This is a genomic window from Micromonospora sp. WMMC250 (assembly GCF_027460215.1).
Classification (GTDB): domain Bacteria; phylum Actinomycetota; class Actinomycetes; order Mycobacteriales; family Micromonosporaceae; genus Micromonospora; species Micromonospora taraxaci.
Genome location: NZ_JAPZBJ010000002.1, coordinates 5151269 through 5266611, shown reverse-complemented (window position 1 = coordinate 5266611; position 115343 = coordinate 5151269). Strand labels below are relative to the sequence as shown.

Sequence of the window (115343 nt, the reverse complement as noted above, 5' to 3'; positions counted from 1 at the left end):
GCATGTCCAGCTCGCGGCCCGGCGGCAGCGGGCTGACCTGGTTGGCCAGGTCGAGCAGCTCGTCGGTGGTGTCCCCCATCGCGGAGACCACCACCACCACGTCGTCGCCGGCCTTGCGGGCTGCGACGATGCGCTCGGCCACCCGCTTGATCCGCTCGGCGTTGGCGACGGACGACCCGCCGTACTTCTGCACCACGAGTGCCACGACGTGCACTCCCTCCCAGTGACCCTGAGCGTGCCGACGCCGCCGGAACCGGGGCCGGCGGCGCGTGTCAAACCCCTTGAGGGTATCCGGCGGGTAACGACGGCGGGTCAGGTGATCCCACCATCCGGCCCGCCCGGGTGCGCTCGGGCCGCTCCCACCAGGGCGGGAGGCACGCGACCACGAGCGCGTCCGACACGCCGGGACGAGCCTGGTACGCGCCGGCACCCGCGCACCGCCCGCAGCCACCAGAATGGGCCGGTGCCCGTCCTCATCCGCTCGGCCGGCCGTGTGCTCGGGCCGCTCGCGTTAGCCCTGCCCGCGCTCCTGGTCGCCTGCACCGGTACGCAGCCGCCCGCCCCGACGCCGACCGATCCCGGGTCGGTAGCCGTGGACGCCGCGCGGGACGAGTTGGCCGCCCTGGCGGCGGCCGCGCAGGACCGCCACATGGTGGCGCAGTACGTCTACAGCCGGCCGGGTCAGCCGGACCGCACCATCGCGTTCACCAGCGCGAACGACGGCAGTTGGCGGGTCGACGTGCCGGGGGGCGCGTTGGGTGGCGCCGCCGACGTCTCGATGGCGGCCACGGCCGACGGGCTGTTCCAGTGCGCCCTGCCGTCAGCCGGTCGACCGGAGCCGTCGAGCTGCGTACGCCTCGGCGAGCGGGACGACGCCATCCCGCGCCGGTCGGACCCCCGCGTCCAGCATCCGCTCACCGACTGGCTGGGCGTTCTCACCGATCGACGCGCGCCGTTGGCGGTGGCCCCGGCCAACGCGCCCGAGGGCCTGACCGGCACGTGCTACTCGGTGGACTCCACCTCGGCGTCGCTGAACGCCCCGCTGGACGTGGGCATCTACTGCTACGACCGGGACGGCACACCCACCGGTGTCCGGACCGGGGTCGGGACGCTGCGACTGGCCGCACCACCCGGCCCGGCGCCGGCCACCGTGCAGTTGGCCGGTCCGGTGGTGATCGACCGGGACCCGCTGGACACCGCCGCGCCGCCGACCCCTGACCCGTCGGACAGCCCGAGCGCGGGAACGCCCTGATCTTCATCCCGTTACGGGTGCGTTTGCCCACATTCTGCCGACCCTGCCTGATCGGCGAATCACCCATACAGGACGATTACCGGCATGGCTGATCTGACCCCGCTGCTCGCCTTCCGATGGAGCCCGCTGGCGTTCCACCCCACCGACGAGCTGAGCGCGGCGGACGCGGCCTCCCTGCTCGAGGCGGCCCGATGGGCGCCGTCGCTGGGCAACCGCCAGCCCTGGAGGTTCACCCTCGGCCACCGTGACGACGAGACCTGGAAGCGGATTCTGGTCAACCTGCCCGAGCGTGAGCAGCGCTGGGCGCACCGCGCCGCCGCTCTACTGCTCGCCGCACACGTCGACACCGACACGGCATCCGACGCCGCGCCGGCCGACGGCATCGCCTACGACCTGGGCCAGGCCGTCGCCCACCTCACCGTGCAGGCCACCGCGCTCGGGCTGCACGTACGCCAGGTCCTCACCGTCGATCGCGCCGGACTCGTCGCTGACCTGCATCTTCCCGCCGACGTACGGCCGTACGCGGTGGTCGCCGTCGGGCGCCTCGGCGACCCGCTCAGCCTGCCGGCCGACCTCGTCGCCGAGGAGACCAGCCTGCGGCACCGCCGACCCCTCGCCGACCTGCTGCTCCGCTGACCGTCCGCGTCCGGGCGGCCCGGCACGGACCATGACACTGGTCCCATAGTCCGGACCTACCTTCCCACCGCCCCTGCCATCACGTAGGGTGACGTGGTCATGTGGCAGGCGCTGCTCCTCCTTAGCTGCCGCGACGAGGCCTGACCGGCCGGCACCTCGTCGCGGAGTTGCATCGCGCCGTCCAGCACATCCGAACCTTCTCTCGGCACCGCCGCGCATCGTCGCCCGGCATTCGCCGACACCTTCCGATCTGCTGACGCCACATGTTCCAGGGAGCACTCTGAAATGGCTCAACCTGTCACCGACGCCGAAACCGATCCGTTCGCTCGGCAGCGCCCGAGCCGGATGCCCTACCGCCGCTACCAGCCCTACCGGGAGCAGTTCCGGGTCGAGCTGCCGGACCGCACCTGGCCCACCCGCCAGGTCGACGCGGCCCCACGGTGGTGCGCGGTGGATCTCCGCGACGGCAACCAGGCCCTGATCGACCCGATGTCACCGGAGCGCAAGCGCCGGATGTTCCACCTGCTGGTCCAGATGGGCTACAAGGAGATCGAGGTCGGCTTCCCGTCGGCCAGTCAGACCGACTTCGACTTCGTCCGGCAGCTCATCGAACAGGACATGATCCCCGAGGACGTCACCATCCAGGTGCTCACCCAGTGCCGGGAGCACCTGATCGAGCGGACGTTCGAGTCGCTGCGCGGCGCCAAGCGGGCCATCGTGCACTTCTACAACTCGACCTCCACCCTCCAGCGTCGGGTGGTCTTCGGCCTGGACAAGGACGGCATCGCCGACATCGCCACGACCGGTGCGCGGCTCTGCCAGAAGTACGCGGAGATCCACACCCCGGACACCGACATCTTCTACGAGTACTCGCCGGAGTCGTACACGGGCACCGAGCTGGAGTACGCGCTGGAGGTCTGCTCCCGGGTCATCGACGTGATCGACCCGACGCCCGACCGCCCGCTGATCATCAACCTGCCGGCCACCGTCGAGATGGCCACCCCGAACGTGTACGCCGACTCGATCGAGTGGATGCACCGGCACCTGCCGCGCCGCGACAGCGTGGTGCTGAGCCTGCACCCGCACAACGACCGGGGCACCGGAGTGGCCGCCGCCGAGCTGGGCCTGCTCGCCGGCGCGGACCGCATCGAGGGTTGCCTGTTCGGCAACGGCGAGCGCACCGGCAACGTGGACCTGGTGACCCTGGGCCTCAACCTCTTCTCCCAGGGCATCGACCCGATGATCGACTTCTCGAACATCGACGAGATCCGGCGGGCTGTCGAATACTGCAACCAGCTCCCGGTGCACGAGCGCCACCCGTACGCGGGCGACCTGGTCTACACCGCCTTCTCCGGTTCCCACCAGGACGCGATCAAGAAGGGCTTCGACGCCCTGGCCGCCGACGCGAAGGCCGCCGGCGTACCGGTGGACGAGCACACCTGGGCGGTGCCGTACCTGCCGATCGACCCGAAGGACCTGGGCCGCACCTACGAGGCCGTCATCCGGGTCAACTCGCAGTCCGGCAAGGGCGGCGTCGCGTACATCATGAAGAGCGAGCACCAACTGGACCTGCCCCGGCGGCTCCAGATCGAGTTCTCCGGGGTGGTGCAGCAGGTCACCGACCACGACGGTGGCGAGGTCGACCCGGCCGCCATGTGGGAGATCTTCGCGACGCACTACCTGCTCGACCACCAGCCCGACCCGGCCATCCGGTTGGCCGGCTACACGATCAGCACCATCGACGGCAAGGTCGAGATCGAGGCCCAGGTCGGTGTGGGCGCCGAGCAGCGCTCACTCACCGCCGTCGGCAACGGTCCGATCGACGCGTACGTCAACGCGCTGCACACGGTCGGGGTGGGTGTGCGGGTGCTCGACTACCACGAACACGCGCTCTCCTCCGGTGGGGACGCGCAGGCCGCCGCGTACGTGGAGTGCGAGGTCGACGGGCGGACGGTCTGGGGTGTCGGCACCGACGCCAACATCGTCACCGCCTCGATCAAGGCAGTCACCAGCGCCGTCAACCGCGCCCGCCGCTGACCCACGCGCCGCACCCCCGGAGGGTCTGCCTACTTCGGGGGTGTGGCGGCGGGCAGCGAGTGGCAGGGCTGTGACGGCGGGGCCGCCCGGGGCGGTCGGTGGACCAGCACGAGGGCCAGCACCGCGCCGGCCACGAGCAGGCCGGCGCACCACTCCATCGCGCCGCGGAACGCGTTGGTCAGCTCGCCCTTCTGCTCGTACCCGCCGCCGGACAGGCCGACCAGCAGCGGCAGCGCCGCTACCGCGAGCAACCCGCCGGCCCGGGACGCGGCGTTGTTGAAGCCGCTGGCCACACCGGAGAAGCGGTCCTCCACGGCGGCCAGCACCGACGCGGTCAGCGGTGCCACGACCAGGGTCAGCCCGATCCCGAAGAGCAGCACCCCGGGCAGCACGTCCGTCCAGTACGACGCGCCCGGTCCGACGCCGCGCAGCAGCAGCAGGCCGACCGCTGCCACCACCGGCCCGACGGTCAGCTGGAGTCGAGGGCCGATCCGCGCCGACAACGCTCCCGAGCGGGCCGACCCGACCAACAGCAGCAAAGTCATCGGCAGTAGTGCGATGCCGGTGCGGAAGGCCGACCACTCCACCACGTTCTGCAGGTAGACGGCGAAGAAGAAGGTGAAGCCGGTGAGCGCCGCGTAGACGACGACTGTGAAGATGTTCAGCACCGAGAAGAGCCGGCTGGAGAACAGGCCGGTGGGCAGCATCGCGGCGTCGCCGCGCCGTCGTTCGAGCACCACGAAGACCACCGCCGACAACACCCCGACCAGCGCCGCGATCAGCACCGGCGCCGAGTCGTAGCCGCGTGCCGGCACATCGATCAGGGCGTACGTGACGCCCGCGAGCGCCAGTGCTCCGAGGAGGGCTCCGGCGACGTCGAACCGGCGACGGGTCCGCCCGGGCCCTGCGGTGCGGGAGGCGCTCTCGTCGCGGCTCTCCGGCACCCAGCGCGTCGTGGCCAGCACCACCAGGACGGCGATCGGCAGGTTGAGGAAGAAGATCCAACGCCAGGAGAGCGCGTCGATCAGCCAGCCCCCGATGAACGGGCCGAGCGCGGTGGACACCCCGGAGAGTCCGGCCCAGGCGCCGATCGCCCGGCCCCGGTCGTCGGGGTGGAAGCTCGCCTGGAGCACCGACAGCGATCCGGGCGTGAGGAGCGCGCCGCCGGCACCCTGGAGGAAACGGGCCGCGATCAGCCAGCCGGTGCCCTGGGCCAGCCCGCAGAGCACGGAGGCGGCGGTGAACCAGAGGACGCCGATCAGGAAGACGCGTCGTCGGCCAAAGCGGTCCCCGAGGGCACCGCCGAGCAGCACGAACGCCGCCAGCATCAGCAGATAGCCGTTGACGGTCCACTGGAGATCGGACACGCTCGCGCCGAGGTCCTGCCCGAGCTTCGGCAGCGCCACGTTGACGACCGTCGTGTCGAGGAAGACCATGCCAGAGGCGAGTACGGCGGCGAGCAGCGTGCCCCGGCCGGCGGCGGTGCCCATCCGGAGGGCAGGCGCCGGTACGGGTTCGGTCATCCCACCAATGTGCCTTGTAACAAGTGGGAGACGCCACGAATTGCCAAAACCTGGCCCGGGTACTGTGCGCAGTCGCCGGGAGACCGCAAGCTGGAGAGGTGTCGTCTGTGCGTACCACATCAGGACCGCGAGCGGCGGTGGCCGCGCTCGCCGCGGCGCTGGCGCTCGGCGTTGCCGGTTGCGTCCCGCCCGACGAACCGGGCACCGAGTCGCCGAGCGGCGGTGGCAACGCCGTTCAGCAACTCGGCCAGCTCACCGTGGCGGCTGCCGGCTCGATGAAGGGCTACAGCAGAGACCACTTCCCGCACTGGCGGGACACCGGCAAGAACTGCGACGTGCGGGACACGATTCTCCAGCGCGACGGTAAGGACGTGAAACTCTCCGGCTGCAACGTGGTCGGCGGTCGTTGGGAGAGCGTGTACGACGGCCGTAGCGCCGCCGACCCTTCCGACGTGGACATCGACCACATGGTGCCGTTGGCCAACGCGTGGCGCTCGGGCGCCAACGAGTGGGACGACAAGAAGCGCGGCGACTTCGCGAACGACACCACACGTCCGCAGCTCATCGCGGTTTCCGCGTCCTCCAACCGGGCAAAGGGTGACCAGGACCCGTCCCAGTGGAAGCCGGCGAACCGCGAGTACTGGTGCAAATACGCCGAAAGCTGGGTGACGGTCAAGCACTACTGGCGGTTGACGGTGACCAGCGCCGAGAAGACCGCCCTGACCGACATGCTGGAGGGCTGCACAGTGGGGAACGCGCCGTGACGGCCGCCGAGGAGAGCGGCCCGACCAACGAGGAGAAGGGTCCGGCCGCCGCCGGCATGACCGCGGACGGCACCGCCGAGACCCCCGCCGCCGTGCCGGGTGCCGGGATGGTCGCGGATACCGGCGGCGCGGCCGGCCCGCAGAGCCGTACCTCCGACATCGTGCCCGGCCCCGGCGGCGTGATGACCGACGAGGTCGGCGTCGTCACCGGCGACCTGACCCTGCGTACCGAGTACGCCGACGGCAAGGTCACCCTTCGGGTTCAGTACAAGGACGCGGACGAGTGGTACGCGGTCACCGGCACGTCGGTGGCGTTGGCCGACCCGGCGGGGCTGGACGCGGTGCACGGTGTCGCCGTGGGCCTGCTGCACCGACCCGAGGGCTGAGCCGCGCTCGCCCCGACAGTTGATCGGGGCGAGCGGGCCTCGTCAGACGTACGAGCCGGGCTCGGTGGGCGCGGAGACCACGGCCGGCGCTTCGCCCTCGTCCTCGGGGCGGACGATCTGCGCGCTGACCTGGTGCGGGCGTAGCTCACCGCTGGCGATCTGCTCGGCCCAGTGGCAGGCCACCCGGCTGACGCCGATCTCCCGCAGCACGGGCCGTTCGTCAGCGCAGCGGGTCGGCTGCGCCCAGGGGCAGCGCGTGTGGAAACGGCAGCCCGACGGCGGGTTGGCCGGTGACGGCAGGTCACCGGCGAGCAGGATCCGCTCCCGACGGTCCTCCACGTCCGGGTCCGGCACCGGCACCGCCGACATCAACGCCCGGGTGTACGGGTGCAGCGGCTCGGTGTAGAGCCGGTCGCTCGGCGCCTCCTCGACCAGCGCGCCCAGGTACATGACGCCGACGGTGTCGGAGATGTGCCGGACCACTGCGAGGTCGTGCGCGATCACCAGGTAGGTCAGCCCGAGGCTGTCCTGGAGTTCGTCGAGCAGGTTGACCACCTGGGCCTGGATCGAGACGTCGAGCGCCGAGACCGGCTCGTCCGCGACGATCAGCTCCGGCCCGAGCACCAGCGCACGGGCGATGCCGATGCGTTGCCGCTGCCCACCGGAGAACTCGTGCGGGTAGCGGGACAGCGCCCACCGGGGCAACCCCACCGCGTCCAGGGTCTCGCCGATGATCCGGCGGCGGTCGGTGCGGTCGGCACCGATCCCGTGGGTCTGCATGCCCTCGGTCAGGATCGACTCGACGTTCTGCCGGGGGTCGAGGCTGGACATCGGGTCCTGGAAGATCATCTGCATCCGGCGACGCATGCTGCGCAGCTTGCCCGCCGGCAGCGTGGTCAGCTCGACACCGTCGAACTCGACCTCGCCGGCGGTCGGCGGAGTGAGCTGGAGCAGCGCCCGACCCAGCGTGGACTTGCCACAGCCGGACTCGCCGACCAGACCGTACGTCTTGCCCCGGGGGATGCTGAGGTCCACACCGTCGACGGCCTTCACGTGGCCGACCACCCGGTCGAACAGCACACCCCGCTTGATCGGGAAGTGCACCTTCAGGTCGCGTACCTCGACGAGAGTGTCGTTCTCACTCACGCTTGTTCCTCCTCGCGCGGGGCGGGCACCGTGCCGGGCACCGGCTCCGGGTTGACGCACCGGTAGCTACGTCCGTCGTGTGCCTGCACCAACTCCGGCGGCTCACCCACGCACTCGTCGGTCCGCCGGGCGCAGCGCGGGGCGAAGGCACAACCTTCCGGCCAGGGCAGGAGGTCGCGGACCGAGCCGGGAATCGGGCTGAGCTTCTCGCCCCGCCCGGCGTCCAGGCGGGGCACCGAGCCGAGCAGACCCACCGTGTACGGGTGCCGAGGCTGACGGAACAGTGGACGGCGGCGGGCCGTCTCGACCACTCGGCCGCCGTAGAGCACGTTGACGGTGTCGCACATGCCGGCCACCACACCCAGATCGTGGGTGATCATCAGCAGCGCGGTGCCGGAGTCCCGGACCAGTTCCTTGAGCAGTTCCAGGATCTGGGCCTGGATGGTGACGTCCAGCGCGGTGGTCGGCTCGTCGGCGATCAGCAGCCGAGGCTGGCAGGCCACCGCCATCGCGATGAGCGCACGCTGGCGCATCCCGCCGGAGAGCTGGTGCGGGTACTCCTTCAGCCGCCGCTTCGGGTCGGGGATGCCGACCCGGTCCAGCAGCTCCGCCGCCTCCTTGGACGCGGCCGCGCCCTTCATCCCTCGGTGCCGGGTCAGCACCTCGGTCACCTGCAACCCGATCGGGATCACCGGGTTCAGCGAGGAGAGCGGGTCCTGGAAGATCATCGCGATGTCCCGACCACGGATGTCCCGCCGCGACCGGTCGTCGAGCTGGAGCAGGTCGGTGCCGTCGAAGACGGCCTTGCCGCCGACGCGCAGGCCCGGCTGCTTCGGCAGCAAGCCCATGATCGCGAGCGAGGTGACGCTCTTGCCACAGCCGGACTCGCCGACCAGGCCGACCACCTCACCGGCGTCGACCGAGAAGGACACCCCGTCGACGGCGTGCACGGCCCGCTGGCCGCGCCGGGCGAACGTTACGGAGAGATCATCAACTTCGAGCAGTGCCATGACTTGGGCCTACTTCCGCAGCTTCGGGTCGAGGGCCTCACGCATCGCCTCACCGAGCAGGGTGAAGCCGAGCGCGGTGATGATGATCGCGACGGCCGGGTAGATCGCCAGCGACGGCCGGATGCCGAGGTACTGCTGTGCGTCGGCGAGCATGACGCCCCACTCCGGTACGGCGGTGTCGGGGTTGCCCAGACCGAGGAACGACAGCGCGGCGGCCTCGATGATCGCGGTGGCCAGGGTCAGGGTGGCCTGCACGATCACCGGGGCGAGCGAGTTCGGCACCACGTGGGTCAGCGCGATCTTCGACTTCTTCACGCCGAGCGAGGTGGCCGCCAGCACGTAGTCGCTGTTGGCCTGGGAGATCATCGAACCGCGCAGCAGCCGGGCGAACACCGGCACCGAGACCACGCCGACCGCGATCATCACGGTGGTCAGGCTGGCCCCGAGCAGGGCGGCGATGCTCACCGCCAGCAGCAGGCTCGGCATGGCCAGCAGCATGTCGATGAACCGCATCAGGGTGGTGTCGACCCACCGCCCCCACCGGCCACCGAGGCCGGCCGCCGCACCCGAGATGCCACCGATCAGCGCACCGATCGCCAGACCGATCAGAGTGGACACCACGCCGACCAGCAGGGTCTGCCGGGCGCCCACGATCATCCGGCTGAACTCGTCCCGGCCCTGGTGGTCGTATCCGAACCAGTGGTCACCGTCGGGGCCGGGGATGACACCCGGCTTGATCAGCCCTTCCCGGATGCCGATCGTGTCGGTCGGCGCGTACGGCACGAGGAACGGGCCGAGCACCGCGACCAACACGAAGATCGCCAGGATGACCGCGCCGACGATCGCGGCCGGGTTGCCGCGCAGCCGGCGGAACGCCTCCTGCCACAGGCTGACGCCGCGCTCGTCGTCACGGGCGGCCAACTCGGAGAGCCGGTCGATCTTTTCGCGCTTCTTGCCCGGGCTGAGTGTCATCGCACCCTCACCCTCGGGTCGATGAAGCTGTAGGAGAGGTCGACCAGCAGGTTCACCAGCACGTACACCACCGCGATGATCAGAATGAAGCCCATCAGCACCGGATAGTCGCGCTGGCCGATGGCCTCGGCGACGAACGCTCCGATGCCACTGAAGGCGAAGACGGTCTCGGTCAGCACGGCGCCGGAGAGCAGGCCGCCGGCGAGCAGACCGATCGAGGTGGCCACCGGCAGCATCGCGTTGCGCAGCACGTGCCGGCGACGGACCGTCTGCTCGGTCAGGCCCTTCGCCTCGGCGGTACGCACGAAGTCCTCGTTGAGGACCTCCAGCACACTCGCCCGGGTGATCCGGACGATGATCGCCAGCGGGATGCTGGCCAGCGCGATGGCCGGTAGCACCAGATGCCACAGGGCGTCGGCCGCGGCGTCCCACTCACGGGTCATCAACCCGTCCAGGACGAAGAAGTTGGTGACCCGGGTCGCCCCGAGCGTCGGGTCCTGCCGACCGCTGGAAGGGAACCAGTGCAGGTTCTCCGAGAAGATCGCCTTGAGCACGTAGCCCAGGAAGAAGACCGGGATGCAGATGCCGATCAGCGAGCCGCCCACGGACGCGTGGTCCAGGAAACGGCCGCGACGACGGGCGGCCAGGTAACCCAGCGGGATGCCGACGCCGATCGCGATGATCATCGCGGTGATGGTCAGCTCGACGGTGCCGGGGAAGCGCTCGATGAACTCCGTGGTGACCGCCCGCTTGGTGGAGGTCGACGTGCCCAGGTCGAGCTTGATCAGCCGACGGACGAAACGGCCGTACTGCACCAGGATGGGCTCGTCGAGCCCCATGTTGCGCCGGATGGCGGCACGCATCTCGGGCGTACCGCGCTCGCCGAGGATGGCGGTCTCGGGGCCGCCGGGGAGCCGGCGGAGCCAGATGAAGAGCAGGAGGGAGAGCCCGAACAGCGTGGGTATCAGCTGAAGCAGGCGTCTGACGATGAACCGGAACACGGCGGCCTCGAAGGGGTGCGGAGGGTTGCGGGCGGGCGCTGTTGGACAGCGCCCGCCCGCGTTCCTTGCTGCGTCAGATCAGGACTTACTTGTACTCGGCGGTGGAGAACCGCTCGTCGGTGAGCGGGCTCGCCTTGACGCCGGTCACGTCCTTGCCGAACACGATCGCCGGCGGCGAGTGCGAAATCGGCACACCGGGCAGGAAGTCCATGACGGACTTGTTCAGGGCCTTGTACTTCTCGGTCCGGGCCGCGATGTCAGCGGTGGTGTCCGCGTCCTTGAACTGGTCGAACAGGGCCTTGTTGTTGAAGCCCCACTCGTCCTTCGGCCGGTCGAAGAAGGTACCGATGAAGTTGTAGGCGTCGCCGTAGTCACCGGTCCAGCCCAGGAAGTGGATGTCGTGCTTGGTGCCCGAGGTGGTGGCGTTGAGGTAGTCCGGGCTCCACTTGAGCGGGATCGCCTCGACGGTGATGCCGACAGCCTTCAGGTCCGCCGACAGCAGCTCGAAGATGTCCTTGGGGTTCGGCATGTACGGCCGGGTGACCTCGGTCGGGTAGTGGAACTTCAGCGTCAGGTTCGACGCGCCCGCCTCGGCCAGCAACGCCTTCGCCTTGGTCGGGTCGTAGGTGTACTTCGTGACGTCGCCGTTCCAACCCTCGACGGTGTCCGGCATGAAGTTGTCGGCGACCTTGGCACCCGGCGGCAGCTTGGAGGTGACCAGCTGCTGACGGTTCAGGGCGTACGCGATGGCCTGCCGGACGCGGATGTCGGCGAGCTTCGGGTTGCCCTTCTGGTTGATCGCCAGGTAGAGCACGTTGAACGCCGGCCGGGTGAGCATGTTGAAGCCCTCGGACTTCAGCGGCTCGACGTCGGCCGGGCCGACCAGGTCGTAGCCCTGGATGTCACCGGAGCGCAGCGCCTGCTTGCGGGCGTTCTCGTCCGAGATCGTCTTGAAGATGAGGCTCTTCAGCTTGGCCTTGGGGCCGGCGTAGTCGTCGTTGCGCTCCAGGGTGAGCGTCTTGTTGGCGACGTCCCAGGTCTTGAACTTGAACGGGCCGGTGCCGGTCGGGTGCGCCGTCGCGTACGCCGGGTACTTGATGTCCTCGGCGGTGCCGCCGACGTTGCTGGCGTCGAACTCCTGCAGCGCCTTCGGGCTGTGGATGGAGAACGAGGGGAGCATCAGCGCAGCCGGGATCTTGCTGGAGACCCGCGTGAAGGACAGGTCCACAGTGGTGGCGTCCTTGGCGGCGCAGGACTTGAAGAGGCTCGGCGGCAGCTCGGCGTCCTCGTTCTTGGCGAAGCCGCCCATGACGTCCTGCCAGTACGCGGTCACGTCCGGGCTCTGCATGAGGCCCTTGGCGTTGTACCAGCGGTTGAAGTTGACGCAGACGGCCTCGGCGTTGAAGTCGGTGCCGTCGTGGAACTTCACGCCCGAGCGGAGCTTGAAGGTCCAGGTGGTGCCCGCGGCGTCCGGGGTCCAGGATTCGGCCAGACCGGGGGTGACCTTCGTGCCACCCTCCTCCGGCCGGACCAGGGTCTCGAAGACCTGACGCGCCACGCGCAGCGACTCACCGTCGCTGGCGAAGCTCGGGTCGAGCACCTTCGGGTCTCCGGCGACGCCGAAGACGAGGGTGTCCTTCTTGCTACCGCCGGATTTGTCGTCGCGGTTGCTCTCGGCGCAGCCTGCTACCGCGAGGGCCGCGACCGCGACGGCCGCGATCGCGACCTTCGGCCTGGGTGCACGCATGTGTGCTTCACCTCGTCCTTGGGGGTACGGACAACGTGGTGACAGGGGTCACCGATGGCGGTGACCATAGCTCTCGTTACGTCCACCCGGAAACTGCCAGGTGGACGGTTGGTATCGGATCGTGCCTCAAGCGCCGGTTGACTTTCGATTCGAAGGTAAATGGCCCTTCAAACCGATCAATCCGCACCCGCGATGCCAAACTGTTACGTCGAACAGCCCCGATGAGGGATCAAGTGTCAGATCAATTCCGGGCAGTGACGAAGCGATGGCCGACACCCCGAAGGGTGCCGGCCATGGCTGTACGTAAGGGGATCAGACCGCGCGGCGGCCCTCGAAGGCCCGACCGAGGGTGATCTCGTCGGCGTACTCCAGGTCGCCGCCGACCGGCAGCCCACTGGCCAGCCGGGTCACCGAGATGCCCATCGGCTTCACCATCAGCGCCAGGTAGGTGGCGGTCGCCTCGCCCTCGGTGTTCGGGTCCGTGGCCAGGATCAGCTCCCGCACCGCGCCTCCGCCGAGCCGGATCAGCAGCTCCCGGATGCGCAGATTGTCCGGGCCGATCCCCTCCAGCGGATTGATCGCACCGCCCAACACGTGGTAGCGCCCGCGGAACTCACCGGTCCGCTCGATGGCCACCACGTCCTTGGGCTCCTCCACCACACACAGCACCTCGTCGGTGCGGCGCGGGTCGCGGCAGATCCGGCACTGCTCGGACTCGGCCACGTTGTAGCAGGTCGTGCAGAACCGCACCAGCTCCTTGACCTTGCGCAGGGCACCGGCCAGCCGGTTGACGTCGGCCGGGTCCGCCGACAGGACGTGGAACGCGATCCGCTGGGCGCTCTTCGGGCCCACGCCCGGCAACCGACCCAGCTCGTCGATCAGGTCCTGGATGGCACCTTCGTACATCTGCCGGCTCAGAAACCGGGCAGGCCGAGGCCGCCCATGCCACCGGCGACCGGGCCCATCTTGCGCTCGGTCAGCTCGCGGGCCGCCTCGGCGGCGTTGTGCACGGCGGCGACGACCAGGTCCTCAAGCGTCTCCACGTCGTCCGCGTCGACGGCCTTCGGGTCGATCTTGATGGCCTTCAGCTCACCGGAACCGGAGACGGTCGCCGTGACCAGCCCACCACCGGCGGTGCCGGTCAGCTCGGCCTCGGCCAGCTCGGCCTGGGCGGCGGCGATCTGCTGCTGCATCTTCTGCGCCTGCTTCAGCATCTGCTGCATGTTCGGCTGTCCACCTGGGCGCACTGATGGCTCCTTCTCGCACTCGTCTGCTCGGCCGCCGCCCAGCCTATCCGCTGGGACCGACCCTGCCCCGCCCGGTGCGTCCGCCCACGCCGGACCTTCCCCAGGGGTACGGCTGGCACTACCCCGAACCGGCCATCTGCCCGTAGTGCCCCACGAACCACCCACCTGGTCTGCTCATAGGTATGAATCTCAGCCGCTCCGGTCGGATCGGCGCGCTGTGCTGGGTCGCGGCCGCCCCGATCTTCCTCGTCGCAAATCTGGTCACCGGTCTGCGGTGGCGCGAGCCGACCTACAGTTGGGCCACCCACAACATCAGCGACCTCGGCAACGCGCACTGCGGCATCTGGGACACCAGTCGCCCCCGCTACGTGTGCTCCCCCTGGCATCCGCTCATGAACGCCGCGACACTCACCACCGCCGTGCTGCTCGCCGTCGGAATCCTGCTGACCTGGCGGCTCCTCGGTCGCGGGGGCGTGGTGCGCGCGGCCCAGACGCTCCTGCTGCTGGCCGCCTGCGGGTACGCCCTGGCCGCCCTCTACCCGGCCGACGTCGACGAGAACCTGCACGTCCTCGGCGCATTCCTGATCATGGGCCTGGGCAACGTCGGTCTGCTCCTCGCCGGCTTCGCACCTGGCACCACGACGCTCGGCCGGTGGCGACGCCTCACCCTCACCGCCGGGATCATCGCCGTGGTCGGAACGGCGCTGTTCTTCGCCCAGCAGGGCGTCGGGATCGGCGTGGGCGGCATGGAACGCGTCGCCGTCCTACCCTTCCCCCTCTGGGCCTGCTGCCTAGGCGTCCTCCTGGCCGAAACCCCCGCCCCCGCCCCCGCTCGCGTCGATCATGGAGTGGTGGTGCCCGAATAGCCCAGTAGCGGGCGGCTTGTCGCCACCACAACTCCATGATCGGCGGGGTTAGCGGGCGTCGACCTCGTCGATCTTCTCGGCACCGAAGGTTTCGCGGAGCAGCCGTACCGCCTGCTCTTCACTGGACTCCCGGGCGGTCTTCTCGTCGATGACCTCGTCCAACGGCTCGTCGCCCGGGTCGAAGCCCTCGTAGACCGGGGTGGCCGCCGGGGCCGCCCCACCCGGCCGACCACCGCGGGTCGGTCCGTCGAAGTCCGGGTCGTAGGGCGGCTCGCCCGCCCATTCGGCGTCCGCGATGGGCCGGGACGCCGCTGGGGTACGCGTACCGCGCCCCGCCGCCGCCGCGCGAGCCGCGGCGATGGCGCTGCTCACCGGTGCGGCACCGGCTGACGCCGGCTGCCGGGCCGCCGGCGTCGGGTTGCCCCGCCCGCCTGCCGAACCACCACCGGTGGCCCCGCCGGATCCGTTCGCCCCGATGCCATGAGCGCTACCGCTGCCCGGTGCGGTGCTGGACGCGGCATCGAGGCCGGGGGCGTTTCCGGCCGACGCGCCGCCGGGGCGGGCGGCTTCCGGCCAGTCCTCGTCGTCCTTCGCCTCGGCGACGGGGGCACCGCCGCCGGGGAGCGCCGCCTCCGGCCAGTCCTCCTCGTCGTCGGCCGCCGCGTTGGGCTGCGCGCCACCCTGCTGGCCCGCGCCGTGGCCGCCCTGCCCGCCACGCGCCGCGGTGCTTCCGGGCTGACCACCGGTAGCGCCGGCCGAACTCGTTGCGGCGGGCGGCGCGCCGGTCGGGCCGGTGGGAACCGGCGACGTCGGCGCACTCGCCGGTCGGCCGACAGCCTCACGGTTCGACGCGACGCCCGGACCCGACGCGGCGCTCGGACCCGACGCGACGTTCGGACCAGGCCCGGCGCTCGGACCCGACGCGGCGTTCGAGTTCGGCCCGGCATTCAGGTTCGTCCCGGCATTCGGATTTTGCGCGGCGGGCGGGTTGGGTCCGGCGGGTGGTGCACTCGCCGGGCCTGCGGCGGTCGGGTTCGACGCGGCTGGTGGTGCACTCGCCGGGCCGGCGGCGGTCGGGTTCGACGCGGCGGGTGGCGCGCTCGTCGGGCCGGCGGCGGTGTTCGGCGCGGCGGGTCGGGCCGGAGCGGCTGGCTGTGAGCGCTGCGCGCTGGGCAGCGACACGCCGCCACGCTCACCGGCCACCTCGCACCGGATCTGCCAGCGCCCGCCCAACTCCTCGTAGAGCGCATCGGTCAGCACGGCCGAGTGGTCGGCCATCATCTTGGCCAGCACTGTGGACTTCACCGTCAGTACCAGCATGTCGCCGTCGAGTTCGCGGACCACCGCGTCGCGCATCAGGGCGGCGATCCGCTTGTTGGTCCGGTTGACCTTGCCGACCACGTCGGGCCAGACCCGGCGGACCGCTACCGCGTCCAGCGCGGCGGCCGGCGCACCCGGACGGGGTGGCACGGGGGTGGCCGGGTCGGGAAGCACCGCCGACGGCGGCACCGCACGGCGCGGCGCCGACGAGCCCTCACCGGCACCAGGGCCAGCCGAAGCAGAGCCAGCCGAACCGGGGCCAGCCGAACCGGTGCCGGCTGAACCGTGGGCGGCAGAGCCGGGGCCGGCCGGGGAGATAGGCCCCAGACCGACGGTCGCCGCCGACGCACCGGGCGACGCCGGGATCGGCGAATCAGCTGTCGGGACGCCCGAAGCCGGAGTGCCCGAGATCGGAGCGCCCGACGCCGGAGTGCCCTGGGCAGCGGCGCTCCGGGTCGGGGACGTGGCCGGGTCGACATCCCACGGCGGTGCGGAGGTCGGGGCGTTGGCGGGTGCGGGGGTGGCGGCAGACGGAACCGGAGGGGCCTGCTGTGGGCGTACCCCCGGGGTGGTGGTCGGCGCCAAGCCGGCGGCGGCCGACGGCGCGTCGGTGCCGCTCAGGGTGAGCCGACGTTCCATCCGCTCCAGGCGCTGGAGCAGGCCGCCGGTGGAGTCGTCCACGCCGGGCAGCAGCATCCGGGCGCAGATCAGCTCCAGCAGCAGGCGGGGAGCTGTGGTGCCGCGCATCTCCACCAGGCCGTCGTGCACGATGTCGGCGCAGCGGGAGAGCGTGGCCGTGCCGAGCTGCGAGGCCTGGGCGGCCATCCGCTCGATCTGGTCGGCCGGGGCGTCGATCAGACCCTTCGCGGCGGCGTCCGGCACCTGCTGGATGACGATCAGGTCACGGAGCCGCTCCAGCAGGTCGGAGGCGAACCGGCGCATGTCGTGCCCGGCCTCGGCGACCCGGTCGACGGTGGCGTACGCGGCGGCGCCGTCACCGGCGGCCAGCGCGTCGCACATCTCGTCGATCAGCGCGGAGTCGGTGACCCCGAGCAGCGAGACGGCCCGGGCGTAGCTGACCCCCTCCGGGCCGGCACCGGCGATGAGCTGGTCGAGTACGGAGAGGCTGTCCCGCATGCTGCCGCCACCGGCGCGCACCACGAGCGGGAAGACCGCCGGCTCGACGGCGACGCCCTCGGCCTGGGTGAGCTGCTCCAGGTACGGGCGGACCACCTTCGGCGGGAAGAGCCGGAACGGGTAGTGGTGGGTCCGCGACCGGATCGTGCCGAGGACCTTCTCCGGTTCGGTGGTGGCGAAGATGAACTTGACGTACTCCGGAGGCTCCTCGACCAGCTTGAGCAGGGCGTTGAAGCCCTGGGTCGAGACCATGTGCGCCTCGTCGATGATGTAGATCTTGAAGCGGCTGCTGGCCGGTGCGAAGAAGGCACGCTCGCGCAGCTCACGGGCGTCGTCGACACCACCGTGGCTGGCCGCGTCGATCTCGATCACGTCGATCGAACCGGCACCGTCGGCGGCCAGCGAGCGGCAGGACGCGCACTTGCCGCACGGCTCGGGAGTGGGGCCCTGCTCACAGTTGAGCGAGCGGGCCATGATCCGGGCGCTGGTGGTCTTGCCGCAGCCACGAGGGCCGGAGAAAAGGTAGGCGTGGTTGAGCCGACCGCTACGCAGCGCCTGCGACAACGGCTCGGTCACGTGCTCCTGACCGATGACCTCAGCGAAGGTACGCGGCCGGTACTTGCGGTAGAGCGCCAGCGTCACTCGTCCCGCCTCCTCTCGACCGAGCCATTCTGCGCCGGTCAGGCGCGGACGACCACCCACCCCGCCGAACGGCCGAGGCTGCCGCGCGTTGGGCGCCCGGATTGCCGAGCGTTGCCGTGGGTTGCCGCGTTGCGTGCCTTGCCGCGCGTTGCCGTGGGTTGATCGACTCCACATCGCCGACCTGGCGGTATCGACTGCCCGGGACAGCCCCACATCGCCGACCTGGTGTGGATCAAGGCCCCGGAGCAGCGCCCCGGAGACAAAAAGGCCTCCCGTGCACCCGGCAGAGCTCGCTTATCCTTGCTGCCTTCCGGCCCTGGGGAGGTTCACGAGATACCGCCGCACGGGAGGTGCCGCCAAGCCTACCCGACCGCCCGTCGATCTTCAGGGGGTGGTGGGGTGGCCCGCCCGACGGGGGCCTGTATCCTGGCTCGCGGAGGATTCGCCTAGAGGCCTAGGGCGCACGCTTGGAAAGCGTGTTGGGTTTACACCCTCACGAGTTCGAATCTCGTATCCTCCGCTCACGTGAGCAGCACCAACGACAGGGCCGGCCCCACCGGGGACCGGCCCTGAGTCGTCTGCACGGGCGTCAGCCCACCACCTGGACGTTCTCCGCGCCCTGGCCGGAGAACCACGCCGCAAGCTCGACCCCGCCGAGCGACCGCGACGTCCCCTCGTCGACGAGGACCGGGCCGACGATGGCGCCCTTCGCGCCGTCGAGTTGGCAGCCGAACATCCGCGCGCCGCTCAACACCACCGGCATGCTGGTACTGCCCAGCGTGCACCAGCGCATGCTCGCCAGTTCGAGGTCGGCGTCGCGCAGGTCGGCCTGGTAGAGCGTGGCGGAGTTGAGGACCGAGCGGCGGAGGTCCGCCCCGGCCAGCACGGCGTGGTCGAGTTGCGCGGAGAACAGCCGAGCCGAGGTGAACCGCGCCCGACCGGCCGAGCTGCCGACCACCGTCGCCTTCGCCAGATCGGCGGAGGTGAAATCCGCGCCCTCCAACTCGGCGTTGGCCAGGTTGGCGTCGGCGAGGTTGGTCCCCTCGAACCGGACGTCGACCAGGCAGGAGTTGGCGAGATAGGCGCCGGCCAGGTCGAGACGGCTGAGGTCCGCCCCGCGAAAATCGAGAAAATCACCAGAGAGGTACGCGGTGTCGGGTGACGCGGCGAGCCACTCCTCAAGTGCGGCCCGAGCGTCCGGGCTGTCCGGCCAGCGGATCACGTCGTCGCTGGTCCGTCGATATCTGCTCACCGCCCGTGCTGGTCGTCCGCCCCGTCCACGGCGGGGTCGGCGGCGCGCAGTTGCTGCCCGACACGTTCGGCGATCGCACGAGCGGCCGGCGAGTCGGTGCCCAGGGTTTCGCCGATGATCTCCTGCGCCCGGTCGGCCAACTGCCGCTTGGCCAAGCCGATCGTGCTCATGATCGTCCTGGCGACGACGTCCGGTGCGACCCGCTGGATCCGCTGACCCAGTTGCAGGTCGACCAGCGCGCCCACCGAGTCGACGGTGACCTCCACCAGCCCGTTGCCGTCGGCAGCCGTCACCCGTAGCGCCTGGATGCGGTCACTCATCGCGTCGGTGGCGGTCGCCAGCTGGTCGAGGCGACCTTTCCACTCCGCGAGCCGGTCCATCGCGCCGTCCGGGTCCAGCAGCCCAGCCGTGTTGGGAACCTCGGCCATCATGTGTCCCCTCGGTCGCTCAAGGTGATCATGCTCAGCGATGGGAGGTTAACACGAGCCGCCCTCACGACAGTCCAGGCGAGACACCAGAAGCGAGGCACCCTCAATCCCGGGGCGCACGTCCAGGCCCCGGCGCCCCGAGGCGCGTCCGGGCCCCCGACACCCTTCAGCCGCGGGCGCGCGTCCAGGCGAGGAAGCGTTCGGTCAGTCGGGCCGGGTCGACGTCGGTGAGCTGCGCGCTGGCCTCGGCCTGGAGCGTCGCCAGGTAGATGCTCAACGCGAGCCGGTCACACCGGTACTCGCCGAGCAGTCGTAGCTTCGCCGCCGAGCAGGGCCAGGCGATGCCGCACGCCGCGCAGCGCCAGGTGGGGCGGGTCGGTAGGTGGTTGCGGTAACGGCGGCGGGGCATGGGCGGGACCTCCTTCGGCGCTGGGCAGGTGCCGCCCCGCCGCCCCGACCGGGAGGCGGGACGGCACCCGGACTGACGCCGACCGCCGGGCTCCTGCGCCTCCACCGGTCACGCCGTCTTCTGCGAACCACCCTCTGGCGCGTCACCGGACAGCCACACCGCGTAACGATATGGTTTTCAGATATTCGAGACATCCGATGGAGGGGCCGTGAACGACGCACTTCGGGTGGCGCTCAGCGACACCGGGCACACCATCGAATCCCTCGCCGAGACCGTCGGCGTCGACCCGAAGACGGTGGGGCGGTGGTTGACCGAGGGCCGCATCCCGCACCCTCGGCATCGCCTGTCGGCAGCCGAAGCCCTCCAAAGGACGTGTCGGACATCTGGTCGGACACTTCAAGACGTCGTGACCCCATTTGGTTTCGTCCGTGGCAGGAGATCGAGCGCGAGGCGGTGTCGCTGCGCTCGTACGAGTCGACGGTTCTGCCGGGGTTGCTCCAGACCGAGGCGTACGCCCGCGCCGTGCTGGTCGGCGCGGGTCTGATCCCCCGTGGTGACGTCGAGCGGCTCCTCACCGTGCGGCTCGGTCGGCAGGGCGTGCTCAGGCGGGACGATCCGCCGCAGTTCACGGCGGTCGTCGACGAGGCGGTCATCCGCCGCCCGGTGGGCGGCGGGTCGACGATGCGCGAGCAACTGTTGGCAGTGGCGGCGGCCTGCGCCGAGCCGCACATCCGGGTACACGTCGTGCCGAGCACGGTCGGCGCGTACGCCGGCCTGAACGGCCCGTTCGTGATCGCGCACAGCGACGACCACCGGGTCGCGGGCTACCTGGACAACCAACTCCAGGGACAAGTCGCTAGCGACCCCGACGACATCGCGGCCATGATGGCGGCATGGGAGAACGTGCGCGGGGAGGCGCTGCCGCACCGGCAGTCGGTCGATCTCATCACGGAGGTGGCGGAGTCATGGAGCTGAGCGGAGTCACGGAGCTGAACGGCGTCATGGAGCTGAACGGCGCCCGATGGCGCAAGAGCACCCGCAGCAGCGGCAACGGCGGCAACTGCGTCGAGGTCGCCGACAACCTGCCCGGCGTCGTGGGCGTACGCGATTCGAAGGACCCGGCCGGCCCGGCGCTCACCTTTACGCCGACGGCGTGGCGCGCGTTCGTCAGCGAGCTAATCCCGGGGGCCTGACCGGGCCCGCATCCCGTCGTACACATGTTCTATCCACAGGCTGTGGACAGCGGCCCGGACCTCAGGAGCCATCGCGGAGGTCGGCCAGGCGTTCGGGCCGGAAGCTGATGTTGTCGAAGGTCACGTCGCACCCCTCGCCGGTCGGCGACTGACCGGCGAAGCCGATCCGGTCGCGGGCCGTGTCGCCGTCGAAGCTGAACACGCGGATCAACTGCCAGGTCCCGCCGTCGAGCGAGGCGTGGTAGGCGTAGACCCGGCCGATGCGCGAGACCCGCAGCCACACCGACCGGTCGGCCACGACGAAGGCGTTGGCGTCGTCGGCGACACCCCGGCAGATGACCGAGACGATCATCGGCTCGGCCTCGGGTGAGAACTCGAAGCACAACTTGCCCCAGCAGCGCTCGTCCCGCCAGATCAGGAGCACCCCGGCGTCGAAGGTAGCGGCGAAGCCCACGGAGACGCGGGCACTGAACTGGAAGTCCCCCTCCGGCGGCAGGTCACCGAGCAGGGTCGCCGCGTTGAGGACGGGCTCCGGGGCATCCTGGCCCGCGCCGCCACTGGGGTCGATGAAGATGTCAGTGCGTGGTTGCGCCGACACCGTCACCGCACCGGCCCCCTCGTTCACCCGCCAGAGCCCTTCGGGCGACGGCGCGAGCGGGGACGGCATACCGGGGACGATCAACTGGTCAGCCATGACCAGGACCGTACAACGGGTCCCGGCGGGAAACCTGCCGCCGGCGGGCGGGTACGGTCCGGGGATCGACGCCGGTCGGCCCGGAATCCGTCGTACACATGTTCTATCCACAGGCTGTGGACGGGCGGAGGGGACTCGATGGCTTACGAGCTCAGCGCTGTGGTCGCGGACGTCGAACTGCTCCGCGAGCAGACCGCCGAGCTGGATCACGCGGTCCTCGGCGAGCTGCGCCAGGATTTCGGGCTGCTGCCGGTCACCCCGCAGTTGGTGGTGGAGCTGACCGGCTCGCTGCCGGATTTCGCGACGGACGACCGCAGCACCGAGCACCCGTTCGGCCTGGTGTTGTCGCCGGCGCTCGTCGAGTCGCTGACCCGCTGGTCGGAGGCGGGGCCGGTGGCCTACCTGGAGGCGGAGTTCGGCGGTGGCACCGGCTACCAGTCGGCGGCGGTGTGGCTGGGTGGGACGCTGACCTGGGGGCCACACTTCGACGGCGAGTTGGACACGTCGCGCGAACAGTGGCCGATCAACGGCGCGCTGGCCCGCCTCGGCGTCGAGCCCGGCGATTGGATCGACCCGTTCGCCGAACTGGGGTTGCACCTGGAGCGCAACACCGAGGGTTGGCTGGCACACGGACGTCGTCGGCTCAGCGCCGACTACTGGGACGAGCTGGTCGAACAGTGGGAAAATCAGTAATCCGGCTGCCGCCAGCAACCTGAGCGCCCCCGTTCCGTTGGGGACTGGGGGATTCCATGAAATTGCGACAATTTGCTTTTATTGCCACGCTGATGACGGCTGCCTCGATCGCAGGCAGCGGCGTACCGCCTACCGGGTCCATCCCGGACGGTCGGCCCGCCGGCAGCGTGGAGATCATCGACCTGAACGGTCTGCGCAACATCGAGTTCGGCGACACCGAGGACGAGCTGACCCGACGCGGCATCCTGCGAACCAGCCTGGATTCCTGCGGGCCGATGCTCGTCGGCCACGACACGGTCAGCCCGGTCTTCATGGAGGACAGACTGGTGCTGCTCTGGGTCGGGGATCCAATTCGGACACCCGAGGGCATCACCGCCGGCTCACCCGTCGACCAGGTCTGGGCGCGCTACCCGGAGGTGACCCGGCTTGCCGCTCCACAGGGGACACACCGCCTCGACGGGCTGCTCGCCCGGAGCGGCGACCGCGCGTACCTGTTCCTGCACGACGGGCGCACGGTCCGAAAAACCATCGCCGGGTACGCGGACTGGGCCCGCCGCCTCTTCGACGAAGGTGCCGGCCCCTGCTGAACACCCCGGATCGATCAACCCGACGGGAGGTCGGCGGGCGGGCGCGCCCCGGACGCGGCGGCGAAACCCGTGAGCGCGATCTCCGCAGCCTGCCGGAGATCCTCACGAGCAACCCCGGCCGCGGCGTGGATCGCGTGCCCCTCGGTGACGATCATGACGTAACGGGCGAGTGCGACCGGGTCGGCGTCGGCGGGTAGGTCACCTTCGTCGACGGCGCGGCCGAGACGTTCGGCGAGGGCCCTTTCGCCGGCCAGACGGCTGGCGGCGAGGAACCCGGCGATCGGCGCGTTTTCGGTGGCGCAGGCGGTGCCGCCCTGGATCGACAGGCAACCGGCCGGCCGGTCCGGCCGGGTCACGGCGAGCACGTTCTCGCGCAGCAGGGTGGCGACCACCTCGTACGCGGTCGGTTGGGCGAAAGCGTCCCGCGCGTACTCCATGTCCTCGTCGGCGTAGCGGGCCACGACCTTGCGGAACAACCCCTCCTTGCTGCCGTAGGCGGCGTAGAGGCTGGGCTTGTTGATCCCCATGGCGGCGGTGAGGTCGCTCACCGACGCGCCCTCGTACCCCTGACGCCAGAACACCTCCAACGCGCGCTCCAGCGCCTCGTCGGCGTCAAAGCCTCGTGGTCGTCCTCTCTGCGGCACGCCCCACCACCTCCCGCACTGCATCCTACCCGCGACAAAACCGATCGGTACAGAAATTTGCGGACCAGGTCATGGGTTGCTACGGTCGCATCAGTACCGCTCGGTACAGAAATCGTGGAGGAGATCAATCGTGGGACAGCTCGACGGCAAGACCGCTCTCGTCACCGGCGGCACCACCGGCATCGGCCTGGCCGCCGCACGCCGCTTCGCGGCCGAAGGCGCGTACGTCTTCGTCACCGGCCGCCGCAAGGGCCCGGTTGACGAGGCCGTGGCCAGCATCGGCGCCAACGCGACCGGTATCACCAGCGATGTCAGCAAGCTCGACGACCTGGACCGGGTGATGCGGGCGATCGAGGAGCGGGGTGCCGGACTGGACGTGGTCTTCGCCAACGCAGGCGGCGGCGAGTTCCTCCCGCTCGACTCGATCACGGTCGAGCACGTCGCCAACACGTTCGACACCAATGTCTACGGCACGATCTTCACCGTGCAGAAGGCGCTGCCCCTGCTCAACGAGGGCGCCTCGATCGTGCTGACCGGCTCGACGGCCGCGAGCAACGGCACCCCGGCCTTCAGCGTCTACGCCGCGTCCAAGGCGGCCATCCGCTCGTTCGGCCGCACCTGGGCCGCCGAACTGGTCGGCCGGAAGATCCGGGTCAACACGCTGATCCCCGGCCCGACCGAGACCCCTGGGCTCGCGGGCCTCGCACCCAGCCCCGCAGAGGCCCCCGGGCTGCTCCAGTCCATCGCCTCGGGCGTACCCATGGGCCGAATGGCCCACCCGGACGAGATCGCCAACGCCGCGCTCTTCCTCGCCTCCGACCAGAGCAGCTTCATGACCGGAGGCGAGCTGTTCGTCGACGGCGGAGAGCAGCAACTCTGAACGAGAAAGCCCGGCCGATCCTCACGGATCGACCGGGCTTTCTCGCACTTCAGAGCGGTGGCGGAGGGATTTGAACCCTCGGAGGGCGTTAACCCTCACACGCTTTCGAGGCGTGCTCCTTAGGCCGCTCGGACACGCCACCGCCGACGAGGGTACAGGACCGCTGGTTCGGACGCCGAACCGGTATCGCCCGGGCCGGCCTGGCAGGATCTTTGCCATGAGTACGCACATCGGCGCGAAGCCGGGCGAGATCGCCGAGCGGGTCCTGATGCCGGGCGACCCCCTGCGGGCCAAGTGGATCGCGGAGACCTACCTCGAGGGCGCCACCTGCTACTCGACGGTTCGGGGCATGCTGGGCTTCACCGGCCGCTGGAACGGCGTCGAGGTTTCCGTCCAGGGCTCCGGCATGGGCATGCCGTCGGCCTCCATCTACGCGCACGAGCTGATCAACGAGTACGGCGTGAAGACGCTGATCCGAGTCGGCTCGTGCGGCGCCCTCAGCACTGACCTGCAACTGCGGGACGTGGTGGCCGCCATCGGGTCGTCCACCGACTCCAACATGAACCGGATGCGCTTCGACGGGTTGATCGACTACGCCCCGGTGGCCGACTTCGGGCTGCTGCGTACCTCGGTCGAGGTGGCCGAGCGGCGCGGCATCAGCATGCACGTCGGACCGATCCTGGCGGCGGACGCCTTCTACACCGACCGGCCGGACCTCTACGACACCCTCGCCGACTACGGCGTGCTGGCGGTGGAGATGGAGTCGGCGGCGCTCTACACGATCGCCGCCCGGTTCAAGGCCCGCGCGTTGACGGTGCTGACGGTCAGCGACCACATCAAGACCGGCGAGAAGACCACGTCGGAGGAGCGCGAGCAGACCTTCAGCCAGATGGTCGAGATCGCCCTCGACACGATCATCGCCTGATCCGTTCCGGCGGAGGGCGGCTTCACTGCCGAGAGCGGTATGACTCTGAGGCATAAATATGCCTCAGAGTCATACCGCTCTTTCGCACCAGGCCCGCCCGACCACCTGGTCAGGCGCGGCGGCAACCGGATCAAGCGGCCTCAGACGGCGGCCAGCGCCTCGGTCGGCGCGAGGCGGGCGGCGCGCACCGCCGGGTAGAGGCCCGCGAGGCCGCCGATCACCAGTGTCGCGCCGACGCCACCGAGCGTCGCCCAGGCCGGCACCACTGTGGGCCAGCCCTGGGACACGGCGTATCCCGAGGTGACCAGGATCCCCAGCAACACCCCGCCGGTCCCACCGAGCGCGGAGAGCAGCAGCGACTCGGCGAGGAACTGGGTGCGTACCTGACCCCGGGTTGCTCCGAGTGACCGGCGCAGGCCGATCTCGGCCCGCCGTTCCAGCACCGAGATCACCATGGTGTTCGCCACGCCGACCCCGCCGACCAGCAGTGCGACAGCGCCCAGGCCCAGCAGCAGACCGGTGAACGCGTCGTCGGTCGCCTGGGCGGCGGCCAGCGCGTCCGAGGGCCGGGAGACCTCGACCTCGTTCGGCGCCTCCGGGTTCGCGGTCGCGCCGAGCACCGACCGGACGGCTTCGACCTGCGACTCCTGTGCCCGGGTGTAGACGGTGGTCGGGTGCCCGTCGAAGCCCAGATACTCGGTCGCCGCCGTCCAACCGATCAGTGCCGAGGTGTCCAGTTCCGGGGCGAGTGGTGCGGCGGCGAGGGTGCCGACAACGGTGAACGGCCGCCCACCGAGCCACACCTGCACCTGCGGGTCCGCCCTGGTGATCCCGAGCCGCTGCGCGGCGGTGGCACCGAGCACGACCGCCGGATAGCGTGCTGTCGCCTCGTTGAGCCAGGTGCCGGTCGCCACGTCGGCACCGACGGTGGCGAGCAGGTCCAGCCGGACCGCCCGGGTCGCGATGCCACCGGTCTCCGCCGCCGGAATCCGGTCCGAGCGGTAGACCTTGGCGTCGGAGACCTGCCCGGTCGCTGACACGTCGGTCACCGGGCCGATCCGCCCGATCATCGCGATGGACTCCTCGGGCAGTTGCGCGTCCGCGCCGAACAGGGTGTTACCCGGCTCGACGGTGAGGAGGTTGGTGCCGAGCGCGTCCAGTGCGCGGTCCAACTCGGCCCGGGACGACGAGGAGATGCCGACGACCGCGATCATCGCGGCGATGCCGATCGCGATACCCAGCGCGGAGAGGAACGCCCGCAGCGGACGGGTCCGCAGACCCACCCCGCCGACGCGCAGGATGTCCGCCGGTCCCATCCGGGCCGGGGTGAGCCGGGCCTGGTTCAGCGCCGCCATCAGCCGACCTCGCCCGGCGCGAAGACCGAGTCGTGCCGCACCGCGCCGTCGCGCATCCGTACCCGCCGGGGCAGACTTTCGGCGATCTCCCGGTCATGGGTGATCACCACAACGGTGGTGCCCGCCCGGTGCAGGTCATGCAGCAACTCCAACACCCCCGCACCGGAGCTGGAGTCGAGGTTGCCGGTCGGCTCGTCGGCGAGCAGCACCGCCGGCTCGCCGACCACCGCGCGGGCCACTGCCACCCGCTGCCGTTCACCGCCGGACAGCTCGTGCGGCCGGTGCCCCAACCGGTGGCCCAGGCCAACCCGGACCAGCGCGGCCTCCGCGCGCTCGCGCCGCCTTCTCCGGGGTACGCCGGAGTAGAGCAACCCGTCGGCCACGTTGTCCACTACCGGGACACCGGGAGCGAGGTGGAACTGCTGGAAGACGAAGCCGATCCGGGTGGCCCGCAGCGCGGACAACTCCCGGTCGCTCAGTTTCGCCGCGTCGTACCCGTCGACGTGCACGGTGCCCGACGACGGACGGTCCAGGGTGCCGATCAGGTGCAGCATCGTCGACTTGCCCGACCCGGACGGGCCGACGATCGCCACCAACTCGCCGTAGCCGACCCGCAGTGACACGTCGTCCAGCGCGACGACGTCGCCTGCGTACCTCTTGCTGACCCGGTCGAGCACGATCACCTCGCTCGTCACGTCGGCACCACCACGGTCATGCCCTCGGTGACGCCCGCGCCGTTGACCTCCACCCGACCGTCGGCGAACAGCCCGGTCGTCACCGCGAGGATCCGACTGGTGCCACCCTCCGCGACCTGGACGCCATAACCGCCCTCCGCGAGCGCCAACAGCGCCGCCACCGGCACGGTGAGCACGTCGCGGCGCTCCGCGACGGTGAACGTGACATCGGCGCTGGCCTGGTCGAAACCGGTGAGAGCCTTCGGATCGGTCACCGCGACCGTCACCTCGATCTTCGTCTCGGCGTCGCCGGACTGCCCGTTGGCCCCCGCCGTGCCCGGCTGGACGACCGTCTCGACATCGCTGATGGTGCCGTCCACCCTTTGGCCGTCCGGCAGCTTCACGGCGACCTTCGCGTCCCGCTTGGCCAACCGCTGGTCGTCCATGTCCAGCTCGACGGTGACCACACGGTCGGTGCCGGTGTAGGTGAGCACCGACTGGCCCGGCTGGGTGAGATCGCCGACGTCGGCCTGGTGGCTCTCCACCCGGACCTCCCGGTCGGCGTACACGACCCGCCCCGGCTCGACCCGACCGGTCTCGGCCAGACCGAGATCCTCCTGCCAGTCCCGGACGGCGTCGGCGGTGCTGCCGGTGTACTCGTCGTCGACAGTGAAACCGGTGTAGCCCAGCGCCTTCAGATTCCGCTCGAACTGCGCGACGTCAGCGCCCTCCATCCCGGGGGCGAGAGTCCGGTACGCGGGCAGCCCGCCGTAGAGGAGCACCACCTCCTCGTTGTCGACCAGATAGAGCGCCTTACCCCGGCGCACCGTCGACCCGGTCGCCGCCAGCGCGGTGACGGTGCCGCTGAGCTTCGCCGAGGCGGTGCGTGGTGTGCCGTACCCCAGCTGGCCGTCGGCGGTTTCCGAGTCGGCGAGGGTCTGCCGGGAGACAGCGGCGGTGGCCGGTGCCGTGGTGCCGGCCTGGGCGTGGTCGCCTCCGGTGTCGCCACCGCCGAAGCCCACCGCGGCGACCACGCCCACGGCGGCGACCAGCAGGACGACGCCCCCGGTGAGCGCGGCCCGCAGCCACGGACGTCGGATGGTGCCGGTCACCGGCCACCCCCGAACTGCGGCGCGTGCTGCCGGCACTTCTCCAGGGCGGCCTTCATGGCCGGATCGCCGATGTTGATCGCCTTGTCCCCGGTCCCGATCCGAACCCGCCCGTCGGCGTCCGGGTCCGGGAAGTCCGGCACCCCGTTCTCCCGCATGCACTTGGCCATGGCCCGCATCTGTTCGGCCTGCTCGGGGTTGAGCTGCGGTCCCTGCCCGCCGTTGGGCAGCTTGTCCTGGCACTTCTCCATGGCGGCCTGGACCTTCTGCTGATCCACGTCCGCACCGAACCGGAAGCCGGGACGGCCACCCGGCTCCGGGTCGGGCATGTCCACCCCGTTCTCCCTCATGCACCTGGCGAAGGCGAGTTGCCGCTCCGAGTCACTGACCGGCGTGCCGCTCGTCGTGGCCTCGGCCTTCGCCCCACCGGCGGTCGCGACCCCACCGCCGTCGTCGCCTCCCGCGCCGCACCCGGACAGCGCCAAGGCCAGCAGGACGGGAATCGCGAGCATCTGTCGTCGCATCGTGTCCGCTTCCGCTCAGGTCCGGCGCGGTTCGCCGAACGTGACCCCAGTGCACGGCAGCGGGCGTATCCCCGGCGTTACCGTCGGCGGTTATGCCGGCGTTACCGCACCCCGAGCACCATTGGGGGGTGAGAGTGCTGGTGGTCGAGGACGAGAACGTGCTGGCGGACGCCATCGCCGAGTGGCTGCGCCGGGAGTCGTTCGCTGTCGACGTGGCGTACGACGGGGACGCCGCGTTGGAACGGCTGGGTGTCAACGAGTACGCAGTGGTGGTCCTGGACCGGGACCTGCCGGTGGTGCACGGCGACGACGTGTGCCGGGCGATCGTCGACGCGGGCGGGGAGACCCGGGTGCTGATGCTGACCGCCGCGGCGGCGGTCCGGGAACGGGTGGCGGGGTTGGCGCTCGGTGCCGACGACTACCTGACGAAGCCGTTCGCCCTGGTGGAGCTGTCGGCCCGGGTGCACGCGCTGACCCGCCGGTCCCGCCCGGCGGCACCGCCGACACTGCGTCGCGCCGGCATCCAGCTCGACCCGGCCCGCCACGAGGTACGCCGGGACGACCGGCACGTCCCGCTGTCCCGCAAGGAGTTCGCGGTGCTGGCCGAGCTGCTGCGCGCCGACGGCGCCGTGGTCTCCGCCGAGGACCTGCTGGAACGTGCCTGGGACGAGCACATCGACCCGTTCACCAACGTGGTCCGGGTGACCGTCATGAAGCTGCGCCGCAAACTCGGCGACCCGCCGGTGATCGAGACGGTGCCCGGGGCGGGGTACCAGATCCGATGAAACGCCTCACGATCCGCGCCCGGCTCACCCTCATCTACGGTGGGCTCTTCCTGTTGGCCGGCGTGGTCCTGCTCGCCGTCACGTACGTGCTGGTGGATCAGCGGATGCCGCAGCCGTTCGGGGTGAGCCTGCGCGACCTGCCGAAGACCTCCCCCACGACGCCCAGCGGGCAGAACGTCGACAACCTGCGCACCCTGTTGCAGGAGGTGCAGGACGAGGCGAAGCGCAACGCGTTGGAGTCGCTGCTCACCCAGGGCGGCATCGCGTTGGTCGTGGTGTCGACGGTGGCGATCGCGTTCGGCTGGCTGCTCGCCGGTCGGGCCCTGCAGCCCCTGCTCCAGATCACCGGCACGGCCCGCCGGATCGCCGGCGCGGACACCGCCGGCCGTGGTCTGCACGAGCGGATCGCGCTCACCGGCCCTGCCGACGAGGTACGCGAACTCGCCGACACGTTCGACGAGATGCTGGAACGGCTGGACCGCTCCTTCGACGGGCAGCGCCGGTTCGTGGCGAACGCCTCGCACGAGCTGCGTACCCCGCTGGCGCTCAACCGCGCCCTGGTGGAGCTGGCCATCACCCGCCCGGACGCCTCGGCGGAGACCCGGCGGCTGGGCGAGTCGCTGCTGGCGGTCAACGAGCGGCACGAGCGGCTGATCGACGGCCTGTTGACACTGGCCGACTCGGAGAACGAGCTGACCGAGCGTACGCCGGTCGACCTGGCGGAGGTCTGCGCGCACCTGACCGACCAGGCCGGGAAGCAGTCACCCGACGTGCCGGTGCGGCGGACCCTGGAGCCCGCGCCGACCAGCGGCGACCCGGTGCTGTTGGAGCGACTCACGTTCAATCTGGTGGAGAACGCGTTGCGTCACAACCTGCCCGCCGACGGGTGGGTGGAGGTACGCACCGGGTTGGTCGACGGCCTGCCCACCCTCACGGTGACCAACACCGGCCCGGTCATTCCCGGCTACGACGTCGAGACGATGTTCCAACCGTTCCGTCGGCTGTCCCGGGAGCGGGTCGCCGGTACGCGTGGCTTCGGGTTGGGGCTGTCCATCGTCCGCGCGGTCGCCCGGGCCCACGGCGGCACCGCCGAGGCGCAGCCCCGGCCGGCCGGCGGCCTGATCGTCACGGTCACCCTGCCGCCGGCCTGACCGGAGCGGGCTCAGCGGAAGAAGGCGCGCAGCACGGCGGAGGTCTCGGCCTCCAGCACCCCGCCGTAGACCTCGGGGCGGTGGTTGAGTCGACGGTCGCGCAGGACGTCCCACAGTGACCCGGCCGCGCCGGTCTTCGGCTCCCACGCGCCGAAGACGACTGTGGAGACCCGGGCCAGCACCAGGGCTCCCGCGCACATGGTGCACGGTTCGAGGGTGACGACGAGGGTGCAGCCGTCCAGCCGCCACCGGCTGGTCCGCTCGGCAGCCCGCCGAAGGGCCAGCACCTCGGCGTGGGCGGTGGGGTCGCCGGTCAGCTCCCGCTCGTTGCGTCCGACGGCCAGCTCGCTGCCGTCCGGCCCGTAGAGCACCGCTCCGACCGGCACGTCGTCCACGTCGGTGCTGCCGGCGGCGGAGCCGGCGGGGCTGGTGACGGCGACCTCCAGCGCGCGGCGCATCCACAGCTCGTGCCGCTGCCGTCGCCCGGCCTCACCCGGGTCGGCGAGGCCCTCGTGGGCGCCGGGGCCGGCCCGCCCCACCGCACCGGGAGTGGGTTGCCCCGGCCGGATCGACTCCAGCGAAGGATCCGTGGCGTCGGCCGGCTCAGACCTCACGCAGCTCCTCGACCTCGTCCGCGCAGCCGAGGACCTGGCAGATCTCGGCGGTGACGTCCGCCGGCATCATCCCCTCGTGCGAGCACAGGGTCAGCAGCTTCTGCGCGGAGATGCCCAGGTTGGCCAGCAGGTCGGCATCACCGACCGGGTCGGCCTCCGGGTCGACGACGGGCTGCTCGCTCTCGTCGTCACCGGTGGTCGCCGGGCGTGGCTCCTCGTCGCCGTCGAGCCCGGTGACCGAGGTCTTCAGGTCACCGACCAGCAGCGCACCGAGCTGGGACTCCTCGGCGTACGCGGAATCCGAACCGAACACCCGCAGGTCCTCGCCCTCGTCGAGACGAAGGACGACCAGATACGCGTCATCTGCCTCGACGAAGAGCAGCGACACGTCGGCCTCCTGGTCGACGTCCCGCAGCCGGTCGGCGACCTCGTCGATGTCGGTGGCGCCACGCAGGCTGACCTCGGCGGCGGTCCAGCCACTGTCGTCGCGCACCACGGCCGCAGCGAAGTACGACACGGTCCCCCCAATAGCCCCTCGGCACAGCGCCGACTCGTTACGCGTGCACGTTAGCCGGTCAGGTCGGCAGGCGACCGGTCAACGCCCCGAAGGGCCGGTCAAACCTGTCAAAGGATCAGCCGGCGACCCTGCGGCGGGTGGCGATGAGCTGGCGCAGACGTTCGGTGCGCTGCCGCTGCGGTCGGCTGCGCTGCCGGACCGCGCGGGCACCCGCCAACTCGGCCAACAACTGAAGGCGACGGCGGCTGCGATCCGGGTCCTGTCGCGGGGTGGTCCAGGCCATAGTGCCGAGCGTGCCGAGTCTCGGCGGCCACGTCAAGACGGCGTTCGCTACGCAGCCAACCGGGCACACCGCGCAGTCGTCGACCCTGTTACCGAGCGGTTTCGGGCTGTTCACGGGGACGGTCGGAACCGGTCACCACAGCGGCCAGTCGCCGCTGGTGGCCCAGCGGACCGCCAGCACGGCGGCGGCGATGCTCCAGCCCCCCGCGGTGACGATGGCGACTCCGGTGGCGACCCCCCGGTCGCCGTGGCGGACCAGCACCAGGGAGGTCAACCATGCCAACAGTCCGGCCACCACGGTCCACCACGCGTAGCTGGCCACGTCGTTGCCGAGCAGGCCGAACAGCAGTAACCAGGCGGCTGCGGCGCCGCCCCCGGCGGCGACGCCGCCACCGGTGACCGGGTGCGGTTCGCGGTAGGTGGGCCGGTGCGGGGGCCCGGCCGGAAAGAGACCAGAGGGGGTACGCGCCACCGGACGGACGACGGCACCGGGATCCGGGCCGGGATCGGGTCGGGCGATGGTCACCGTCGCTGCCCTCCCCTCACGCGCGTCGCTCGTGCCCACGGTACCGGCTCTGCCAGGATGACCGGATGCCGTCGCCGACGATCGGCCGCCGCGTGCGTCCGGCGTACCCGATCCTGCTGCTGCTCGCCCCGGTGCTGGCCGCCGGGTGCGCGACCACCCGGCCGGGGGTGCCCGCCGACGGTGCCGCGCCGACGCCGCCGGCGGTCTGGGCGACCGCCGAGCAGCCGGCGGAGCCGTCACCGACGGCCAACCGCCCGACACCGACCCCGACGCCGTCGTCGGCCGCGCCGTCGACGGCGGCACCGCGCGCCGGGCTGCGGCATGTCTTCCCGGTACGCGCCGACAACGTCGACTACCACCCGACGCACGGGGCGTACCCGGCCACGGACCTCTTCGCCGACTGCGGTGAGCCGTTCGTCGCGGTGACCGACGGGACGGTGCTCGAAGTGAGTCGGGTCGACAGGTACACGAAGCGTGGGCCGCAGGGCCCGGAGAACGGCGGCCTGTCGGTCTCCCTGCTCGGCGACGACGGGGTGCGCTACTACGGCTCGCACCTGAGCGTCGTGACCAGCGGCATCGACGCCGGGGAGCGGGTCCGGGCCGGGCAGCAGCTCGGCAAGGTCGGGCGCACGGGCAACGCCAACAACGTGTGCCATGTGCACTTCGGCATCTCGCCGCCGTGTACGGGCAAGGACGGCTGGTGGATTCGGCGCGGGGTGCTCTGGCCGGCGCGTTACCTGGATTCCTGGCGGCGTGGCGGCAATCGGGAACCGGCTGCCGAGGTGACCGCGTGGCAGCGCAAGCACGGCTGTCCGAAGGCTCCCTGACATGGCCGGTTCGAGAGATCCCATCGCCGACCTGCGCCGGATCGCGTTCCTGTTGGAACGGGCGAACGAGGCCACCTACCGGGTTCGCGCGTTCCGGTCGGCGGCGAAGGCGTTGGCAGGTTTGCCGGCGGACGAGGTGACCGCCCGGGCCGGCAACGGCACGCTCACCGAGTTGGCCGGGGTCGGTGACGTGACGGCCCGCTGCGTGGCGGAGTCACTGGCCGGTGAGGAGCCGGTCTACCTGCGCCGGTTGGTGGCGACCGAGGGCACCGACCTGGATGCCGAGGCGACGGCGCTCCGCACCGCCCTGCGGGGCGACTGCCACACCCACTCGGACTGGTCCGACGGCGGTTCTCCAATCGAGGAGATGGCGTTGGCCGCTGTGGAGTTGGGTCACGAGTACGTGGTGTTGACCGATCATTCGCCCCGGCTGACGGTGGCCCGGGGGCTGACCGCGGAGCGGCTCCGCCGGCAGCTCGACTACGTGGCGCAGGTCAACGCGGCACTGCCCGAGGGGTTCCGGATCCTCACCGGCATCGAGGTGGACATCCTCGCCGACGGCTCACTGGACCAGGACGAGGATCTGCTGGCGCGCCTGGACGTGGTGGTCGGGTCGGTGCACAGCGGCCTGAAGGACGAACGGTCGAAGATGACCCGGCGGATGGTGACGGCGGTAGCCAACCCGCACCTGGACATCCTCGGTCACGTCACCGGCCGGATGGTGTCGTCCCGCCCGGCCGGCGTGACCGGCCCCGGTGACAAGGGGCATCGTGCCCGGACCCGGGCGGAGAGCGACTTCGACCCGGAAGCGGTCTTTGCCGCCTGCGCGGAACACGACACCGCCGTGGAGATCAACTCCCGGCCGGAACGGCAGGACCCGCCGAAGCGACTGATCCGCCGCGCGCTGGAGGCCGGGTGCCGGTTCGCCATCAACACGGACGCGCACGCACCTGGCCAGCTCGACTGGCAGCGGTTCGGCTGCGAGCGGGCCGCGCTCTGCGGCGTCCCCGCGGACCGGGTCGTCAACACCTGGTCAGCCGAGCAACTGCTGGAGTGGACCCACAGCCGCGCCTGACCTGGACGCCCCGCTCCGACCCTTTCCGCCGGCGCCGGCCCGCCGGTGACCGGCCCAGCGGTGACCGGCCCAGCCCTTCCCGCCGCCACCCCGGCCCTTCCCGCCGCCACCCCGGCCGTGATCGACTCGGTCTTCTTGAAGTCGGGGCGTCCTGACCCGACCGTTACCCCGATTTCAATGAAGCCGAGTCGATCAGCGGCCGTGCGGCGGGCCTCAGCGGCGGGGCTCAGCGGCGGGCCGGTTCGGCGGCGGGGGCGGCGGGAGCCCCGACGCCGACCACCGGGCGGGTCCGGCGGCGGCCGAGAACACCCTGCGAGACCGCGACCCCGAGCAGCACGATGAGCGCGCCGACCGGCTGGTGCCAGTTGAGTCGCTCGCCGAGCGCCACCGCACCGATCAGCACGGCGAAGATCGGGATCAGGTAGGTGACAGTGGAGGCGGTGCTCGCGCCGGCCACCCGGATGTTGCGCATGTTGATCACGAACGCGAGGCCGGTGCCGAGCGCGCCGAGGGTCACCACGCTGGCTACCACTCCCAGTGACAGGTCGGTGGGCAGCGGCGGCAGGCCCGCGACGAAAGGGGTGACGATGGCCAGCTGTCCGGCGGCGAGCAGCAGCTGCGCGGCGGAGAGCGAGAGGCCGGAGTGTGCGCTGCCGGCGACGAACCGCTTCTGGTACGGAATCGCGACCCCGTAGCAGGCGGCCGCGCCGAAGCACATCAGCTGCCCGGTGAAGTGCGCCCCGCCGATGCCCTCCCAGACCCCGAGCACCACCAGCACTCCGACGAAGCCCAGACCGAGCCCGACGGCGCGGCGTACGGTCAGCCGCTCGGTGCGGAAGACCAGCACCGCCAGTGGCAGCACGATCAGCGGCGTGGTGGCGTTCCAGATGCCGGCCAGCATTGACTCGACCCGCTGCTCGCCGTAGCCGAACAGGGTGAACGGCACTGCCACACCGAACGCCGCCACGACCGCCAGGTGCGCCCAGACCCGGGGCTCGCGGGGCAGCCGGTCGCGCAGCACGGCGAGGACGACCAGCAGGGTCAACGCGCCGGCGACGACGCGGTAGAGGGTGAGTTGGACCGGGTGCAGCTCGGCCACCCCGATCTTGATGAAGAGGAAGCTGGAGCCCCAGATCGCGGCGAGGGCGAGGAAGCCCGGCAGCCAGGCGCCCAACGGCGCCTTGTCAGGAGTGGTATCGGTGGTCACCCCTGACACTCTGCCCTAGACGTACGACAGAACGGCACCCGTTTTCGGGCGTCCCACCGTGCGAAACCCGCAGCTCGGACACGGCAAACGTCATCGACACGGAGGTGGGGTGGTCACGTAGGGTCGCAGCGTGGGACGAATCGATGAAATCGCCAACCGATACGTAGCCGAGTGGGCCCCCCTGAGCCCTACCGGCGCGACCTTCGTCGGCATCGCCGGCCATGACGACAAGCTCGACGACCTCTCGCCAGAGGGTTACCAGGCGCGCGCGGACCTCACCCGCCGGACGCTCGCCGAGTTGGAGGTGACCGAGCCGGCGACCGAGTTGGAACGCACCGCCAAGGAGGCCATGCAGGAGCGGCTCGGCCTGGACCTGGCCCGCTACGACGCCGGCGAGGTGACCAGCGAGGTCAGCGTCATCACCAGCGGGCTGCACGAGATCCGCATGGTGTTCGACCTGATGCCGACGGCGACCAGCGACGAGCAGGCCAACATCGCCGCCCGGCTCAACGGCTTCGCCGGCGCTCTGGAGGGCTACAAGACCACGCTGCGCGAGGCGCTCGCCGCCGGCGAGGTTAGCTCGAAGGTGCAGTTGGTCGAGGTGGCCAAGCAGTGCGACATCTGGGTGGACCCGACCGGGGACAACTTCTTCCACGGGCTGGTCGAGCGGCTGGGCGCGGACGGCGCGCTCGGCGCGGACCTGCGTCGGGGGGCGGCGGCGGCGACCGCGGCGACCGCCGAGTTCGGCCAGTTCCTGCGTAACGAGATCGCCCCGCACGGGCGGGACAAGCAGGCCGCCGGCCGGGAGCGCTACGAACTGGCCTCGCAGTACTTCCTCGGCGCCAAGGTCGACCTGGACGAGACGTACGCCTGGGGTTTCGCCGAGCTGGCCCGCCTGGAGGCGGAGATGCGGACCGTCGCCGGGCGCATCGCCGGCTCCGGTGCCAGCGTCGACGAGGCCGTGGCCAAACTGGACGCCGACCCGGACCGGACGATCCAGGGCAAGGAGGCGTTCCGGGACTGGATGCAGGAGCTGGCCGACAAGGCCATCGCCGAGTTGCACGGTACGCACTTCGACATTCCGGAGCAGGTGCGCCGCATCGAATGCTGCCTCGCACCGACCAGCGACGGCGCCATCTACTACACCGGCCCGAGTGAGGACTTCTCCCGTCCGGGCCGGATGTGGTGGGCGGTGCCGCAGGGCATCAGTGACTTCTCCACCTGGCGTGAGGTGACCACCGTCTACCACGAGGGCGTGCCGGGTCACCACCTTCAGGTGGCGCAGACCGCCGTCCGGGCCGACCTGCTCAACCGCTGGCAGCGCTTGCTCTGCTGGGTCTCCGGGCACGGCGAGGGTTGGGCGCTCTACTCGGAGCGGCTGATGGACGAGTTGGGTTACCTGGAGGACCCGGGCGACAAGCTGGGCATGCTCGACGGCCAGGCGATGCGCGCGGCGCGCGTGATCGTGGACATCGGCATGCACCTGGAGCTGGAGATCCCGAAGGACAACCCGTTCGGCTTCCATCCCGGTGAGCGGTGGACGCCCGAGCTGGGCTGGGAGTTCATGCGGGCGCACTGCCGGGTGCCGGACGAGAACCTGCGCTTCGAGCTCAACCGCTACCTGGGCTGGCCGGGGCAGGCGCCGTCGTACAAGGTGGGTGAGCGGATCTGGCTCCAGGCCCGCGAGGACGCCAAGGCCCGCAAGGGCGCGGATTTCGACCTGCGGGAGTTCCACCGGCAGGCGTTGGACCTGGGTGCGCTGGGTCTCGACCCGCTGCGCCAGGCGTTGGCCCGGCTCTGACCGGGTGACGGCTGCGCGCGGTGGGACGGGTCCGCCGCCGCGCGCAGCCGCGCGTTCAGCCGAGGCTGAGCGCCAGTGCCGGCCGGGCGGTCAGCGTGTTGCTGGTGACGTACGCCAGGTCGATGACCGGGTCGGTGAACGTGATCGGAACGGGCGAGGTGACCGGTAGGCCGTCCGGGAGCGGCAGGTCCGGCGTCAGCGTGATCTTGATGCCGAGCAATCGGCCGACGAACCGGGTGGCGTAGAAGGCGACGTCCCCGCTGACGGTCAGCCGGTCGGTCGCGTACCGCTGGTTGCGACCTGCCGGACCATCGGCGCGGAGCAGGAAGTCGTCGGTCACCGCCTCCCGCATGCTGAACTTCAGCACCTTGAGGTCGCCCTTGACCGTGTGCAGGTCGGTGATCCCGTCGAACCGCAGGCCGGTCATCCGCACCGACGACCCGGTGAGCTTGGACGGTGTCTGCGCCACCGTCGGCAGGCTGGGGTCGGCGGCGATGCGCGGCAGCGGTTTCCCCGGCTGCACGGTGCCCGGCTTCTCGGGTGTCGCCGGCCTGCCCGGTCTGCCCGGGGGCGACGACGGGCAGGTGACCGGCCCGGGAGGCGTGGTCGGGGTGCCGCTCGGCGATACGGTCGGGCTCGCCGACGGCGTCGGGGTCTCCTTGGCGCGCCCGCCGGGGAGCAAGTCACCGATCCCGTCCAGGATGTCGGTGATCAGGTTGCCGCGCCGGGTCGGGCTCGGCGTCGGCGTGGGCGTCGCGGTGGTGCGGCTGGGCGACGGCGTGACCGCTCGGGACGGGGTCGGGCACGTGGTCGCGCCGGGACGGTTCGGCGCTGCCTGCACCGCTCCGGGCGGGAGGGCCAGGCCGGCAGCGGCGAGGCCGAGCACCACGAGGGCGACACCGAAGGCCTTCGGATCGGGCTGACCGGCCGACGGCTGCTCCTGGGTCGACGCGTCGGGCAGGTCGGACGCGGACGCCGCCGGGCGGGTAGGCGCGTCGGGTGCGGACGCCGCCGGGTAGGTCGGCACATCGTCGACGTCGGGCACGGGCGGGTGCGTCGGCACATCGTCGATATCGGGCACGGGCGGCACCGGACGGGTCGGCGCGTCGGCCGCCGCCGGCTGGACCGGCGTCCACGCGAAGGCGAGCGCACTGCCGACGATGCCGAGCAACAAACCGACGAAGAAGCCGCCGAGGTTGAGCCCGATCAGCGAGTAGACAGCGGTCACCGCGGCGACGACGGAGTAGAACAGCCGCTGCGTCGGGGTGAACCAGAGCAGCAGGCCGCAGGTCACCAGGATGACCGGGATCAACAGCGAGAGCAGACCGCTGGCCCCGCTGTGGAAGCTCAGACCGTTGACTGTCATCCGAGTGGAGGCGAACATCTCCAGCCCGGCCAGGGCGGTGAGCAGACCACCCCAGAACGGTCGGCTGCGCTGCCAGCGGCGGAAGAGCCGCCACGCCTGAGCCGGACCGCCGGGCCGGGCGTGGGACGGATTCGCGGTTGTCACGTACTCCTCCTGGCCGAGCGGGGACGGGAACACGGGCCGGGCCCGCGGTGCCGAGCGCCGCGGGCCGTGACTCATCTCAGAAGCACTCCTTACCCTTGGCGTCGTCGCCCACGTTGACCTTCAGTCGGAGGCCGACCAGGTTGAACGTGGCCGCCGTGGTGTAGCGGGACACCTGCTTCAGGTTGGTGATGGTGACGTGGTCGGAGTTCTGGCCGAACGAGCCGGCCTGCGCCGTCGGGTTCAGGTCGGTGGCGTCCCGGCCAATCTTGATGTTGGTGAAGGTCGCGTTGCCGTCCAGCGAGTCCATCGCGATCAGCAGGTCCTTCGCACGGGCGGGTTCCTTGCCCTCACCGGCGTTGATGGTGAGCACCACCGGCAGGCCCGGCAGGTCGGCGCGGACTGACTGGCAGAGGCTGTACAGCTCGGCGGTGCTGATCTCGGACAGTGCGACCGGGTGGACCTGACCGGCCTTACCGTCCTTGCCCTTCTCCCGGACGATGCCGCCGTACTGCTTGAAGCCGTCACCCTCCAGGCGATCAGCGCCGATCTTGAACGTCTGTCCGGAGACCGTGATGTCGGACGCGATCGCGCCGGTCGACATTCCGAACAGGATGGCGCCGGCGGCGGCCGTGGCGGGCACCATCATGGCGGCGAACCGCCCCCACCGGGTACGACCCTGACTCTTCGAGCGATCCTGCACGGGTTCCTCCTCGGGCTGGATGCGTGCGGGTGGCGGTCCCGACGTGGCGGCCCGTCGGGCCCGCCATCTGTTACCAGCTGGTAACCATCGGGCTTGATGGTGCACCCAGTGCGGCGCAGCTCACAACCCCCCGATTACCGACCAGTAACAGGGTGGGGACTCAGCGGCAGCCCGGAATCACAGTCAGTGGGAATGACCGTCCATGAAGGCGGGCAATCCATCCCGATTCAGCGCGAGACAGGGGACCGTCGACACGGAGCGTGATACAACATTGACCAATTACAATAAGGTAACGAATGTAAAGTGCCCGTCCGTCGCGAGCAGGCCGTGCTGGGCGGTTGCCCGCGGGTGCTGGACGTCGGCTGCGGCGCGGCGGCAGCGAAGACGACCGGGCCGGCCGACCCGATCAGGTCGGCCGGCCCGGTCGGGTCGGCGGTGAGGTGGGGGTGTGTGTCTTACGGCTCGGTGCGCTCCGCGGCGTGGCGTCCGCCGGCCGGCGCCGTGGACTCCTCGGCCGGCTCCGGGGACCGCTGCGACGGCAGGTCGGTCGTCGGCCGGTCATCGGCCTCCACCAGTGCCGCCTCGGGCCTGCGGCGACCCGCACGGACGACGAGGTACACGCCGAGCAGCACCAGGGCGAGGCCGAGGAGACCGAGGATCACAGGTACCACCGTGGTCAGCAGGTTGATCTGACCACGCGCGTCCTTGGCAGCCTTGGCCTGCTGCTTCTGGGTGTCCTCGGTGAAGGCGAGGTCAGCGTCGATGATCTTGATCTTGTCCGCGCCGGTCCCGTCGCGGAGCGTCTGCAACTGCTTCTCCTGGCCCTTGACGATCACGCCGCTGTCCGGCTCCACCCACAGGGTGCGGGTGTTGGCGTAGTAGCGGCCCGCGTTGACGACCTGCTCGGTAGAGCCCAGCAGGCTGCCCGGGACCTTGATCTCGCTGATCTGGATCGGCTCGACAGTCATCTCGAACTTGTAGACGGTCAGCCCCTGCAGCTTCTCCGTACTCACGTACTTGGCGGGGTACGCCTTACGAGCGGTGTTGTCGAAGTACTGGTAGGTCTTCTTCTCCGTCCCGAACGGGAAGGTGTACGTCAAGCCCTCGTGCTTGAAGGGCGCGCCGTTGATGTCCTCGGCGCAGCAGGCGACGGCCATCGCCGTACGCCGGTCGAGGGCCACCCGGTCCGTACTGAGCGTGATTTCCTTCTTGGCGTCGTCGATCACCCGGACACCGACGTTGAAGACCGCCCGGTCAGCGTTTCCGTCCTTGACATCGCCCCGGACGGCTCGGTGGGCGGTCAGGTTGACCCCGCTACGCTCCGACAGCGTGCCGAAATCGAGGACGGTCGCGTTCTGGGCCGTGGAGACCGTCACCGAACTCTGGTCCAGGGGCACCTTGACGAGAGCGGGCGCGACGACCAGCGGCGTCGCCACGGCCCCGACGATCAGGAACGTGCCCACCCCCACCAAGATGGCACCCGACGTAGATCGCATGTAACTCCTCCCCTTGTATTGGTCGACTAGTCGGCTGACAGTACATGACGAGACCGATTTCAGATATGGTCCGACGCGGCCTTCCGAGCCGTGCGGAACACGGCCGGATGCGGCCGTCCGGCTGTCATAACAAATGGGATGTCGAGGACCTGTGAGCCGACCTGCAAAAGCAGCCCCGAACAGCGGGGCGAGCCGTCCGGCCGAGCCGAATAGTGGTCGTACGGATGACTTCCTGCCCGCCTTGGAAGGCCTTCGGGCCTTAGCGGTGCTCGCGGTTCTCCTTCACCACGTGTCGTTCCTCGGCGGACTCACCTACTCGTCCGGACTTGCTGGTGGAGTGCTCGCCAGGATGGACGTGGGAGTGGCGGTCTTCTTTGCCCTGTCGGGCTTCCTCCTCTACCGGCCATTCGCGCGCGCAGCAATTCAGGCGCAGCCGAAACCGCCAGTACGCAGATACCTCTGGCATCGCGCACTGCGCATTCTGCCCGGCTACTGGGCAGTGGCGGTTGTCGCACTGACCTGGCTCAACATCGATTACCTCAGGTCGCTCTGGGACTGGGCAATACCCCTCCTACTCGTACACATATATGAACCATTGCGGCTGCCGGTCGGACTGGAGCAGACCTGGAGCCTCGCCACCGAGGCGGTCTTCTACCTGGCGCTACCGTTGATCGCGGCGCTCGGCCGTTGGATGGGCGGTCGAACCCCGCTGGCGCGCGCCCGACGCCAGCTGGCGCTCGGCATCGCACTCGTCCTGGCCGGTCTCGGGTGGAACGTGATCGCGCACTTGCCCGACTCGCCTCTACCTGAGCTGTCGTGGCTCTGGCTGCCCGCCTTCCTGGACTGGTTCGGGGTCGGGATCGTGTTGGCTGTTCTCGCCTCCTGGCCTCCCAGCGCCACCTCCTCTCCGTTCCTCCCGGACCTGGGGTCGGACGGGTCCGACCGCGGCGAGAAGGACCTGTGGTCCGGCACGCAGCGCGGGCTGCGCGTCCTCACGTTCGCTCCCGGGACGTCCTGGCTGATCGCCGGCGTGCTGCTCTGGATCGCCAGCACGCCGATCGCCGGACCGCGTGGCCTGGAACACGCCACTCCGGTCGAATCGATCACCGAGCACCTGCTGTTCCTGCTCATCACGTGGTGCGTGATCGCGCCGCTCGTCGGGCGGGGGTCCGGCGGGGTGCCCCGCGCTCTCCTGCTCCAGCCGCTGGTCAGATTCCTGGGCCGAATCTCCTACGGCATCTTCCTCTGGCACATCCTCGCCCTCGACGTGTGCTTCCGGCTGCTCGGCTTCACCCGGATGCAAAGCTCGTTCTGGGTGCTCCTGACGGTGACCCTGGCCCTGACCCTCCCGGTCGCGGCCGCCAGTTACTACCTCATCGAGTGGCCGACGCAGCAGCTGCGGAGACTCCTGGAGAGGCGGGCCGACGACCGCCGGGCCGGAGCTTCGTCCGTCGTCCCCGTGGAAACGCCGGCGACGCAGACCGTCACGTCGCGCCCAACCGAACAGCCGGCCCTCGCGACGCGACTCGTACTTTCCGCGAACCCGACGGGACCGCAGCACGAGGGCGGCGACAGCCAGGAGGAGCAGGGCCGTCGGGAGCACGCCGAGTAGCTCCGCCACCGGTTCCGCGCCGACCCGCCACAACCACCACCGCTCGGAACCGTAGATCGCGAGACCCACGGCGGCCGGCACCCAGATCCACTCCGGTGTGGGCATCCGACGGCGGTGCAGCAGCACGACCAGGAGCGCACAGCCGAAGCCGAGCAGACCGCCCAGCAGCGCCGGTACGCCGATCGCGAGCAGCGGCGCGGTCGCCAGGGTGGTCGGCACCACCGGGTAGGACGGTCGGTGGCGGCGTACGGGCAGCAGGGCCGCGACGACCAACAGCAGCAGGAGACCGCCGGCAACCCGCAGGATGATGTCGTACTGCCGGCCCGGTGTGAAGACGAGGTCGACCCGGCCGGCGGCGCCGGCCGGCACGAGCCAGGCCTGTTTCCACCCGTCGACGCGGGTCGGTTCGAGCCGGACACCGTCGAGCGTGGCACGCCAGCCGGGATTGGCGTTCTCCGGTACGACCAGGTAGCTGCTGCCACCCGGACCGACCTCGACCGACCGGCGCCCGTCGGTCCAGGAGAGCACTGTCGCCGTCTGGCGGGCCGGTTCTACGGCCGTTCGCGCCGCTGGCGTACCGCTGAGGATCACGCTGTCGACGACGAACCGGTCCGCCGGGGCGGAGATCTCGTTCTGACCGGCCCGCAGCGCGACCTGGTCGGCGTCCATCGTCGGCTTCGCCTTGGCCTTGGCCTTGGCCGTCGGCTCGACAGTGCACGCGCGGTACCGCAGTGGCCGCAGGTCGCGGATGTCGCGCAGGGTGCCGGACAGGACCGTCGGCACCGATGCGCCGTTGACGACGACAGTCGGCCCGGTGCCACAGGGCAACGTCACGGCACTGTCGATGTCTCGGGGTTGGTTGGCCTCGGGCACCCCCTCCACGTCGATGCCGCTCAGGCCCACCGGAAGGGCCTCCAGCTCGAAGAACGCAGCAGATCGGCTGTTGCGCGGCACCGTCGAGGTCACCGTGATGAAGAGCTTGCTCGTGCGCAGGGCCGGGAAGCGCGCCACTCCGTCCGGGTCGATGGCCACCTCTCGGATGCCGTCGTCGCCGGTGATCCGCAGCGTCCTCGGCGGTGCCGCGACCAGGTTCGCCCCGAACCGCAACCGCACCCAACTGACCTTCCGGGCCTTGGCCCAGCGCAGGGTCACCGTCGGCTGGGCGTCGTGCGGGTCCGCCAACCAACTCGTACCGTCGTCGCCGTCGCCCAACGCCCGCGACGAGGCGACCGGGTCGGCGAACCAGGCGCTGGACGTCTCGAAGGTCTCACCGCCCACCATCTCGTCGTACACGGAGAGAGCGGTGGCCGGCGTCGGACGGGCCAGGCCGGTGAGGCTGGCGGAAGACGGGTTCGGCTGATCGAAGAGACGGGGCGCCAGGCCGGTCTCCTCGCTCTGCCGGACCAGGTCGGGCGCGCAGAGGTAGTGGTCGTCGGCGGCTGCGCAGGCCGGTCGGTCGACTGCCCTCCGGGCCAGTGCGACGACCTCCGCCGCGCCGCTGGTCTCGGGCAGCGCCGGCAGCCGCAGGTGACGCTCAGGGCTCACCCCCGGCACCCGAAGGTCCCGGATGCCCGCGCGCCGGCCCCGCACGTCCATGCCGGAGACGCCGTCGACTGTGACGCGGATCCAGGTGGTACGCCCCGCCGGGATCGCCAACCGCTGCGGAGTTCGCCCGGCGTCGGTCATCTGGTGCACTGAGGTACCGCTGGCCGTGCTGATCTCGACCCGCGTGACCGGTGCGGCGATCATCTCGTCGTCGACCACCTTCAGGTCCACGAAACCGACCTGGACCGCCCCCGGGAACCGGACCTCCAGCCACTGGCCCACCGGTTTGCGGGCGCCGTCGGTCAACCACGCCGTACCGCTGTCGTCATCCAGGGCCGCGAACGGTCCGGCGGACGGGTCACGCAGCGCGGCCGGACCGGCGACGTCGGCCGCGCTGGAGGAGGCCCGCACATCGGTGATCCCGGTGTATCCGGCCGAGGTGAACGACGCGTCCCAGGCGGGGTCGAGGACGTCGTGGACCGCGCGCGCCTGCCGTGGCCGGTCGTCGGCGGTGAACGTCCGCGAGGTGTTGCCCCGGACAATTCCGAAGTCGACCTCCCGGCGGCGAAGGCTGTCGGCGAGCACGGTTCCCGCACCCGGGGTGGCTGGGCCGTCGCCGTTGAGGATCACCGGCCGGTTGCCGAGGACACCGGCGTCGCTGAGGTCCAGCAGGGTCTCCGGCGCACCGACCAGGTCGAGCGGCTGCGCCGCATCAGCCAGGGTGACGCGAGGGGTCGGCCGGTCCACCTGGTAGATCTCCACAGCGGGGTACGTCTTGCGCAGCCCGTGGTCCCACGCCCCGAAGAAATCCGGTGGCACTCCCACACCCGGCCCGAATTCGGCGACCCTGGACAACCCGGGTGCGTTGTCGAGGGTCCGGTGCACCAGGAGCGGCCAGGCGACGGCACCGACGGGTTGGCGCAGGTCGTTGCGGACGAGCAGGTAGCGCACGCCCAGTCGGGCCAGGACGTCGGTCAGGCCCGGGGAGATCGCACCCGAGGCGAGCCGCTCGTCGATGGCGGAGAGCAGCCGCGCGTTCCCCGCGGAGCCGCCGGGCACCAGTGCACGTACCGCCCAGGGCGAGTCCAGCAGGGGCTGGACCGGCTCGTCCAACGGGCGACCCCAGTCGTACTCGGCGAAGTTGGACCCGGGCACGAGCAGCGTGGTACCCGGGCCGGCGTGCCGGTCGAGCCAACCGGTCGCCTGCCGCCAGTGCTCCGGCAGGGCCGGGAAGCCGCCGCCCGCGGTGAGGCCCGCGCTGCCCGCGCCGGCGGTCACCGCCACGAGGGCGGCGGCGGTCACTCCCAGCGCCACCCGCCGGGGCGCCATCCCCGTGGGTCGGGAGAACCGGCGGATGACGGCGATGAGACCGACGGTGTCCAGCATGTGCGCGATGGCCAGGGCGAGGGGCAGACGGACGACGACGTCGAACTTGTGCAGATTGCGGAGTGCGGCCAGCGGGCCGTCGAGGGCCTCCCGCACGGACGCGGCGAACGGTGCTCCACCGTTGGACAGGTTCCCCGCGGTCAGCGTCAACAGCCCGACCAACGCCGCGACGAGGAGGAACCGCCGCTCGGGCAGGTCCCGGCGGGCCAGGCCGGCCAGCCCGACGCAGGCGAGCAGGCCGGTGAGCAGGGCCATCCAGGGCACCGTGGCGAGGGCCCACCCCGAGGGCCACCAGGGAAGACCGTCGACAACCAGATGACCCACCCAGTGGGTGGCGCCACGCACGGCCTCCGGAAGGGTGGTCACGCCGGTCGTCACCGCGGCGCTCTCGGTGAAGGGCAGGAACGCGAAGCCGTACCGCTGGAGGAGCAGCAACGGCGCGAGCCACCAGAAGGTGGCCGCCACCATCGCCACCGTCCAGCAGGCCAGCAGGCGGAATCGCCGCTTCCCGGGGGCACGCGTCACGATGAAGAGGAAGGCCGGGAGGACGGCACACGCGACGGCCGCGCCGTTCACCCCGCCCATAGAGACCACCGCCAGGCCGCTGAGCGCTGCCGCCCGCCGCAGCGAGCCGCCCGCAGCTCCCTTGACCAACGGCAGCAACACCCACGGTGCGACGCAGTACGGCAGCAGTTCCACCGAGACGGTGCCGACCAGGGTCAGCGCCCGGGGCGAGAGGGCGAACACCGCGCCGGCCACCAGACGGGACGCGGGACCACCGAGATCCAGGGCACGGGCCAGGCGGACCACGCCGGTGAGGGCGACGCAGAGCAGTGTCGCCATCCAGAGCCGCTGGACAAGCCAGGCCGGGAGACCGATCGCCTCACCGAGGAGGAAGAACGGACCCATCGGGAAGAAGTAGCCGACGGCCTGGTTCTGCAGGGTTCCGAACTGCCAGTCGACGACCCACAGGTGGGTGGCGCGGGCGAGGAACCCGCCCGGGTCCAGGGCCATGTCCAGTTTCGTGTCGGGCACGATGAGACCCGGGCTCTGGGTGACGCACAGGCCGATCAGCGCAAGGCAGACCAGCAGCTCACGCAGGCGCCACACGGCCCGGGACACCGTCGCGGACGGCACCCCGGGAGCACGACGAGCGGTCGACCACGCGGTCAGCACTGCCGTACCGGAACTCCGGTGAGGAGTTCGTCTCGACTCGCCCTCGACTCGGTCACGGCTCCCTCGGGTACGCCGACGTCGCGGAGCACCTGCCGGATCGCCGCCGGATCGGCACCCGGCACCAGGATCCACAGACTCCGCTGGTCGAGCGCGACGTGCCGGGTGTGGGGCAGCAGTGGTGCCACCCGGGCGAGAAGGTCGTTCGGGTCAGGAGTCCGGACCACGAGACAGGCGTCCTCGGACGCCCACGGCACCGCTCGTGGGGCGAGCAGGTCTCCGAGGACCGCGCGCACCCGCCGGCCGGTGTCCGCCCAGCGGAACGCGGCGCTCCACTGTCGACACTCGTTCGCCATCCGGTCCGCCTCGGCGGGGTTGGCGACGGAGTCCAGCGCGCGGTCCAGCCCAGCGGCGAGATCACGGGCCGGGTGCTCGCCCTCGGTCACCAGCCACCCGGTCCGACCGGGTCGTACGGCGTCGCGCAGACCGTCCACGTCGAAGGCGACAGTGGGCAGCCCGGCGGCGGCGGCCTCCACCACCACGAGGCCCCAACCTTCGCCCCACGAGCCGGAGACGTGCAACCAGGCGGCGGCCAGGAGCGCGTCGCGCTCGGCGGAGGGCAGGTGACCGTGGACCGTCACCACGCCGTTCAACCCACGCTCGTCGACCTGCCTGCGGATCGTCTCCACGTCCGGCCCGCCACCGACGATGTCGAGGCGCAGGTCGGGCCGCTCGGACCGCAGGTGGTCGACGGCGTCGAGCACCAGGTCGACCCGCTTGTGCCGGGTCACCCGGCCGACGCAGACGAGTCGGGGGTGCTCGTCCCGAGACCCGCGTGGGGGATGGTCGGCGTCCGCCCCGTTCGGCACCACGACCACCGGGCCGGCCCAGCCGAGCCGGTCGCGTACGGCGGCAGCGGTGGAGGGTGAGACCGCGAGGGTCACGCAACGGCGGTAGACCCGCCGGGCGACGGGCCCCTCCAGCCACGCCCCGAAGCGACCGACCAGCGGCCCGAAGTACAGCCGGAACTGCCGGTCGTGCACGTGGTGGATCACGCAGACCACCGGCACGCTCGCCGGCAGGACCGCAGGGCTGAAGAAGGGGATGCCGTTCTGGCAGTCCAGCACGGCGTCGAACTGACGTCGGCGGCGCGCCAACCAACCCAGCACCCGGGGGTAGATGCTCCACCGGCCACCGATCCGGACGATCCTGATGCCGTCCCGAACCTCGTCGCCGCGCTGACCTCTGGGCCGGGCGGTCAGGAAGGTGACCTGCGCGCCGGCGGTCACCAGATCACGAGCGACCTGCCAGGCGTAGACCTCGGCACCGCCGGCATCGGGATGCCAGGGGTCCTTCCAGTTGAGCACGGCGATCCGGCGGCCCACCACCGGGACGTCGGTGGTGGGAGCCGCAGCGACCGGGGAAGATCCGACACTCACGGCCGCAATCCAACAGTGGCGGCACCAGTGGACACGTCGGGGGCCACCGGGATGGCGACGACCGGCAGCGGCGTGGTGGAGACGGCATTGGCGTGACGGAGCCGCCAGCGGATCTTCGCGACGTCCACGAAGCTCTGCCAACCGTGGCGGACCGGGGAGAAGCGGGAACCGGGCACGTCCACCCAGTTGACCGGGATCTCCTCCAGCCGGGCACCCGCCCGCTCGACGCGTCCCAGCACCTCCACGTCGAAGGCGAATCCGCCGCACCGCAGTGGCGCGAACGCGCGCCGCGCGACATCGCCGCGGAAGAACTTGAACCCGCACTGCGTCTCGCCCACGCCGCGGACCACCTGCCGGACCGCGCCCCGGAACGCCACCGCGCCCCACCGGCGGAGCAGGCTGTGCCGTTCCTCGACCACCGACTCGGGGTGTGCCCGCGAACCGACGACCACGTCGACGCCTTCGGTCAGCAGGCCGAGCACCTGCCCGAGGTTGTCCGGCGCGGTGGCCAGGTCCGCGTCGCAGAAGCCGACGTAGCGCGCGTCGCTGGCGAGCACACCGGTCCGCACCGCGAACCCCTTTCCTCGCTCGCCACACCACAACAACCTGACGGGGACCGTGCCGGGCATCGCGGACGACACCACCTCGGCGGTTGCGTCCGTGCTGGCGTTGTCGACAACTGTCACCCGGCAGGGCACACCGAGACCGGCCAGCGCCGCCCGGAGCAGGAGCAGGGTGTCCGGCAGTCGGTCCGCCTCGTTGAAGGCCGGCACCACGACGTCGAGTACGACAGCATCTGACGACACGTCAGGAGGTAGGACCTCCATGGAGGGCCGTCAGCGCTCGCCGTACACGATGATGGGCTGCTCCACGTTTGCGGGCTTGGTGTTGCTGTTGGTGATGGTGGACGTCCCGATCGAGACGGCCAGAATTCCCAGCACAGCCCCCACCGCAGCGGCGACGACCGCGGTCAGGAGGGGATTGAAGGATGCCTTCATTGACGATCCTTTCGACAAGAGGTACCGGACAGTAACATGCACCGCCGCCGTGCCGAGGGGTACGAAAGGGCGATCAACAGGGTGCCCCCAAGTACCGAATACCCCAGCGTGGGACCAATGCCGACAGTCCCCGCCGAGCGGGAAGAACCACCATCAGGCAGACGGATCAGCGTCAATGTCCGGTCGCGCCGGACCACCTCGCCGTCCGTGAACCGCGCCTCCACCTCGGCGCCGCCAGGTTGATCGGTCTGGATGAGCACGTACCGCACGCCGAGGCGACGAAGGGCCGACCCGGGGTCACCCGGCTCCGCCAACACCGCTGCCACCCGATCGGCTTCCCGGCTCTCACCCCTGATCCGGTCCCGGCCGACCAACACATCCTGGTCCCCGATCACCGGCCGGCGGAACGCCCGCGCCGCCGGGTCGAGCACGGGCACGTTGCCTCCCCAGCGGTAGGCACGGAACGACGACCAGGGCAGCGAGACCAGGCTTCCGCCGGCCGGGTCCTGGTTCACCACCGAACGCACCTCCGTCCACTCGGGGGGGAACCGCACCGTGTCGAGTTGGCCGCTGAGACCCCAGGCCAGACCGGGGAGAAGCAACACCGGGGCGAACGCCACCAGCGGGGCCAACGCGCGAACGCCCGTTTTGGCCAGCGACTCCACCAGCATCCCGAGGCCCACCGCCTGGAGCAGCGCGAGCGGCGCGAGCAGGCGGGTGCCATCCCGCACGGACCCGGCCAGCGGAACATGCTCGACCAGCGCGGTCATCCACGCCGTACCCGCCGGCAGGGCCGGAACGGCGGCGATCGCGGTGCCCAGCGCGGCACCGACGAGCAGCCCCCACCAGGCCGCCGACGGCCACCGACGACGGGTCAACGCGAACCCCCACACCGCAGCACCGGCGAGCACCAGTGCGAGCAGGGCGACCGGCCACTGGTCACGGCCGACCGGCGCGGCGTGCCGGCTCCAGACACCGCCGAGCGTGACGACGCTGCCGAGCACTCCGAGTGGCGTGTCCGCCCGGGCGGCGAACGCGGCGACTCCCCGCTCGTCGAGATCGATCCCGCCTCCGCGCTGGCCGAGCGCCAGCAGCCACGGGGCGGTGAGACCGGCCAAGGTCGCGGCGCCCGCGACGACCGCCCGCCACTGGCGGGCCAGGGCCAACGCCGGCGCGCAGGTCAGCACCGCCGCCAACACCATCGCGGGACCGCCCAGCACCACCGCCAGGCCACCGGCCACCGCCGAGCGCCGCCGCGGGCCCGCGACGTCCGCCGGGGCGCTGCCGTCCGCCGGGGCGCTGCCGTCCGACCGCCGTCGCAGCACCCCCAGCACCCACGCGTACGCCCAGGGCAAGGCGGCGTACCCGGCGGTCACCGCCCACTGCCCGAGGTGCAGTCGCCCGTACACCCAGGGATTCCAGACGTACCCGAGCCCGGCCGCGACCCGCGCCAACGGGTGACCGACGGGAGCCAACCGGGCGGCACCCACCGCGGCCAGCACGAGGCAGCCGGCCAGGAGCGCCTTCTCCGCCACGTCCGCGGGGAGCAACTGGGACAGGCCGACGGCGAGCAGCTCGCTGGGCACCGCACGCGGCAGCTCCGAGCCGCTGCCCCAGACCGTCGCGCCGAACGGCGGGTCCGGCACGAACACCAGGTCGTACCGGAGGAGGTAACCCCGGCGGAGCACCGGGCCGAGGATCGCGAGGACCACGCCGAGACCGAGCACGATCTCCGGCCACCAGCTACGGAGTACGACGACAGCCCGGCGCAGCGGCGTGCCGAACTCCGGTATCGGTCGGCGCACACGGACCCCCACAGACCTGGACGGGAAGCGCTCCCGACGTCGCACCCCGGGGCTCCGGACAGCACTCTAGGGCCTCTCTCGGGAGGGCGGGCCCCGCTGCCGGCCGAGCAGTCGTCGCTGAGATCGGCCCTAGGCACAGGGCGAGAACGGGCGGTACCTTGCCTGACGACGTCGACGAGCTGACCGCGTCGGGGTCGCGAGGCTCAGGGCACAGCCGATCCCCCCGGCGAACCGACATGAGGCGCGATGACAGAGACGACGGCCGGTTCCGGTCCGGGCCGGCTGGGAGCGGCCGGCGCGGCGGTGGCGATCGCCGCGATGGTGACGAACGGCCTGGCCTACCTGCTTCCCATGGTCGGTGCCCGGCACCTTGCGGCCGAGGAACTGAGCGTGCTGGCCACGGTGCTGGCTCTCGTCGCGATCGCCGGTGTGGCGGGCGTGGGGCTGCAGATGGCGGTCGCCGTCCATCGTGCCCGCCAGCCCGGCGCGCCGACCATGCGCGTCACAGTCGTCACGGCCGCGGTCGCCGCCGGCACCGTCGTCGTGGCCACGCCGCTGATGGTCACCGCCCTCCGGCTGTCGGTGACGGTCGTGGCACTGGTGGCCGCCACGACCTTCGCGGTCGTCCTGGCCGGCCGGTGGCTCGGTGAGCTACAGGGCGAGCAACGGTTCCTCCGCCTCGCCTGGGCGATGGTCGCGTTCGCCGTCGGCCGGTACGCCGGCATGGTCGTCACGCTGACCCTCGGTGCCGGCGTCGTGGACACGCTGCTCGCCGGCCTGGTGACCGCGTACCTCGTCCTGCCGCTCCTGGCCTGGATCGCCCGCCCCGCCTCGGCGGCCGGGGGCGACGCGGTGGACGTCGGGACCGCCCTGCGGGTCCGGCAGGTCCTGAGCGCCGGGACCGCCGCGCTGGCGATGCTCGTGGTGTCGTACGCCGACCTGATCTTCGCCCGCCAACTGCTGTCGCCCGCGGACTCCGGGGCGTACTCCGTCGGCACCGTGCTCACCAAAGGCGCGCTCTGGGCACCTCAGGTGATCACGGTGTTGGCGCTGCCCCGCCTCGCCGTCGGTGACCGCCGCCTGCGTACCACCATGCTCGCGATCATCGGCGCCTGCGGCGCCGTCCTCGTCGTGGCCTCGGCCCTGGCCGGCGGTTTCGCGTTCCGCCTGGCCGGCGGTGAGGACTACGCGCAACTGGGCGAGTACGCCCCGTTCTTCGCTGCCACGGGAGCGCTCTACGCGCTGGTCTTCGCGGTGGTCAACGCGAAGATCGCGGCGGGCGCGCGGTGGCCCTCCGCGCCGCTCTGGGTGGCCGCCGGTGTGCTGGCCGTCCTGACGATGCTCGTCGCACCGCGGACGTTCCAGGGGATCATGTGGTGCGCTCTCGCCGTCGCCGCGGCGACGGCGCTGGTGATGGTCTGCACGCCGGCACGGCGGGACGGGCCGCACCAGCCCTCGTCGACGAGCTCCGTCGAACACCAGGCCGTCGGCTGACCGCCCCGGTCACCTGCCTTCGCGCTTGAACAACACCGAGTTGACGTAGCGCGGCCGTGGAAGCACGACCCGGCGGGCCAGGCTCTGGGTGACCCGCGCAATCGCGCCCCGCTGGTTGGCGCGGATGTCGAAGTCGGCGAGCGGCACCCATTCGCGCTCCGGCAGCACGTAACCGCGGTAGCCCCACTCGTCCAGCAGATCGAAGATCGGAGCGATCGGCTGGATCCTCTCCTCGACCTCGATCAACAGCACCGGTCCGTCCCGGTCGATCGTGCCGGCCGCGCCGCGCAACGCCGACAACTCGTGACCCTCCACATCGATCTTCAGGAACCGCACGTCGTGGAGGCCGAGACCGTCGATCGTGATCCGTGGGACGGTGACCGACGTCGAACTGCCGTCAGCCAGTTCGAGGGACGAGGTGCCGACAGCCGGGCCGTCCTTCGGCAGGAACAGCTCCGCGCTGCCCTCGTGGTCCGACGCCACCGCACGGACGACCCGCACGTCGGGGAACGCACCCGAGATGCTGCGCGCGAGTTCCTCGTTCGGCTCGATGGCGACGACGTGGTCGGCCCGCTTGCGCATCCGCTGGGTCCACGGCCCGTACCAGGCGCCCACGTCGAGGGCCGTGCCACCGGCGGGCATGAACTCCGCGAGGCACGCGAGTTCCGGCTCCACCCGGGGATAGACAGCCCGGATGGCTCCCGCGACGACCTGGTCGGGTAGGAGCGACGCCACACGCGAACTCACTGCGGTCACCAGACCGGTCGAAGACGGCATGAGCGCAAAGGGTACGGGTCCGCGACACACCTGGAAAGGTGTACTTACCGCCGAGTAGGACCAGGCCGATCGGTCAGGACACCCCTGCCAACCAGTCCTCCAGGAGACGGTGGTCGATCGCGTCCACCCGGCCCAGCGAACGGCCGGACGCCACCCGCTCCCGCAGCTCATCCCGGGTGAACCAACGCGCCTCCAACAACTCCTCGCCGTCGACGCGTACCTCGTCCGAGGTGGCTGTCGCCCGGAACCCCACCATCAGGCCGGCCGGAAACGGCCACGCCTGCGACCCCTGGTAGGTCACGTCGGTGACGGTCACGCCCGCCTCCTCGGCCATTTCCCGACGGACCGCGTCCTCCAGACTCTCGCCCACCTCGACGAAGCCGGCCAGCGTCGAGAACGCGTCCTCGGGCGCGCCCGCGTGCCGGGCCAACAAACACCGCCCCGGCGATCGGGGTGCCTCGACCAGCACGATGATCGCCGGTTCGATCCGGGGAAACAGCAGCCGGCCGCACTCTCCGCCGCTACAGGTCCGCAGGTGTCCGCCACCACCGGCGACGGCCGGCGCACCGCACGTCCCACAGAACCGCTGCTGCCGATGCCAGTGCAACAACCCCCTGGCGTACGCCTGGACGGCCGCGTCGCCCGGTTCGAGCCGCCCGACCAGTGCCCGTACGTCCAGGGCACGCGTCGCACCAGCCATCTCGGCGGCGGACCGCTCGGGGAGCGCGGACAGGTCCGCGGCGAACACTGCCACGTCCCCGTCCAGCCCGAGGAAGACGATCTCACCGGCGGCGGACCGGACGAGCGACGCACGGTCAGCGGTGAGCCGCACCGGGCCGTCCCCGTCGACGAGACAGCGGTCCCGCCACATCGGCAGCACGACAGTGCTCGGCTCGGTCAGCAGCGCATCCATGTGGGTCGGGTCTGTGCGCAGCGGGCCTGCCCGGTCCAGCCAACCGCCGCCGTACGCCAACACCCGCTCCGCTGTGTCCACGAGGCCACCGTGCCACGTCTGCTGTCCCCCGCCGGCAGCGGCCCCAGGTCCGGACGACACGCCGGACGACACGCCGTACCTGGGTCCGGTGGGCGTAGCCGCGTAGGTCCGCCGGGCATTCGTTACCGTAGGTGCCTCCGGGAGTGGGAAACTCCCGCGGCACCCTGGCGATCGAGGTTCCAGTGACGCTGTACGGCGACAAGACTCCACCCGCCGACGACCGGCCCACCGTGCAGGTCACCGCGGTCACCTGGCCCGACGACGGGCCGGCCACCGCGACGGCGCCCGGCCCTTCCGAGCCGGAGGCCGGCCCGCGCCGCCCCCGCCGCATGCGGATGTTGCTCGCCGCCGGCCTCACCGGGGGTGTGTTCGCCGCGGTGGCAGGTGCGGGCGCCTGGGCGTACGCCGGGGATGTTCCACGCGGCACCAGCGTGCTCGGCGCCGAGCTGGGCGGCCGGAGCCGCGCGGACGCCGACCGGGAGTTGCGGGCGGAGCTGGCCCGGCGGGCGGCGGACCACGCCAAGCCGCTGACCGTCACCGTCGACGGGCGCACCGCCGAGATCAACCCGGCCGACGTCGGGCTTGAGGTCGACGTGCCGGCGACCGTCGCGGCAGCGGCAGCGGCCGACGCGCACCCGGTCAGCCGACTGGTCGGTTCCCGCACCGTCGACCCGGTGGTCACCGTCGACGTGGCCCGGTTGGACGACGCCCTCCGTAAGGTCCTCGGTGACCAGGCCCAGGGCATGACCATGCCGGCGATCACCTATCAGGGCACCAAACCGAAGGTCGTGCAACCCAAGCCCGGGCTTGCCCTGGACCCGGAACGCTCCGCCGAGGTGGTCCGCGCCGGCTGGCTGGCCGGCACACCGATCACGGTGCCGCTGGTGGAGACCCACCCGACGACCACCCCGGAAGAGCTGGACCGCCTCGTCAACGAGCTGGCCAAGCCGGCGGTCGCCGCCCCCGTCACCCTCCGCACCACGAAGGGGTCGGTGAAGGTCCCACCCGCCGTCATCGCGAAGAGCCTGCGGTTCACCGCCGACAAGACCGGCAAGCTGACCCCGTCGGTGGACGTCAAGCGACTGCGGGCAGCGCTCGGCGACGACCTGAACACCATCGAGGTACCGGCCAAGGACGCCACCATGAGCATCTCCGGTGGCCGCCCCTCCGTGAAAGAAGGGCGCCCCGGCCAGCAACTGGACACGGCAACCCTGGGGCAGGACCTGCTGGCCGTGCTGCCGAAGTCAGACGGTCGCGAGGTGACCGGCGAGCTGAAGCCGACCCAACCCGAACTCACGGCCGAGAAGCTGTCCGGCCTGGGCATCAAGGAACAGGTGTCCACCTTCACCACCCGATTCACCGGCGGCTTGGCCTCGTCGCGCAGCCAGAACATCGCCACCATCGCCAAGGACGTCGACGGCACCGTCGTCCTACCCGGGAAGACGTTCTCCCTGAACGGCCACACCGGCGAACGCGGCTACGCACAGGGCTACCGCGACGCCCCGGTCATCCTCGACGGCAAACTGGTGCCGGGTGTCGGCGGTGGCACCTCACAGTTCACCACCACCCTCTTCAACGCGACCTACTACGCCGGGTTGGAGGACGTCGAGCACAAGCCGCACTCGTACTGGTTCGACAGGTACCCGGCGGTCATCGAGTCGACGATCTTCTGGCCGGACCTGGACTTCAAGTTCCGCAACAACACCGAGTACGGCGTCCTCATCGACACGTCGTACACGTCCAGCACGATCACCGTGTCGATCTGGAGCACGAAGATCTACGACAGCGTGAAGACGGAGTACGGCCCCCGCCGCAACATCACCACACCGAAGCTGATCCACCTGACGCCCGGTCCTTCGTGCATCGCGACCAACGGGATCAACGGCTTCACCCAGGACGCCTTCCGGGTCATCAAGAAGGGTGGGGCAGTGGTCAAGCGGGAGAAGTTCACCTGGCGCTACGACGCTGAGCCCCGCTACGTGTGCGGCCCGAAGCCTTCCTGACCCGCAGGGGGCCCTACAGCCTTGGTCTGGTCCTCACTGCCTCAGCGCGGGGGTGCCACCGCACCTCCGCCCCCACAACCTGTGGGTAGAACGAGCGTGCGCCGGCTGCGCGGGTTTGGCGTACGCCGGCGACTTCGCCGGCGTACAGCTGACCACCCCTGGCGGTGATCCCGAACGCCCGGTCGACGCGGGTTCGCTGATGCCGGGGCATCCAGCCGGCGGGAAACACCGACCTCAACGAAGCCGACTCCATAGATCTTGGACAGTTTCCGTCCTCGCTTGACGGAAACTGTCCAAGATCCCGCCAAAGGCCTGCCGCCCGGGGCAGCTCGCACCGTTTGCTCGCGGTGATCGACTTCGTTTCGCCGATATGGCGGTATCCACCGCGGGAAATACCGCCGGATCGGCGACCTGGAGTGGATCACACCAAGAGTGCGCCGTGATGCAGCAACGGCAGTACAGGAACGCAGAAAAGGCCACCCCTGACAGGGGTGGCCTTTTCTGGAAGATTGTCCGGCGGCGTCCTACTCTCCCACACCCTCACGAGTGCAGTACCATCGGCGCTGGAGGGCTTAGCTTCCGGGTTCGGAATGTAACCGGGCGTTTCCCCTCCGCCATGACCGCCGTAACTCTATGAACATATCAAACAACCCCGGCACGGACCTCACGTGGGTGTTCGCTTGTTCAGAGTTGCACAGTGGACGCGTAGCAGCTTAGTAGTCAAGTCCTCGGCCTATTAGTACCGGTCAACTGAACCCGTTACCGGGCTTACATTTCCGGCCTATCAACCCAGTCGTCTAGCTGGGGGCCTTACCCCACCAAAGTGGGTGGGATACCTCATCTTGAAGCAGGCTTCCCGCTTAGATGCTTTCAGCGGTTATCCCTTCCGAACGTAGCTAACCAGCCGTGCCCTTGGCAGGACAACTGGCACACCAGAGGTTCGTCCGTCCCGGTCCTCTCGTACTAGGGACAGCCCTTCTCAAGTATCCTACGCGCACGGCGGATAGGGACCGAACTGTCTCACGACGTTCTAAACCCAGCTCGCGTACCGCTTTAATGGGCGAACAGCCCAACCCTTGGGACCTGCTACAGCCCCAGGATGCGACGAGCCGACATCGAGGTGCCAAACCATCCCGTCGATATGGACTCTTGGGGAAGATCAGCCTGTTATCCCCGGGGTACCTTTTATCCGTTGAGCGACACCGCTTCCACTCGCAAGTGCCGGATCACTAGTCCCGACTTTCGTCCCTGCTCGACCTGTCAGTCTCACAGTCAAGCTCCCTTGTGTACTTGCACTCAACACCTGATTGCCAACCAGGCTGAGGGAACCTTTGGGCGCCTCCGTTACCTTTTAGGAGGCAACCGCCCCAGTTAAACTACCCACCAGACACTGTCCCTGAACCGGATAACGGTCCGAAGTTAGATACCCAAATCAACCAGAGTGGTATTTCAAGATTGCCTCCACCCATACTGGCGTATGGACTTCACCGGCTCCCACCTATCCTACACAAGCTAATTCGAGTACCAATGTCAAGCTATAGTAAAGGTCCCGGGGTCTTTCCGTCCTGCCGCGCGTAACGAGCATCTTTACTCGTACTGCAATTTCGCCGGGCCTGTGGTTGAGACAGTGGGGAAGTCGTTACGCCATTCGTGCAGGTCGGAACTTACCCGACAAGGAATTTCGCTACCTTAGGATGGTTATAGTTACCACCGCCGTTTACTGGCGCTTAAGTTCTCCGCTTCGCCCCGAAGAGCTAACAGGTCCCCTTAACGTTCCAGCACCGGGCAGGCGTCAGTCCATATACATCGAATTACTTCTTCGCATGGACCTGTGTTTTTAGTAAACAGTCGCTTCCCCCTGCTCTCTGCGGCCATACAACGCTCCACCCGCGCGGGGCTTCACGTCTCCGGCCCCCCTTCTCCCTAAGTTACGGGGGCAATTTGCCGAGTTCCTTAACCACAGTTCGCCCGATCGCCTCGGTATTCTCTACCTGACCACCTGTGTCGGTTTGGGGTACGGGCCGCTAAGAACTCGCTAGAGGCTTTTCTCGGCAGCATAGGATCACTGACTTCACCTGAATCGGCTCGGCATCACGTCTCAGCCCTCATGTGGTGCGGATTTGCCTACACCACGGCCTACACGCTTACCCCGGCACAACCACCGGCCGGGCTCAGCTACCTTCCTGCGTCACCCCATCGCTTGACTACTACCCGCCAGGTTCCCACGCTCCCCACCATCCGTCCGAAGACATCAGGCAGTTCGGGTGGTTAGCACAACGAGGTTCATCAGGGACGCTCTTTCGCGGGTACGGGAATATCAACCCGTTGTCCATCGACTACGCCTCTCGGCCTCGCCTTAGGTCCCGACTCACCCAGGGCGGATTAGCCTGGCCCTGGAACCCTTGGTCATCCGGCGGAAGGGTTTCTCACCCTTCTTTCGCTACTCATGCCTGCATTCTCACTCGTGCCGCGTCCACAACTGGGTCACCCCGCTGCTTCACTCGCGGCACGACGCTCCCCTACCCATCCACACACCTGCACAAGGAATCAAGTCCAAGCGAGGATAAAATGTGAATGCCACAGCTTCGGCGGTGTGCTTGAGCCCCGCTACATTGTCGGCGCGGAACCACTTGACCAGTGAGCTATTACGCACTCTTTAAAGGGTGGCTGCTTCTAAGCCAACCTCCTGGTTGTCTATGCGACCCCACATCCTTTTCCACTTAGCACACGCTTAGGGGCCTTAGCTGGTGATCTGGGCTGTTTCCCTCTCGACTACGAAGCTTATCCCCCGCAGTCTCACTGCCGCGCTCTCACTTACCGGCATTCGGAGTTTGGCTGATTTCGGTAAGCTTGTGGGCCCCCTAGACCATCCAGTGCTCTACCTCCGGCAAGAAACACGCGACGCTGCACCTAAATGCATTTCGGGGAGAACCAGCTATCACGGAGTTTGATTGGCCTTTCACCCCTAACCACAGGTCATCCCCCAATTTTTCAACATTGGTGGGTTCGGCCCTCCACGCGGTCTTACCCGCGCTTCAGCCTGCCCATGGCTAGATCACTCCGCTTCGGGTCTAGGACACGCGACTGAATCGCCCTATTCAGACTCGCTTTCGCTACGGCTCCCCCACACGGGTTAACCTCGCCACATGCCACTAACTCGCAGGCTCATTCTTCAAAAGGCACGCCGTCACCCCGCAAGGCTCCGACGGATTGTAGGCGAACGGTTTCAGGTACTATTTCACTCCCCTCCCGGGGTACTTTTCACCATTCCCTCACGGTACTCGTCCGCTATCGGTCACCAGGAAGTATTTAGGCTTACCAGGTGGTCCTGGCAGATTCACGGCAGATTTCAGGGGTCCGCCGCTACTCGGGAACACCCACAGAAGGTCAGCAACTTTCACCTACCGGACTTTCACCGTCTACGGTCAGCCATTCCAGACTGTTCGACTAGCCACTAACTTTGTAACTCCTCGAACAAGTGTCAGCTTGTTCAGCAGGGTCCCACAACCCCGACCACGCAACCCCTGACAGGTATCACACGCAGCCGGTTTAGCCTCGATCCGCTTTCGCTCGCCACTACTCACGGAATCACTATTTGTTTTCTCTTCCTACGGGTACTGAGATGTTTCACTTCCCCGCGTTCCCTCCACACACCCTATGTGTTCAGGTGTGGGTGACACCACATGACTGGTGCCAGGTTTCCCCATTCGGACACCCTGGGATCACAGCTTGGTTGACAGCTCCCCCAGGCCTATCGCGGCCTCCCACGTCCTTCATCGGCTCCTGGTGCCAAGGCATTCACCGTTCGCCCTTGACAACTTGACCACAAAGATGCTCGCGTCCACTGTGCAATTCTCAACAAACGACCAACCCACAACCCGATCCGCCCCACACCAAACCCAACACCAGTTGGCGGTATGCGGGGCCAGGCCATGCCTGGCAACCTCGCGAACCCACAGGCTCGCTACGGTTCCGAAAGAAACAACACCATGGTTGTTCTTTCAGGACCCAACAGGGTGCTCACATCCTCCCCCAGCCGCACCAGAAGCCACCGTTCCCACCACCCGAAAGTGGCTGTACTAGGCGCCGCCGGCCGTTGCCAGGGCAAAACTTGCCAGTGTCTCCGCCATTCGAGCACCCCACCACCACATTCGGGCAGCGCGGGCTCCTTACCGACTTTCGTCGGAAGGTGCTCCTTAGAAAGGAGGTGATCCAGCCGCACCTTCCGGTACGGCTACCTTGTTACGACTTCGTCCCAATCGCCAGCCCCACCTTCGACGGCTCCCTCCACAAGGGTTGGGCCACCGGCTTCGGGTGTTGCCGACTTTCGTGACGTGACGGGCGGTGTGTACAAGGCCCGGGAACGTATTCACCGCAGCGTTGCTGATCTGCGATTACTAGCGACTCCGACTTCACGGGGTCGAGTTGCAGACCCCGATCCGAACTGAGACCGGCTTTTTGGGATTCGCTCCACCTCACGGTATCGCAGCCCATTGTACCGGCCATTGTAGCATGCGTGAAGCCCTGGACATAAGGGGCATGATGACTTGACGTCATCCCCACCTTCCTCCGAGTTGACCCCGGCAGTCTTCGATGAGTCCCCGCCATAACGCGCTGGCAACATCGAACGAGGGTTGCGCTCGTTGCGGGACTTAACCCAACATCTCACGACACGAGCTGACGACAGCCATGCACCACCTGTGACCGCCCCCGAAGGACCCCCCATCTCTGGAGGTTTTGCGGCCATGTCAAACCCAGGTAAGGTTCTTCGCGTTGCATCGAATTAATCCGCATGCTCCGCCGCTTGTGCGGGCCCCCGTCAATTCCTTTGAGTTTTAGCCTTGCGGCCGTACTCCCCAGGCGGGGCGCTTAATGCGTTAGCTGCGGCACAGGGAACCGGAGAGGCCCCCCACACCTAGCGCCCAACGTTTACAGCGTGGACTACCAGGGTATCTAATCCTGTTCGCTCCCCACGCTTTCGCTCCTCAGCGTCAGTATCGGCCCAGAGACCCGCCTTCGCCACCGGTGTTCCTCCTGATATCTGCGCATTTCACCGCTACACCAGGAATTCCAGTCTCCCCTACCGAACTCTAGCCTGCCCGTATCGACCGCAGGCTTGGGGTTGAGCCCCAAGTTTTCACGGTCGACGCGACAAGCCGCCTACGAGCTCTTTACGCCCAATAAATCCGGACAACGCTCGCACCCTACGTCTTACCGCGGCTGCTGGCACGTAGTTGGCCGGTGCTTCTTCTGCAGGTACCGTCACTCTCGCTTCGTCCCTGCTGAAAGAGGTTTACAACCCGAAGGCCGTCATCCCTCACGCGGCGTCGCTGCATCAGGCTTCCGCCCATTGTGCAATATTCCCCACTGCTGCCTCCCGTAGGAGTCTGGGCCGTGTCTCAGTCCCAGTGTGGCCGGTCGCCCTCTCAGGCCGGCTACCCGTCGTCGCCTTGGTAGGCCATCACCCCACCAACAAGCTGATAGGCCGCGAGCCCATCCCAAGCCGAAAAACTTTCCACCACCAGCCATGCGACCAGCAGTAATATTCGGTATTAGCCCCCGTTTCCGAGGGTTATCCCAAAGCTTGGGGCAGGTTGCTCACGTGTTACTCACCCGTTCGCCGCTCGAGTACCCCGAAGGGCCTTTCCGCTCGACTTGCATGTGTTAAGCACGCCGCCAGCGTTCGTCCTGAGCCAGGATCAAACTCTCCAACAAAAAATTAGTTGAACAGCTATCCCGGCAACAAACAAATTGTTGCCAAAGGAATCCCAACCAGCCAGCAAAAACTGACCAGTCCGGGGTATAAATCATAATTGGCACTGGCTTTACAAGCACCCTGTTGAGTTCTCAAAGAACAACCACACACCGACCAGAAGCCCCACCTCAGTGGAACCCCGTATCGGGGCTTTTCGTTCCGTGTCCCCGCCGCTCTCGCGCCGGGCACTTTTACTACGTTACCTCACCGTCTCGGCCGTGTCAAACCGTGTGTCCCGGTCTGTCATGCTTCGTGCGGGTAGGCGCCGGCGCACTCACGCAGCAGCGAACCGCTGCGTCAGGTCGTCGGATTTGGCAGGCCGGCCGCTGCGGTTTCCCGCACGCTCGCCCGGTGCCCTGCCGGTCGTGAACCTTACCCGGTCGGCTTCGCCGCACCAAATCCGCCTCGCGGCCAATCCGGCGAGCCCCGCCCGGCCGTGCCCCACAGGAGCGAACCCCTGCCTGACCCGGTCACCAGCTCCGTTCCGCGGCCTCAGAACTTTCGTCCCGTTTGCCCCGTTCCGCGCTGGCAGAGAGAAAGTTACGCGTCCGCGGGTTTGATCGTCAAATCCGTGGGTAGCGGCGCGCGTCACATTCGGGTTCGGTACCGCCAAGCCACACCAACGGGAAGGCAGAAAGACCACCGAACGCGCAGGTCATGACGCCTGGCGCCGGCGGGCGACCAGCCACGCCCGGATGCCGAGGACACCCACCGTCGTTCCGATGGCCAGTGACGCCCCGATCAACAGAGCGTGCACCCACAGGAAGCTGGTGGGCGCGCCGTCGGCGACCGTGCCGGACGCCCAGGACCGCGGGTCCTGCCAGATGGCGACCGCGAACCTCGGCCAGATCACCCAGGTCCAGATCCCGACCCCGACCAGGAAGACGGCCCACCGTCGCGACAACACCATGGCAGCCGAGTATGCCAGCGAGACCTGCCCACCAGCACGGACACGGACCGACGGTCCGGCGCAACAGACCAGCTGGCAACCCGGCCGACGGGCGGACCAAAGGACCGACGGCCCGGAACGACAGACCGGCCCGCAACCCGGCCGACGGGCGGACCAACAGGCCGGCCTCACGGCGACCGCCTCTGGTCGCGGCTGCGGGGCGCGCAACCCGGCTCACGCCACCGGCGGTGGTCAACCAGACTCCGGCGCGGACCGCCGGCGCGGACCGCCGGCCTCAAGGCCTGACGGAAGCGTGCACGTGACCCGGCTCGATTCGTTTCCGACGGCTGCGAGCTGGGCATTGCGAAAGAGGACAGTTGCCGACGTCCCCCCGGAGGTGTCCCGGTGCAACCCTCGATCTTCAATCCCTGGGCATGGCGTGACCCGTCCGCCCTCGCCGGCGGATACACACAGACCACCCCCTCGGTCACACCGCCGGAAGGCTCGGACGGTGGGCACGACGGCCCGGACGCGCCCGGCCCTGGCACACCCGTCGACCTGGTGGGCTACCACGTGGAGGCGACCGACGGGCGGATCGGCACCATCGACGAGGCGAGCAACGAGGCGGATGCGGGATACCTGGTGGTGGACACCGGCCCGTGGATCTTCGGCCAGAAGGTGCTGCTGCCGGCTGGCACTGTGGTCCGGGTGGACCACCAGGAACGCGTCGTGCACGTCGACCGGGCTCGGCAGGAGATCAAGGACGCACCGCCGTTCGAGGCGGATCCGGCCGACCCGGAGTACCGGGAACGTGTCGGCAGCTACTACGCCGACAGTTACCTTCCCCCGCCGGGAGCCATACCGCGGGTAATCTGAGCCCGTGGTCCGGCTGGGCAACTGCGCGTCGGAGGCGGTCGACACGGTCGACGGCCTCCCGCTCGGCGCGCTGCCCGGGATCACAACCAGCCCCGGCGATGGCCGGGAGCAACTTCTGAACGTCCTCCGTGCCGGTGGTCTGCGGTACCGCGCCGGTGCGCGATGGCGGGCGGCTCGCTGAGCCGATCCCGCTGACCGAGGGGTCCCGGAAGGGGCCCGCTCGGCGCGCGCCCGCGTCACCCACCCTCGGATACGAGAGGCACACCGCCATGTCCGTCGCACGAATGCTCACCGGCGACCGGCCCACCGGCCGCCTTCACCTCGGCCACTACGTCGGCAGCATCGCCAACCGGGTACGGCTGCACCGGCGCTACGAGAGCTTCTTCATCATCGCCGACCTGCACATGCTCACCACTCGCAATCGCCGCGAGGACATTGACCAGGTGTCCGGCAACGCCCGGGAGATGGTGACCGACATCCTGGCCGCCGGCGTCGACCCGGAGCGGGCCATCTTCTATCTCCAGTCGGCGATCCCGGAGGTCGGTGACCTCAACACGCTCCTCCAGAACCTGGTGACCGTCCCCCGCCTGGAACGGGTCCCGTCGCTCAAGGACATGGCCCGCGACGCCGGCAAGGAGGAGATGCCGTACGGGTTGCTGGGTTACCCGGTGCTCCAGGCCGCGGACATCCTCTGCGTCAAGGGCGAGGTGGTCCCGGTCGGCCGGGACAACGCCGCGCACGTCGAGGTGACCCGGGAGATCGCGCGCCGGTTCAACCATCTGTACGGCCCGGTCTTCCCGGTGCCGGAGCTGATTCCGGCGGACACGCCGAGCCTGGTGGGCACCGACGGCGCGGCCAAGATGAGCAAGAGCCGGGGCAACACGATCGCGTTGTCCGACGACGCCGCCACGGTGCGTCGGAAGGTGCTCGGCATGTACACCGACCCGAATCGGGTACGGGCCGACGTGCCGGGCACTGTGGAGGGCAACCCGGTGTTCGCGTACCACGAGGTCTTCAATCCGGACCGCGACGAGGTGGCCGACCTGGCCCGGCGTTACCGGGCCGGGCAGGTGGGTGACGTGGAGGTCAAGGAACGCCTGGTCGTCGCGTTGGAAGCGTTCCTGGCGCCGATCCGTCAGCGTCGGGCCGAGATCGAAGCCGACCGGGGGTTGGTCGACCGACTGATCGTCGAGGGCACCGAACGGACGCGTCAGGAAGTCCGGCAAACCCTGATCGAGGTACGCCGGGCGATGGGGTTGACCGGCGCGTACCAGCAGGTGCGGCGGCGGGCGGAGCGGAGCCGGCGGCGGACGCAGACCTCGGCCTGAGGCCGGGGTGTCCGGTGCTCGGCGGGGGGACCGGGTGAACGGTCGGCCGGTTCCCCCGCCACCGTGACGCAGAATGCGGGGATGAGGGGGATTTCGGGCGTTCGGCCGGTACCGGTCGCGGAGGCGCACCGGACCACGATGTTCGAGATCTTCTTCGATCTGGTCTTCGTCTTCGCCCTCACCCGGGTCATCACGTTCATGGCCGGGTCGCCGACCGCGTTCACGCTGGCTCAGGGGCTGCTCCTGCTCCTGCTGCTGCTCTACTCCTGGGGGCCGTACACCTGGGTGGGGAATCTGGTGCGCGCGGACGTCGGCCTGGTCCGCGCGGCCACCCTGGTCGCGATGGCGGCGATCTTCGTGGTCGCCCTGGTGCTGCCGGACGCGTGGACCCAGGGCCCGGGGCTCGTGGACGCGCCGCTCGCGCTCGCCCTGGCCTACGTCGTCGGACGCGCGGTGCAGCTCGTGGTCCTGTTCTGGGTGAGCACGACGGACCAGCCGCTGCGTTCGACGCTGCGTCTCTTCGTCGTGCCGGTGGTGCTGGCGTGGTTCCCGCTGATCGGTGGAGCGCTGCTCGGCGGTGCGGGCCAGACCGCGCTCTGGACGGTCGCGCTGCTGACCGACATCGGTGGTGCCCGGATCGCATCGGCCTTCCGGCCGTGGCAACTGCGCAGCGTGGGCCACTTCACCGAGCGGTTCGGTCTGGTGCTCATCATCGCGCTGGGCGAGTCGTTGATCTCCGCCGGTGCGGGGCCACGGACGATGGCGCCGGTCAGTACGGCGGTGGCGGCCGCGCTACTCGGTCTCGCCAGCACCGTGTGTCTGTGGTGGCTCTACTTCGACCGGCTGGCGCCCGCCGCGCAGGAGGCCGTCAGCAACGTGCCCGACGACCGACGCGGCGACGTCGCCGGTGACGCGTACGGCCTCGGTCACTCGCCGTTGATCATCGGGGCGATCTACGTCGCGCTCGGCATCGAGGAGGTGATCGGCCGGCTCACCGAGGAGTCGGCGCACGCCGAGCCGCTGGGTTGGGAGGCGGCCACCGCGCTCTACGGTGGCGCGGCCGTCTACCTGCTCAGCAGGTTGGTCTTCCGCCGACTGACCCTCCGGACGATCTACCCGACGCAGGTCGTGGTCGCTGTGCTGCCGCTGGTCCTGCTGCCGGTCGGCCGATCCCTGCCTCCACTGGTGGCGCTCGCCCTGCTGACCGTCCTCCTGGTCGGGGTGACCTGGTTCGAGCGACGGGTGGACCGGCGCGACGAGCGGCTGAAACCTGCCCGGCCACTGCGGCCAGAAAAATCGTGACGTGCCGTGTCGAGATCCCCGGTCTCCGCTCGTCGTCATGCTGTACGGCGACACGCCGCACCGAGAGGAGCCGGAACGTGAAGTACATGCTGCTGTTCATGAGTCCCCTGGCCGATGGGGAGACCGTCGACAACGGGTGCACCGTCGAGGACTGGATCCGCTACGACCGGGAGATGAAGGACGCCGGGGTCTGGGTCTCCGGGTATCCGCTACAGGACCTGACCACCTGCACGACGGTGCAGGTCGGCCCCGGCGGCGAGCGCACGATCACCGACGGGCCGTTCGCCGAGACCCGGGAACTGCTCGGCGGGTACGACGTCATCGACGTACCGGACCTCGACGCGGCACTGGACTGGGCGGCCCGCAGCCCCGGTGCCATCGGTACCGGGTCGGTGCAGGTCCGTCCGATCTTCGAGTTCGACATGCAGGCCTGACCATGCCGGACGAGGAGTCGGCCGTCGGGTCGTCGGTGGAGGCGGTGTTCCGGGAGGAACGCGGTCGACTGCTCGCCTCGCTCGTGCACCGCTTCGGCGATCTCGACCTGGCCGAGGAGGTCGCGTCCGAGGCCATCGAGGCGGCGCTCGTGCACTGGCCGACCGACGGTGTGCCGAGTCGACCGGGCGCGTGGCTGCTCACCACGGCTCGGCGGCGGGCGGTGGACCGGCTGCGACGGGACAAGGTGCTGGCGACGCGGCTCGCCGTACTCCGGGCCGAGGCCGAACGGGCCGACCCCGCCCCGCCCGCCGACGCGGACCGGGACCTCCCCGACGACCGGCTGGCGCTCTTCTTCACCTGCGCGCACCCGGCCCTGGCCGCACCGGATCGCGGGGCGCTCACCCTGCGGTTCCTCGCCGGTCTCACCACCGCCGAGGTGGCGCGGGCCTTCCTGGTGCCGCCGGCGACGATGGCCCAACGGCTCGTCCGGGCCAAGCGGAAGATCCGGGACGCCCGGATCCCGTTCCGGGTGCCCGGCGAGGACGAGTTGCCCGGTCGACTGCCCACGGTGCTCCAGGCCGTCTACTCGGTCTTCACCGAGGGGTACGCGGCCAGCTCCGGCCCGGATCTCCAACGGATCGACCTGGCCGAGGAGGCCATCCGGCTGGGCCGGATCCTCCGTCGGCTGCTGCCCGCCGAGCGGGAGGTCGCCGGGCTGCTCGGTCTGATGCTGCTGGTCCATGCCCGACGGGACGCGCGTACCGGACCGGACGGCGCGATGATCCTCCTGGACGAGCAGGATCGCGGACGCTGGGACCGCCCGATGATCGAGGAGGGGCGCGGGCTGGTCGTTGTCGCGTTGACCGGTCCCGCCCCCGGCCCGTACGGGGTGCAGGCTGCCATCGCGGCCCTGCACGACGAGGCAGCGGACGTGGCCAGCACCGACTGGCCGCAGGTGGTGGCGCTGTACGACGTGCTGCTCGACCTGGTGCCGTCGCCGATCGTGGCATTGAACAGGGCTGCCGCGGTGGCCATGCGGGACGGGCCGCAGGCAGGGCTCGCCCTGCTCGACGGGTTGGCCGACGATCCGCGCCTGCGCGGTCACCATCCCTATCCGGCGGCGCGGGCCGACCTGCTGCGCCGGCTCGGCCGCTACGAGGAGGCAGCCGAGGCGTACCGCAGCGCGTTGGCGCTGGTCGGCACCGAGCCGGAGCGGGCGTACCTGCTCGGCCAGCTCAGAGCCGTCACGACCGAGTGAGCTGTACCCTTGCCCGGGTGAGTCTGCCTCTGCCTCCCGGTGAGTTCGCCGCGTACCTGTTCGACTGCGACGGCACGATCGTCGACTCGATGCCGCTGCACTACGTGGCCTGGCAGCGGGCCCTGGAGGAGTGGGGTTGCGAGTTCCCCGAGGACCTCTTCTACGCCTGGGGTGGCCGGCCGACCGCCGACATCATCGTGACCCTGAACGAGCAGCAGGGTCTGGCGATGCCGGTGGCGAGCGTGGTCGAGAACCGTGAGCGCATCTACCAGGAGTTGCTGCCGCAGATCGAGGCCGTGCCCGACGTGCTGGCGCACATCCACGACGCGCACCGGCGGGTCCCGTTCGCTGTCGTCTCCGGCAGCACCCGCGCCTCGGTCACCGCCTCCCTCGACGCGCTCGGCCTGCTGGACCGGTTCGACGTGCTGGTCTGCGCCGACGACTACACGCGGGCCAAGCCCGACCCGGAGGCGTTCCTGCTCGCGGCGGAGCACCTCGGCGTCCCCCCGGAGTCGTGCCTGGTCTTCGAGGACACCGACCTGGGCATTCAGGCCGCGACCGCAGCCGGCATGGCATCGGTACGCGTGCCGCAGCAGCGCACGCACTGAGGTCTCAGGCCACCGTCAGCAGGAGCTTCCCCATGTAGGAGGTCTGCAGACGCTTGTGTGCCTCCCGCACCTTGCCCAGCGGGAACGTCTCCGCGACGTGCACCACGAACGGTCCCGCCTCGATGAGTTCGTTGAGGCGTTGCAACTGCCGGGGGTTCGACTCGCCGTCGTACGCCCGGACCACGACGCCGTCGCGCTCGCTCGGCTCCGGCTGCACCCCGTGGGCGTACGCGACCACGCCGCCGTCGACGAGAGCCTCGGTGAGCCGGTCCACCGTCGCGCCGCCGGCCATCGCGAGGATGGCGTCCACTCCGGCCGGTGCCGCGTCCCGGATCCGGGCGAGCACGTCGTCCAGGTCGCCGTGGCCGTCGAGGGAGATGTCGGCACCGAGCCGGGTCACCAGTGCGACGCCGTCCGCCCCGGAGGCCACGGCGATGACGTTCAGCCCCTGGCGCTTGGCCAACTGCACCGCCAGGTGACCCTGCCCGCCGCTCGCCCCGAAGATCAGCAACCACGAGCCGGCCGACAGGCTGAGCGTGTCCAGCCCGGCCAACGCGGTCAGCGCGTCGGTGGGCATGGCACCGGCGTGCTCGGCCGGCACCCCGTCGGGCACCTTCGCCGCGTACTCCGCCTTGACGACCGTGTACTCGGCGTAGCAGCCGCCCTTCGGTCGGGTCGTGGCGGAGACGTAGACCAACTCTCCGACCACGACGTTGGACACCTTGCTGCCGGCCGCGATCACGGTTCCGGCGCCGTCGGAGCCGGGCACGATCGGGAGGGATGATCCCTCCGGCACGAGGATGCCCTGTCGTTCGTACGCGTCCCACACCCCCACGCCGGCGCTCAGGACCTTGATCAGCACTTCGTCGTCGGCGACCTCGGGGATCGGCAGCTTCCGCAGCGTGATCACCTCCGGTCCGCCGAACTCGTCGAAGGCCGCGGCCTGCATCCGCTCTGGCGCATCCCCGTCAACCATGTGGATTCCCTCTCCGTGCCGGCGTTCCCGTCGCAGCATGCCGGCTCGGGGACAGCCCTGACCGGGTGCCGAACGCCGTTCACCCACAAGGGCGACCGGGCCGGGCTGACGCGCCGCGACAGGGCGTAGCCGGTCGCGACATGGGAAGGACGGGCGGGCGGACCAGGACGACGGAGGGAGCACAGCCGTGCAGGCTCCGTCGACGCGGGCGACGGCCTGGCTCCTGGTGGCGTTGGCCGCGGCCTCCGGCTGCGTCGACGTGATCTGCCTGACCAGGCTCGACGGGTACTTCGCCAGTGTGATCACCGGCAACCTGGTGCACTTCGGCCACGCGTTCGCCACGGCTGACGTCCGCTCGCTCACCGGTGCCGTGGTGGCGGTCGGTGGTTACGCGGTGGGTGTCGCGGCCGCCACGCTGCCGTTGCGCCACACACCGCCGGGTTGGAACCGCCGTACCGCAGTGGTGACGGCGGCCGAGGCGGTGCTGCTGCTCGGCTTCACCGTCGGCTGGATGGCCTGCTCGGCGCGTCCCGGGTACGGCTTCGGGCTCGTACTGCTGGGGACGGCGGCCGTGGCGAGCGGCATCCAGAGCGTGATCACTGTCGGCGCCGGCGTACGTGGCGCGTCGACCACCTACCTGACCGGCTCGCTGACCGAGTTGGTCCGGCGTCGCGTCGTCGACCCGCACCGGTTCGCCGATCTGGGTGGTGTGGGGCGGCTGGCGGGGTTGGTGGGAGGTGCCGTGCTCGGCACTGTGGTGCTTCGCACCGCCCCCGGTTGGGCATCCGTGCCGGCGGCCGTGCTCGTGCTCGCCGTGATCGCCGTCGCCGCCGGCCTGACCCGCCGTCGGGCCGTCACCGCCGCCGACCAGGGCCGGCGGCGGTGACGAAAGCAATGATCAGGACGTCTGCGGCTTCGGGCCGCGCAGCGCCTGCTCGACGGCGTCGCGTACGCGGGCGTCCTCGCGCACCTTGCGCTGCGCCCGGGTGCGGCGCCGGTAGAGGTACGCGCCGACGAGCACCGCGATCAGTACGACGAGCACCAGCACCAGCATCCACGGCAGGGCCCAGCCGTGCGCGGTGACCTGAACCGGCTTGAGCGAGGTGGTGGAGCCGGAGGCGTCGCTGAGCAGCGGGGTGAGGGTCGCGGTGGCGGCGAGCGAGATGGTGGGTGCCACCCCGTGCACCGGCACCGTCACGTTCCAGCTCTCACCGGGCAGCAGCTCCGGCGGCGCGGCGATGTCGCCGGCCCGTACCCGCAGCAGGCCGAACGGACCCGAGACCGTCACCCCCTGCTGCCCGGACAGGGCGGCGTTGCCGATGTTGTGGACCTTGTAGGTGATGGTGGCGTCGCCCTTGGCGAACGGGTTGGACGAGCCGGCGTACGCGACGTGAAGGTCCTCGATCGCGAGGTTCGGCTTCAGCTCGCCGCCGACCCGCAGCTTGATCCGGATACCGAGGCGACGGTCGACGTTGATGCCCTCGGCCTGGTCGGTCTGGGTCAGCGCGGTGAGGATGCCGCCGACGTAGTCACCGGGGGTTGCGTTCTCCGGCACGCTGATCTTGAAGGGCACCTGTGCGGTCTTTCCGGGCTGGACCACGACACTCTCGGCGTTCGCCTTCACCCAGGCACCGATCGCGACGGACTTCTTGTCCCTGGTGAGCAGGTCGAGCTGGCCCGCGTCGGTGGTGAAGCCGTCGGCCGCGTACACGGTCAGGGTCAGCGGCGCCGCACCGCGGTTGGCCACGACCATGGCGTCGTCGACGGCGCCACCGGGATTGACGTTGTAGCTGTAGCTGGAGCGGGCCTCGCCGTAGCTGTTGGAGGCCGTCCGGACCGTCCAGGCGACGTTGCCCTCCGCCGCCGAGGCGGGGACGGCACCGACACCGACGGCCGCAGCGGCGGCGAGCACTGACAGTGCGGTCGTACGGAGGAGCGTCTTCCAGCGCGTTACGGACGGGTACATGTCGGTTCCTTGAGGTGATCTTGGGAGGGGTGCAAATGGGTGGCGGGGTAGGCCCCCGAAGGGTGCCTACCCCGCCGAATGGAGCGGTCCGGTCAGCTGCTCAGCGCAGTGATCGTGAGGGTGGTGCGGTAGCTACCCTTCGCGATGCTGTCCGGGATCTTCAGGTCCAGGTCAGCGCCGAGCTTTGCGCCGCCCCGGGGGTGACCCTGGGCCGCCGCACCGAGGGCGCTGGAGACCGAGAGGCCCTTGCCCTGGTCGTCGTAGGACGACAGGATCGGCGCGCCGGCCTCGGCGCCCGCTCCGGCGTCCAGCACGTACGGGGTCCAGCCCAGGTAGGAGCCCGAGAAGGTCTTCTCGGCGTCGGTGAAGTCACCGACGTTGGCCGAGATCGACCACGGGGCGAGCGAGCGGCGGCTGTCCGACACGAGGATCGGGTTGATCTTGCCGTTCGCCTGGAAGTAGGTGCCGTCGCGCTCCTGCGCGGTACCCAGGTCCACCAGACCGTTGTAGCCGTCGATCGTCCAACCGAACTCACCCGGAGCCGGGTTCGGCACGTTCACCTGGATGGACTGGCCGTCGCCGTTGAACGGGTGCACCGTCACGTTGTCGACGATCGAGCCGACCGGCTGACCCTCGGGGGTGTTGACGCAGGAGAGACCGTTCTCGACCGACGCGTTCGGCGCCGCGCAGGTGCCGCTGCGGATGTTGGCCAGGACCAGCTTGTCGCCGCGCACCTGCACCTTGACGTAGCTGCGGACGTGCTCCTGGTTCTGCACGGAGTTGTACCAGTACTTGTTCGGGTCCAGCGGGTCCGGGCCGTTGCCCCGGATGCCGGTGCCGGTGGTGTCCGGCTTCTTGATGTCGTAGTACTTCGAGCCGGAGGCCGAGTTGGCGGTCACGTAGATGACGCCACCCGGGCCGGGGAACACGTCGGCGGCACCCGGCTTCTCGGCGGGGTTCTCCTTCTGGCCGTTCTTGATGGAGTAGCTGCGCGAGTAGCTGTGGTCGTGGCCCTGCAGCACCATGTCGATGCCGAGGTTCGAGAAGGCCGTGGTGAAGTCTTCCCGCCGCTGCTTGTTGTCGGTGTCGGTCGCGTGGCTGGCCGGCGAGTAGATGGAGTGGTGGTAGACCAGCACCTTCCACTTGGCCTCGGAGCCGTGCTTGTTGACGACGTCGGTGATGTACGCGACGTGCGCGGCGTCACCGGCGTTGCTGCCGTCGGTCGGCAGCTTGTAGCTGTTGCTGTTGATGTCGATGAACAGCACGTCCTTGTAGACGAACCAGTAGTCGCCACCGGACTTGGTGCCCGCCGGGTTCCCGTTGTCGTAGTACGGGGCCGTGCGGTCGGTGTTCGGGGTGAAGTGGTGCTGCTCGTAGGACTTGCCGCCGACGTCGTGGTTACCGATGGTGGCGACGACGGGGTACTGACGCAGCTGGTCGGGCGCCATGAACGAGGTCCACTGACCCTCGTCGTTGGCGGACTCGACGTGGTCGCCGCCGGAGACCAGCAGTTCCGCGTTCGGGTTGGCCGCGGTCGCGACCTTCAGGGTGTCCTCCCAGCCGGCCTGGTCCTTCAGCCGGTCGCCGGAGGAGCCGATCTGGGGGTCGCCGAAGAACAGGAAGTCGTAGTCGCCCTCGAAGTCCTGCGTCTTGAAGGCGTACGTCGGAGACCAGTTGCCCTCGGCGCCGACCCGGTACGAGTACGCCGTCTTCTCGCGCAGGTTGCTGATCGTGGCGTGCCGGTTGAACCCGGTGGTGGAGGTGTTCGCCGCGCCGACGGCGTCGAAGCTCACGGCGCCGGCCGGGAACTCGCCGTTGACGATCTCGGCGGTCGGGGCGAGCTGGATCTTCTGCGCGGTGTCGGCGGAGGAGTACCAGGTCACGATGCGCTGGGTCTCGTTGGCGCCGACGCCAAGGATCACGCTGCTGATCGTGGTGGACTCGGCCGCGCTCGCGGTGGCCGTCAGGCCGCTGCCGAGGGCCGCTCCCATTCCCAGGAAGCCGGCGACGACTCCGGCGACCAGGCGCCGCCGCACGAGCCCGGAGGCTCGTGTCGAGGTGCTCAATGTCATCGACATTGTTCCCTTTTCAAATAGAGGGATGGATGTGTCTTCACCCGACATTGGGGAAGCGAATCCACGCTTTCGCCGCCCGATGAACCGATCATGAACATGATCTTGCGAAAGACTGCACTTCACGAACTACTTAGCCTTACTCAGGACCCGGAAATGCGCTGCACAAACCAGACGAGCCCCATGATGGACACCGCCCCCGAAACGGCCCCGGTCGCCCAGATACCGGCTTTCGGCGCACGGCGACGAAGCACGAGCAACAGCGGGAAGACGATCGCGATAATGGTCAACTGCACAACTTCGATGCCGACGTTGAACACCAACAACGACCACAGCAGGGTCCACGACCACGCCTCGTCGATGCCCAGCGCGCCGGCGAAGCCCAGGCCGTGCACGAGACCGAAGCAGAACACCACGCCGAGGCGGATCCAACCGGCCCGGTCCAGGCTCAGGTGCCCGTGCCCGGGCGTCTCCAGGTCGGCCGCGTGGGTGCCCCGCCGCCAGATCCCCCACAGGTGCCAACCCGCGACGACGGCGATGGACAACGCGATCACCGGCTCCACGATCGTCGCCGGCACCTCGACCAGGCCGAGGGCGGCGAGCATGAACGTCACCGAGTGCGCCAGTGTGAAGCTGGTTGCCGCGAGCACGATCTCGCGAAGTCGCCGCGACCCGGCGATGAGCGCCAGCAGGAACAGAATGTGGTCGATCCCGGACAGCAGATGCTCGGCGCCCAGCAGGAAGAACTCCCCGAACCGGTCGTACCACGCCTGACCGGTGGAGAAGGAGGGATGGGCTGCGTCGAGCGCCGCGCTGCCCGTACGGCCGTCGATCTCATAGGTGACGATCGTCTTGGTGCCCTTGACGTAGCCCTCGCCGTCCGGGAAGAGGTCGCTGCGGACCTCGTGCTCGTCGACCCGCTGCGCGCAGGTCCAGTCCAGCAACAGATCGGCGTACGGCACGCCCTCGCGCGAGCCGATCGTCGCGTCGCCCACCTGGGTCGGCTGGCACGCCGCACTCCCCGACGTGACCTCGAAACGGTCCGAGACGTACCGGAGGACCGTCGACGCGTGGCTCTTCAGGGCTGCGGCCTGGGCGTTGGAGTCACCCGCCTCGAACGCGGCGGTACCCGCCTGGAAGAGCGGATCGTCGCCGCCGGCATCGGCGGCGGACACGACGAGGAGGTCGTATTCGAGCTCGACCGCCGTGCGAATGTGACCCTCGTCTCCCGCAGTTATTTTCGTGTACACAGTCGACGAAAAACCGTGCGCGGACGCCGAACCGGCGCCCAAAAAGGGGATCACCGCCGCGGCGATCCCGACAGCGGTGACGATAACGGTGCGGCGGACGCGCCCTAACATGCGACTCCCTCGGTTGGCCAGTGCACGTTGCATGCCGAGGGTGAACACCAACCCGCGTGCCGACGAACCGCCGGAAAACAAAATCCCCGAACGGGCACCCGCAGATTGCCGTCGGCCGGAATTGCGATAGGAATACGAGAAAGTACGCGCACTCCCCGCCACCATCCGGAGGACGATCACCTTGCGCCCCCCGCTTCGGGCCGTTGCCATGTTGGCCGCGGCCGCCGCGCTGGTCGCCGCCTGCAGTTCCGGCGACGACTGGTCCCAGCCGCGTCCAACGCCCAGCGCCATCGGCACACTCGGCCCCGGGTTCGTCGACCCCTCCACGAAGCCCGCTCCGGAAGCGACCATCACTCCGCGGCCGGGTTCCTGGGACGGCGTCCACCCGCCGAAGGACTACCGGGTGGTGCTGCTGACCGCCGGCGACGACGCCCCGACCAGGGCCCTCGTGACAGCCGTCGAGGAGTGGGCGGACGACGAGCACGTCGACCTCCGGACGATCGTCGTCGGCAACGCACACGACGCCGTTTCCCACATCGCCAAGGCGATGGAGATGGGTCCGGACCTCATCGTCAGCGCGGGCAACGACCTCATCGACCCCCTCGCGCTGGTCACTCCGAGCCACCTCGACGAGAAGTTCCTGGTCGTGGGCGCGGAACTGGCCGAGCCCACCCACAACGTCACAGCCGTCGACTGGGACGGCGCGTCGTTCCGTGGCGAAGGACTCGGAGCGTCGTCGACGTACGACCCGGCCTCGTTCACGCCAGAGAGGTGCGCCGCCGCCGTCCGGGCGGGCGTGGCCGCCGTCCTCAACGACCTGACCGGGATCGTGGTCTGGCTCTAGACGGACGGAAGCGGCCTACCTCGGCCCACGGTCCTCGAACTCGTACGTGGTGGTCAGACCCTCGGGCAGGTCGGGGACCAGAGCGTTGGTGCCGTCGACCACCTGGACGTAGCGCCGGCCCTGGAAGATCGAGTAGCTCCCGTCGGCGACCTGGTCGATCCGGAAGAGCTGCGTCGAGGCCGCCGTGTCGCATGCCCGGCCGCGTACGCTCCCCGGCGCGGCGTCGTGCACGACTGTCATGCAGACCTCACCACTGCCGGACGGTGCGGCAAGCACGATTTGGTACCTGTCCCCCTGCGGGCGCAGCACCCACCGAACCGCGTCGTCGACGCCCGGCTCACTGATGGCCCGCACCTGGTCGGTGCCGACGCCGATCGCCAACGCGGCACCCTTCATGCCCGGCACCACGATGCGGACCTGACGCTCGCCGGCGAGGATCTCCTGTGGTCCGGCCGAGGCGGTCGCGGACGGAACCACAGACGGTGGGGCCTGACTCGCCGGACCGCCAACCGGCGTCTCGACGTCGGCACGCGCCCGCACCAGGGCGGTGCCAGCGGCGACAGCCACGATGGCCAGGCCTACGGTGCCGACGGTTGCCCGGCGTCGTCGGCGCTGATCGCTGCGACGGCGCAACGTCTGGGCCCCCGGCAGCGTGGCTACTCGCCGGACCTCGTCGGCGATCGCCGCGAGATCGTCGCGCGGATCAGCCATGGGAGGTTTCCTCCTGGTGCTCGTCGGCCAGCAGCCCGGCCATCGCTCTCCGCCCACGGGCGAGGTACGTCTTCACCGTCCCGACCGGCGCCTGCATCTCCGCTGCCACCTCTGCGACGGTGAGGTCGTTGAGGTGGTGCAGCACGACGGCCCGGCGCTCGTTGGCGCTCAACCGCTGGAGCGCCTGCAACAGCGCGACGTGGTCCTCACTCAGACCCGGCACCCCCTGGTCGACGGCAGCCCGACGATGGGCGCGTACCCGGTTGAACGCCTTGCGCCAACTGCTCACCGCGATCCGTGAGGCCACCCGGCGGACCCAGGCCTCCGGGCTGTCCGTCTCCCGGACCGTCCGCCAACGCTGCCAGGCTCGCATGAAGGCCTCCGCGACAGCGTCCTCCGCCTCGGCACGGTTGCCGGTCAGCGCGTACACGTGACCGACGACCCGACCCGCACAGGCCGCGTAGAGGGCGTCGAACTCCTCGGCGTCACGCATCCGACCGGTGCCCTCCCACGCCTCGTCCCCTGGTCACCGCCCGCATGCAACCCGTCGGGGTGGACCGGCCCGAGCAGCGCGGGGCTAGTTTGTGACCACCGTCACACCGAAGTGATCAACCTGACGACCGGGCCAGACGTCAACGTGCCGCCCCGGGAGAGGCCCGTGGCGGAGAGGACGATGTGCGACGACGGCAACGACGCGCCCTGACAGCCGGCGTACTCGCGACCGTGCTGGTCACGGCGGGCCTGACAGCCCAACCGGCGAGCGCGCAGGAGCAGCCGACGGCTGCGGTCTCCGGCACTCCCGGGACGTTCACCCTGATCACCGGCGACCGGGTTTCGCTGGACGCCACAGGCCACCCGGAAATCCAGCGGGGACCTGGGCGGGCCGCCATGCGTTTCGTCAACAGCCGGGAGGACGGCCACCAGTACGTCGTCCCGGTCGACGCGATGCCACTGCTGCGCGACGGCCGGCTCGACCGGCGGCTGTTCGACCTCACCACGCTCGGCGAGTTCGGCTACGACGACCGGGCGGCCGAGTTGCCGCTGCTGGTCGCGTACCCCGAGAACAGGCCGGCGCAGGCGCGGACCGCGACCGCCGAGGGTGACGGGCGGGTGCGGGCCGACCTGCCGGCCGCGCACGCACTGGCGGTCCGGGCCGACCGTGACGACCGGGTCACGCTCTGGACCTCGCTCACCCGCGGTACGACGTCGGCGCGCACCCTCGCCGCCGGGGTCACACACATCTGGCTGGACGGCAAGCGCGAGGTCTCCCTCGATCGCAGCGTGCCGCAGATCGGCGCGCCGGCGGCCTGGCAGGCAGGGTTCGACGGAACCGGCGTCACCGTCGGCGTGCTGGACACCGGAATCGACGTCGACCACCCCGACTTCGCCGGGCACCTCAACGAGGTCCGGGACTTCACCGGCGGCAACGACCCGAGTGACGCGGTCGGCCACGGCACCCACGTGGCATCGACGATCGTCGGCAGTGGCGCCGCGTCCGGCGGCAGGTACCGAGGTGTGGCACCGGGAGCGAAGCTGCTGGTCGGCAAGGTCTGCGCCACCACCGAATGCCAGGACTCGGACATCATCACCGGCATGCAGTGGCTCGCTCCGCAGGCACGGGTGGTCAACCTGAGCGTGGGCGGCACCGACGCACCCGGTCTCGACCCGCTGGAGACCGCGGTCCAGGAGCTGAGCCACCGCCACGGCACCCTCTTCGTGGTGGCGGCCGGCAACGAGGGCAAGCCGAAGTCGATCTCTTCGCCGGCCTCGGCCGACGACGCCCTCGCCGTCGCCGCCGTCGACGCCGACGACCAGCGGGCCTACTTCTCCAGCCGGGGTCCGCGCGTCGGCGACAACCACATCAAGCCCGAGATCAGCGCGCCCGGCGTCGACATCGTGGCCGCCGCCCCCGGTGGCGACTACGCCACCATGTCAGGTACGTCGATGGCGACCCCGCACGTGGCCGGCACCGCCGCCATCCTCTCCGGGCAGCACCCGGACTGGACCGGCCCGCAGCTCAAGGCCGCCCTCATGGGCTCGGCCAAGCCGACCGGCGAGGACACCGTCTACGAGCAGGGCGCCGGCCGGGTCGACATCGCCCGGGCTGTCGCCCAGCCGGTCGCCGCCGACGTCGCCGCCATCGACTTCCCGGTCCAACCCTGGCCGCACGCCGACGACACCCCGCTCACCCAGGTCGTCGGCTACCGCAACACGGGAAACACCCCGGTCACCCTGACCCTGTCCGTCGCTCCCGCTCCGGCCGGCATGCTCACCGTCAGCCCGGCAACACTCGTGGTTCCGGCCGGTGGCCGCGCCGAGGCGACGATCACAGTGGACACCCGGGTGGACGCCCCGGACGGCGTCTACCAGGGGGCACTGACCGCGAGCGGCGCAGGCGACCTGCGGGTACGCACACCCTTCGTGCTCAACCGCGAGATCGAGAGCTACGACGTACGGCTCGACCACACCGGCCGGGACGGCAAGCCGGCCACCGAGTACACGACGGTGGCGGCGAACCTGACCACCGGAGAGTTCAGCACCCTCGCCGCAGCCCCGGGTGGCGGCATCCTGCGGCTTGCCAAGGGCCGCTACGCGCTGTACAGCACCATCCACGAGGGTGACGTCTCGACCATGCTCGTCCAGCCGGTGCTAGACGTACGCGGCCCGGTCACCGAGGCGGTCGACGCACGGAGCGCCAAGCCGGTGGCGGTGACAGTGCCCGAGCGCGACGCCGCAGCCACCTCGATCAACGTGAGCGCCAACTGGGACGACGGCTTCCGCTATCCCGGCGTGCAACTCAGCGGGGTGTCAGTCGCGGACGTCTTCTTCGGCCGGATCGGACCGGCCGTCGCCGCACCTGAGTTCACCGCCACACTGGGCGTCGGGCTCGCCCGGCCGGGCCGCGACGGCACCTTCCGGAACAGCCCCTACACCTACGACCTGGCGTACGTCAGCAAGGGCGACATGTTCACGGGCCTCGCCAGAAAGCTGTCACCGAAGAGCCTCGCCACCGTCCGGACGACCTACCGCAGCCAGTCCACGACGACGACGGCAACCCGGTTCCACCGCGCCTCGGCACCCGGCGGCTCCGGCCCGATCGGTTCGAGCACCCCTGTCGACCTGCCGTTCCACGGCACCGAGTACTACAACACCGAAGGCGGCATCATCTGGACGTCCACCCTCGTCGAGGGGGACAACAGCACCACCCAGGAGTCGACCTTCACGGCAGGTAGGTCGTACACCCAGACCTGGAACGCGGCGCCCTTCGGCCCCACCGTGGCCCAGGCCCCGGCCCTCGCACCCCTGGGGTACGCCGGCCGCGACGGTGACACCATCTCGGTCGCGGCGCTGCCCCTGTTCGGCGACGCCATGGGCCGCCCGGCGAGCCGCGACGACCGGCCTACGCAGATCCGCCTGCTGCGCGACGGTAAGGAGATCGGCACCTCGGACAGCCCCTGGGTGGAGTTCGCGGTACCCGCCGCCAAGGCCGCCTACCGCCTGGAGGCCACCATCACCCGGGGGGCCCCGGACACCCTGTCGACGTCGGTCTCGGTGGCCTGGACCTTCACCTCGGCGTACGCGGCGTCGCCACAACGGCTGCCACTGACGACGGTCCGGCCGATGCCCGTGCTCGACGACACCAACACGGCCCGGGCAGGCCGGATCATGACGATTCCGGTGACGCTGGACCGGCAGGCTGACTCGAAGGCGGCGGCGAACCGCTCGCTCACGGTGTCCGCGTCGTTCGACGACGGCCGCACGTGGGTCGCGTTGCCGGTGCTCCGGGACGTCGCCCTGATCAGCCATCCACGGCGGCCCGGATTCGTCGCGCTGCGAATGACCGCCACCGACACGGCCGGCAACACGGTCACCCAGACGATCAAGCGGGCCTACCGGATCGCCTGATGGCAGCCGGGTCCGGGGCGGTGGCCGCGTCGGCCGCCGCCCCGGGTCGACCCCTGACACACCGCACCGGTGACCGAGGACACGGTGCGCGGATCCGTCCGGCAGGGTGGAATCAGATGCGTGAGCAGAGCAAACACCACGAGTGAGGATGGGACGCGCGCTCTGCCGAACCGCCGTCCGGCTTCCACCGACGGTGACGATGCCCCCACGCCCGACGAACCGGTGCGAGAGACCGCAGCGCACCGACAACGCTGGGCGGTGGAGACGATGGCCGTCGCACCCGACGACCGGGTGTTGGAGATCGGCTGCGGTCGAGGAGCAGCCGTCTCTCTGGTCGCCGACCAGCTCAGGACCGGCCGGATCATCGCCGTCGATCGCTCGGCGACGATGGTGCGACTCGCCGCCGAACGGAACGCGAGCCACATCGACGCCGGCAGGGCCGAGATCCGATGTGCCGGCTTCGAGTCCGCCGACCTCGCCGCTCACCGCTTCACCAAGATTTTCGCGGTGAACGTCAGCCTCTTCTGGTTGGGCGACGCCACCCAGCACGTCAACCGGGTACGAAGCCTGCTCGCGCCCGGTGGGCAGCTCTACGTCTTCGGCGAGCGACCCAGCGCCGCACACGCCACCGCGAATCTCGCCGCTACCGAATTGCTGCTCCAGGCCCACGGCTTCGCGACAACCAGGTCGAGCGTCGTTCGCGGCAAGGGCCGTGTGCTCACCTGCGTCAGCGGCACACCGAGCGATTAGGTCGGGGCGCGCCTCCCCATTGGTTGCCGCCATTTGCGGGACTTAGCGGGGCAAGGACTGCGCAACCGTCAATTTGATCTATCGCCCCCGATGCATGCCCCATCTGGCTTGCAGAGGTGTCGTAGCATTGACCGCGAACGTTATTCATCCCGGCTCGGGGAGGGAGCGGCATGAAGTTCGACATGGGGGCGCAGACTCTCGGCAGCCTCGCGAAGCAGACGCAGGGGTCGTCAGATGATCTCGGGAGTCTGATCAAGCAGTTGATCGCCGCCGCCGAGCCGTTGCAGGGCAACTTCAACGGTGCGGGTCGGGTGGCTTTCGACTCGTTCAAGGCCAACGCTGATTCGATCACCGCCGCGCTGAATTCTGCCTTGGGCGCGATTCTCGGCGGCCAGAGCGGAATGGATTCCGCGTTCGGTCAGGGTGACACCGAGATGGCCGACAACGCTTCGTCGGCGGCGGGGACCGCCAACTTCGACGCCGCCAGGTTCTCGAGCAGCCGCTGATCCCGGGGGAGTGGGCAGGTTATGAGCACGGACCGACGCAGTTTTGACGTGAGCACCTCGCAGCAGGTTCAGGGTGACCTCGCCGGGATCATCGCCCGGTTGGAGGCGGTGATCTCGCAGCGCAGCGCCGACGTCTCGGCGGCGATGGCGGACTTCCAGGCCGATGGCGTCTCGGAGGAGTACCGGACGGTCGAGGACCGGTGGAACCGCGCCGCGAGTGAGGTGCGCACGATCATCGATCTGGTCAAGACCACCATGGTGAAGAACGACGACACGGCGACGACCACGTTGTCCAAGGCGCGCACGGCGGTGCAGTCCATCGGCTGAGCCGGGCTTCTACTTACCAGTGTTGACGAGGGAGCACTAGCGTGAGCGCCTGGAATATCTCCCCCGGTGGAGTGCGTGACGTCCTGAATCGCACGCATGCCGCGGCCGCCCCGTTCGAGGGGCAGATGAAGAACTTCAACTCGGCACTGGAGGGTTCTGCCGTCCAGTCGAGTTCGGAGATCGTCGGGCAGGCGCTTCAGGGCTTCGTGGAGTCGATCCGTAAGGACCTCGAGTTCGTGTTCACTCGCACGGGGGCGTGTATGAATGCGGCGGCGCAGGCGACGAACGCCTATGTCCAGGGCGATCTGGACATGGCAGCCAACGCGCAGCGCAGCGCCTCGGCGGCACCCGACCCGTCGGCCACGATGCCGGGCCCGGGCCGTCAGGCGGTGCCACGATGATCAATCCGGGTGAGATCCCGCAGATCCCCGGCAACATGGAGTTGTTGGCCACCCACGCACAAACGATCAAGACCACCGGCGTCGACTTCGCCAACACCGGCCAGGCTGTCGACACCACCTGGCAAGGTCTGGCCGCGGTCTACGAGGCGCCGGAGGCGGCACAGTTGTTCGCCGCCTCCGGCCCGATCCGCACCGTGTCAGCGTCGGTCGGCGAGGACGTCCAGGCCGTCGGCACCGCCCTGGCCACGTACGCCAGCGAGGTCAAGGAGATCAAGGCCCAACTCGCCGCGCTCAAGAGTCAGGCCGAACAGTTCGTCGCCTCCACCAACGGCGACGAGGACTGGCGCGAGGACGAAGGCAAGGTCGACAAGCACAACGGGTTGATCTCCGCGGTGAACACGCAGGTCGCCGCGTTCTTCGAAGCGCAACGCAAGTGCGCCAACACCATCAACGCCCTCTACGGTGGCCGCCAGTACCGGGCCGACAACGCCGACGGCACAGTCGAAGACGGTGAGTACGGCTTCGACGCCAACACCCTGAACGCCGCGGCGGGTGAGGACGGGGCGCTGCCCTGGGGCAGCACCGAGGAACACGACCGTGGCTTCCTCGGTGACGTCGGCGCGTTCTTCGGCGGCGTCGGCGAAGGCTTCGTCACCATGCTCGGAGACCTCGGTGCGCTGATCGGCCGTGACCCCACCACCGGCGAATGGAGCTGGGACACCGCCGGTCAGTCCTGGCTGGGCCTCGGCAAGTTCGTCTGGGCGGTCTCCATCTACATCAACCCGGTCACCATCGTGATCGACCAGACGGTCGGCATGCCGTTCATGGAGAAACGCGAAGCCGGCAATCTCCTGCTCAACGCGGGTAAGACCATCATCGCCTACGACATGTGGGGTGAGGACAAGTCGAGGGCAGGTGGCCTCGCCGCGTTCAACATCGTCTCCGCCGTCGTCGGCACCAAGGGCGCCGCCTCCGGCCTGCGCGGCGCCGGCGCAGCCGTCAACAGCATCCGGGGCGGCGCGACCGCCGCCCGCATCAGCGCCGGACTGGTCCGCGCCGGCAACTGGCTCGACAACCTGCCCACCGTGGGCGAGGTCGCCATCAACTTCGCCAAGAAGTTCGACATCCAGATTCCGCAGCTCGGGCTGGTGCCCTCGATCGCCGGCGACGTGCCCACCACACGCGGCTTCGACGTCGAGATGCCGAACGAGCGCGGCGGCAATCCGATGAACATGGACGGCGGCAACCGTCCCGGAGGCAACAGCCCTGGCTCCGGCACCAACCTCCCGGGGGACACGCCGCCCGTCAGGGACGTGCCAGGCGACACCCCACCGGTCAGAGACCTACCGGGCGACACCCCACCGGTCAGAGACCTACCGGGCGACACCCCACCCGTCAGAGACGTGCCAGGCGACAACCCGCCGACCAGGACCCTGCCGGAGGACAACACCCCGGGCAACGTCCAGGACAACACCCCGGGCAACGTCCCGGACGACACCCCCGGCAACGTCCCCGACGACACCCCCGGCAACGTCCCCGACGACACCCCCGGCAACGTCCCCGACGACGCCCCCGGCAACCTTCCGGACGACCCCCCCGGCAACCTCCCCGACGACACCCCCGGCAACCTTCCGGACGACACCCCGGGCAACACGCCGGACGACACCCCCGGTAATACCCCGGACGACAACAGGCTGCCCGACGGGACACAGCGCATACCGAACGACCGCACCGTTCCCCAGGAACTCGGCCGGGTGGAGGGTGACCTCACCCGCGACGCCGACGGTCTCATCACCCACGTCGACGGCAAGCCGCTGGATGAGTACCTGCGTGACACGGCCACCCGACGCACTGACGAGATCCGGAACATGCGCACCAACGGCGAGTTCTCAGCGAAGGACGCGGGGCCGGTCAACTCGGTCGCGGTGGACCTACGCACTGGCGAAATCTTCGAGGGTGTCAACGGACGTCCGCGCGACGTCATCCCCGACGAGAATCTGCACCCGGTACTCCGGGATCGCCTCGATGAGATGCGCGCCAACGGCCCGTACCCGCAGTACAACCGCGACGGCACCCCGATGATGCGCGACGGTGAGCAGGTAATGACCCCGTACCCGCACGGTGACAACCCGCTGCGGCACGCCGAGGTCAAGGCCGTCAACGAGATGTTGTGGCGGCGCGGTGCGGACGTCGATGCCTCGGTGATGTCCGAGTTCCGTGTCGACAACCGATTCCCGTTCCGAAACGAGGGGCCAGTGCCCGCCCCATGCTGCGCGAACTGCCATAGGCTGCTGGCGGGTACGCCCAGCAACGCCGGGCGTCTCACCTATGACAGTGGCCACCCCGACAGCGCGTTCATCCCGGAGTAAGCACTATGCGAGTCGATTACGACGACGTCGAGACCGAGGACGACCTGCGGGTGACCTACCAGGGCGAGCCGTTCACCGGCGAGGTGGTCGAACGTTCGCCGCAAGGTCAGGTCATCGCCCTCACCACGTACTTCGAGGGCATGGAGGACGGCCCTTCGGCCGAGTGGTACCCAACCGGCGAGCGCAAGGCTGAGGGCAACGTCCGCTACGGCACAGCTGTCGGCGTCCACGAGGAGTGGCACCGCAACGGCAACCCCGCCAGCCGGGTCGAGTTCGACAACCAGGGCAGGATGCTCAGCCGGCAACGCTGGGCCGAGGACGGCACGCCGATCGAAAGCTAGGTGGCAGGAAGCTGAGCGTGTCCGCCTGGACGTAGCCGATACGCACGCTGCGGAGTTGATTTCCGGTGACCGGTCCCTGGGTTGCCCCCGAATTGCTGGCCGCCCTGCCACTCCCATGGCGGTTGGCGGATCCCGTCGAGCGTGGCAAGGCGACGCGAGAGCTGCCGCCCGACCCACAGCAGCGGGCTGAGGCCGTACGGGCGTTGGAGTTGTGTCTCGCCCACCTGGTGGACGTCAGGGACCGCTACGGCGACGAGACCGACTGGGGTCTTCCCCGGGCGTTCTTCGACGACTACTGGTTCATCCTGTACGCGAAGCTCAAGCAGTCGATGCCGACCCTCGTCGACGTCACACCCGAGAAGGTCCGTGACTGGGCCGAGGCGTACCTGGACGCGGGGGCCGTCTTCGGCGCGACCTGGACGACGCCGCCGGACGACGTCGTCGACAGCATCGGTCGGTCCTGGGTCTTCTTCATCCTGCAGGGGGCGACGGAGAGTCTGGTCCGGTGGCTCCGCCAAATCGGGCCCGATCAGCTGGACGATTCGGAACGAGCCCGGGTGGTCGACCTGCTCGAAGAGGCCACTCCTCGCCTGCAGTGGCCCCTGACGATCATCACCATTCCGACGATTCTTGATCTCGGCGGCCCCGACCAGAAGAGCTACTTCGACCGCCTGGCCAACGAACCGGCTCTGCATGAGAAGACCCGCGCCGAGGCGGAGAGTGTCAGCTCGTTCCTCGACCGCGCACACGAACCGCTCTAGTCGGTCAGCCGGCGCCCTGGCCGGCGGTGCTCAGGCCGTACCTGCGCAACACCGCGGTGAGGTTCTCGTACGGGGCGCCCGGCCCCCGGTCCACCCTGTACCACCACGCGCGGCGCGCGCCCCGGCCGAGCGCCCGGCCCGGGATCACCTCCGGCTCGGAGTCGAGCGCCTGTTCCTGACGGCCAACCAGGATGCCCAGCGGCAGCGCGGGGAGGCTCGGCGTGCTGGACCGTAGCCCGCCGGTTCGGCCCGGGTGCACGGTCACGATCATGCTGCGTACTGTCGTCGCCAACTTCTCGGCGAGTGCCTCGACCGTCTCTTCATCGACCTCGGACAGCGGAGGGCCGGCGAGTCGGAGCTGTTCGCGGACGCCGACGTCGACCCGCTCGACAGTCAGGACCCCGAGCAGCGCCGAACGTCGCTCCCCGCCGACGATCGCCACGCTGGATGGTGCCGGTGCCCGCGTACGGCAGAACGAGGTGAGCTCGCGGCGCGACCACCGCTCGGTGACCGGCTCGGCGACGCCCCACCCGACCGGATCGTTGCCGGTGAGGGCGCGTACGGCGGCCTCGGTGCTGGCGCCGAGGTCCAGAGCCTCGGTGGCCGGGTGCAGCGTGACGATCTGGATCTCCAGACCGCCGGACCAGGGTACGGCGGTGGGCAGCGGACCACCGGTGTGCGACCCGTTGGACGCCGAGAAGCATCGGCCGTCCCAGTGCAGGGGCAGCCCGGTGAGCCCGTCGCGGTACTGGTCGCCGGCACGCACCACCCACTGCCCCTGTGCCTGCGCCAGCATCACTTCGAGCGGGTACGTGATGGCGCCGTCGGCCGGTGTGACGAGTTGGAGCAGCAACCCGTTGCGGACCGCGTCGACGGCCGCTTCGGCGAGCCACGGCGAGAGGCCGACCACCGCTCGGTCCTGGTGCAGGACCACGGCCCGGTCGGTGATCGTGTCGGTCGCGCCGGTCATCGGTCCGCCCATGTCAGTCCTCCCGTTAACGAGACCAGCGCGGTGGTGAAGCGGCGGGTCACCTCGGCGGCCCGCGGGTCACCGTCCGGTGCCCGGCTCTCCACCCACCAGACTCTGCCGCCGAAGGAGTCGTCGAGCGTGACACCGAGCAACCGTTCCGCCTCCCCCGGCACCTGGACCAGCCGCGCGGTCTCGACGGTCAGCAACAACCGACCGTCGGCAGGGTCAAACAACTGCACCAACCCGGCAGAGTCGACAGTGTCCATCTTGAGGTCGGAACCGACCGCGACCAGGGCACCGATCATCGTGGCGGCGTCGGGCTCGGAGCGGCACAGGGCCACCGTGTCGTACGTCATCAGTGCTCCTTGGTCTCGCCGAGGTACGCGGTCTGCGTCATGCGTGGGGGGTGACCGGGGCGGATGAGCTGCCCGCGCCCCACCGGCAGGACCGTCGGCCGGACCCCGGTGAACAGTTGCCCCTCCGTGCGGTCACCGGACATGAGCAGGCTCAGACAACCGGCCTCGCGCACGGCCAGTGGGAACGGCTCGAACAGGCCGCGCGAGGCGCCGGCCACCCGACGTGTCATGACGACGTGCAGCCCGGTGTCGCGCGCGGCCGCCACGTAGGGGACGAACGCACCGAGCGGGTGGCTGGCCGATGCGGCGAGGATGTCGTAGTCGTCGATGAGCAGCACGATCCGTGACCGCGCCGAATCGGAGGGCTGCCTCTTCGCGAGTTCCTCGCACACCGCTGCCGACAGCTGCTGGGCGAGCGTCGCGTTGGTGGCGTATCCGCCGCAGTAGGCGTCCGGCACCACGTCGGCGAGCCCTCGACGTGGATCGAACACGGCGAACACCAGGTCGTCGGATGAGTACTGCCCCATCAACTCCTCGGCCACGAGCCGCAACAGGTTCGTCTTACCGGTACGGGGGTCGCCGAGGACGAAGAAGTGCTGGTCCTGACCGAAGAGGTCGAGCACGGCGGGGGTGAAGTCGCTCTCGAACCGGCCGAAGGGCACCACCCCGTGCCCGGCCGGCGTGTCGGCGAGGTCGGCCAGCGGAAGCACCGCGGGGAGCACCCGCACCGGTGGTGGCAGTGGGCCCGACCACGACCCCCGTACCGATTCGGCCGCCGCGACCAGGCCGGCGTTCGCCGGATCCGGCTGACCGTCGAGGCGCGGCAGAGCGATCTGGGCGAACAGCTTGCCGCTGGTCAGCGCCCGGCCGGCCTGGTCCGACGGGATGCCCCGGGCCAGCCTGCCGTCGATGCTGGACTCGGCGGGTTCGGTGAGCCGCAGCTCGATGCGGTTGGCGAAGGCAACCTGTTGGGCGGCGCGAACCTCGTTCCACCGCCGGGCGGTGCCGACCACGTGGATGCCGTAGCGGCCGCCTCTGGCGAGCAGGTCGTGCACCTTGGGTTCGAGGCTCTCGAACTCGGTGTTGAGCTGGCCGTACCCGTCGATCAGCAGCACCACGTCGACACACCCGACCTCCGCGCGTACGCGTTCGTCGGCGGCCCGGAGGTCGTCGATGGTGTCGAACTGGTGCTGGGTGTAGATCCGCTGGCGTTGCGCGAGCATGGCGTGCACCTCGTCGACGGTGCGGCGGATGCGCTCCCGGTCTTCGCGAGCAGCGACGCCGCCGACGTGGGGCAACCCGGTCAGTCCCGCCAGTCCGTTGCCGAGCAGGTCGATGCCGTAGATGCCGACGTCGGTCGGACGGTAGGTGGTGGCCAGACCCAGCGCCAAGGTGCGCAGCGCTGTCGTCTTGCCGGTGCCGGGGCCACCGAGCACGAGTGCGTTGCCACCGCCGCTGGCCAGGTCGACCAGCCAGGGGCCCTGCCACTGACGGGCCGGGTCGTCGAGGCGTCCGAGTGGTACCCGCAGCCCGGTGCCGGACTGCCCGGCGAGGTCCAGCCGGAGCCCTTCGGGGGTGCTGCGGATCCCGTCGGCCACCTGGACGAGGGTGAGGGCGGGTGGCAACGGCGGCAGCCAGATCGCCTGGACGCGCTGGTCACTCGTGGCCATCTGCTCGACCACTGTCGACAGCAACGTCGGGCCGGTGGTGCGCCTGGTCGCCTTCGGCTCCTCGGGGACGTCGTCGTCGGTCTCCCGGCGGACGGTGCCGAACACCGGCATCGGCTTCGCCATCGGGCCGACGATCGGGGCGAGTTCGGCGTCCGCTCCGTCGGTGAGGGGACCGGACACGTAGGCGGCCTTGAACCGCTGGTAGATCGAGACGTCGACCTTCAGGTACCCGTTGCCGGGCAGAGGAGGAAGCTGGAACGCGTCGACAGTGTCGAGGACGGTGCGCGACTCCATCTCGGTGAGGGTGCGCAACCCGAGGCGGTAGGCCAGGTAGTTTTCCAGGCCGCGCATCTTGCCCTGCTCGACCCGTTGGCTCGACAGCAGCAGGTGCACCCCGATGGACCTGCCGATCCGCCCGATCCGCAGGAACAGGTCGATGAACTCCGACTTGGCGGCGAGCAGTTCGCCGAACTCGTCGATGAGCACGAGCAGGTGCGGCAGCGGGGGCAGGGTGCTGCGCTCGCCCTGCACCGCGCGCAGCAGGTGGTACTCGACGATGTCGGTGACCTTGCCTGCGTCGGCGAGCAACTGCTGGCGGCGCTGCACCTCGCCGTCGAGACTCGTGTACATGCGTTCCACGAGCGCGGCGTCGGCGACCAGGTTGGTGATCAGCCCGGACACGTGCGGCATCTCGGCGAACGGTGCGAACGTCGCACCACCCTTGTAGTCGACGAGCACCATCGCCAACCGTTCGGGTGGGTGGCTCGCCGCCAGGGCGAGGACGAGCGTCCGCAGCAACTCGCTCTTGCCCGACCCGGTGGCGCCGACACACAGCCCGTGCGGGCCCATGCCGAGCTGCGCGGATTCCTTCAGGTCGAGCATCACCGGGCGTCCCACCGGGTCGACACCGATCGGTACGCGCAGGAAGTCCCGCTCGCCCCTGGGCCGCCACAGCGTGGCGAGGTCCAGATTCATCGGATCGGACAACCCCAGAAGGTCCTGGAAGTCGGCCGGCGGCGTGCCGGTGCCGTCGTCGTACGAGTCGGCCGACAGTCGCAGCGGTGCGATCCCCCGCGCGAGGCCCTCCACCAGCGGCACCGGCACCTCGTCGACGGCGCCGACCACTGTCGTCGGCGGCGACGCGGTGAGGTCCTCCAGGACGAGCGAGCCGCCGTCGATGGTGATCCGCCGGGAGATGTCGCCGGGCTCGTGCAGCCGGTCGGCGAGCAGGTGGACCACTGTGACACCGAGGCTGCCGAGGCCCACGAACTGGTCGGGGCTCGCCAGCGCCCGGGCCACCTGGCCGTGGGCGTCGTCGATGACCAGCAGCCGCGACCGCGTACGGGCCTCGGCCCGTCCGGCGTTGTGGCGGAACGACTTGAGTGCGCTCGTTGCCCGCTCCTCCAGGTCCCCGGCGAGGAGTTCGGCGAGCGTCTCGGGTGCGGTGACCAGCAGCGGGGTCGGGCCGCTCGGACCGATCGAGGACCGGTCGAGCAGGTGCGGCAGCCAACGCGCCCACTGCCAGCTCGTCGCCCGCTCCGGCGTGGTGACGATCGCGAGCGTCACGTCGTCCGGGGCGTGGAGGGCGGCGACCTGGACGAGGATGGCGCTGGCGAGGGCCACCACCTCGTCTCGGTCCGGTGAGATCACGCTGACATCGCCGGCGCAGTCCAGGTCGACCCGGAGCGGTAGCCCCGGCGTCAGTTCGAATCGGCGCATCAGGGACTGCGCCTCGTGGCGCATGAAGGGGTCGAGCGGGTTCGTCGGTGTGCTCTGTTCGCGCAGTTGGATCGGCCGCACGGGTAGCGCGCCCATGCCCACCCGTACCCGCAGGAAGTCGATGTCCGCGCGACGACGCTCCCACAGGCGCGCCGGGCTGCGGATCACGTCGAGCAGCCGGCTGACCGGCGGATCCAGCACTGTCGCCTGTTCCTGGAGGCGCTGCTCGTCCTCGCGAAGCTGCTCGCGTAGCTCCTCCAGGTAGTCCTGGTACCGCTCGCGCTGCACCCGACGCTGCCGACCGGCCTTACCGAGCTGGGTGAGGTACATCGCCCCGGCGGCGGCCAGCGCGACGACCATGACCACCGCGCCCAACGCCGCGAAGCCGGAGCCGCGCATGAACATCATCATGCTCATCGCCACGCCCGCGCCGGCCATCGGCAGCAGCGCCTGGAGCCCCACCGCGGATCGGCCGTCGGGAAGCTGCGGTGGCGCGTCCAGCACCAGCGGTTCCATTGTGGATACCGGCCTCGCGGCCCGGGTTGGGCGGTGCACCATACGCGTCGACATCAGGGCGTCCTCCGGTCACATCCGCCGGGCCGTGGTCAGCGCGAGGCCGGCCGCGCGGGTCGCCTCGACGAGCGTCGCCTCGCCGATCCGCGACGGCATGATGAGCGCGCCGCCCGCCAGGTGACGGTCGTAGGGCAACACCACCACCGGTACGCCGGTGTTCTCGATCAGCTCGCGGGCGGCGTCGCCGAGGAGCGCGGTGCGCCCGTCGGGGTTGCTGGTGCTCAGGACGACCACCACCCGTGCCAGCCACGCCCCGTACCCGCCGTCGACGATCCGGCGCAGCGCCTGGTAGGTGGCCCGGACACCGTCCGGCGTCCCCGCGGCGACGAGCACCACCGAGTGGGCGTCGGCCATTGCCGCCGCCGAGGTGCGGGACTCCAGGCCGGGCGGGCAGTCGACGACGGCGACAGCGAAGAGCCGCGACAGCGCCCGCGTCACCTCGCTGCACAGGGTCGGGTTCGAGGTGCCGCTCGGCAACACCCACAAACCCGTTCCGGTACGCGGAAGGAGCGGCTCGAGAGCGCGGAGGTCGCCGCCCCGAGCGGCGATCAGGTCGGGCGCGAGCCGTTCCAGAGGCGGTTCGCCGGGCGCGCCGAGTCGCCAGGTCAGCGACCCCTCGTACGGGTCGGCGTCGGCGACGAGCACCGGATCCGCCCGCCGCGTCGCGAAGACCGACGCCAACACCGCGGCCACAGTGGTCTTGCCCGCCCCACCGTGTACGGAGGCCACCGCGATGCGCCGGCCGGTGTGGACCGGCACCTGCACCTCGGCCGCGAGGTCGGCGAGTTCCCGGGTTGCCCGGCCACTCGTGAACATGCGGCTGGCGGTGCGCCAGAAACGCCGCAGGGCCGGGTCGCCAGGGAGGACGCGCCGCACGAGCGACAGGTCGTCCGCCTCCGACCTCGCCGCCTCGCCGGGCGTCCGAGGGGTCGGAGCCGGTCGGGCCGGTGCCGACGACGGCGGGCGGGGGGCCGCGGCGGGGGTGGTCGAGCCTCTCGTCAGCCGCCGCTGAGGTGGGTGCGATCCGTGCCCCCCGGAATGGGTCGGCCCGGGAACCGGTGGAGCACTCATGCCACCGCCTTAATCAGAACGTGTCGAGTAGTCGCGAGTAGAGCCCGAACACCCCGACCGCGACGGGGACCAGTGCCATCACCGTCAGCGCCTCGACGCGGTCGGCGTACTGCCGGGCTCGGGCCAGAGCGTGCGACGGCGGCCGGTAGGCCAGGATCACGAGAGTCGCCGCGCAGAAGGCCAGCGCCACGAGCGCCGGGCCCCACCACAGGCCGGGGGCATCCCGTGCCCAACGCGTCAGCAGGCCGCCCGCGATCACCAGCGCGGCAGCCACCAGCCCCACCACCTCGACGGTCAGCGGGAACGCCCGCATCCGCAGCAGCAGGGCGGCCGCCACCAGGGCGGCCAACACCAGAACCCAGGGACCCGCCGCGGCGGCCAGGACGAGGCCGCCGAGCGCAGCCGACGTCGCCGTCGCCAGCGTCGCCACGGCCAGCCCACGATGTGCGGAGTCGACTGCGGCCACCACCGCGACGCGGCTCACCACGTCGTCGTTGCTCCGCCGGTCGTCGAGGCGGGTGAGCCCGGACGCGATCATCGCGATCCGGGGCAGCAACCCCAGCATTCCCACGGACACGACAGTCAGCACCGCAGCGACGCGCTCGGCGGGCACGGCGAACGCCAGGGGTACGCCCCAACCGGCCACCAGGATCAGCAGCGTGCCGCCACCGAGGAAACCAGCACGGCGGTTGCCCGTCACCGCTCCCACAGCGATGACGATGCAGCCGACGCCGATGGCCCAGAGCGCCCAGCGCAGGGTGCCCCCGCTCGTCAACCCGGGCACCATGGTCATCGTCATCGCGGCACCGCTGAGCAGGGCTGCGATCCCGACGGCCCGTCTGCCTACCAGCCCGACGACAAGGCCGGTCAGCGCGACCACACCCCCGACGGCGCTGACCCCCACGGGCCCGAGTTGCGGGGCGGCGAGCACCGCCGCCAGGCTGGCGGCGACCAGGCAGACGGCGGTGGCGGTCCACATTCGTGGGGCGAGCCCCCATCGTCCGTGGCGCCGGGCAAGGTCGTCGCCGACCTCGTCGGCGACGTCGTGCACGATCGCCGCCGGTGGCGCTTCGGAGATCGGGTCGACCCGCAGCATCGCGCCGTCGGCGACGGCCGCCTGCCGCAGGCTGCCGGCGGGATCGAGCACTGTGCCGTCGAGGGTGCTGATCTGGTAGCCCCGGGAGTCGTCCACCGGCTGGTGCCCGACCATGGCGACGATCTCGGGCAGCAGGAGGCCCAGCGGCTCGTCGGCCGGCAGCACGAGGTCGATGCGACGGCGCGCCCCGGCCAGGGTCACCCGGCTGAGTTGGCCCGCGGCGGTGGGAGGCTGCGTCTGGGTCATCGCGCCCCCTCCGACTGGACCGATGGTGGGTTGCGCGCCTTCTGCTGGTCGGCGATGACGCCCTTGAGAAAGGACCAGCCCACACACCCCGCGCAGGCCACGGCCGCCAACACGAGCCCGATCCGCAACCAGCGGAACCCGTCACCGGTGGCCCGAACGCGGCGCTGCCTGCCCCACAGCAGCAGCTCACGCATTCGGGCACGGCGGACCGCGACCGACTCGATGAGCTGGGTGTCGTATTCACGAGCCACGGCCCGATTCTATCCACGATCGCTAATCCACCGGGGGTGACGATCGGGTGGCGCCGGCCCGCCCAACTGGTCGTTCCTCAAGGATGGGCCCGCGACGGAATCGTCCGTCGCGGGCCACCTTCCATGGATCAGCGTCGCAGGGTCACCAGACCCGGCTCAGCGCTGCAGGGTCAGCAGACCCGGCCGGTACGGCAGCAGCCCGTAGTCGACGCCGTCGGAGCTGGGGGAACGACCCTGGTAGAGCAGTTGCAGGTTGCAGGCGTTGACGGTCATCGTCTGGTCGGCGTTGGTCCGCAGCAGCTCACCGTGGCTGATGTCGTTGGTCCAGGTGGCACCGCTGTTGACCTTGCCGGCGAACGGGTTGCTCTGGGACGCGGCCTGCGGCGTCCACGTACCACCCAGGCTCGTGGCCGTGAAGCTGCGGAAGTAGCGGCCCGTCGAGCCGATCGCCTCGACGATCATGAGGTACTTGTTCAGGCCCTGGAGCTTGTAGACCTGGACGGCCTCGAAGAGGTTGTTCGTCGTGTCGGTCATGATCGTCGTGTAGTTGGAGCCGAAGCTGCCCGGGAAGTTCCCGATCGGCATGCTCGCCCGGTAGATCCGGCCGTTGTCACCGGCGAAGAACAGGTACATGTTCTGGTCGTCACCGATGACCGCCTGGTCGATCGGGCCGGTGTTGGAGTTGGAGATGCTGCCGCTGAACAGCGTCTGCGGCGACGACCACCCGTTCGGGTTGGTCGGATCAGTCGACGTCCGGTACGAGAACGCCGGGCCACCCCACTGGTAGGCCAGCACCCAGATGTTGCGCGGCGCGAAGTAGAACAGCGACGGCGCGACAGTTCCCGAGTTCATCGCGTTCTGGCTGGCCGAGCCCATCTGGTTGTAGTTGCTGAAGAGGCCGAAGTTCATCGAACCCCAGCTCGACCCGAAGTCGTGCGTGGTCGCGTAGACGAGCTGCTGCCCGTTGTACGGCGCGACGGTGAAGTCCTTCAGCGACACCCACCCGGACCTCGGCTGCGCCAGCGCGCCGGTCGACGACCACCGGTACGACGAGGGAAGGTCGCAGGTGCCGGTCGGCGGCGGCGTGGTGGTGGGCGGGGTGCTCCCGTCGACGCGGACGAGCTGCCACTGCTGGTTGGCGCCGTTCCAGTCGTCGTACTGCACGATGTTTCCGCCGTCGGCGGTCGAGGCGCCCTGCACCTCCATGACCCTGTTGCTGTTCCGGTTGATCAACCGGACGTAGCCGCCGTCCGAGTCGGCCAGCCGGAACTGCTGGTTGGTGCCGTTGTTGTCGGCCCACTGCACGATCGCCGCGCCGTTGGCCGTCGAACGCTGGTAGACGTCGAGCACCTTGCTCGACAGCCGCGACTTCAACCGGTAGTAACCACCACCGGAGTCGACGAACTGCCACTGCTGCTGGTTGCCGTTGTTCCGGGTCCACTGCGTGATCCGAGCACCGTCGTTCGTGGCCAGGTTGTACACGTCCAGGGCCTTACCGCTGTTGCGGTTGACCAACACGTACCACGCGCTCGTGTCGACAGTCGCGGCGGCGGCGGGTGACTGCACCACCGCCACGGCGACACCACCGGCCATCACCGCCGCCGCGCCGGCGGCGAGAAGCCGGGGCAGCCATGAGCGCCGCCGCGCGGGCGGCGCGATCGACGCAGACCTATCTAGGGCAGACATGATCCTCCTCAAATGACCAAGAGCCGAACGGCCTGCCCGGAGCTGGGCCCACCGCGACGCGTGGCCGGGACCAGACATCCCAGCGTTAGCGTTAACAAGACGCCTGGATGCCCTAGCGCACGCCTGATTCGAGATCGACGAAGCAGGGCTTGCCCGGAAAGCCAACATCTCGTCGTCCTTAGGCATCGACTGTGAGCGATAACATGGCGTTCGTCAAGACGTAACGTGCTGGGAACATCGATGAATGACACGGCGCAACCCGTGACATGATCCATCGCCCGCGACCAACGGCAGGCCACCACCCGGCGAAGCGGTTCGGAGCGGCGCGCGTTGGCGCTAACATCGACGCTCGGCCATGGGGGGCCGGTGTCCGAACGGGTTGCCGGCGTTACCCCTTCGCCGTCCAGAAGACGTAGACCGCGCCGTACGGCACGGCAGCGGTCACGCCGTCGGTGCAGGGGCCGGCCGGGGCGACACCACCCGAGGTCAACAGACGGCTGATGTACGCGACGTCGTTCAGGATGCCGGTGCCGGAGTGCGTGTCCACCGTCAGCAACAGCTCGGGGATCGTCCCCGGGCGCGGGCTCTCCGCGGTCTTCTTCGCCGTGATCAACGAACCGTCCCGCGCGGACTGCCAGCTCGGACCCTTGAAGTGGTGGACACGTCCGCCGGTGCCGAACAACTGGGCCTCGGGCACCGACGCTCCGGTGAAGACGCCGCCGGCACAGGTGTAGGTCTGCGTTCCGCGGAGGACGAGGTACGCGCCGACCGGGCGTGATCCCGCCGGCGGCCTGATCTCCGGGGCGATGCGCGGGCTGTCGGCCCGGCTGGCGTCGGCGCTCGCGGACGGTACGCCAACGCCGGTAGCGGACGCCTGGTTCGGCACCCCGCCGACCGCGGCCAGGACGCCGGCCAGGCCGACGACAGCGAGCGCGCGAGCCCGGAAGCGCGATGTAGTGATCATTCGATTCCTCCGTCTCTTGGCGGCACGCGTCTGCGCCCACCCACCTGCCTAACGGACGGGATGCGTTTACCGATCAGTACGTCGTTCGATGTGAACGCCGATTCACCTGGCGGGTGGCGGACGCTCCGGCGCTGGTAACTCTGATCTGATCTGCTCGTTGGTCGCCATGTGCCGTTGTCAACGGCCCCGGGTGCACACGTCGGCCCGAAGAATCGTCACGACCGTGGCGTGCAGCCTCAGCGGAAGGGCACAGCGGAACGGCTGACAGATGACGAGCACCGAACCGACCGAGCCTCGGCGTAACCCCAAGTCGTCGAATCGGGCGACGCTGCTGGAGTTGTTCTTCGACGTCTTCTACGTCGCCATGTTCGCCCAGTTGTCGATGCAGTTGGCGGAGCATCCCACCTGGGACGGGCTGGGGCAGCGACTCATCCTGCTGTTGGCCGCCTGGTGGACCTGGTCGGTCACCGCGGTCACCACCGAGTTCTACGACCCCGGGCTGCGGGCGATCCAGGCGGTGATCGCCACCACGATGTTCGGGGTAACCCTGATGGCGGTCGCGGTGCCAGGCGCCTACGCCGGTCGAGGTCTCCTCTTCGCCGGGGCGTACGTCGGCCTGCACCTCGGACGGGAAACCCTGCTGATCGTCGCGTTGCGCCCTCGACGCGCGCACGCCCGGGAGCAACGGCTTCTCTTCTGGTTCGTGCTCTCCGGAGCCCTGTGGATCGCCGGCGGGCTCTCCGGACCGGGCTGGCGCACCGGCTTGTGGGCGAGCGCGCTCGCCGTCGACTACGCGGCCTCGGCGCTGCGCTACCCGACGCCGGGGCGAGGTCGGATTCCGCTCGACCAGTACGCTCGACTCAGCGTCCATTTCGGCGAGCGATACCAACAAATAGCGATCCTGGCCCTCGGTGAGCTGACGCTGATGGCCACGCTGCAATTCGCCATCGCGAACTACACACCGGTCCGCACCGTAGCCTTCCTCGCCGCGATCGTCACGGCCCTGCTGTTCTGGCAGATCTACGTGCTGCAGAGCAACAAGCTCGTCGACCGATCGGCGCACGGGCAACCGCGCCACGCGGTGCGCCTCGCGCCCTACGTCTACTCCGTCCTGATTACCGGGGTCATCGCCACCTCGGCCGGGATGGACCTCGTCCTCCACGAACCCCTGGGGAGCACCCCGGCCACCTGGATCGTCCTCATCGTCGGCGGACCGGTCCTGTTCGTCCTCGGACGAATGGGCTCCGAATACGTACTCCTCGGACAGCTTCCGCCGTCGCGGCTGGCCTGGCTGGCACTGCTGGTCGGCTCGACGCCGGCCCTGGCCCTGCTGGCCCCGATCCTCGTCGTAGCTCTCGCCGTGTGCGTCCTGGTCGGCATCACTGTCACCGACAGTCGACGCATCCGGCGCGCGGCCCTGGCAGGATAGCGGTCGCCGGGCGGATCCGAACGCCCGTACCGCGCGGAGCGCTGCGCCCGAAACTCGGCCAGCAGCTCGGCGGCCTCGTCGCTGTTCCTGTTGCCGACGCAGCCACCACGACGGCGGTCGACACCGGTCAGAGGTTAGGGTGGGGCCGTGTTCTCTGTCCGGGAACGTGACGCGATTCAACAGCGTCTGCTGGACCTGGCCGATGCGGACCCCGTCGTGGTGGGTGCTGCGATCACCGGATCGAATGCCACCAATTGCGCGGACGAATGGTCCGATGTCGACCTTGCGTTTGCCGTCGCCGGCCCACTCGACGTGACAATGCACCGCTGGACCGAACGGCTGTACCAGGATTTCGGCGCGGTTCACCACTGGGACCTGCCGTCCGGTGCGACGACATACCGGGTTTTCCTGCTTCCCGGTTGCCTCGAAGTAGACATCGCGTTCACACCGGAAGCCGACTTCGGCCCCCTCGGCCCAAGCTGGCACACCGTCTTCGGGCATGCCGCGAACCCGCAAGCCGTTCCGCCACCCAGCCGCGACCACCTGGCCGGGATGGCGTGGCACCATGCCCTGCACGCCTGGGTGTCGATTCAGCGGTGCCGGTGGTGGCAGGCCGAGTACTGGATCAGCGCGCTTCGCGGCCACATACTCGCGCTGGCCAGCCTCCGCCTGGGCCATCCCACCAACTACGCAAAGGGCGCCCACCTCCTCCCCACCGATGTGACTGCGCCCCTCGAAGCCGCTCTGGTCCGCACGCTCACCCCCACCGAGTTGCACCGCGCCTGGGCCGCAGCGACCGATGCACTGACCGCAGAACTCGCGCGCAGCGACCTGGCGCTGGCCGACCGACTGCGCTCCGTCCTCGCCGATCTCGACTGAGCCCTCAACCCCGCAACGACGCCCGCGAAGCGGTCCAGTCCTCGAAGGTGGTCCGGCCGATGCGCGCCGCACCGAGCGGAACCAGCGAGTCGTGCACGATCGGAACGCCGAAGTAGTCGGCGTTCACGTCGGTCCTGATGGGGCGTGCGTCGCCCTGCGCGGCCAGAACCGGGCCGATGAAGCGTGCGAAGGATCCGCGTTCCGGCCCGGCGATCTCGACCACCCCGTCGGCTGGGGTTGAGGTGACGACCTCGGCCAAGGCGGCGGCGACATCCACGGCGGCGATCGGTTGCAGGTCAGCGCCCGGCAGCACGATCCGGTCGCCCTGGGCCATGCCCGCCCCCATGACGATGAGGTTCTCGAAGAACTGCGTGGACCGGACGGTCGTGAACGGGATGCCGGAGTCGGCGACGAGCTGTTCCTGAGCGGCCTTGGCGCTGAGATAGCCCGGGTACGCAAGCCGGTCGACGCCGACGATCGAGAGCACCACGTGGTGCCGGACCCCGGCCTCACGGCCGGCGTCGAGCAACGTGCGGGTAGAGGTGGTGAAGAAGTTCATCACCACGTCCGGCTCGAAGACTGCCCGGTTGGTCACGTCCAGGACGGCTTCGGCACCCTTGAACGCGTCTCGGACGCCCTGGCCGGTGATCGTGTCGAAGCCGGTCTGGAGTGCTGCGGGCACGGCGTCGTGGCCCTGCCCCCGTAGCAACGCGACAACTTTCGACCCGATCAGACCGGTCCCCCCGGCGACGACGATGCGCACGACTCCACCCTTCATTGCGGACAACTTTTATCCGCGATACTACCCGGACAATTCATGTCCGAGTCAAGTAGGCTGCCGCCATGAAGATGTCCGGTGGGGTCGAGTGGGCGTTGCACTGTTGCGTCCTCCTCAGCGCGGCCACCGAGCCGGTCGCGGCGGCGAAGCTCGCCGAGTTGCACGACGCATCGCCCACCTACCTGGCGAAACAGCTCCAACTGCTGTCGCGGGCCGGCCTCGTACGCTCGGCATCAGGGCCGTCGGGCGGCTATCTGCTCACCCGGCCCGCGACCGAGATCACGGTGCTCGACGTCGTCGAGGCGATCGACGGATCCCAACCGGCATTCCGCTGCACCGAAGTCCGCCAGCGCGGGCCGATGGCCATCCCCGCCGAGCGGTGTGACACCCCCTGCCCGATCGCGCAGGTCATGGAGTCTGCCGACCATGCATGGCGTGACTCCCTGCGCGCGGTCACCATCGGCACCCTTGCTGCCACCGTCACCGCCACCACGCCGAGCGAACTGCTCAGTTCCGTCTCGGCATGGCTGTCCTCCTGAACCGATCCGGCCGCTCGAAGCGGCACTGTGGCTCGGGCGCGGCTGAGCCAGGCCGGACGACCGTCACTGCACGGGCGCCAGCCGGATCCAGATCACGTCCAGTTCGATCAGCCGCGAAGAAGACGGCAAGCCGCCAACCGCTGGATTATCACGGCCCCGACAGACGGGGAGTCGGCTGGCGGGAATGGAAAAGCAAGAAGGCCGTGACCCTGCTTCGCAGGTCACGGCCTTCTTGAAACGTGCGCCCGAAGGGACTCGAACCCCTAACCTTCTGATCCGTAGTCAGATGCTCTATCCATTGAGCTACGGGCGCTCGTGCTCAGCCAGTGTACACACCCGGCTTTCGCGCGGAGACTCCGGGATTCGAACCCGGGAGGGGCTTTAAGACCCCAACCGCATTAGCAGTGCGGCGCCATAGACCAGACTAGGCGAAGTCTCCCTGGCAGCCCTGTAGACCACCGCGGCCGAGAATACAGGTCGGCACCCACCGGGAGCAAAACGACTTCCGGGGTACGCCCGCCGGGGCCAACCGCCCCCGTGTTTCCGCGCTGTGCGACGGAGTGATCAGGACTACGCTCCATCGATATGCAGGAGCAGCCGCCGAGCGAGCCGACCCGTCGAGAGCCTGCTGAGAGGGCGCGTCGGCGCTCGCCACGGGCCACCTTCACCCCGCCGGTCGCCGCCGAGCAGCCCGCGACGTCCGCTGAGCATTCTGACGAGGCGACACCGCCGGCAGCGGCTGCGGCAGGCCAGCGCCCTCGACGGGCCAAGGCCGCCCCGGCGGTGCTCTTCCAGCCGCCGCAGCCGGACCGCGCCCTGCCCCCACAACCGAGGCGCGCACCGACCGCCTCGGCCAGCGACGCCACCGCCGAGCGGCCGACGCCACCGGCCGCCGAGGCGAATTCCGACCAGCCGAGCCCGCCGTCCGCCGAGCAGGCCGACCCGACGACCAGGACGCCCAAGACCACGACAACCAGAGCCACGACACCCAAGGCCGCGCCGGCCAAGGCCACGGCACCCAAGGCCACGGCAGTCAAGGCCACGGCACCCGAGGCCGACGCTCCGCAGACCCAGCGGCCCAAGGCCCGCCCCTCGCAGACCGAGGCGTCGGAGGATCCCACTCCGCCGGCGCGGACCACACCCGCCCGCAGGGCCGCCGCCCGGAAGGCGACGGAGGCGGCTACCGAGGTGACGCCGACCACACCGGCACCGACCAGGCGCGCCGCGACCCCCCGGAAGAGCGCCACGCCGAAGAAGGCCGCCCCAGCACCCGTGCTCGAGCAGCACCCGGCACTGGACCTCCCCGCCGAGCAGCACGCGGTGCCCGCTTCGGGGCGTACCCCGGAATCGGAACTGCGGGAGACGGCCTCGCGCGTGCTCGACCACCCGGGGTTCGCGCCGGAGCTGTTGGCTCTCGCCGCAGTGCGGGCCCTCGGTCCCGGCGCGGCCGAGTGGGCCGCGCGGCTGCGGGCGCGGTATCCGGACGCGCCGGCGGACGGTCTGGCCCGCTTGGCCATTCGGCGGTTCGTCCGCTCGGCGGGCGCGGGTGGGGCGACCGCCGCGCTGGCCGGGTTCTTCGCGCCGTTGGCCGAGCTGACCTCGGTGCTGTGGACGCACGCGAACCTGGTGCTGCACCTGGCCGCCGCGTACGGCAAGGATCCGGCGCATCCCGACCGGGCCGTCGAGTTGCTGGTGCTCACCCAGGTCCACCCGGACACGGCGAGCGCGGAGGCGGCACTGGCCGCCGCGCAGGAGGCGGGCGACCCCGTCGAGGGAGGCTGGCCCCGGGCGGCGGAGGCCGCCTGGCGGCTGGCCGCTCCGCTCACCGCGCAGGCCGGCGGGTGGGTCGCGTTGCGGCTGGTGGCGCGACTGTTGCCGGGGGCCGCGATGCTCGCGGCGGCGCTGGGCGACGCGGCGGCGGCCGACCGGCTCGCGGCGCGTGCGGCGGCCGTCTACCGGCCTGCGCGACGCTGACCGGCCAGAACCAGCCGACAGGTCAGGGCCAGCTGACCGGTCAGAGCCAGTCGAACCATTCCCGGGGCAGCAACGCGTAGCCGACGAAGGCGAACACGTCGAGCAGCGTGTGCGCGATGATCAACGGCATCACCCGGCGGGTGCGCAGGTAGAAAAGGCTGAACACGACGCCCATCACCGCGTTGCCGACGAACGCGCCGAAGCCCTGGTAAAGGTGGTACGAGCCACGCAGCAGCGCGCTGGCCGCGATGATCGCCGCCAGCCGCCAGTGGAGCTGGCGTAGCCGGGTGACCAGGTAGCCGACCACGATCACCTCCTCCAGCACGGCGTTCTGCACGGCGGCGAGGATCAGCACCGGAACCGTCCACCAGAGGTCCGGCAGCGCGGCCGGCACCAGCGTGGCGTTGACCCCCAACTGGGCGGCCACCCAGAACAGCGCCAGCCCGGGCAGGCCGATCAGCGCCGCCAGGCCGGCGCCCCGGGCCAGGTCCTGACCGGGCCGCCGGGCGTCCAGACCGAGGGTTCGCACCGGGTCGCCGGGGTCCCGGCTGAGCAGGTGTACGGCGAGCAGCACCGGCAGCAGGGCGAACACGATGCCGAGCAGTTGGTAGGTGAGGTCCAGCCAGGGTCGGGACGACGCCGAGGTGTTCAGCGAGGCGGTCTGCTTGGACAGCGGGCCGTCAGCGGTCAGCTTCGCGATGATCGAGACGACCGCGTAGACGGCGGACTGGCCGAGGGACAGGCCGAGGACCAGCAACGTCTCAGTGCCGAGCAGTCGGCGGGACACCGGGCGGGACAGCTCAACGGTCACCGCACCACTCTGCCCGACGGGTGGCGCCGGTGACACGGCCGACCGGCCAGCATGAGCCGATCGCACATTCTGTGCGACCAGTCGACACTCTCCGTGGAGATTCTATGGGCGCCCGATCCGCTGCCGTCAGGAGAAGGAGCGCCCCGTGGACAACCTCGCGCGGTTGCTGAAGGAGAGCTGGGCCCTGGTCGAGGACGACCGGGTCCGGCTGAGCGGGCACTTCTACGCCCGGTTGTTCCTGCTCGACCCCGCCCTGCGGCAACTCTTTCCGGTGCAGATGACCGGCCAGGGCGACCGCCTGTTGGAAGCGATCATCACGGCGATCCACACGGTGGACGACCCGGAGAGCTTCGACGAGTTCCTTCGGGCGTTGGGCCGCGACCACCGCAAGTACCACGTCGACGACTCGCACTACGCGACGATGGGAGTCGCCTTGCTGGATGCCCTTCGTAGCACCGCCGGCGACGGCTGGAACCTGGAGTACGACCAGGCGTGGCGGGAGGCGTACGCGGCGATCACCGCCCTGATGGTGGCCGGCGCGAAGGCCGACGACGACCCGCCGTTCTGGCACGCCGAGGTGCTGACCCACGAGCGGTACGGCCCGGACACCGCCGTGCTGACCTGTCGGGCGCTCCAGCATCCGCTGCGGTGGCAGGCCGGGCAGTACGTGAGCCTGGAGGCCCCGCGCCACCACCCTCGGGTGTGGCGGAACTACTCGATCGCCAACGCCCCGAACGACGACAACCTGCTGGAGTTCCACGTGCGGTCGCCCGGCGCCGGTTGGGTGTCCGGCGCGCTGGTCCGTCGGGTGCGGCCGGGTGAGCTGCTCCGCGTGGCGGCCCCGATGGGGTCGATGACCCTGGACCGCAACTCCGAACGGGACGTGCTGTGCGTCGCCGGCGGGGTCGGACTGGCACCGATCAAGGCACTCGTCGAGGAGTTGGCCACCTACAACCGGACCCGGTGGGTGCACGTCTTCTACGGCGCCCGGCAGGCGGCGGACCTGTACGGCCTGGCCGGGCTGCAGGAGCTGGTGGCCGTACACCCGTGGTTGTCGGTCACGCCGGCGTGCAGCGAGGAGCCGGACTTCGACGGGGAGCAGGGCGACATCCCGGACGTGGTGGCCCGGTACGGCCCGTGGACGACGCACGACTGCTACGTCTCCGGCTCCGCCCGGATGGTCCGCTCCACGCTGCGGGTGCTCGCCGCGGACGAGGTGCCGCCGCCGCACATCCGCTACGACACCTTCGGTGACCTCTAGACGTTCCTCCCCCCACACCGGGGCGCGTGCCCCTGCCCCCTGGGGCACGCGCCCCGGTCCCCAACGGTCAGTAGCGCCAGGGGTGCCCGGTCTCGCGGTATTCCTCCACCGGCACCAGCGGCACCCCGGGCGCCATCCGGTCGACGTAGAGCCGGCCCTCCAGGTGGTCGATCTCATGAGCCACCAGCCGGGCCATGCCGAACTCGAACGACGTGATGACCCGGCTGCCGTCCCACTGGGCGTGCTCCACGTCGAGCCGGAGCGGTCGGGGCACCAGACCCCGGTGGTCGAAGAAGGAGAGGCAGCCCTCGTACTGCTCGTCGGTGTCCGGGCCGGCGTCGACCACCCGGGGATTGAGCAGCACGACCGGGTCCGCCGAGCGGTCCGGGGGCCGGACCACTGCCGCCGCCCGGCCGACTCCGAGTTGCGGTGCGGCAACCCCCACCCCCTTGCTGAACGGGTGCAGTTCGTCGAGCCGGGCCAGGGCCGTGCTGAGCCGGTCGACCAGGTCCCGGGCGACGGGTTCCTCGACGGGCAGGTCGAACGGGCGGACGTGTTGGCGCAGCAGGTCGTCGCCGCGTTGCACGATGCCGAGACCGCGCATCCGGTCGCTGGGGCGTACCCGGGCACCGCCGGGGCCGCTGTCGGGTTCCGTTTCCGGTCGGGCCCGGAAACGCCACTGCATCCGGTAGCGGGCGTTCAGCGGAGGGTCGTCGGTCTGCCAGTCGTAGATCGCCCGGTCACCCTCGTCGTGCCGTTGCGGTGCCGTGCGCAGGGGGCCCTCCTCCGCGGAGAGGGAGGTTTCCACGCCCCAGACCTGCGGGTCGAGCGGCGCGGGCAGGTCGAGGCGTACGGCGAGCTGCCGGGTGGGCAGCCGGACCGCCCGTTGGAACCAGGGGCCCCACTTCTCGTGACCGACGCTGTACGCGTACTCGATGGTGGCCCGGTCGCCCGGGTAGAGCGGGAACCGTCGCTCCCCGTTCTCGAAGAGCAGCCAGATTTCTTTGAAGGCGTCCCGGTCGTGTTTGGCACGCCAGTGCATCGGCTCCGGTTCGCCGCCGCCGTCGTCTCGGCGGGCCTGTAGTTGCAGCTCGGCGAAGGTGAGCGGGTGTTCCCGGTGGTGCCGGTTGGAGCGGCCGGGGTCGTTCGGGTAGCGGTCGACGGCGACCCGGACCAGGTAGCGGGTGACCGGCTCGGTGCCGGCGTTGTACAACTCGCGGTGGATCACGCACCGGTAGCCGTCGTCGGTGTGGGTGAGGGTGGCGAGTTCCCGCTCCACGACGAGGCCGGTGCCCGGTGGGAGCCACTGCCCGGGCGAATACTGCTCTCGGGGCGGGTTGCCCGTGCGGGCGTGGCGGAGGTCGTCGTACTCCCGGAAGCGCTGCCAGATCGCGCCGCTGGCCTCCAGGACGGCCTCGGCGCGGCGGGCGAAGTCCTCGGTCGGCCGGTGCCGGCGTCCCTCGACGTGGCTCACATACGAGGGGTCGAACCCCATCAGGACGGCTAGTTGTTTCTTGGACAGCCCTCGCCCGGTCCGTTGCCGGGCGAGCTCGGCCGCAAAGGAGTCGGCAGCCCGTTCGAGGGGTGAGGTCGTCATCGGCTTCCTCGTGGCCGGGGGATATAAGTTTCACGTTCCGTGCCCGAGCGCACACGTATCTGGCATCTTGTCGACACTCTGATTGACAATTCACCGATAGACATCGATCCTGCGGCAGCGTTTTCCTGCGAAACCGCCGGGTACTAGCCGAGGTAGAGGCGCTTCTCCCACCGGGCAACCGGCGTGACCTGGGCCTCCCGATTCGACCAAGGTGAGGCTTCCCTTAGACCCGAGGGCGTGGTTAGGCTAGCCTTAGCTCAGGACGGCAGTGGTCGTCCGCCGGGGCGCACACTCCTCGGTCACGCGGACGGGGGATCTCAGGTGACAGCGGTGCTGCCGGGGCGGGACATGACCGCCACGCCACTCGCCCCCGTCACCGCGGCGCTACGAGCCATGTTCGGCACCGATGATCTTCCGGGCCTCGCCCCGGGTCTCTTGGTCGATGACGAGTTCGGCTGGTCACCCGCCACCACCCTGATCGACGGCAGCCGGCTGCCGGAGCTGCTGAACGGTGCCGCCACCCGCTGGGGTGGCACCCCGCACGCCTGCGCCGCGTTGGCCTGGAAGTCGTACAGCTACTGGACGGCGCTGCCGGTCGTGCTCGGCTGGGCCTCGGCCCGGCGGGTGCCGCTGTTCGATCCGGCCGACGTGTTGATCCACTTCGAGGACCACCGGCAGCTGCTCACCATGGGCCTGCGGCGTGGGATCGCCGTGGCAGTGCTGCCGAGCGACCCGCTGGCGCTCGCCGGCCTGCCGGAGGTCCGGGTCGTCGCGGACGAGGCCGAGCTGCTGACCGCGCTGCGCGTCTCCCTGCTCGACTCCCACCTGGCACCGCTCATCACGGCGATCCAGTCGGAGGTCCGGGTGGGCACCCGGACGCTGCTCGGCTCGGTCGCCTCCGGCATCGCGCACGGCATCCTCCGGGCCGCCGACGGCCTGCCCGGCTCGACGGTGCAGAGCATCGACACCCTGCTCGGCGCCCTCGACCTGAGCGACCTGATCGAGCTGGTGCCCGGCCCGACCGGTGAACCGACAGTGCAGCGGCGCACCTGCTGCCTCGCCTTCACGCTCCCCCGGCCGAAGGTCTGCCAGGGCTGCTGCGTCCGCTGAGCCTCAGTCGGTCAACGGTCGGACGTCCCACACCCACACCCCTCCGGTGAAGACCGGCTGGATGCCGGTCAGTTCGGTCATCCCCCGACGCAGCGCGTCCTCGTGCTCGTGTGGGCCGAGGATGACCACTCCGGCCCGCCAGAACCGCAGGTCGTCGACCGCTCGGACCCGGGTCTGCGGGGTGATCGGCGGCACCGCCCCGGTGCGACGGATGGTGGCGAAGAAGCTGCTGGTGGGACGTGGCGTGGCCCCGAACAGCGCGACCTTTGGTGGATCGGCGCTGGGCCGGGTGTCCGGCCCGAGGAAGTAGCCGCGGGCCAGCGGCATGTCCAGCCGGGTCGCCGCGGACCAGCGCAGCGGCTCCGCGTAGGTGCTGTCCGGCAACGGCAGGGCCACCACACTGCGCCCACCGGTCACGTACTGACGCCACGCCCCACTGGTCACGAAGGTGGGAACCGGGTCGAGATGGGCCACGGGCAGTGGGGTCGGCACGATCGGGAGCAGGGCCATCACGAGCACTGTGGCGGTGACGAAGCGGATCTGTCCCCGCGCCGCCGGGTGCGAGGCGGCCAGCTCGCGGGCACGCTCGGCACCGTAGGCGAGCAGCAGCCCGATGATCGGGGTGATCGCCAACGCCCAGCGAGTCGGCACCACCGAATGCAGGATGGGCAGGTTCTCCAGCACCGCCCAGGGGCCCGGCACACCCGTCCCCTTGTTGTCGAAGCGGACCTCGCGGCCCAGCGAGAGCACCGCGAAGAGCAGGCCGAGCCCGGCCAGCGCGAGCACGACGACCGAGCGGCGCAACCACCAGACCAGGGCGATCACCAACACGACCAGCGCCCAGCCGAAGAAGCTGTTCTCCTCGGTCGGGTTCTTGGCCAGGCCCGCGGCGGTGCGCGGGCTGCCTGCGAGTGACTCCCTGGAGTACGCGACGAACGAGGCGAGGTCGCTGGAGTAGCCACGGATCAGGCGGGACAGCCCGGAGTACGCGCCCGGACCGAAGAACTGCACGTACAGGGGGTATGCCAGCAGCAGCCCGGCGACCCCGGCCGCGACGGCGAGTCCGGCGAGGAAGGGCCGGATCCGTGCTCGGAGATCGGCGCGGCCGAGGGCGAGCACGCCGATGACCACACCGACCCCGATCGCGGTCATCAGCAGGATCTCCAGGTTGAGGAAGGCCTGCCAGACGATCACGAGCGCGAGGAGGACGCCGTTGCGCAGCCAGCGGCCCGGGTCGCCGAGTCGCAGCGTCCGCCAGATGATCAGCGGAACGACGAACTGCGACACGATGTTCGGATGCCCGTTGGCGTGCGACACCATCGCGGGCGCGAACGCGCAGAAGCCGGCACCCAGCCAGGCGGGCCCACGGCTGCCGATCAGGACCCGGGAGAGCAGGAAGTACCAGGCGGTCGCTGTGGCAATCATGCCGGCGGTGAGAAAGACCAGGAATGACGCCCGAGGCCCGAACAGCAGGGTGATAGGCGTAAATGGCAACGAAATGGATAATACGGACGTGTTCGCCATCAGATTGACGCCGTCCGGGACGTTCATCTGATCCGAATGGAACGGGTATGCGAAATGGGTGATTACCCGCGCACCGTGCGCCATCATCCATTCGAACTGCGACTGATCGGACTCGTTGTCACGCACCGCGCCGCCGGGGTCGAGCCAGAGTCGACACGTGACCCAGAAGCCGAGCACAACGAAGCTCAGCACGGCAGCCAGGTCGGCCACCCTCCCCCGGCGTGGCCTTCGGGCATCAGCCGAGGCCCCCTCCACCGACGCAGCCGCCGGGCCGTCGCTGGGCGCGTCCGATTCGGGAGTAGTCATGACAATTCAGAGGATAGTCACGGCCTGACGCTGCCGTGACATGTTTCGGGGTACTGCCGTACTATGTGCCGGGTTCGCCGACCGCCGATCACGAACCCACCCCCCGACCACAATTCGGCCACCCCCGATGCCCCGATTCTTCTGCCCTCCCAGCGGATGATTCACTCTGTCGGTCCAGGCACGGGTCGAGTTCATATCGTGAGGAATCGACGCATGGCAGAAATCACTGGGGATCAGCGCGTGCAGTCCGAGGTGCTGGAAGGCCTGGCGACGGCTGTCAACCACCGTCGCTGGTTCATCGAGCTTGCGGTGCCGTACCTCGGCGACGACCCCATCGAGATCGGCAGCGGCCTCGGTGACTACGCGCTGGAGTGGTCGGAGCGGCTGCCGCGGTTCACCGCCACCGAGGCCGACCCGGACCGGCTCGTGCAGCTCAAGGAGCGCCTCGCCAAGCGGCCGAACATCGACGTCCGGCAGATGCTGCTGCCGCACAACGACCGGGGCGAATACAGTGCCGCCGTCTCGTACAACGTCCTGGAGCACATCGAGGACCACGTCGGCGCGCTTAGCAGCATGCGCGACCTGGTCCGACCCGGCGGCGCGGTGATCATCATCGTGCCGGCGTTCCAGTTCGCGATGGGCCCGGCCGACATCGCCACCGGGCACGTCCGCCGCTACACGAAGAAGACCCTCCAGGCGGCGATGACCGAGGCCGGCCTGACCGTCGAGAAGATCCACTACGCCAACGCGTTGGGGTTGATCGGCTACTTCATGGCGACCAAGGTCTTCCGGCTGATGCCGAAGGAGGGCCCGATGGTCAAGGTGTACGACACCGTCGTCCTGCCCGCCACCAAGGCCGCCGAGCAGCTCGTCCGCCCCCCGTTCGGCCAGTCCGTCTTCGCGGTAGCCCGCGTCCCCTCCTGACCCACCCCCGCCCAGCCAGCCCACCCCCGCCCGGCCCGCCCAGTCCCGGTCGATCATGGAGTTGTGGTGCCAGGCTCATGACCTGTCGGGTGTTTCGACACCCACCACAACTCCATGATCGACGAGAGGGGGTTTACTCCTTGATCTGGTACGTCGGGCGGATCACCGCACGGGCCAGGGTGTGGAACGTGAGGTTGAAACCGACGTAGGCCGGGCTGGCGTCCGGAGTCAGGTCCAGGCGCTCGACGTCCACGGCGTGCACCGCGAAGACGTACCGGTGCGGGCGGTCACCGGCCGGCGGAGCCGCCCCGCCGTACCCCTGCTCGCCGTAGTCGTTGCGGACCGAGAACGCGCCACCGAGGTCGGTGCCCGCCGCGCCACCGGCTCCGGTGGGCAACTGGGTGACGGTAACCGGCACGTTCACCAGCACCCAGTGCCAGAAGCCGCTGCCGGTCGGTGCGTCGGGGTCGTAACAGGTCACCGCGAAGCTCTTCGTCTCGGCGGGGAAATCCGACCAGGTCAGCTGCGGCGAAACGTTCTCGCCCCCGGTGCTGCCGTGGGCGTGCCGCGCGTCCATCGGCTCGCCGTTCTGCACGTCGTCGCTCGTCAGCGTGAACGAGGGCAGCGTCGGCAGCAGCTCGTACGGGTCCGGGGCAATCGGTCGTTCCAGGGTCATCGGGACGAATCCTTCCGGTGTGCGGAAATACCAGCCTCTTCTTACCCCGTGCTGTCCCTTCCGACGAGCGGCACAGTGGTTTTCCGGAGCTACGGTGGAGTTCGGGCAACGTTCCTCAGGGGGACATCGTGGCCGGCATCTGGCGGGACTTCGCGGTAGCTGTCCTCACCGCGTTCCGCCGCCGGGACGCACGGGCCATTGCCGAGGAACGCCGACGAGCAGTCGAGCGACTGGCCGAGGAGACGATCCGCGACGAGCGGCGGAGCGCGGACCCGCCGGAGTGACCGGGACGCGGGACGCCGCAACCCTCCGGGACCAACAGTCAAGATGATCTGATGTGGCGGATCGTCCGATCCCGGCCGGTGGTCACCGCAGAGACGCACCGACCGACGCTGTTCGAGGTCTTCTTCGACCTCGTGCTCGTCTTCGGGCTCATCCGGGTCACCACGTTCATGAGCGAGCGACCCACGTCGGTGACGCTGGTGCAGGGCCTGCTCGTCCTCATGCTGCTGTGGAACTCCTGGCTGGTCTATGCCTGGCTGGGCAACTACGTCCGGCTCGACGTCGGGTTGATCCGGGCGGGCGTCGCCGTGGCGATGGCAGCCGTCTTCCTCATCGCGCTGGTCCTCCCCGAAGCCTGGGAAACCGGCAGGGGTACGAGGGCACCCCGACTGATCCTGGTGCTGGCGTACGTCGTGGTGCGGTCGACCCAGTTCGCTCTCTTCTACTGGGCGTCGGTGGACGATCCTCGGCGACTCAGAACCGTTCGGCTCTACGCCCTCACCACAGCGCTGTCCTCGGTCCCACTCGTCCTCGGAGCCGTGTTCGGCGGCACCGCGCAGGTCCTGCTCTGGGCAGCGGCGCTCATCGTCGACATGGGCGGTGGGGTGCTGGCCCTGCTGGTGGGCGGGTGGCCGGTACGCAGCCCCGGCCACTTCGCGGAACGGCATGGCCTGGTGGTGATCATCGCGCTCGGAGAATCCCTGATCTCCGTCGGCGCCGGCGTCGGTACCGAAGACATCCACTGGCCGACCCTGGCGGCGGCGCTGCTCACCCTCACCGTCACGGGATGCCTGTACTGGCTGTACTTTCCGAGCGCGGCGAGCGCCGGAAACGCACTGACGACGGACTCCGGGCTGCACCGGGGCTTCATGGCCGGCAACGCGTACAGCGTCGCCCACCTCCCGCTGCTCGCCGGCACCATCTACGTGGCGCTGGGGGTCGAGGAGGTGCTCGCCGGCCTGGCGCACGGGAAGTCCCACGAAACCCTGCACTGGATCCCGGCAGTCGCGCTGTTCGGCGGGACCGCCCTGTACCTCGCCGGCCGGGCGACGTTTTTGGCCCTCAGCGTCAGGTGCGTACGACCCGAGCAGTTTCTCGCGCCCGCCGTGGCGCTGCTCCTCCTCCCCGTCGGGCGTTACCTGCCTGGCCTGGCCGCCCTCGGCCTGCTCACCGCGTTCCTGGCCGTGCTGCTCAGCTACGAGGCGTGGACCAGGGGCCGGTCCGGGACCTCAGTCGACCCGGCCGAATCGTGATCCACTCGCCTTCCAGGAAGTCGCGGTATCCACGACGTCTCGATACACCAACGTCGGCGAAACCGAGTCGATCACGGTGGCGGAGGGTGTGGGATTCGAACCCACGAGGACATCGCCCTTAACATTGACCGCGATCGGCATCTTACTCCACGACCAGATTGATGGGCGTGGCGGGCCAGGTGCTCTCCATGCGAGGCGTCAGGGAGGTCAAGCCATGACGAGGAGCCTTGCCCTGTCCGCTGCCGTCGCCGGAGCTGCGGGAAGCCTGCTCTCCGCCATCGCACTTCCGTGGGCCCACTACGGCGACATCACCGTGCCACTCACCAGATTCCCTGGCTGGGGTGGGTATGTGGGCAGTGTTCTTGCGCTGCACGCCTGCGTCGCCTGGGCCGTACTCAGTCGGGCCGCCCGTCCGGCGCTCACCCTGGCAGCCACCGCCGCGCTGAGTCTGGTCGCCGGCGGATCGACGCTCCTCCTCGCGCTCACCTACGACGAATCATCAGCCCTGTTCGATGGCGCGGTACCTGCTGTCATGCCCCGTCCAGGGCTCGGTGGCATGGTCGCCGTCGTGGCGATTCTGATCAGCACCGGTGCGGCAGCGGTCAGCGGCACAGGCCACCGCGCGATGGCGGCGGCACCGGCCAACGCTCTCCCGTAGCGCAGCCGTTCACCCGGAGCCTCGGTTCAGTTGGCGTGTCGACCAGCGGGAACGAGGCACAGGGAGTTGCGTTTTTAGCGTTTGCAGCGCATGCTCGCCCTATGGTGACGACGAGTAGGGGCCTTCTGACCACCGGTCAGGTTGCCAAGCTGCTGGGGTCGTCGCGTCAGCAGGTGGTCAACCTGTGCGAGCGCGGCGAGCTGCCGTTCGTGAAGGTCGGCATGCATCGGAGGATCAAGCGGGACGACGTTGAGGCCCTGCTGCACCCGAAGCCGGAGCTGACTCGTGATCAGCTCAAGTCGCTGTGGTTGCACCAAGCGGTGGCGGGCAGTCTGGTCACCGACCCGGACGAGGTGCTGGGCAAGGCCAGGGAGAATCTCGATCGACTCCTCCGGCAGCACCGAGGGACCATGACCGAAGTGTGGCTGAATCGCTGGCAGAACAAGATCAACGAAGGCGTCGGCGCCGTCCTCAAAGTGCTGACCTCGGATGATCCGGAAGCGGTGGAGCTACGACAGAACTCGCCCTTTGCCGGGGTCCTGTCACAGCCACAGCGGACGAAGATTCTTGAGTCATTCAGACGCAGCGGCTGGAAGCGGGCGGCGTGAGACGCGAGCAACTGGAGCATGTCCTGCGGTCCGCGTGCCAGATCGCCGGGGACCCGGACGTCCTCGTCATCGGCAGCCAGTCGGTGCTGGGGGCGATCCCGGAGAGCAGGCTTCCGCTGGAAGCCACCGCCTCGATGGAAGTCGACGTGGCATTCTTCAACGACCCGGACGACCAGAAGGCTGACCAGGTCGACGGTGCCATCGGCGAGTTCTCGCTGTTCCACGAGACGAACGGCTACTACGCCCAGGGCGTAAGTGTGTCGACCGCGAGGCTGCCCGATGGGTGGCGGGATCGACTGGTTCTGGTGGAGTCCCAGAGCACCCGACCGGGGCGTGGCTACACGCTCGAGCCGCACGACTGCGTCGTGTCCAAGCTGATAGCTGGCAGGGAGAAGGACCATACCTTCGCCGACGCGCTGATCCGGGCCGGGCTCATCGAACCAGCAGTGGTCGCCGAGCGGATCGAGATGGTCGACGTCCATCCTCTGGTGCTGAAACGGCTGAGGGACTGGATCGCCATCTACCTGCCGGCAACCTGACGGCTGCAGACCGGCGGTCGCACCCCTCTGCCGACTTGCCTAGCCCCCCACCAGCCCACCGGTAGCAAACAGCCCCGACCGAAGTCGGGGCCTGATCTGCGTAAACACCCCACCAGGGGAAGCGGAGGGTGTGGGATTCGAACCCACGAAGACATCGCTGCCTTACCGGTTTTCAAGACCAGCGCCATCGGCCACTAGGCGAACCCTCCTGGGCCGCCACCCGCAGGCGTACGGCCACGCATAGTCTGCCACGGCTCACTCCGGCCGGCCCGGTGTCCCTCCCCGTACGGGTTGGGCAGGCGCTTCGGCCTGTCCACAGTGGGCCGGACGGTGCGCCTGCGGCGGCCGGGAAGATCGGGAAGACTGGGCCCATGCGAGCCATCACCATTCCGCAGCCCGGTGGACCCGAAGCGCTGGTCTGGGCCGAGGTGCCCGACCCGGAGCCGGGCCCGGACGAGGTGATCGTGGATGTGCGGGCCAGCGGGGTCAACCGCGCTGACCTGCTGCAACGGCAGGGTAACTATCCGCCGCCGCCGGGCGCGCCCGCGTACCCCGGATTGGAATGTTCCGGGGTCATTACAGTGGTCGGCGCGGACGTTGCCGGATGGGCGGTCGGGCAGCAGGTTTGCGCGCTGCTGGCCGGCGGCGGGTACGCGGAGCGGGTGGCGGTGCCCGCCGGGCAGTTGCTGCCGGTGCCGGCCTGCGACCCGGTGGACGCCGGGGCGCTGCCCGAGGTGGCCTGCACGGTCTGGTCGAACCTGGTCCAGGTGGGGCGGCTCGGCGCGGGTGACACCCTGCTCGTGCACGGTGGGGGCAGTGGGATCGGCACCTTCGCGATCCAGCTCGGGGCCGCGCTGGGCGCCACCGTCCTGACCACCGCCCGGGCGGCCAAGCATTCCCGGCTGCGTGAGCTGGGCGCGTCGCACACGATCGACTACCAGGAGCAGGACTTCGTGGAGGAGGCCCGGCGGGCCACCGACGGTCGCGGCGTCGACGTCGTCCTGGACATCATGGGCGCGTCCTACCTGGGGCGGAACGTCTCGGCGCTGGCCACCGGCGGGCGGCTGGTGGTGATCGGGAT

The 115343-nt window shown here is 69.9% G+C and carries 100 protein-coding genes, 5 tRNA genes, 3 rRNA genes, 1 other RNA gene and 3 pseudogenes (2 of these 112 running past the window's edge); 50 read left to right on the top strand and 62 right to left on the bottom strand.

The features are described from left to right. Positions 1-205 carry the 5' end (the start) of an aspartate kinase gene (locus O3438_RS23775; protein ID WP_088987236.1) on the bottom strand. 1061 nt of this gene lie to the left of the window's left edge, so 205 of the gene's 1266 nt are visible here — the first part of the coding sequence; the start codon lies at positions 203-205; its stop codon lies off the left edge, out of view. Positions 206-463: 258 nt separating this feature from the next. Between O3438_RS23775 and O3438_RS23770 the strand changes: the two genes are divergently transcribed. From O3438_RS23770 to leuA, 3 genes are all read left to right on the top strand, one after another. Continuing rightward, positions 464-1252, top strand: a complete 789-nt coding sequence (locus O3438_RS23770) for a hypothetical protein (protein ID WP_269681974.1) — start codon at positions 464-466, stop codon at positions 1250-1252. A gap of 84 nt (positions 1253-1336) precedes the next feature. Next, positions 1337-1888, top strand: a complete 552-nt coding sequence (locus O3438_RS23765) for a nitroreductase family protein (RefSeq protein ID WP_269681973.1) — start codon at positions 1337-1339, stop codon at positions 1886-1888. 285 nt (positions 1889-2173) lie between these two features. Continuing rightward, the gene (gene leuA, locus O3438_RS23760; protein WP_269681972.1) at positions 2174-3925 is read left to right on the top strand and encodes a 2-isopropylmalate synthase; all 1752 of its coding nucleotides are present in this window, start codon (positions 2174-2176) and stop codon (positions 3923-3925) included. A gap of 29 nt (positions 3926-3954) precedes the next feature. Here the strand turns inward: leuA and O3438_RS23755 are convergent, their stop codons facing one another. Next, a complete protein-coding gene (locus O3438_RS23755) occupies positions 3955-5448 on the bottom strand; it encodes an MFS transporter (protein ID WP_269681971.1) in 1494 nt (497 codons plus the stop codon). A 107-nt stretch (positions 5449-5555) separates the two neighbouring features. On the opposite strand from O3438_RS23755, the gene O3438_RS23750 reads away from it, so the two are divergent. Next, positions 5556-6212 (top strand): HNH endonuclease family protein, encoded by a 657-nt coding sequence (locus O3438_RS23750; RefSeq protein WP_269681970.1) that lies wholly within the window; start codon positions 5556-5558, stop codon positions 6210-6212. Beyond that, the gene (locus O3438_RS23745) at positions 6209-6598 is read left to right on the top strand and encodes a hypothetical protein (protein WP_269681969.1); all 390 of its coding nucleotides are present in this window, start codon (positions 6209-6211) and stop codon (positions 6596-6598) included. Before O3438_RS23750 ends, O3438_RS23745 begins: the two co-directional genes overlap by 4 nt. A gap of 42 nt (positions 6599-6640) precedes the next feature. Here the strand turns inward: O3438_RS23745 and O3438_RS23740 are convergent, their stop codons facing one another. The 7 genes from O3438_RS23740 to O3438_RS23710 form a co-directional block, all read right to left on the bottom strand. After that, a complete protein-coding gene (locus tag O3438_RS23740; RefSeq protein ID WP_269681968.1) occupies positions 6641-7744 on the bottom strand; it encodes an ABC transporter ATP-binding protein in 1104 nt (367 codons plus the stop codon). Beyond that, positions 7741-8754 (bottom strand): ABC transporter ATP-binding protein, encoded by a 1014-nt coding sequence (locus O3438_RS23735; protein WP_088987230.1) that lies wholly within the window; start codon positions 8752-8754, stop codon positions 7741-7743. The genes O3438_RS23740 and O3438_RS23735 overlap by 4 nt, the downstream gene beginning before the upstream one ends. Positions 8755-8763: 9 nt before the next feature. Beyond that, positions 8764-9726 carry an ABC transporter permease gene (locus O3438_RS23730; RefSeq protein WP_269681967.1) on the bottom strand — a complete coding sequence of 321 codons (963 nt, stop codon included), beginning with the start codon at positions 9724-9726 and terminating at the stop codon, positions 8764-8766. After that, positions 9723-10727, bottom strand: a complete 1005-nt coding sequence (locus O3438_RS23725; RefSeq protein WP_269681966.1) for an ABC transporter permease — start codon at positions 10725-10727, stop codon at positions 9723-9725. Before O3438_RS23725 ends, O3438_RS23730 begins: the two co-directional genes overlap by 4 nt. Positions 10728-10812: 85 nt before the next feature. After that, positions 10813-12474, bottom strand: coding sequence for an ABC transporter substrate-binding protein (locus O3438_RS23720; RefSeq protein WP_269681965.1), 1662 nt, complete (start codon positions 12472-12474; stop codon positions 10813-10815). Between the two features lie 312 nt (positions 12475-12786). Continuing rightward, positions 12787-13380 carry a recombination mediator RecR gene (gene recR / locus O3438_RS23715; RefSeq protein ID WP_145778528.1) on the bottom strand — a complete coding sequence of 198 codons (594 nt, stop codon included), beginning with the start codon at positions 13378-13380 and terminating at the stop codon, positions 12787-12789. 8 nt (positions 13381-13388) lie between these two features. After that, entirely contained in the window at positions 13389-13697 is a 309-nt protein-coding gene (locus O3438_RS23710) for a YbaB/EbfC family nucleoid-associated protein (RefSeq protein ID WP_030489880.1), read from the bottom strand. 206 nt (positions 13698-13903) lie between these two features. Here O3438_RS23710 and O3438_RS23705 point away from each other — a divergent pair, with 206 nt between their 5' ends. Further along, a complete protein-coding gene (locus O3438_RS23705; RefSeq protein ID WP_269681964.1) occupies positions 13904-14587 on the top strand; it encodes a DUF998 domain-containing protein in 684 nt (227 codons plus the stop codon). A gap of 48 nt (positions 14588-14635) precedes the next feature. Here O3438_RS23705 and O3438_RS23700 read toward each other — a convergent pair whose 3' ends face one another. Next, positions 14636-17686, bottom strand: a complete 3051-nt coding sequence (locus tag O3438_RS23700; RefSeq protein ID WP_269681963.1) for a DNA polymerase III subunit gamma and tau — start codon at positions 17684-17686, stop codon at positions 14636-14638. A gap of 263 nt (positions 17687-17949) precedes the next feature. Then, an RNA gene (ffs, locus tag O3438_RS23695) (signal recognition particle sRNA small type) lies at positions 17950-18039 on the bottom strand. A gap of 82 nt (positions 18040-18121) precedes the next feature. Between ffs and O3438_RS23690 the strand changes: the two genes are divergently transcribed. Further along, positions 18122-18206, top strand: a tRNA-Ser gene (locus O3438_RS23690). Positions 18207-18275: 69 nt separating this feature from the next. On the opposite strand, the gene O3438_RS23685 is transcribed toward O3438_RS23690, so the two are convergent. From O3438_RS23685 to O3438_RS23675, 3 genes are all read right to left on the bottom strand, one after another. After that, the gene (locus O3438_RS23685) at positions 18276-18938 is read right to left on the bottom strand and encodes a pentapeptide repeat-containing protein (RefSeq protein ID WP_269681962.1); all 663 of its coding nucleotides are present in this window, start codon (positions 18936-18938) and stop codon (positions 18276-18278) included. Next, positions 18935-19366 (bottom strand): YbaB/EbfC family nucleoid-associated protein, encoded by a 432-nt coding sequence (locus O3438_RS23680; RefSeq protein ID WP_269681961.1) that lies wholly within the window; start codon positions 19364-19366, stop codon positions 18935-18937. Before O3438_RS23680 ends, O3438_RS23685 begins: the two co-directional genes overlap by 4 nt. 166 nt (positions 19367-19532) lie before the next feature. Then, positions 19533-19775 (bottom strand): flavin reductase, encoded by a 243-nt coding sequence (locus tag O3438_RS23675; protein ID WP_269681960.1) that lies wholly within the window; start codon positions 19773-19775, stop codon positions 19533-19535. A gap of 208 nt (positions 19776-19983) precedes the next feature. Between O3438_RS23675 and O3438_RS23670 the strand changes: the two are divergent. Then, positions 19984-20750: pseudogene (locus tag O3438_RS23670) on the top strand (Scr1 family TA system antitoxin-like transcriptional regulator). 26 nt (positions 20751-20776) lie between these two features. Beyond that, positions 20777-20968 carry a DUF397 domain-containing protein gene (locus O3438_RS23665; protein WP_269683736.1) on the top strand — a complete coding sequence of 64 codons (192 nt, stop codon included), beginning with the start codon at positions 20777-20779 and terminating at the stop codon, positions 20966-20968. 61 nt (positions 20969-21029) lie between these two features. Here O3438_RS23665 and O3438_RS23660 read toward each other — a convergent pair whose 3' ends face one another. Continuing rightward, on the bottom strand, positions 21030-21662 hold the full coding sequence (locus O3438_RS23660) for a DUF1349 domain-containing protein (RefSeq protein WP_269681958.1): 633 nt from the start codon (positions 21660-21662) through the stop codon (positions 21030-21032). A gap of 138 nt (positions 21663-21800) precedes the next feature. Here O3438_RS23660 and O3438_RS23655 point away from each other — a divergent pair, with 138 nt between their 5' ends. Then, the gene (locus O3438_RS23655) at positions 21801-22355 is read left to right on the top strand and encodes a hypothetical protein (RefSeq protein ID WP_269681957.1); all 555 of its coding nucleotides are present in this window, start codon (positions 21801-21803) and stop codon (positions 22353-22355) included. A gap of 92 nt (positions 22356-22447) precedes the next feature. Continuing rightward, the gene (locus O3438_RS23650) at positions 22448-22942 is read left to right on the top strand and encodes a hypothetical protein (RefSeq protein ID WP_269681956.1); all 495 of its coding nucleotides are present in this window, start codon (positions 22448-22450) and stop codon (positions 22940-22942) included. A 14-nt stretch (positions 22943-22956) separates the two neighbouring features. Here the strand turns inward: O3438_RS23650 and O3438_RS23645 are convergent, their stop codons facing one another. Further along, positions 22957-23586 (bottom strand): TetR/AcrR family transcriptional regulator, encoded by a 630-nt coding sequence (locus O3438_RS23645; RefSeq protein ID WP_269681955.1) that lies wholly within the window; start codon positions 23584-23586, stop codon positions 22957-22959. 130 nt (positions 23587-23716) lie between these two features. Between O3438_RS23645 and O3438_RS23640 the strand changes: the two genes are divergently transcribed. After that, positions 23717-24466: an SDR family oxidoreductase gene (locus tag O3438_RS23640; RefSeq protein ID WP_269681954.1), complete on the top strand. Its 750-nt coding sequence runs from the start codon at positions 23717-23719 to the stop codon at positions 24464-24466. A gap of 55 nt (positions 24467-24521) precedes the next feature. Here O3438_RS23640 and O3438_RS23635 read toward each other — a convergent pair. Next, positions 24522-24608, bottom strand: a tRNA-Ser gene (locus tag O3438_RS23635). 75 nt (positions 24609-24683) lie between these two features. On the opposite strand from O3438_RS23635, the gene deoD reads away from it, so the two are divergent. Continuing rightward, entirely contained in the window at positions 24684-25391 is a 708-nt protein-coding gene (gene deoD, locus O3438_RS23630) for a purine-nucleoside phosphorylase (protein WP_030328147.1), read from the top strand. Between the two features lie 140 nt (positions 25392-25531). Here deoD and O3438_RS23625 read toward each other — a convergent pair whose 3' ends face one another. From O3438_RS23625 to O3438_RS23610, 4 genes are read right to left on the bottom strand one after another with little or no spacing between them, the layout of a single operon-like run. Then, positions 25532-26746: an ABC transporter permease gene (locus O3438_RS23625; protein ID WP_442929643.1), complete on the bottom strand. Its 1215-nt coding sequence runs from the start codon at positions 26744-26746 to the stop codon at positions 25532-25534. Continuing rightward, positions 26746-27429 carry an ABC transporter ATP-binding protein gene (locus tag O3438_RS23620; protein WP_269683734.1) on the bottom strand — a complete coding sequence of 228 codons (684 nt, stop codon included), beginning with the start codon at positions 27427-27429 and terminating at the stop codon, positions 26746-26748. Before O3438_RS23620 ends, O3438_RS23625 begins: the two co-directional genes overlap by 1 nt. An 8-nt stretch (positions 27430-27437) precedes the next feature. Then, on the bottom strand, positions 27438-28532 hold the full coding sequence (locus tag O3438_RS23615) for a peptidoglycan-binding protein (RefSeq protein ID WP_269681953.1): 1095 nt from the start codon (positions 28530-28532) through the stop codon (positions 27438-27440). After that, positions 28529-29053, bottom strand: a complete 525-nt coding sequence (locus O3438_RS23610; protein WP_269681952.1) for a hypothetical protein — start codon at positions 29051-29053, stop codon at positions 28529-28531. The genes O3438_RS23615 and O3438_RS23610 overlap by 4 nt, the downstream gene beginning before the upstream one ends. 128 nt (positions 29054-29181) lie before the next feature. Between O3438_RS23610 and O3438_RS23605 the strand changes: the two genes are divergently transcribed. Both O3438_RS23605 and O3438_RS23600 read left to right on the top strand, forming a co-directional pair. Further along, positions 29182-29838, top strand: coding sequence for a response regulator transcription factor (locus tag O3438_RS23605; protein WP_269681951.1), 657 nt, complete (start codon positions 29182-29184; stop codon positions 29836-29838). Beyond that, positions 29835-30989: a sensor histidine kinase gene (locus tag O3438_RS23600; RefSeq protein WP_269681950.1), complete on the top strand. Its 1155-nt coding sequence runs from the start codon at positions 29835-29837 to the stop codon at positions 30987-30989. The genes O3438_RS23605 and O3438_RS23600 overlap by 4 nt, the downstream gene beginning before the upstream one ends. 11 nt (positions 30990-31000) lie before the next feature. Here the strand turns inward: O3438_RS23600 and O3438_RS23595 are convergent, their stop codons facing one another. The 4 genes from O3438_RS23595 to O3438_RS23580 all read right to left on the bottom strand — a co-directional run bounded on the left by O3438_RS23595 (position 31001) and on the right by O3438_RS23580 (position 32928). After that, entirely contained in the window at positions 31001-31447 is a 447-nt protein-coding gene (locus tag O3438_RS23595) for a nucleoside deaminase (protein WP_269683733.1), read from the bottom strand. Between the two features lie 145 nt (positions 31448-31592). Further along, the gene (locus tag O3438_RS23590; protein WP_269681949.1) at positions 31593-32120 is read right to left on the bottom strand and encodes a tRNA adenosine deaminase-associated protein; all 528 of its coding nucleotides are present in this window, start codon (positions 32118-32120) and stop codon (positions 31593-31595) included. 115 nt (positions 32121-32235) lie between these two features. Beyond that, positions 32236-32403, bottom strand: a complete 168-nt coding sequence (locus O3438_RS23585; RefSeq protein WP_167454701.1) for a hypothetical protein — start codon at positions 32401-32403, stop codon at positions 32236-32238. A gap of 132 nt (positions 32404-32535) precedes the next feature. Next, positions 32536-32928, bottom strand: a complete 393-nt coding sequence (locus tag O3438_RS23580; RefSeq protein ID WP_442929642.1) for a hypothetical protein — start codon at positions 32926-32928, stop codon at positions 32536-32538. Between the two features lie 65 nt (positions 32929-32993). On the opposite strand from O3438_RS23580, the gene O3438_RS23575 reads away from it, so the two are divergent. Both O3438_RS23575 and O3438_RS23570 read left to right on the top strand, forming a co-directional pair. Continuing rightward, positions 32994-33755: a M23 family metallopeptidase gene (locus tag O3438_RS23575; RefSeq protein WP_269681948.1), complete on the top strand. Its 762-nt coding sequence runs from the start codon at positions 32994-32996 to the stop codon at positions 33753-33755. A 1-nt stretch (position 33756) separates the two neighbouring features. Further along, positions 33757-34830 (top strand): PHP domain-containing protein, encoded by a 1074-nt coding sequence (locus O3438_RS23570; RefSeq protein WP_269681947.1) that lies wholly within the window; start codon positions 33757-33759, stop codon positions 34828-34830. Here O3438_RS23570 and O3438_RS23565 read toward each other — a convergent pair. Then, positions 34713-36037 (bottom strand): annotated as a pseudogene (locus O3438_RS23565) (DMT family transporter); the annotation flags it as partial. The gene O3438_RS23570 and the pseudogene O3438_RS23565 sit on opposite strands and share 118 nt — an antisense overlap. Positions 36038-36167: 130 nt before the next feature. Here O3438_RS23565 and O3438_RS23560 point away from each other — a divergent pair. After that, positions 36168-37838 carry a DUF885 domain-containing protein gene (locus tag O3438_RS23560; protein ID WP_269681945.1) on the top strand — a complete coding sequence of 557 codons (1671 nt, stop codon included), beginning with the start codon at positions 36168-36170 and terminating at the stop codon, positions 37836-37838. Between the two features lie 55 nt (positions 37839-37893). On the opposite strand, the gene O3438_RS23555 is transcribed toward O3438_RS23560, so the two are convergent. From O3438_RS23555 to O3438_RS23545, 3 genes are all read right to left on the bottom strand, one after another. Then, positions 37894-39348 carry a DUF6114 domain-containing protein gene (locus O3438_RS23555; protein WP_269681944.1) on the bottom strand — a complete coding sequence of 485 codons (1455 nt, stop codon included), beginning with the start codon at positions 39346-39348 and terminating at the stop codon, positions 37894-37896. Between the two features lie 76 nt (positions 39349-39424). Then, on the bottom strand, positions 39425-40048 hold the full coding sequence (locus tag O3438_RS23550) for a DUF6230 family protein (RefSeq protein ID WP_269681943.1): 624 nt from the start codon (positions 40046-40048) through the stop codon (positions 39425-39427). Between the two features lie 455 nt (positions 40049-40503). Beyond that, positions 40504-41544: a DUF3068 domain-containing protein gene (locus O3438_RS23545; protein WP_269681942.1), complete on the bottom strand. Its 1041-nt coding sequence runs from the start codon at positions 41542-41544 to the stop codon at positions 40504-40506. A gap of 133 nt (positions 41545-41677) precedes the next feature. Here O3438_RS23545 and O3438_RS34355 point away from each other — a divergent pair, with 133 nt between their 5' ends. Continuing rightward, positions 41678-43156 (top strand): acyltransferase family protein, encoded by a 1479-nt coding sequence (locus tag O3438_RS34355; protein WP_442929736.1) that lies wholly within the window; start codon positions 41678-41680, stop codon positions 43154-43156. Between the two features lie 882 nt (positions 43157-44038). On the opposite strand, the pseudogene O3438_RS34350 reads toward O3438_RS34355, so the two are convergent. From O3438_RS34350 to O3438_RS23520, 5 genes and pseudogenes are all read right to left on the bottom strand, one after another. Continuing rightward, positions 44039-47197: pseudogene (locus tag O3438_RS34350) on the bottom strand (DUF3367 domain-containing protein); the annotation flags it as partial. 59 nt (positions 47198-47256) lie between these two features. Continuing rightward, a complete protein-coding gene (locus O3438_RS23535) occupies positions 47257-48699 on the bottom strand; it encodes a glycosyltransferase family 4 protein (RefSeq protein WP_269681940.1) in 1443 nt (480 codons plus the stop codon). Beyond that, on the bottom strand, positions 48696-49505 hold the full coding sequence (locus tag O3438_RS23530) for a glycosyltransferase (protein ID WP_269681939.1): 810 nt from the start codon (positions 49503-49505) through the stop codon (positions 48696-48698). The genes O3438_RS23535 and O3438_RS23530 overlap by 4 nt, the downstream gene beginning before the upstream one ends. Positions 49506-49535: 30 nt before the next feature. Beyond that, positions 49536-49697 (bottom strand): hypothetical protein, encoded by a 162-nt coding sequence (locus tag O3438_RS23525; protein WP_157742438.1) that lies wholly within the window; start codon positions 49695-49697, stop codon positions 49536-49538. Beyond that, positions 49694-51502, bottom strand: coding sequence for a hypothetical protein (locus tag O3438_RS23520; protein WP_269681938.1), 1809 nt, complete (start codon positions 51500-51502; stop codon positions 49694-49696). The genes O3438_RS23525 and O3438_RS23520 overlap by 4 nt, the downstream gene beginning before the upstream one ends. Before the next feature lie 246 nt (positions 51503-51748). Between O3438_RS23520 and O3438_RS23515 the strand changes: the two genes are divergently transcribed. Then, the gene (locus O3438_RS23515) at positions 51749-52996 is read left to right on the top strand and encodes a lipopolysaccharide biosynthesis protein (protein WP_269681937.1); all 1248 of its coding nucleotides are present in this window, start codon (positions 51749-51751) and stop codon (positions 52994-52996) included. A 9-nt stretch (positions 52997-53005) separates the two neighbouring features. On the opposite strand, the gene O3438_RS23510 is transcribed toward O3438_RS23515, so the two are convergent. Both O3438_RS23510 and nudC read right to left on the bottom strand, forming a co-directional pair. Beyond that, complete coding sequence (locus O3438_RS23510; protein WP_269681936.1) at positions 53006-53773, bottom strand: FkbM family methyltransferase; 768 nt, start codon at positions 53771-53773, stop codon at positions 53006-53008. 73 nt (positions 53774-53846) lie between these two features. Further along, positions 53847-54767: an NAD(+) diphosphatase gene (gene nudC, locus O3438_RS23505; RefSeq protein ID WP_269681935.1), complete on the bottom strand. Its 921-nt coding sequence runs from the start codon at positions 54765-54767 to the stop codon at positions 53847-53849. 182 nt (positions 54768-54949) lie between these two features. Between nudC and O3438_RS23500 the strand changes: the two genes are divergently transcribed. Continuing rightward, positions 54950-56770 (top strand): VanW family protein, encoded by a 1821-nt coding sequence (locus O3438_RS23500; RefSeq protein WP_269683731.1) that lies wholly within the window; start codon positions 54950-54952, stop codon positions 56768-56770. Between the two features lie 511 nt (positions 56771-57281). Here the strand turns inward: O3438_RS23500 and rrf are convergent. The 4 genes from rrf to O3438_RS23480 form a co-directional block, all read right to left on the bottom strand. Next, a 5S ribosomal RNA gene (gene rrf / locus O3438_RS23495) occupies positions 57282-57398 on the bottom strand. An 88-nt stretch (positions 57399-57486) separates the two neighbouring features. Continuing rightward, positions 57487-60595: ribosomal RNA gene (locus tag O3438_RS23490) — 23S ribosomal RNA — on the bottom strand. A gap of 375 nt (positions 60596-60970) precedes the next feature. Then, positions 60971-62485: ribosomal RNA gene (locus O3438_RS23485) — 16S ribosomal RNA — on the bottom strand. Together the 16S, 23S and 5S rRNA genes form the textbook arrangement of a ribosomal RNA operon. A gap of 695 nt (positions 62486-63180) precedes the next feature. Continuing rightward, positions 63181-63435: an SCO4848 family membrane protein gene (locus O3438_RS23480; protein WP_145778495.1), complete on the bottom strand. Its 255-nt coding sequence runs from the start codon at positions 63433-63435 to the stop codon at positions 63181-63183. Between the two features lie 384 nt (positions 63436-63819). Between O3438_RS23480 and O3438_RS23475 the strand changes: the two genes are divergently transcribed. The 6 genes from O3438_RS23475 (at position 63820) to O3438_RS23450 (ending at position 69221) form a co-directional block, all read left to right on the top strand. Further along, on the top strand, positions 63820-64290 hold the full coding sequence (locus tag O3438_RS23475; protein ID WP_269681934.1) for a PRC-barrel domain-containing protein: 471 nt from the start codon (positions 63820-63822) through the stop codon (positions 64288-64290). A 269-nt stretch (positions 64291-64559) separates the two neighbouring features. Next, positions 64560-65618, top strand: coding sequence for a tryptophan--tRNA ligase (trpS, locus tag O3438_RS23470; protein WP_269681933.1), 1059 nt, complete (start codon positions 64560-64562; stop codon positions 65616-65618). 81 nt (positions 65619-65699) lie between these two features. Further along, the gene (locus O3438_RS23465) at positions 65700-66920 is read left to right on the top strand and encodes a low temperature requirement protein A (protein ID WP_269681932.1); all 1221 of its coding nucleotides are present in this window, start codon (positions 65700-65702) and stop codon (positions 66918-66920) included. 86 nt (positions 66921-67006) lie between these two features. After that, on the top strand, positions 67007-67354 hold the full coding sequence (locus O3438_RS23460; protein ID WP_332367500.1) for a YciI family protein: 348 nt from the start codon (positions 67007-67009) through the stop codon (positions 67352-67354). Between the two features lie 2 nt (positions 67355-67356). Continuing rightward, positions 67357-68613 (top strand): RNA polymerase sigma factor, encoded by a 1257-nt coding sequence (locus tag O3438_RS23455; RefSeq protein WP_269681930.1) that lies wholly within the window; start codon positions 67357-67359, stop codon positions 68611-68613. Between the two features lie 17 nt (positions 68614-68630). Further along, entirely contained in the window at positions 68631-69221 is a 591-nt protein-coding gene (locus tag O3438_RS23450) for an HAD family hydrolase (RefSeq protein ID WP_269681929.1), read from the top strand. A gap of 4 nt (positions 69222-69225) precedes the next feature. Here the strand turns inward: O3438_RS23450 and O3438_RS23445 are convergent, their stop codons facing one another. Continuing rightward, entirely contained in the window at positions 69226-70197 is a 972-nt protein-coding gene (locus tag O3438_RS23445) for a quinone oxidoreductase family protein (protein WP_269681928.1), read from the bottom strand. Positions 70198-70384: 187 nt separating this feature from the next. Here O3438_RS23445 and O3438_RS23440 point away from each other — a divergent pair, with 187 nt between their 5' ends. Next, the gene (locus O3438_RS23440) at positions 70385-71083 is read left to right on the top strand and encodes a YoaK family protein (protein WP_269681927.1); all 699 of its coding nucleotides are present in this window, start codon (positions 70385-70387) and stop codon (positions 71081-71083) included. A gap of 12 nt (positions 71084-71095) precedes the next feature. Here O3438_RS23440 and O3438_RS23435 read toward each other — a convergent pair whose 3' ends face one another. The 3 genes from O3438_RS23435 to O3438_RS23425 form a co-directional block, all read right to left on the bottom strand. Next, positions 71096-72163: a WxL protein peptidoglycan domain-containing protein gene (locus O3438_RS23435; protein ID WP_269681926.1), complete on the bottom strand. Its 1068-nt coding sequence runs from the start codon at positions 72161-72163 to the stop codon at positions 71096-71098. A 92-nt stretch (positions 72164-72255) separates the two neighbouring features. Then, entirely contained in the window at positions 72256-74235 is a 1980-nt protein-coding gene (locus tag O3438_RS23430) for an FN3 domain-containing metallophosphoesterase family protein (RefSeq protein WP_269681925.1), read from the bottom strand. Positions 74236-74378: 143 nt separating this feature from the next. Further along, positions 74379-75776 carry a HupE/UreJ family protein gene (locus O3438_RS23425; RefSeq protein ID WP_269681924.1) on the bottom strand — a complete coding sequence of 466 codons (1398 nt, stop codon included), beginning with the start codon at positions 75774-75776 and terminating at the stop codon, positions 74379-74381. A 1-nt stretch (position 75777) separates the two neighbouring features. Here O3438_RS23425 and O3438_RS23420 point away from each other — a divergent pair, with 1 nt between their 5' ends. Beyond that, positions 75778-76440 (top strand): hypothetical protein, encoded by a 663-nt coding sequence (locus O3438_RS23420; RefSeq protein WP_269681923.1) that lies wholly within the window; start codon positions 75778-75780, stop codon positions 76438-76440. Between the two features lie 15 nt (positions 76441-76455). Here the strand turns inward: O3438_RS23420 and O3438_RS23415 are convergent, their stop codons facing one another. Next, positions 76456-77151, bottom strand: coding sequence for an RICIN domain-containing protein (locus O3438_RS23415; protein ID WP_269681922.1), 696 nt, complete (start codon positions 77149-77151; stop codon positions 76456-76458). After that, positions 77144-77644, bottom strand: coding sequence for a sigma-70 family RNA polymerase sigma factor (locus O3438_RS23410; RefSeq protein WP_269681921.1), 501 nt, complete (start codon positions 77642-77644; stop codon positions 77144-77146). The genes O3438_RS23415 and O3438_RS23410 overlap by 8 nt, the downstream gene beginning before the upstream one ends. Positions 77645-77826: 182 nt before the next feature. Here O3438_RS23410 and O3438_RS23405 point away from each other — a divergent pair, with 182 nt between their 5' ends. The 8 genes from O3438_RS23405 to O3438_RS23370 all read left to right on the top strand — a co-directional run bounded on the left by O3438_RS23405 (position 77827) and on the right by O3438_RS23370 (position 86512). Beyond that, positions 77827-81057: a S8 family peptidase gene (locus O3438_RS23405; protein WP_269681920.1), complete on the top strand. Its 3231-nt coding sequence runs from the start codon at positions 77827-77829 to the stop codon at positions 81055-81057. Between the two features lie 69 nt (positions 81058-81126). Next, positions 81127-81807 carry a class I SAM-dependent methyltransferase gene (locus tag O3438_RS23400; RefSeq protein ID WP_332367466.1) on the top strand — a complete coding sequence of 227 codons (681 nt, stop codon included), beginning with the start codon at positions 81127-81129 and terminating at the stop codon, positions 81805-81807. 170 nt (positions 81808-81977) lie between these two features. After that, positions 81978-82313, top strand: a complete 336-nt coding sequence (locus tag O3438_RS23395; protein ID WP_269681918.1) for a hypothetical protein — start codon at positions 81978-81980, stop codon at positions 82311-82313. Between the two features lie 21 nt (positions 82314-82334). Next, entirely contained in the window at positions 82335-82640 is a 306-nt protein-coding gene (locus O3438_RS23390) for a pore-forming ESAT-6 family protein (RefSeq protein WP_269681917.1), read from the top strand. 41 nt (positions 82641-82681) lie between these two features. Beyond that, entirely contained in the window at positions 82682-83041 is a 360-nt protein-coding gene (locus O3438_RS23385; RefSeq protein WP_269681916.1) for a DUF6507 family protein, read from the top strand. Continuing rightward, positions 83038-85410, top strand: coding sequence for a YwqJ-related putative deaminase (locus O3438_RS23380; RefSeq protein ID WP_269681915.1), 2373 nt, complete (start codon positions 83038-83040; stop codon positions 85408-85410). The genes O3438_RS23385 and O3438_RS23380 overlap by 4 nt, the downstream gene beginning before the upstream one ends. 5 nt (positions 85411-85415) lie before the next feature. Beyond that, positions 85416-85751 carry a toxin-antitoxin system YwqK family antitoxin gene (locus tag O3438_RS23375; RefSeq protein ID WP_269681914.1) on the top strand — a complete coding sequence of 112 codons (336 nt, stop codon included), beginning with the start codon at positions 85416-85418 and terminating at the stop codon, positions 85749-85751. 65 nt (positions 85752-85816) lie between these two features. Further along, positions 85817-86512, top strand: coding sequence for a hypothetical protein (locus tag O3438_RS23370; protein ID WP_269681913.1), 696 nt, complete (start codon positions 85817-85819; stop codon positions 86510-86512). 4 nt (positions 86513-86516) lie between these two features. On the opposite strand, the gene O3438_RS23365 is transcribed toward O3438_RS23370, so the two are convergent. The 8 genes from O3438_RS23365 to O3438_RS23330 all read right to left on the bottom strand — a co-directional run bounded on the left by O3438_RS23365 (position 86517) and on the right by O3438_RS23330 (position 97114). Next, complete coding sequence (locus O3438_RS23365) at positions 86517-87494, bottom strand: DUF6177 family protein (RefSeq protein ID WP_269681912.1); 978 nt, start codon at positions 87492-87494, stop codon at positions 86517-86519. Continuing rightward, positions 87479-87838: a hypothetical protein gene (locus tag O3438_RS23360; protein WP_269681911.1), complete on the bottom strand. Its 360-nt coding sequence runs from the start codon at positions 87836-87838 to the stop codon at positions 87479-87481. Before O3438_RS23360 ends, O3438_RS23365 begins: the two co-directional genes overlap by 16 nt. Continuing rightward, a complete protein-coding gene (gene eccCa, locus O3438_RS23355; RefSeq protein WP_269681910.1) occupies positions 87838-91743 on the bottom strand; it encodes a type VII secretion protein EccCa in 3906 nt (1301 codons plus the stop codon). Before eccCa ends, O3438_RS23360 begins: the two co-directional genes overlap by 1 nt. 69 nt (positions 91744-91812) lie before the next feature. Continuing rightward, complete coding sequence (locus O3438_RS23350) at positions 91813-92616, bottom strand: MinD/ParA family ATP-binding protein (RefSeq protein ID WP_269681909.1); 804 nt, start codon at positions 92614-92616, stop codon at positions 91813-91815. Positions 92617-92884: 268 nt separating this feature from the next. Beyond that, on the bottom strand, positions 92885-94213 hold the full coding sequence (gene eccD / locus O3438_RS23345) for a type VII secretion integral membrane protein EccD (protein ID WP_269681908.1): 1329 nt from the start codon (positions 94211-94213) through the stop codon (positions 92885-92887). Then, entirely contained in the window at positions 94210-94464 is a 255-nt protein-coding gene (locus O3438_RS23340; RefSeq protein ID WP_269681907.1) for a hypothetical protein, read from the bottom strand. The genes eccD and O3438_RS23340 overlap by 4 nt, the downstream gene beginning before the upstream one ends. A gap of 156 nt (positions 94465-94620) precedes the next feature. Continuing rightward, complete coding sequence (locus tag O3438_RS23335; RefSeq protein WP_269681906.1) at positions 94621-96150, bottom strand: non-reducing end alpha-L-arabinofuranosidase family hydrolase; 1530 nt, start codon at positions 96148-96150, stop codon at positions 94621-94623. Positions 96151-96538: 388 nt separating this feature from the next. Next, positions 96539-97114: a DUF3455 domain-containing protein gene (locus O3438_RS23330; RefSeq protein WP_269681905.1), complete on the bottom strand. Its 576-nt coding sequence runs from the start codon at positions 97112-97114 to the stop codon at positions 96539-96541. 268 nt (positions 97115-97382) lie between these two features. Between O3438_RS23330 and O3438_RS23325 the strand changes: the two genes are divergently transcribed. Further along, the gene (locus tag O3438_RS23325; protein WP_269681904.1) at positions 97383-98543 is read left to right on the top strand and encodes a low temperature requirement protein A; all 1161 of its coding nucleotides are present in this window, start codon (positions 97383-97385) and stop codon (positions 98541-98543) included. Positions 98544-98690: 147 nt separating this feature from the next. Continuing rightward, positions 98691-99422 (top strand): hypothetical protein, encoded by a 732-nt coding sequence (locus tag O3438_RS23320; protein ID WP_269681903.1) that lies wholly within the window; start codon positions 98691-98693, stop codon positions 99420-99422. A 4-nt stretch (positions 99423-99426) separates the two neighbouring features. On the opposite strand, the gene O3438_RS23315 is transcribed toward O3438_RS23320, so the two are convergent. After that, a complete protein-coding gene (locus O3438_RS23315; protein WP_269681902.1) occupies positions 99427-100185 on the bottom strand; it encodes an SDR family oxidoreductase in 759 nt (252 codons plus the stop codon). 80 nt (positions 100186-100265) lie between these two features. Here O3438_RS23315 and O3438_RS23310 point away from each other — a divergent pair, with 80 nt between their 5' ends. After that, positions 100266-100739, top strand: coding sequence for an RrF2 family transcriptional regulator (locus O3438_RS23310; RefSeq protein ID WP_269681901.1), 474 nt, complete (start codon positions 100266-100268; stop codon positions 100737-100739). 240 nt (positions 100740-100979) lie between these two features. Here the strand turns inward: O3438_RS23310 and O3438_RS23305 are convergent. After that, positions 100980-101052 (bottom strand) — tRNA-Arg (locus O3438_RS23305). A 35-nt stretch (positions 101053-101087) separates the two neighbouring features. Next, positions 101088-101178 (bottom strand) — tRNA-Ser (locus O3438_RS23300). Between the two features lie 146 nt (positions 101179-101324). On the opposite strand from O3438_RS23300, the gene O3438_RS23295 reads away from it, so the two are divergent. Then, on the top strand, positions 101325-102713 hold the full coding sequence (locus O3438_RS23295; protein WP_269681900.1) for a hypothetical protein: 1389 nt from the start codon (positions 101325-101327) through the stop codon (positions 102711-102713). 40 nt (positions 102714-102753) lie between these two features. On the opposite strand, the gene O3438_RS23290 is transcribed toward O3438_RS23295, so the two are convergent. Continuing rightward, positions 102754-103524 (bottom strand): CPBP family intramembrane glutamic endopeptidase, encoded by a 771-nt coding sequence (locus O3438_RS23290; protein ID WP_269681899.1) that lies wholly within the window; start codon positions 103522-103524, stop codon positions 102754-102756. Between the two features lie 145 nt (positions 103525-103669). On the opposite strand from O3438_RS23290, the gene O3438_RS23285 reads away from it, so the two are divergent. Beyond that, entirely contained in the window at positions 103670-104785 is a 1116-nt protein-coding gene (locus O3438_RS23285; RefSeq protein ID WP_269681898.1) for a globin domain-containing protein, read from the top strand. A gap of 67 nt (positions 104786-104852) precedes the next feature. Here O3438_RS23285 and O3438_RS23280 read toward each other — a convergent pair whose 3' ends face one another. Continuing rightward, positions 104853-106382, bottom strand: coding sequence for a peptide deformylase (locus O3438_RS23280; protein ID WP_269681897.1), 1530 nt, complete (start codon positions 106380-106382; stop codon positions 104853-104855). A gap of 348 nt (positions 106383-106730) precedes the next feature. On the opposite strand from O3438_RS23280, the gene O3438_RS23275 reads away from it, so the two are divergent. Beyond that, the gene (locus O3438_RS23275; protein ID WP_442929735.1) at positions 106731-107492 is read left to right on the top strand and encodes a hypothetical protein; all 762 of its coding nucleotides are present in this window, start codon (positions 106731-106733) and stop codon (positions 107490-107492) included. 3 nt (positions 107493-107495) lie between these two features. Here O3438_RS23275 and O3438_RS23270 read toward each other — a convergent pair whose 3' ends face one another. Next, the gene (locus O3438_RS23270; RefSeq protein WP_269681896.1) at positions 107496-109322 is read right to left on the bottom strand and encodes a hypothetical protein; all 1827 of its coding nucleotides are present in this window, start codon (positions 109320-109322) and stop codon (positions 107496-107498) included. Between the two features lie 213 nt (positions 109323-109535). On the opposite strand from O3438_RS23270, the gene O3438_RS23265 reads away from it, so the two are divergent. After that, the gene (locus O3438_RS23265) at positions 109536-110246 is read left to right on the top strand and encodes a class I SAM-dependent methyltransferase (RefSeq protein WP_269681895.1); all 711 of its coding nucleotides are present in this window, start codon (positions 109536-109538) and stop codon (positions 110244-110246) included. 133 nt (positions 110247-110379) lie between these two features. Here the strand turns inward: O3438_RS23265 and O3438_RS23260 are convergent, their stop codons facing one another. Further along, a complete protein-coding gene (locus O3438_RS23260) occupies positions 110380-110922 on the bottom strand; it encodes a YbhB/YbcL family Raf kinase inhibitor-like protein (RefSeq protein ID WP_269681894.1) in 543 nt (180 codons plus the stop codon). Positions 110923-111050: 128 nt separating this feature from the next. Between O3438_RS23260 and O3438_RS23255 the strand changes: the two genes are divergently transcribed. From O3438_RS23255 to O3438_RS23235, 5 genes are all read left to right on the top strand, one after another. After that, on the top strand, positions 111051-111206 hold the full coding sequence (locus tag O3438_RS23255; RefSeq protein WP_269681893.1) for a hypothetical protein: 156 nt from the start codon (positions 111051-111053) through the stop codon (positions 111204-111206). A gap of 51 nt (positions 111207-111257) precedes the next feature. Further along, positions 111258-112457, top strand: a complete 1200-nt coding sequence (locus tag O3438_RS23250) for a low temperature requirement protein A (protein WP_269681892.1) — start codon at positions 111258-111260, stop codon at positions 112455-112457. A 214-nt stretch (positions 112458-112671) separates the two neighbouring features. Further along, positions 112672-113115, top strand: coding sequence for a hypothetical protein (locus tag O3438_RS23245; protein ID WP_269681891.1), 444 nt, complete (start codon positions 112672-112674; stop codon positions 113113-113115). Positions 113116-113216: 101 nt separating this feature from the next. Continuing rightward, positions 113217-113723, top strand: a complete 507-nt coding sequence (locus O3438_RS23240; RefSeq protein ID WP_269681890.1) for a helix-turn-helix domain-containing protein — start codon at positions 113217-113219, stop codon at positions 113721-113723. Next, a complete protein-coding gene (locus tag O3438_RS23235) occupies positions 113720-114262 on the top strand; it encodes a DUF6036 family nucleotidyltransferase (protein WP_269681889.1) in 543 nt (180 codons plus the stop codon). Before O3438_RS23240 ends, O3438_RS23235 begins: the two co-directional genes overlap by 4 nt. 122 nt (positions 114263-114384) lie before the next feature. Here the strand turns inward: O3438_RS23235 and O3438_RS23230 are convergent. Continuing rightward, positions 114385-114471 (bottom strand) — tRNA-Ser (locus tag O3438_RS23230). 162 nt (positions 114472-114633) lie between these two features. On the opposite strand from O3438_RS23230, the gene O3438_RS23225 reads away from it, so the two are divergent. Then, on the top strand, positions 114634-115343 hold the 5' portion of the coding sequence (locus O3438_RS23225; protein ID WP_269681888.1) for an NAD(P)H-quinone oxidoreductase. 265 nt of this gene lie beyond the right edge of the window; the window shows 710 of its 975 coding nt (coding positions 1-710); it begins with the start codon at positions 114634-114636; its stop codon lies beyond the right edge, outside the window.

Excerpts from the sequence above, each read along its gene's own strand:
- O3438_RS23765 (WP_269681973.1), top strand. The coding sequence starts at position 1,337 with ATGGCTGATCTGACCCCGCTGCTCGCCTTCCGATGGAGCCCGCTGGCG.
- leuA (WP_269681972.1), top strand. The coding sequence starts at position 2,174 with ATGGCTCAACCTGTCACCGACGCCGAAACCGATCCGTTCGCTCGGCAG.
- O3438_RS23755 (WP_269681971.1), bottom strand. The coding sequence starts at position 5,448 with ATGACCGAACCCGTACCGGCGCCTGCCCTCCGGATGGGCACCGCCGCC.
- O3438_RS23735 (WP_088987230.1), bottom strand. The coding sequence starts at position 8,754 with ATGGCACTGCTCGAAGTTGATGATCTCTCCGTAACGTTCGCCCGGCGC.
- O3438_RS23730 (WP_269681967.1), bottom strand. The coding sequence starts at position 9,726 with ATGACACTCAGCCCGGGCAAGAAGCGCGAAAAGATCGACCGGCTCTCC.
- O3438_RS23720 (WP_269681965.1), bottom strand. The coding sequence starts at position 12,474 with ATGCGTGCACCCAGGCCGAAGGTCGCGATCGCGGCCGTCGCGGTCGCG.
- recR (WP_145778528.1), bottom strand. The coding sequence starts at position 13,380 with ATGTACGAAGGTGCCATCCAGGACCTGATCGACGAGCTGGGTCGGTTG.
- O3438_RS23710 (WP_030489880.1), bottom strand. The coding sequence starts at position 13,697 with ATGCAGCAGATGCTGAAGCAGGCGCAGAAGATGCAGCAGCAGATCGCC.
- O3438_RS23705 (WP_269681964.1), top strand. The coding sequence starts at position 13,904 with ATGAATCTCAGCCGCTCCGGTCGGATCGGCGCGCTGTGCTGGGTCGCG.
- O3438_RS23680 (WP_269681961.1), bottom strand. The coding sequence starts at position 19,366 with ATGGCCGAGGTTCCCAACACGGCTGGGCTGCTGGACCCGGACGGCGCG.
- O3438_RS23675 (WP_269681960.1), bottom strand. The coding sequence starts at position 19,775 with ATGCCCCGCCGCCGTTACCGCAACCACCTACCGACCCGCCCCACCTGG.
- O3438_RS23665 (WP_269683736.1), top strand. The coding sequence starts at position 20,777 with ATGGAGCTGAACGGCGCCCGATGGCGCAAGAGCACCCGCAGCAGCGGC.
- O3438_RS23660 (WP_269681958.1), bottom strand. The coding sequence starts at position 21,662 with ATGGCTGACCAGTTGATCGTCCCCGGTATGCCGTCCCCGCTCGCGCCG.
- O3438_RS23655 (WP_269681957.1), top strand. The coding sequence starts at position 21,801 with ATGGCTTACGAGCTCAGCGCTGTGGTCGCGGACGTCGAACTGCTCCGC.
- O3438_RS23650 (WP_269681956.1), top strand. The coding sequence starts at position 22,448 with ATGACGGCTGCCTCGATCGCAGGCAGCGGCGTACCGCCTACCGGGTCC.
- deoD (WP_030328147.1), top strand. The coding sequence starts at position 24,684 with ATGAGTACGCACATCGGCGCGAAGCCGGGCGAGATCGCCGAGCGGGTC.
- O3438_RS23625 (WP_442929643.1), bottom strand. The coding sequence starts at position 26,746 with ATGGCGGCGCTGAACCAGGCCCGGCTCACCCCGGCCCGGATGGGACCG.
- O3438_RS23610 (WP_269681952.1), bottom strand. The coding sequence starts at position 29,053 with ATGCGACGACAGATGCTCGCGATTCCCGTCCTGCTGGCCTTGGCGCTG.
- O3438_RS23600 (WP_269681950.1), top strand. The coding sequence starts at position 29,835 with ATGAAACGCCTCACGATCCGCGCCCGGCTCACCCTCATCTACGGTGGG.
- O3438_RS23595 (WP_269683733.1), bottom strand. The coding sequence starts at position 31,447 with ATGCGCCGCGCGCTGGAGGTCGCCGTCACCAGCCCCGCCGGCTCCGCC.
- O3438_RS23585 (WP_167454701.1), bottom strand. The coding sequence starts at position 32,403 with ATGGCCTGGACCACCCCGCGACAGGACCCGGATCGCAGCCGCCGTCGC.
- O3438_RS23575 (WP_269681948.1), top strand. The coding sequence starts at position 32,994 with ATGCCGTCGCCGACGATCGGCCGCCGCGTGCGTCCGGCGTACCCGATC.
- O3438_RS23570 (WP_269681947.1), top strand. The coding sequence starts at position 33,757 with ATGGCCGGTTCGAGAGATCCCATCGCCGACCTGCGCCGGATCGCGTTC.
- O3438_RS23545 (WP_269681942.1), bottom strand. The coding sequence starts at position 41,544 with ATGCGATCTACGTCGGGTGCCATCTTGGTGGGGGTGGGCACGTTCCTG.
- O3438_RS34355 (WP_442929736.1), top strand. The coding sequence starts at position 41,678 with ATGGGATGTCGAGGACCTGTGAGCCGACCTGCAAAAGCAGCCCCGAAC.
- O3438_RS23525 (WP_157742438.1), bottom strand. The coding sequence starts at position 49,697 with ATGAAGGCATCCTTCAATCCCCTCCTGACCGCGGTCGTCGCCGCTGCG.
- O3438_RS23515 (WP_269681937.1), top strand. The coding sequence starts at position 51,749 with ATGACAGAGACGACGGCCGGTTCCGGTCCGGGCCGGCTGGGAGCGGCC.
- O3438_RS23510 (WP_269681936.1), bottom strand. The coding sequence starts at position 53,773 with ATGCCGTCTTCGACCGGTCTGGTGACCGCAGTGAGTTCGCGTGTGGCG.
- O3438_RS23480 (WP_145778495.1), bottom strand. The coding sequence starts at position 63,435 with ATGGTGTTGTCGCGACGGTGGGCCGTCTTCCTGGTCGGGGTCGGGATC.
- trpS (WP_269681933.1), top strand. The coding sequence starts at position 64,560 with ATGTCCGTCGCACGAATGCTCACCGGCGACCGGCCCACCGGCCGCCTT.
- O3438_RS23465 (WP_269681932.1), top strand. The coding sequence starts at position 65,700 with ATGAGGGGGATTTCGGGCGTTCGGCCGGTACCGGTCGCGGAGGCGCAC.
- O3438_RS23460 (WP_332367500.1), top strand. The coding sequence starts at position 67,007 with ATGCTGCTGTTCATGAGTCCCCTGGCCGATGGGGAGACCGTCGACAAC.
- O3438_RS23455 (WP_269681930.1), top strand. The coding sequence starts at position 67,357 with ATGCCGGACGAGGAGTCGGCCGTCGGGTCGTCGGTGGAGGCGGTGTTC.
- O3438_RS23445 (WP_269681928.1), bottom strand. The coding sequence starts at position 70,197 with ATGGTTGACGGGGATGCGCCAGAGCGGATGCAGGCCGCGGCCTTCGAC.
- O3438_RS23435 (WP_269681926.1), bottom strand. The coding sequence starts at position 72,163 with ATGTACCCGTCCGTAACGCGCTGGAAGACGCTCCTCCGTACGACCGCA.
- O3438_RS23430 (WP_269681925.1), bottom strand. The coding sequence starts at position 74,235 with ATGACATTGAGCACCTCGACACGAGCCTCCGGGCTCGTGCGGCGGCGC.
- O3438_RS23415 (WP_269681922.1), bottom strand. The coding sequence starts at position 77,151 with ATGGCTGATCCGCGCGACGATCTCGCGGCGATCGCCGACGAGGTCCGG.
- O3438_RS23410 (WP_269681921.1), bottom strand. The coding sequence starts at position 77,644 with ATGCGTGACGCCGAGGAGTTCGACGCCCTCTACGCGGCCTGTGCGGGT.
- O3438_RS23395 (WP_269681918.1), top strand. The coding sequence starts at position 81,978 with ATGAAGTTCGACATGGGGGCGCAGACTCTCGGCAGCCTCGCGAAGCAG.
- O3438_RS23390 (WP_269681917.1), top strand. The coding sequence starts at position 82,335 with ATGAGCACGGACCGACGCAGTTTTGACGTGAGCACCTCGCAGCAGGTT.
- O3438_RS23380 (WP_269681915.1), top strand. The coding sequence starts at position 83,038 with ATGATCAATCCGGGTGAGATCCCGCAGATCCCCGGCAACATGGAGTTG.
- O3438_RS23375 (WP_269681914.1), top strand. The coding sequence starts at position 85,416 with ATGCGAGTCGATTACGACGACGTCGAGACCGAGGACGACCTGCGGGTG.
- O3438_RS23365 (WP_269681912.1), bottom strand. The coding sequence starts at position 87,494 with ATGGGCGGACCGATGACCGGCGCGACCGACACGATCACCGACCGGGCC.
- O3438_RS23360 (WP_269681911.1), bottom strand. The coding sequence starts at position 87,838 with ATGACGTACGACACGGTGGCCCTGTGCCGCTCCGAGCCCGACGCCGCC.
- eccCa (WP_269681910.1), bottom strand. The coding sequence starts at position 91,743 with ATGGAACCGCTGGTGCTGGACGCGCCACCGCAGCTTCCCGACGGCCGA.
- O3438_RS23350 (WP_269681909.1), bottom strand. The coding sequence starts at position 92,616 with ATGTTCACGAGTGGCCGGGCAACCCGGGAACTCGCCGACCTCGCGGCC.
- eccD (WP_269681908.1), bottom strand. The coding sequence starts at position 94,213 with ATGACCCAGACGCAGCCTCCCACCGCCGCGGGCCAACTCAGCCGGGTG.
- O3438_RS23335 (WP_269681906.1), bottom strand. The coding sequence starts at position 96,150 with ATGTCTGCCCTAGATAGGTCTGCGTCGATCGCGCCGCCCGCGCGGCGG.
- O3438_RS23330 (WP_269681905.1), bottom strand. The coding sequence starts at position 97,114 with ATGATCACTACATCGCGCTTCCGGGCTCGCGCGCTCGCTGTCGTCGGC.
- O3438_RS23325 (WP_269681904.1), top strand. The coding sequence starts at position 97,383 with ATGACGAGCACCGAACCGACCGAGCCTCGGCGTAACCCCAAGTCGTCG.
- O3438_RS23310 (WP_269681901.1), top strand. The coding sequence starts at position 100,266 with ATGAAGATGTCCGGTGGGGTCGAGTGGGCGTTGCACTGTTGCGTCCTC.
- O3438_RS23295 (WP_269681900.1), top strand. The coding sequence starts at position 101,325 with ATGCAGGAGCAGCCGCCGAGCGAGCCGACCCGTCGAGAGCCTGCTGAG.
- O3438_RS23280 (WP_269681897.1), bottom strand. The coding sequence starts at position 106,382 with ATGACGACCTCACCCCTCGAACGGGCTGCCGACTCCTTTGCGGCCGAG.
- O3438_RS23275 (WP_442929735.1), top strand. The coding sequence starts at position 106,731 with ATGACCGCCACGCCACTCGCCCCCGTCACCGCGGCGCTACGAGCCATG.
- O3438_RS23270 (WP_269681896.1), bottom strand. The coding sequence starts at position 109,322 with ATGACTACTCCCGAATCGGACGCGCCCAGCGACGGCCCGGCGGCTGCG.
- O3438_RS23265 (WP_269681895.1), top strand. The coding sequence starts at position 109,536 with ATGGCAGAAATCACTGGGGATCAGCGCGTGCAGTCCGAGGTGCTGGAA.
- O3438_RS23260 (WP_269681894.1), bottom strand. The coding sequence starts at position 110,922 with ATGACCCTGGAACGACCGATTGCCCCGGACCCGTACGAGCTGCTGCCG.
- O3438_RS23250 (WP_269681892.1), top strand. The coding sequence starts at position 111,258 with ATGTGGCGGATCGTCCGATCCCGGCCGGTGGTCACCGCAGAGACGCAC.
- O3438_RS23245 (WP_269681891.1), top strand. The coding sequence starts at position 112,672 with ATGACGAGGAGCCTTGCCCTGTCCGCTGCCGTCGCCGGAGCTGCGGGA.
- O3438_RS23240 (WP_269681890.1), top strand. The coding sequence starts at position 113,217 with ATGGTGACGACGAGTAGGGGCCTTCTGACCACCGGTCAGGTTGCCAAG.